The organism is Chryseobacterium sp. BIGb0232, assembly GCF_024810195.1.
Lineage (GTDB): Bacteria > Bacteroidota > Bacteroidia > Flavobacteriales > Weeksellaceae > Chryseobacterium > Chryseobacterium pennae.
This window is the reverse complement of record NZ_JANUEH010000003.1, coordinates 173,015-288,357: the sequence shown is the minus strand read 5'-3', so window position 1 is coordinate 288,357 and position 115,343 is coordinate 173,015. Positions and strand designations below refer to the sequence as shown.

Genomic DNA, 115,343 nt, shown 5'->3' with positions numbered 1-115,343 from the left:
TGGTAACAACAGCTTTGAGGTCAGCAGTCCCCAATGAAGAATTTGCTTTTATACATCTTACAGACTGTCCGGTGTCACGGCTGCCACTATTTGTAAGCGTAGAAAACTGACTGATGTATAAATGTTCTGCTGATCCGTTATAAGGAGATGGAGTAGAGGTCCATAAATAAAGTCTTGTTTCCGGGGAGAAGATTCCGTTGTAATCTTTTATTCCGGCAGGTACTAATTTTAAATGGCTTGCCAGTGCTGTAGTGATATCCGAAATGTTTTCGGCCCCTACCATATACTCAACTTCTGATTGAGAAGGAACTTTCCAATCCGGACCGATGGCTTTACAGGGATCTATTCCATTAATTTCGCTTTGATTAGCTCCGGCAGGTATATCCCACTGATCTGTAGGAATACCTTCGGACCACCAGTTTGAATTTGAATTATATCCTGCAGAGTAGAATAAACTACTTCCTCCACTAATACCAGCAGGATTATTGGGTGATGGGGAAGCGGCACTCAGTGTAGAGCTTCTCAATTGATGCCCGTCATCCCATCTTCCCCATTGGAAAAGATCTCCGTAAGAATCCATATCCGTAAATGAATCTGCTGTTTTGCTGCTTCCCAAATTTTGTTGCAGCCATATTTTCCCGTCAGCTCCCCTTACAGTAGTATATATTACGGTTTGATTTCTATACTGGAAAGTGACACATCCTGTATCGCCAGGATTATTTCCCGGATCTGTATTATTGCATGTTTGAGATGAACTTGCCGCCAAGGAGATCCTTTTTACTTTTGTTGACCCCTCGCTATAAGCAAGCACCAGATAATTATGAACCGGATCTATCGCAAGATCATTGTAAGTTGCTTGCTCCTCTGAAACAAAATTTCCTCCGAAGGTCACCCAATTTTGGCCGGAGTCATCTAACTTATATACGGTGTTTCTTAAAAAATCGTCGTTTTCCCATCTACTGGCCACTACATAAGGATTGCCTGAAGCTGTTACTGCCAATGATACGTGTTGTACTTTCCCATCAGAAAAATTAGCATTTCCTATTGATATCCATGATGTTCCGTTAAACTTTTTTACATTTATTTTTTTGCCTGCTGACGTAGATGAAACATATGCGACATATAGGTTATTATTACCATCAATAGCTAGATCGGCAGAATATTGTTCTCCGGATGAAGCGGCATCTACAATACTTCCGCCTACAAGAGACCAGGGGTCAGAAGAAGAAGCAGTCAAATCATTCTGATACACTTTTAATCCTCCGGAAACATTTGAAGTATATATTTTATTATTACCAATTACCATTTCAGCAAATTCAGCTCCATTGGAAAATCCTGAGTTTCCAACCTGTTCCCAAGCTCCATTTACAAAACGTTTTACCGTACCCATGCCATAGGATCCATAAGTGAAAAGAATATTTGATGGTGAGACTGCCGAAGCCTGATAATTTGTTGTGCTGCTGGTCGCACTAGGAAGCTGGACCCATGATGTTCCGTTAAAACGTCTTACTTCAAGTCCGCTTCCTTGATTGGTGTAATACAGATTATTACCAGCTGGATCTAAAGATAAAGAATTATAAGTTGCATAACTTGTTGTAATCCCAGGACTTCCACCAACGTAAGACCATGTATTTCCATCAAATTTCTGAACTGAACCTTTTGAAACTGAAAGATCATAATACGACAAATAATAATTTCCAGCCTGATCAATAACCAAATTATTAAAACTGCTTCCTCCCGCTGAAATATCCGCTGAAGTACCCACATTTTCCCATTGTTGAGCATTTAAATTTCCAAGGATGATGAGCCCTATCCCTAATCCTACTTTTTGTAAAATTGAATGTGCAATCGTGTGCATAAAATGTTATTTTTATTTATTCTAAATTATTTACGAAATTATTACAAAAAAAAATGAAGGTTGTTATCATTTTCAACCAATCGGTTATCATGGTATGAGATTAAATTGCTGAGTCATTGCTTCAAATGGAAAATATTTTCTATTTTTGACGAAAATCTAATCCTTTATTTATGAAAATAAGCAGTTTTATATCGTTTTGTGTAATCGGTTGCATTACTTCGGGTTTTTTATCTGCTCAACGTTCCATTGAGGTTTTAAACCTTTTGGATTTTCAAAGGAATGAGTTAGTCGCGATTCCTGCAATCGAACTGCAGCCATTCTTAAGTAAGCATAACGAAAAGGAACTTAGAATAAAAGATACAAAAGGAAAATGGCTTCCGATACAATGGATAGATAACGATGGTGATGGTAAAAATGATGAATTGCTTTTTCGTGTTGTTATTGGTTCCGGAAAAACCAACGCATACAGTATTATAGCGGACGGAAATGCTCAGATCCCTGAAAGCCAAACTTCTACCTATTCAAGGCTGGTTCCTGAGAGAGTAGACGATTATGCCTGGGAAAATGATAAAATTGCCTTTAGGGTATACGGTCCGAAAGGCCAGGAGGAAGCTCTACGGGGAATAAAAAGCAGTACGCTGTCAAGTGGTGTTGACATTTGGCTGAAAAGAACAGATCGGCCTGTTATCAATGACTGGTACAAAGGATATCTTACTGATCCTATGTATTATCATAAAGACACAAGAGGGGAAGGCTATGATCCGTACCATGTGGGAAACAGCAGAGGAACCGGCGGAGTTGGAATCTGGAAAGATGACAGGCTTCAGGTTTCTCAAAATTTTGTAACCTCCAGAACAATTGCTGAAGGTCCTTTGCGAACTGTTTTTGAACTTACTTACCAGCCATGGAGCGAATATGGCGTGAAAGAAGTCAAAAGAATTTCTCTGGATCTGGGGTCTAACTTTTCGAAATTTGAATCAACCTTTGAATCAGAAAAATCTGTTCCTAATTATACAATAGGAATTACTTTGCATAAAAACGAAGGAATATCTCAATTGAATGATCAAAATGGATATTATCTTCATTGGGAGAAAATAGACGATGCTTTTGTGGGCGAAGGGATTGTTGTAAATCCAAAAATCGTTGAAAAATCAATCGCTTTTACTTCTGATGTTCCTGATGAAAGTAACCTGTATGTTATTACAAAACCCAATAAAACCTTGTGCTATTATGCGGGATTTGCCTGGCAGAAAAGCGGGCAGGTTCAAACACAGAAGGATTGGGAAAACATGCTTAATAAGCAAGCTAGGATCATTGAAAAGCCATTGGTGGTGAAAATTATAGAATAATGAAATGGTAATTTTTAAATAATAAAAAATGAATCTAAAAATATACACATTTGCGTTAGGATTGCTGGCGGTTAATTATTCTGCCCAGATTAAGGATACCCTGGCGGAGAAAATGCTGATCTATCAGCTTCCCAATGGAGGTTGGGGAAAACAGCTGGAAGACAAGTCAGTGGTGAGTTATGCGCTGCCTATTGATAAAAACCTTTTAAGAAAGATAAAATCTACCGGAGATGATCATGCTACCATTGATAATAACGCCACTTCCAGAGAGATCAACGGATTGATTAAAGCATATGCAGCAACCAAAAATCCGGAATATCTGAAAGCGGCAGAAAAAGGAATTAGCTATCTTCTTACGATGCAATATGATAACGGAGGTTTTCCGCAATATTATCCCAATACAGGACTCTACAGAAAGCAGGTAACTTATAATGATAATGCGATGATCAATGCCCTGACTGTTTTATACAATGTTGCGGAAGGCAAGAATAATTTTGATGTGATTTCACCTTTCCTGCAAGAAAAATCAAAAATAGCAGTCCAGAAAGGAATTGGATGTATTTTAAAAACTCAGGTGCTCCAAAAGGGGAATCCTACCATTTGGGCAGATCAGTATAATGAAATGACTTTGCAACCGGACAAAGCAAGGGCTTTTGAACCTATTTCACTAGCCACAGGTGAATCGGTAGGAGTAATAAGATTTTTGATGCAGCAGCCGTTGACTCCTGAAATAGAAAAATCCATAAAAGCAGCAGTAGAGTGGTTTAGGCAGAATAAGATTGAAGGGTATAGTTACAATGTTGCTAAACAGAACGGAAAAGCGGTGAGGATACTGGCTGAAGATAAAAATTCTGTGATCTGGGCCAGATTCTACGATATTCACACCAATAAACCTCTGTTTGGAGACCGTGACGGCAGTGTAAAGTATGATTATAATGAAGTTTCGGAAGAAAGGAGAAATGGTTATAGCTGGTTTGGAGACTTTGCAGAAAAACTGCTCGCTAAGGAATATCCGAAATGGCTGGAAAAGAATAAAATAAAGAAATGATTAACGTCAGACAGGAAGCAGGCTTTAGCCTGCTTTTCTACTAAAAACTAAGGAGAGTACCTCAGAAATGAGGTACTCTTCTTTTTTATTACTACTATTATTAAAGTTTTCTGTTAAAAAGCGTCACAGACATTTCCTCCTAATGTAGCGCCTGCATTAGCTGTAACATCTGCTTTTACATCTGCTGCATTTAGTTTTGCTATGCTGTATGGCGGGGTGAATGCGGTTCCGCTACCATTAATGTTCCCCGTAACATTGATGAAGCTGCTTCCGGTTTGTGTGACTGCAGTAAAGCCACTCATTAAATTAATAGGCTCTTTTACGTTTTCAAAAACATTTCTTTCTACAAGAATATTAGCCTGTACCCCTGCTGCAATACATTTATTGCTCACAGAACTGTTGAAATAACTGTTCAGGATGTGAATCTTTCCAAATCGTACTCTAGGCATGCGCTCTCTGCATCCGGGAGCCCACCAGCAACGAACAAAAGTTACATTCAGTTTTCCGGCATCAGCAGTAGCACCGTCACTGGATCCGATAAGGTTAGAAAATCTGTGGTCATCTGTACCCCCTGAGCCACCAGGTTTTGGCGCTTTCAGATAATGAAACTTGGTATAGGAAACCGTAATATAATCGGATTTGTTTTTGATGTCAAAGTTTCCGTCTACGCCATCTCTGAACTCACAGTGGTCTATCCATACATTTCGGCAGTCATCAAGAATAGCGTTGTCCCAGCCATCTGTATCATAAGCTCCCGGACCTTCGAAAATAAGATTTCGGATAATGATGTTGTTACATCTTTTAATGTTGATAATTCCGGAACCGTCTTTGGTCTGATTTGTAGAAACAAGCTTGGCTCCGGTAGTACCATAAATTGTTTTTCCGGTCTGGTCCTGAAGAGATAAACGGGTAGTGATGGTAATGGTTCCGGTTACTTTAATCACTTTTACCGCTGTATTTTCAATAGCCGCTTTTAACTGGGCATAGGTGGAAACTGTCGTTTCTGCAGCGGTTCCTCCACCGGTAGTTCCTCCGTTTTGAGAAGCCCATCCCGGAGCTACACAATTAGCCAGAGGAACAATCTTTTGGGTCAAAGTGTTTTTGATATTGATTTCGCTTTCTGCCAGGTCATTGTTGATGTCTTCGTGACCACATCCGGTCAGAGCAAAAGCAGAGCTTAGAGCTGCCGTAAAGAAGGCAGTCTTGAACATTGTTTTCATAGTTTATATTTTGTGATTTGTTCTGATGTAAAATTATGAAGTTAATATTTAATTATTTTATATTTTACTATATTAATATTTATATAATTATAATGTTAAATATTTAATTTGATCAATCGGTTGCATTTTATTATTTATTCAATAAATTTAATTTTTACTTTAGAACAACCGATAAAAATGAAAAATATTGATATGAGAATTGAATGAAGATAGATTTGTTTATTCTTTTATGAGGTATCTAAACAAGAAATTCCTCCCTCAAAGGGGTAAATGCATCAATCAATTTTCCCTCCTCAAGACATTTCACCCCATGGAAAATATTAGGTTGTGCAAAAAAGCCATCCCCTTCATGCAAAATGTTTGTCTCTCCATTTACTGTGACTTCAAATTTTCCTGAAGCAACATAGGTGATCTGAGAATGAAAATGCTGGTGCAAAGCTCCTGTTGCTCCTTTCTCAAACTTTACAATCACCATCATGATCTGGGCATTGTATCCTACAAACTGTCTTGAAACACCATTTCCTACATCTTCCCAATCAGAGTTTCCATTAAAGAAAGAGTCTTTTTTAAAATCCATTTTTACTTTTTTAAATTGAAATTTTGTAAAATCTCGAAGAGTACTTTATTTAATATACTTCTCCAAACCTGTCTTCATACTTTTCAAAGAAGCTGCTGCCAGTTTTGCAATAGATTCGGCTCCCAGTTTTGACAAGTGAGTATCATCATCTTTTCCTTCCGGGTAATAAGCTTCATCTCCTTTTTTATAATGAAGATGTAGTTTTTTTGAATTTTCCGGACCGTAAGAAATCTCCAGTTGTTCCGATAATAACTGTAAATCAACAAAAGGAACCTGGAGATCATTAGCTACCATTCTGACTACCAAAGGATATTCTTTATGGGTATCTACCAAAACTCCGTTTTCATTAAAGTTTCTTCTCACAATAGAAGTGAGTAGAATAGGAGTCGCCCCTTTTGACCTGGCTTCGGTTACGTATCTTTCAAGATTGGCTCTGTATTGAGTATATGGATTGGTGAATCGTGCCGAGTCATTGATTTTTTGGTCATTATGTCCAAACTGGATGATCACAAAATCCCCTTTCTTAAGCTGATTCATCACTTTATTCCATCTTCCTTCCGTTCTGAAGCTTTTTGAACTTCTCCCGTTGGTTGCGTGGTTCTGAATAGAAATTCCGGAATTTAAAAGAGAGGGAAGCATCTGTCCCCAGCCATGTTCCGGGTTTTTATCCGGGTTTTCTTTATTGGCCATCGTTGAATCACCAATCAGAAATAGGGTAGGTTGTTGTGCCAATGTCATGATTGACAGGAAGAGAAGAAGTAGGGTAATCCTTTTATGCATAGTTGTTTTTAAAATTTTTTTTGTTTGTTCAGCAATTCAATAATTAAGGGTTCCAGCCATCCAATATTTTTTCCAGGGTGTAATTTTTCAGATCTTTCTGGGTGAGCTGATGAGACCAGTTGATACGTTTTGAAGTGTTTCCGCCTTCCCCTTTACTTCCGGACTCTGCATAATAGGCGGTTTTTTCCTTATCAGGGAACATTTTATCGCCTTTCCATGGATTCCAGCCTTCAGGGAGAATATGTTTTCCCATTTCTGTATTGATAAACACTGTTTTGGCGTAGGGTCTCCAAGGTCTTCCCAAATACACTTTGCTAACACCATCTTTTGCGACTAGTGTACAGTGTAAGAATACAAAACCATATTTTCTGTCAATTTCGGTGGCTGCTGCAGTGATATAAGAATCAGCAAGACTTTTAATGGTGCAGTTTTTAAATACGGCAGTAGCCTGTCCGAAAATGAAATCTGTAGTTCCTTCTATATAGCAGTTTTCAAAATATTGCCTGCTGTGATTGGTAGCAGCATATATGGTATCCTGGCAGCCCAAAACAGCAGCGTTGGTGATAATAAAACGATCGCCTTCTACATGAAGGGCAACAGCCTGCCCTTCGTTGCATGAGCTGTTTTGAATGGTAAGATTATTAATTTTAATATCATCCGCCATTACCAATACCGTATATGAATTGAAAGTCGTCATCTTTTCATTGAAGGCATCCGGTTTTCCTGAGAAATCATTATAGGTAATGACTGTATTTTCTTTATTTTCGCCTTCCAGAGTGATTTTATGTTTCGAAGAGGGAATCACTAGCTTTTCATGATAGATTCCCGACTTTATTTTGATCAATGCCTCAGCGGATCCGAGATCTCTTATAGAATTGATGGCTTTTTGAATGGTGGTAAAATCTCCATTTCCTTTCTGATCAACTGTAATGGTAATGTATGGTTCACCCGCCCATAGAAGTTGAGCTGCTGTTATGAATAGAATTAAAAGTAATTTTTTCATACCATTTATTGGGTGCGTTTGAGCTTAAGAGCTATTTTAAAACTTTATTTAAAAAATCTACCGTATAGTTCAGGGTTTCTGTAAACCAGGGTTCTGCCGACCAGAATGAATGCGGCGAATCTTTGATCTCATGAAATTCGGTAGGAATGTTATAAGACCGCAGTTTCTTCATCATATCATCTCTTCCTGCATGGAATCTGGGCTGCGAACTGTTGATAAAAAGAGTAGGCGGTGTATGCTGATCCACATATTCAAGGGGTGAGGCTTCCGTCCAGTTTTTGAGACTGATCTCCCGGTCACCACCCAACCAGTAAGAGGCATAGGTACTTTCTTCAGCTTCCGGATGAACAAACGAAACAATACCATCAACATTGATGATCGCCTTTATTTTATTTTTGGCTTTTACACCTACCAAGGTGGCCATTTGTGCGCCGGCAGATTCACCTAAAACCACTATTTTATCTTTATCTAAGGTATATTTTCTGTTGTTTTTCCTGATCCATTGAATGGCAGTTTCAACATCTTCAATCCCCGCAGGATATTTGGAAATATCTGCAAGACGATACCCAACAGCAATGACGACAAAGCCTTTTGATGCCAGCTCCATTGCCATGTATTTTTCATTTTCCTTACTTCCGGAAATCCAGCCTCCACCATGTACCATAGCGATTCCTGCATGTTTTTTGGAAGAGTCAAGAGGGTAGTAAACATCAGCTTTTAAAGAGATTCCATCAGGAGCGCCATATTCAACATCTTTGTCGATTCTGATATTGGGAGGGATGGGGCGGTCAATAGGAGTAATGAAGCTGTGTTTCTTTTTAAGTTTTTCAAAAGTCCCTTCAGTGGTGTAAGGAGCAGCATTCGGTCTGCTAGTCTGCCCGAATGCCATCATCCCTACAAAGAAAATAGAAATATAAGTATGTCTTTTGTTAAAAATCATGAGCCGAATTCTAATATTTTGAAACCTTTAAAATGTGTAATGGTTTGAATTATATTATTTAACTGCATTCTTAGGCACGTCTGTTCCTACAGAAAGTAAACTTTTGTCAGTTAGTATTTCTTTTGACAAGACTACAGTTCCGGTTTTGTTTCCTAAAACTTTGATATAAGGTTTAGTTGGGGATTCAAATTTTACGGAGGCAAGATTGATATTTTTACTGTTGTAAACCGTAGCACCTGTACCTTCAGTATATTTCAACGTTACATTTTTCAATTGAATTCCGTCTGCATCCACAATAGTGAGTGCTTTTTTGGTATCAAATTTTGAATCTTCAATCACGATATTTTTAAGGTTCATTTCAGCCAGACCAAATAGGGTGATGGCTTCATAAGAATTAACGGCATTGATGTTTTTAAAGAAGATATTTCTGAAAATAGGAGTTTCTTCCGTTACAGGATACACTTTTTCCGGGGTCTTATTTCCTTCCTGTTTTTGTCCTTCTTCTAAAACCGGGGAAGAACCTTCGTAAAACATATTGAAACCAATCGTTTGGGTAGGAATATTAATCATATCAATATTTTTAATGTAAATATTTTCTACAATTCCGCCTCTTCCACGGGTTGTTTTAAAACGAAGTCCGATATCTGTTCCGATGAAAGTACAATCAGATACATGAATATTTCTTGCTCCACCGGACATTTCACTTCCTACCACAAATCCTCCATGACCGTGATACACAACATTATTTTTGATGATCACGTTTTCTGTAGGCATTCCTCTTTTTCTGCCATCCTCATTTTTCCCGGATTTGATACAGATAGCATCATCACCTACATCAAATGTATTGTCATAGATCAGAACATTTTTGCAGGATTCAAGATCTACACCATCACCGTTTTGCGAAAACCAGGGATTTCTGACAGTCAGATTTCTTAGGATTACGTTGGAACACATCAATGGATGCAGGTTCCACGCCGGGGAATTCTGGAAAGTAGGACCATCTAACAATACTTTGTCGCAACCCACCAGACTTACCATCACCGGACGCAGAAAATCTTTTACGGTGGTCAGTTCATCTTTGGATATTTTATCAGGAACATTGAAGCTTGAGCTGCTTTCAAATCCTTTTTTATAACTTTCTGAAGGATACCATGTTTTGCCGTCGGAAGATAGAATTCCACCCGATTTGATGATTTCTTTCCATTCAGATTCTGCAACTTTGCTTTTTTTGATAGCTCTCCATGCGTCACCGCTTCCATCTATGACTCCTTTTCCTGTAATGGCAATATTGGTAGCATTTTTTGCGGAGATAGGAGACTGGCATCTGATGGTATTGAGCCCCTCAAAACTTACATCTACCAAAGGATAATCATTTTTATCCTTACTGAAAATAATAAATGCTCCTTCTTCTACATGTAGATTGATGTTGCTTTTCAGCTCAATAGGACCTGTTAACCACATTCCCCTTGGTACCACCAGTTTTCCGCCTCCTTTTTTACTAAGGTCCTCAATGGCTTTTTTGAAAGCAGCCGTATTTTTTACATTTCCTCCTGAGATTCCGCCAAATTGTGTGATGGAAACTGTTTGAGCAGGAAAAGAGGTTTCTGCAACCTGAGGCATTGTAAACTCAATGTTTTTGTAAATATCCAGGTTCTGGGCAAAAGCCTGCCCCGAAAACATCATTGCTGCGGCTAAGCCGATAATTATAAGTGACTTCTTCATGTTATTTTTTTTGAGTTTTAATTATTTTTTTAAATTCCTGATAGACCAATGCAGCGACTGCTTTTGCTCCTTCAGGCTGAAAATGGGTATTGTCTTTCTGTCCTTTTGGATAGGCTTCATATACGTTCTCCGGAAGGTTCATGAAATAATGACTGGTGGTAAAATCCTGTCCTTTTTTTGTAAAATAATCCATCGACAATCTATTAAGATCTATATAGGGAACATTCATTTCCTTTGCAATATCAATTGGGGCCTGCCAGTACTCTCCATGTACATTTTCCAGTTTTCCGTCTTTCCAGGGGTAATTTCTGGCGACCGGAGTTACAATAACGGGATTTCCTCCTTTCTGCCTCGTCTGAGAAACGAATAAACGTAAAAATTCTTTATACCCCTGAATATTTACATAGCGTTCCGGATGCTTTTCTGAACCGTCGTTATGCCCGAACTGCATGATCACATAATCACCTGCCTGAAGGTGTTCATAGACATACCGCCATCTTCCTTCCTGGAAAAAAGTTCGTGTGCTTCTTCCACCGTGAGCCCTGTCAATAACCGCCACAGAATCAGTTGTGATAAAGGGCTTCAGAGATTGAATACTGTCTTTTACAAAAAATGGCTGAAAAACCTGTCCCCAGCCTGTGATGGGATATCTGACTTTCATATAGTCTTTTCCGGGATCATAGTCTCCGGTATAATCAGCCATTGTGGAATCTCCGATAAGGTAAATATGGGTTACTTTTTTATCCGCTTTTATAGTCGTACTTTTTGCTTTATTCTGTGACTGACATGCTGACAGAAGTAAGGTACTTAATAAAAATAAAACGGGTTTATATATTCTTTTCTTCATGATTATTTTTGTTGGATAATCGGAAAGGCATCATTTTTATTCTCCATTTTACTTCTTAGTTATTCTGAACCAATCAAAATCGGCATATCCTCCTCTTGGTGCCTTTGTCGTACTTATGCTATAAAGTCCTACTTTTGCACCAATCCATTTTCCCGGTTTTGCCTGGAAAACTTCACCTGCTTTGATGAAACTTTTACCATTTTCGCTGTAACTGAACTGACATAATCCATTAGGCTCGGTTACATTCACTTTTAAATACACCTCATTGCTTTTCAACAGAGTTTCCCAGAGTATTTTCTCCTCACCGCCTTTATCTGCTTTTTCAGCTTTCCTTAGCTGTACATAATAACCATCCGATTTGTTGGTGATAACCAGTGATGCATGGTCCAGTCCCATGATCAATAATCCTGCAGTCTTGCCATCTTTAGCTTCTTCGGGAACTAATTTTACCTTTGTAGTAGCAGCAAAATTCGGAGCCGGGAATTTTTGGGTTAACAGATTCGGAACATTCCACAGGTTTTTTTCACCTTCAGGAATTTTTATTGAGAATAATCTTAAAAATTGCTGTCCGGGAAGTTTGGAGGACCATACAATATTTTCGTTGGCACTCCATTGCCATTGTAAGCCTAGTTTTTCTCCATCAAATTCGTCGGTCTCAGAAGGAGTAACTATAGGTGACACTTGTCCGGTATCAGGTTTTTTATAGCTTACAACAGGCTCTCCGATTCCGTTTTTATTAGAGTCTGTTCCCATTACAGGCCAGTCTTTTTCCCATTTCATAGGCTGAAGATGAACAATTCTTCCTCCTGCATCTACATCCTGAAAATGATAGAACCAGTCTTCTCCGGATGGGGTATCTACCCATGCTCCCTGATGAGGTCCGTTGATGGTTGTTGAACCCTGTTCCAGAACAATTTTTTCTTCATAAGGGCCATAGATATTTTTTGATCTCAACGCAAGCTGCCAACCTGTTGCAACACCACCTGCTGGAGCAAAAATATAATAATAGCCGTTTCTTTTATACATTTTGGGGCCTTCAACAGTAGGATGGGCATCATGACCGTCAAAAACATGAATTCCTTTATCGAGTACTTTTGTTCCCTCAGGATTCATTTTATTGAGGGTTAATATACTTTTTACTCCGGCACGGCTTCCGGCCCAGCCATGAATAAGGTAGGCATTGCCATCTTCATCCCAGAAAGGACAGGAGTCAATCAAGCCTTTTCCTTCCATTACCAACACCGGTTTTTCCCAAACGCCCAGAGGATCTTTAGTTTTTACCATATAAATTCCGAAATCCGGATCACCCCAGTAAATGTAAAATTCTCCTTTATGAAATCTGATGCTGGGAGCCCAAACACCATCGCCCCTTTTGGGGGTTGAAAAGTGTTCCAGAGGTAAGATATCCTGAATGGCGTAATTAACCAGTTTCCAGTTGATCATATCTTTGGAATGAAGAACAGGCAATCCGGGAGCTTCGTTAAAGCTGGAGGCGGTCATATAATAATCATTCCCCACACGAATCACGTCCGGATCTGAATAGTCTGCATATAAAACGGGATTTCTGTAGTTTTTCCCCTGATCGGCAGTCCATACTTCGGAAACATAGTTTTTCTCTTGTGCCTGAAAATAGGTAGATGCTGCCGAAAAGGCTGTAAGGGCAACGATATTTAAAATACTTTTTGTCTTCATACAATCAATTATGCTTTACCTCAATCTTTTTTTATTTTTCAAATTCCAAACTGGCAAGAATAAACGGACCTGTTCCTTTTGGGTCATTGGAGCGCACTTCTTCATTCACATAATATTCGTAAGAACCGCTTCTGTAAGGATTTCCGCCCAAGCCTGCCACGGCACAGCATTTATTTAAGCTGACAATGCCGTTTTTATCTACTGTTATCAGGTTTTTGATAATGCCGTCGTATCCTTTTTTCGCATATGCTTTATATGATTTGGATAAATACCCTTTGTTGACGGACTTTATCATGGTGTACACAAACATAGATGAGCCTGTTGCTTCCAGATAGTTGCCCTTTTCTCCGCCTTTGTCCAATACCTGATACCAAAGCCCTGTCTTGGAATCCTGAACTTTGATAACAGCATCACAGTAAGACTTCAGGTAGGTAAGTAATTTTGCTCTTCGCGGATGGTTTTGAGGAAGATAATCCAGTACATCTACGATAGCCATTCCGTACCAGCCCATTGCTCTTGACCAGAAATTAGGAGAAAGACCGGTTTCTTTATTCGCCCATTGCTGTTCTCTGCTTTCGTCCCAGGCATGATAGAGCAGTCCCGTTTTTTTATCTAAAAGATGCTTCTGAATCAGTTCAAACTGATTGATGATATCGTTATAAGCTTTTTCAGCTTCTTCTCCTTTTGAAAAATCATGGGTATAATGAGCATAAAAAGGTTCTCCCATGTATAATCCGTCAAGCCACATCTGGTTAGGATAAATTTTCTTGTGCCAGAAACCGCCTTCGGAAGTTCTTGGCTGGCCGTCAATCTGGGAACGCAGGGTTTGCAGGGCTTTTAAATATTTGTCTTTTTTCTCCTGCTGATAGAGGTAAAGAAGAACATTTCCACAATTCAGCATATCAATATTGTATTTGGAAAGATCGTAAGAAATAATGCTTCCGTCTTCTTTCACCATAGTGTCACCAAAGGCTGTGATATAGCTGTAATACTCCTTGTTTCCGGTTTTTTCAAACAGTCTTTCGGCTCCTTCCAGAACGATGGCTGTAGGATAGCTCCATTTAGGTGCTTTGTTGTAATCCAGCATCCATGCCTGAGGAAATCGTTGTATTTCAGAAAGAAGCATTCTTTCCGACCATGGAAGTTTGGCTGAAATTTTTCCGTTTACCGGTGAATGTATTTCGGAGGGCGAATTTTGCAAAGGCTTTTGTGCACAGGAAAAAAAGAGTCCTGAACATACTGCTGCCAATGCATAGATTGTCATAGAATTATTAATAAAGTTCATGATTTTAAACTTTAAAGTTGTTGAGTTTTATCCAGAATATCCAGTTTTTTATCAAGATCCTGATAGAATGCGTCTTCGGTGGTTAAGCCGTTGGGTTCCTGTGACCAGGCTCCCAAAAAGTAATATGATACATTTTTCGTCTTTTTGAAGATGACTGTATGGGTAGATTTTGTTTTTACATATTGATCAAAGTTTTCAATAGGGTAGAAGACTGCCATTCCCAGATTGTCTTCTTTTTTAGCTAACGTTTGCGGCCCATAAGTCGCAATATAGCCCCATTTTTTATTTTTACTGACTCCTTGTTTCAATGGAATGTCCTTAAAGGCAACAATTCCTGTACATAAACCTGAAAGGCTGTTGCTGAGGGTAAGGTCTACCTTTACAAAGCGGTCTTTAGGAAAAATAGTCAGTTTTGACTGTAGATCGATGGGATTACCCCAGGTTTTCCAGCCTATGTAATCGATTGTGGCATAAGACCGGTCTTTTTCATTGATAACTTTTGCGGTAGTCTTTTTTACGATTTTAAAAGTTTCAACATAATCATTCTGCTCATCATATCTTCCATAAGATCCGATTCCTATGGTACGGCCAGACTTCAGGATATCCTGTCCCCAGGGAGCATCATGATGATAAGATTCAAAGCCATCCTGACCAACTTCCGGTAATACGAGTGTGGTTACTTTTTTACCAAAAATATCCGTGGCATTTCTCCAGTCCAGATAGAGCCTGTAGCCAATCTGATTGTTTTCCAAACCAATTCCCTCATATCTGATATATGAGGAATGATCTGTATGGGCTTCCGGCAGGGTAAGTTCCTGAACATTTTTAAAAGTTCCCCCAATGTATTGATTGCCTTCCCATTGGCCGCCTTCTTTTACAGAAAGTTCAGCATAGGAAAATGGAGCTTTGGGGTTTTTCCTACTGTTTTCAATTACAGAAGTCTGTGCTGAAAGGGTTGAACTGATAAAAGCTCCCGCAATACATAGTGTAAATAAGCTGAATTTCATACTTTTTCTTATTAGTTTACCGATTTGTAACAAAGAGTTTTCATGGTTATTAACGTTGTTTATCAGTTATTTTACTGACGATATCATTGAAGTACACTTCAATATTGTCATAATTTTTATTCAGATCTCTACCATTGGCATTAGCCGATTTTGGGTCTAAATGATGTCTGATTTCCCACTCATCAGGCATTCCGTCGTTATCTGAATCGAGAAGTGGTTTTTCCTGTCTCAAATTTGGAAATCCGCCAACATCTTCCTGAGAGTCGATGATTCCATTTGTGCTTCCCTTTGATCCTGTATAAGTAAAATTTCCGGTTTCGATGTCTTTTATCACATGAAGATCAACAGCATCACGGATCAGGCTAGCTCCTCCGTATTGTAAAGTTTTTTCATACGCTTCCTGTGCAGAATGGGTAATAATATTATTCTTAATATCGTGAGACTGATTGATCCTGATGGTGTTTTTATCCTTTTCTGTCAGGTTGTAAGAAAGCTTCATCTGATTAAAAACACCTTCTTTCCAATTGTCTTTAGTCGTTTCAGGACTTCCTTCCACTACATTTCCATGGATGTAGTATTTACCCCAGATATTGTAGACTTCTGTTTTTGGATTTTCATTTTTGTCGATGGCGACAATCCGCTGTCTGGTGATGGTTGCAGGTCCGGGTTTGTAGTAATTATTGATGATATTGACGTTCATCCCTTCACCTCCGTATAAGCTGTTGTGACCCCAGTTGTAGATTACATTATTCCTGAAATCAGTAAGGTCGGTGAGTGCAAATTTACTTCCTGCATATTCGCCCAACCGTGGATTTCTGCTGTCGTGATGAGCATATATATTGTGATGGAATGATGCCTCTTTACCACCGGCAATTCCGCCATAACCATGGGCTCCTTTCTGATGAAAGCTGTTTCTGAGGCTTTCCGCAATAATACACCATTGCAGGGTAGTATTTTCGTTGGCGTAGATGGAGACGGTTTCGTCTGTGGACCAACTCATCGAGCAATGATCTACCATCAGATTTTTAATAAATCTGGCTCCCAAGGCATCGCCTTCAAATTTTTTCTGATCTCCCATTCTGAATCTCAGATAACGGATAATAACGTTGTCAGCCGCTACAAATGTTTCGTAATTGGCAATGGCAATACCGTCTCCGGGAGCGGTTTGTCCGGCAATGGTGACGTTACCTTCTTTTATTTTTAAAGGAGATTCAAGATAGATGGTTCCGCTGGTTTTAAAAACAATATATCTCGGTCCTTTCTGATTCAGCGCATATCTTAATGTTCCTTCGGAATGATCATCTTTCAGATTGGTAACGAAATAGACCTTTCCGCCACGCCCGCCCGTTGTGAACCTTCCAAAACCTTCAGCACCGGGAAAGCTCAGAATTTCCTGCGCATTGATCAGCGGGGAAATACTGCATACAATTCCGGTAGCGAATAGCTTGATGAAACCTTTTGTCATAATTGAAGATTCTTGAATTTGAATTATTGTAAGCTCTTTTTAATATTCCATTCATCCTTACCTTTAAGGATATTTTCTGTCGTATATTTTTTTCTTTCCTGCTGGGTTAACTGATGAGACCATGATACTCTCTGCACAGCATTCGCTCCCGAACCTTTTGAGTTGCTTTCTGCGTAAAATGTTGTCTTTTCAGCATCCGGTTTGCTCCAGTTGTGCCATCCTTCAGGTTTTATTGTGGAATTGAGTTTACAATCAATATAAACAGTTTTAGCAAAAGGCCTCCACGGTCTTCCCAGGTACACGGAATATTCTTTGGCATTCCCTGTAATCTGAGAATTGATGAATACAAAACCAAACTCATTTTCCTGTGGAGTAGAAGCTGCTGTAATGTAGCTTGCTGTTTCTTTGGAGTAAATAACACAGTTTTCAAAAACGGCTGTTCCTGCCCCAAAAATATAATCGGTAGTGCCTTCTATATAGCAGTTTTTAAAATAATTTCTTGAAGGTTTTTTCTTATCCTGAAGATCCTGAGCTCCTTTCAGATATAAAGTATCCTGATTTCCTAAAAACCTGCAGTTTTCAAAAGCGATTCTGTCACCTGAAGTCAATACGGCAACTGCCTGTCCGACTCTCCCTGAGCTGTTCTCAAATGAAATGTTTTTAGCGCTAAAATCATTGGAGTAAATAAATAGAGTAGACGAGCCTGTAGTTCCGATTTCCTTTCCTTCAGCATTTTTTTTAGAAGCAAAATCATCGTAAGTAATGATTGTTTTTTCAGGATTTTCACCTTCCAAAAAAATGGCTCCTTTGGATTCCGGAATAACAATTTTTTCTTTATAAATTCCTGCTTTAATAACAATTTTTGTCCTTAGAGAAGAATTGTTGTCAACGGCATCTATCGCTTGCTGAATGGTTGTAAAGTCACCTTTTCCGTCTTTCGAAACCACGATGATTTTATCCCTGGTCTGGAAAGAAAGAAGGCTGCATACAGCAATTAAAAAAGCAGAAAATAACATATAATTTCTAAAAAAGATAGAATGTTTCATAAAGCATTTTGGTTTAAAATACAGACTGCCTTCTTGGGGAATACAGCCTGTATTTTTGATATGAATGTGAACTTAAACTGTCTAATATCCGTAGTCCTGGGTAAGGTTATAATTTGAACTGATTACATCCAGTGCAATAGGGAGAAGCTCCTTTTTATTAGGCTGGAAATAATATGCATAACTTTTTACAGGATCTCCATTGATGTAAGGCTGTGTCATGGCAAGTCTCCAGTTGATTTTTGTATATCCTGAAGGTGTGGCAACACTCTGGTTAGGATTGTAGAAAACATCAGCTTTGTTGATTCCATTGACATACAGATCCATATCCAGCACATTTTGCTGTGCTGTTTTTGTCGGAACATAATTGACAACGGTTGATGCCGGTTTTTTGTAAAAGATATACTCAGGAACGTTGACATATGCTCCGGTACCGTTCATGAAATCTGTTAATTTCTGCCTGGTTTCATTGATCTTTGTTTCCAGAAGATTCCAACGGATGAGGTCGTACTTTCTCAATCCTTCACCTCCGAATTCCAGCAGTCTTTCCTGTATAATATAGGTAAGGAAATCATTCTTAGAGGTTGGGATCGTCCCAACCTGGCCTACATTACCTGCATAGGCTCTTTGTCTTACCGCCATTACGGCATCAATGGCTTCCTGAGAAGGAGAACCATGGATTTCATTATCCGCCTCGGCAAACATTAATAAAATATCTGAATATCTCAAAAGCGGCCAGTCGATTCCTAAGTTCTGGGAAGTTCCCGTAATGCTGGTCCATGACTTTCTGAATTTCCCGTCATTCCAGTTGATGGAGGTCTGAAGATCTTCCTGCTTGCTGGTACTTACTCTAAAGATAGCAACATTAACGTCTCTTCTCAGATCGTATTTGCTGAATTCATAGAAGTAAGTTGGTATAGCACTGATTCCGCCAGCCGATTTCCAGTCAGAGTCATCATGCCTTAGTCCATTATAATAACCAATTTTTGAATCTGTTCTTGAGTTTCCTCCAAACGCTCCGATGGCGAAAATAACTTCATTCGTTGTATCCTGACTGTTGGTATGCAGCGATCTGAAAAGCCCTTCATAGCTAGGATTCAGTTTATGCTGTCCGGAATTGATAATGTCCTTACATTCGTCGTATGCGATTTGATAATATTTTTGAGGATTGGTACCCTGTACCATCAGCTGAGGATTTCTTCTGAGAGAATAACCGGCTCTTGCCAAAGCAATTCTCGCTCTTAATCCTTTTACAGCAGCCTTTGATAATCTCTGTGCTGTGGTACCTCCTTCAGATTTCCATGGGACTAATGCCGATGCTTTGGCAAGGTCATCAAGTATTTGCTCATAAATAATATCACGGTCCGTTTTAGGAAGATATACGGAAGGAAGATCTGCTGAAGGAAGGTCCTGGAAAGGAACATCACCCCAGTTTTTTATAAGATCATAATAGAACAGCGCTCTTAAGGCCAGTGCTTCTCCCAGATAACGGTCCATCAGTTTTTTATCAGCTGCAGATCCGGTTTGATATACTGGGGAAATCGGGATGTTTTTAATCACAAGATTAGCTCTTTCAATACCCGTGTAAGTATCCAGAAAGGGTCTTAACAATTCTGTATTGGTAGGAACTGCTCCAAAACAGCTGATTCCTCTTCTGTCATTGGCATTGTAGTCACCTGATGTTCTGAAGTCATCCCCTGATTGAGAAAGAATAAGGTTCATTCTCTGTCCATAGGTATTGTCACCCATAGCACTGTTATAAACTCCCACCAGAGCAGCAAAAGTATCCGGCGCTGAGTCGAACTGCTGTTTTTCTGCGGTATTGGAAAGATTTTCTACCTCTAAATAGTCGCTGCATGAGTTCAGGGTCATCGCACAGAAAAGAGATAAGAAAAGGCTTGAAAATTTATTTTTGTTCATAGCGTTCGTTTTAGAAAGTGATATCTACTCCCGATAAGATAAATCGGCTTCTTGGATAAGCTGAATAATCAACTCCCGGAGTTAATGGGTTTCTTCTTGTATTGGCTTCCGGATCAAATCCTGAATAACCGGTAATCGTAAATAAATTATTCACCGTAGCATACAGTCTCAGGTTTTTAACTCCGATGGCTTCCAGAGATCCTTTCGGAAGGCTGTAGCCTATGGTCAGGTTATTCAATCGTAAGAAAGAACCGTCTTCAATCGCATAAGAATGCAGAAAGTACGCCCCTGCAGATGGAGTCCACATTGTTGTATTGGCATTAAGGGCTGCAAGAGCGGTTGGGTCGGTTACTTTATTTCCCGCATTGTCAAACCATCTCCATCGGTCTGCCACTTCAGCCAGCATATTGTTATCCTTATACAGATATTGGGTTGTGTATTCTACTTTGTTGGCATTATACACCTTGTTTCCTATAGAAAAATTGAAAAGAAGACTCATATCCCAGTTCTTATATCGGAATGTTTGCGTAAAACCACCATAGAATTTAGGTTGGGCGCTTCCAAGATCAGTCATATCTTTGCTGTCAATGACACCATCACCATTGAGGTCCTGAAGTTTAAGATCCCCCGGTTGTACAGCTTTGGCACCGTTGGCTACAGCAGCAGAGCTGGCAATACCTGCTTTTAAAGTATAGAGTTGAGTAGCCGCATCATAATTAAAATCACTTACTTCATATCTTCCGGCAGTAACATATCCCCAATAAGTTCCTACCGGTTTACCTACCTGTACAAGGAAATCAAAAAGGTTATTCTGCCATCCTGAAGGATAGTAGTAAGAATTGGAACTTGATGAAGCATTGTTTCCTAAACTTTTGATTGTATTTCTGTTGGTTGAGATATTGGCATCAATCTTCCAAGAGAAATTTTCTTTATTGATGATACTACCCCCCATGGATAATTCGATTCCCTTATTTTCACTGCTTCCTGAGTTTTGGTATTGGAACTCATATCCAGAAGTTTGTGGTATTTTGGCCAGTAATAAAAGGTCCTTTGTATGCGTTTTATAAACATCAAGAGTACCATAGAGTCTTCCTTTAAATAAACCAAAATCAATTCCTGCATTATAAGAGGTTGCTGTCTCCCATCTCACGTTGGGGTTTGCCATGATATTTCCTGTTGTAGCACCAGGGGTAACGCTGGTTCCGAAAGCATATCCATAGTCCGAAGAAGAGGTAAAGAAAGTATCATATAAAAAGGCTCCGATTCTGTTGTTTCCTGATTTTCCGTACCCTAATCGAAGCTTCAGTTCATTGACAAAATCATTCTGTTTTAAGAAGTTTTCTTCTTTGATCTTCCATGCTAAAGATGCAGCCGGGAAATATCCCCACTGGTTAGGTCCGGGTTTGAATACACTGGATCCGTCGGCTCTCATGGATACTGTTGCAATGTATTTATTTTTGTAAATATAGTTTGCTCTTCCGAAGAAAGAAGCAAGGCGGTCTACTTCTCTTGCCGTTTTAGGAGCATCCTGAATCATTCCTGATGGAGGAGAAGCCAGCTGTGAATTGGCAAATGCTTCCTGTGCTGAAGAAGACTTTGGGAACCATTTGATATTGATAGACGTTGATTCGCCGTCAGTTCTTACCGTTTCCTGACCTGCAAGTAAATCCAGCTTATGATTTCCAAATGTACTTCTATAATTCAGGGTATTGGTATTGGTAATTCTTCTTGTTTGCGAATTGCTTAAAAATACGACAGGCTGATCATTATTCTGCCTTGCAAGACTGGTGACCGGACCGGAAAACTGATTGACAAGCTGATCTCTCTGCACATATCCGATGACACTGCGGAAAGTAAAATCTTTACTGATTTTATAATCAAGTGTTGCGTTCAGCAATAAATCGTTTCTTCCGCTTTCTTTTACTTCGTCATTGGCAAGGAGAATCGGGTTGACAAGATTTGTCTGGTCTGCGAATAATGGGTCAAAATCATCTACATTTACTGTAGAACCTCCTTCAAAAGGCTGATATCTTATGGCATTTCTTAATCGGTTGGTGGTTTGTGAACCCGAAGCAGATGTTCCGGCTCCATACACCATTTGACGGCTGTAACGGGCATTAAGACCTATGCTCAGCTTTTTTGAAATGTCATAGTCATACCTGAAATTGGCCATATTTCTTTTAAATCCGGAACCAATCATAATTCCGTCTTCTTCCACATTATTTAACGTCAGGGAAAAGGCAGAATTTTCAGATCCTCCTGATAATGAAATATTATGCGTAAAGTTAAATGCCTCTCTTCCGAAAAGCTTATCCTGCCAGTCTACATTCTTGACAGATTTATATTTATTCAGTTGATCAAACGTTCCGTAGCGGGTATTAAACGTTTCAATATCTTTAAGGTCCCCATTTCTGTAGTATTGTTCATACTGATACAATACATATTCATAAGGATCCAGAACATTGAGTTTGTTCTGCATACTTCTCACCCCTACAAAACCATTATAGTTGATGCTTGTTCTTCCTTTTTTACGGCCTCCTTTTGTCGTAATCAGAACAACACCGTTGGCTCCTCTTGAACCGAATATAGAGGTTGATGAAGCATCTTTTAATACTTCAATTGATTCTATTTCTTTGGGGGATAAGACCGTCAGGGCATTATCCATCTGTACACCATCTACAATATAGAGTGGGGCATTGCTTTGAGTGATGGAGTTTCCACCACGGATTACAATATCCACATCAGCTCCGGGAGATCCCTCACTAAGGGAAACCTGCACTCCGGCCAGTCTTCCCTGGATGGCTTCAGCAGCATTGGTGGATGGCATATCTTTAAGCGCTTCGCCTTTCACAGAAGAAACAGCGTTGGTAACATCTTTTTTAGAAACCTTTGTATATCCCACTAAAACCACATCATCCAGTTTGGTTTCTTTATCTTTTTTTGTTTCTTTTTCTTGAGCCATTGCAAGGACAGGAAGCAGAAAAACAGTTAAATATAACCACTTTATTGATTGTACTCTTTTATCCATTGTGTATCCTTATAGTTTTAATTCTTGGTTGAAAGTTTTTTCAATCGTCTTTGTTTAGGACTGTTAAGTATTCTGCGGATTTTAGTGGTCATGAAGCTTTTTAATATTTTCTTACGCTTTTGTGCAATCGATTGCGTAATTTTTTGTAAAACATTATTCTGGCTTCTAAACTAATATTATTTTTCAATATGCAAAGAAAAAAATGTTATTTTTTTATTAATTAGATGTTATAAATAAAAATATTTTATCCGAATGATGTGAATTTTTATCATGTAACCTATTGTAAATAAGGTGAATATTTGATTAATTTGAATGTTGGGTGATTAAATGAAAATCTTTCAAATTTTTAGGGTTTACAATTTAGAAAACTTAAAAATAACTTAAAATTCATGTGATTTTTGCATCCCAAAAATCCCTAAATACACATCCGGGAATAAAATTTTGTAGTATTTTCTGATTTTTGTCATCTTTTTTAAATGTATTTCGAATCAATATTTTATTGTTTTTAATAATATATCCTAATATGTATAGTATGTTGTGTAAAAGTGTTTAATTTTTATCAATTCAATATCTTTAAAATACCATTTTATTTTGGCATGATTTTATATTTTCAAACACTCTTCGTCTTGTTTTTGGTTAATTTTTTTTAACTCAACAGCTTTTATTCTGATGAAAATTCGAATCATATGTTATTTTATTTCATTGAAAATCAGTTGATTTAAAATTTAAATTAATTTTTTGTTAACTAATTAAAGAATAATTCTATATTTATCCCACAAGTATTTCTGTCATTTTAGTGTAATTTTATGCAATCGATTACACAAAGTTTAACAGGTTTGAGAAAACCGCAAAAAAGGAAAAGTAAAAATAGGAGTATGATACAGTCAGAATTTCGTTACGCCCATCATCCGGAAGATGTTAAAAAGTATACCACAGAAGATCTTAGGAGTGAGTTTCTGATCCATGATTTATTCAATGAGGATACGATAAAATTAGTGTATTCCATGTATGACAGGCTTATTGTAGGCGGAGTAATGCCTTCTTCAAAAGCTTTGAAGTTGGAACCTACAGATGATCTGAAAGCTGAAAATTTTCTTGACAGAAGAGAGCTGGGAATCATAAATGTAGGTGGGGCCGGAAAAGTAACCGTAGATGGCATTGTATATCACCTTGGAAATAAGGAAGCTTTATACATAGGAAAAGGAGCCCAAGAAGTCATTTTTGAGAAAGATGGTGAAGAACAAACCTATTTCTACATCAATTCAGCACCGGCACATCATTCGTATCCCACAAAGAAAATCACGAAAAATGAAGCAGAAATTGTGGAGTTGGGTGAAGAAAAGTATGCCAACAAACGGACGATTAATAAACTGATTGTGAATTCTGTAGTTGAAACATGCCAGCTTCAGATGGGAATGACGGAACTTCACCCGGGAAGTGTATGGAATACAATGCCTGCCCATACCCATGCCAGAAGAATGGAAGCGTACTTCTATTTTGAACTGGAAGAAGGACAGACAGTAAGTCATTTTATGGGGCAGCCTCATGAAACCCGACACCTGTTTATGACCAACAGACAGGCCGTATTATCTCCGGAATGGTCTATTCATTCAGGAGTAGGAACATCTCATTATACTTTTATCTGGGGTATGGCCGGAGAAAATATGGACTACGGTGATATGGACGGTATCAAAACAAATGAACTAAAGTAATTTTCCAATGAATTTATTTGATTTATCCGGTAAAGTAGCGGTTGTAACAGGCGGTACTCACGGATTAGGAATGGCAATGGCTGAAGGTCTTGCCGCAGCAGGTGCTGAATTGGCAATTACCAGTACAACACCCTCAAAATTAGAGGAGGCTTTGAATTATTATCACGAAAAAGGGTATAAGGCAACCGGTTATATTTTTGATGTGACAGATGAACTGGAAGCTGCTCAGAAAGTCGCTTTAATGGAAGCTACCCATGGAAAAATAGACATCCTTGTCAATAATGCAGGAATCATCAAGCGTATTCCGGCTATTGATATGGAAGTGGAAGAATTTAGAAAAGTAATCGATGTGGATCTTACCGGACCTTTTATCATGTCCAAATTAATCGGGAAATATATGATTAAAAGAAAATCCGGGAAAATTATCAACATCTGCTCGATGATGAGTGAGTTGGGACGCGATAATGTTGTGGCGTATGCTTCTGCAAAAGGCGGACTTAAAATGCTTACTAAAAATCTGGCAACAGAATGGGCAAAACATAATATTCAGGTAAACGGAATTGGTCCCGGATATTTTGCAACGTCCCAGACAGAACCCATCCGTGTGGATGGAAATCCCTTTAACGATTTTATCATCAGCAGAACTCCGGAAGGAAGATGGGGAAACCCGGAAGACCTTGCAGGAACAGCTATTTTCCTGGCCTCTGATGCAAGCAGATTTATCAACGGACAGATTATTTACGTTGACGGTGGAATTCTCGCCACTATTGGAAAACCTGCTAATGAATAACTACAGATTAGACTAGAATGAAACCTTTTATAACAGATCAATTTTTATTACAGAATAAATACGCTGAAGAACTTTACTTCAGATTTGCAGAACAACAACCTATCATTGATTATCATAATCATCTGATCCCTAAAGATATTGCAGAAGACACTGTTTTTGAAAATATTTCCAAAGTATGGATTGCCGGTGACCATTACAAGTGGAGAGCCATGCGTACTATGGGCGTGAATGAAAAATTCATCACAGGGGATACTACTGACAAAGAGAAATTTGAAGCATGGGCAAAAACGGTCCCTTATACATTGAGAAACCCATTATACCACTGGACTCATCTGGAATTGAAGAGATATTTCGGAATTGATGAGTTATTAAGTGAAGATAATGCATCAGAAATCTATGAGAATATCACTGCTCAGCTGCAGACACCCGAAAAATCGACCAGAGGTTTGCTGAAAATGATGAATGTAGAATCTTTATGTACCACAGAAGATCCTACAGATATTTTAAATTACCATCAGGATCTTGCAAAAAGCGATTTCAGTATCAAAGTAAGTACCGCATTCCGTCCGGACAAAGCAATTTTGATTGAGAATCACAATTTTGCAGATTATATGGTAAAGCTTGGAGTTTCGGCAGGTATTGAGATTAATTCATACCAGACTTTATGTGATGCTTTGCTTAAAAGAATTGAATATTTCCATAACAATGGCTGCAGGCTGTGTGATCACGGCTTAAACAATATTTCTTTTGAAGAAGCTTCAGAAGCGGAAGTCAATGCTATCTTTAATGATAAAATGGAAGGGAAAGTCATTGCCGAAAAGCAGGTTAATCAATTTAAAACAGCCATTTTACTATTCCTTGGAGAGGCTTATCACAAATATGGATGGGTGCAGCAATTCCACCTGGGAGCGTTGAGAAATAACAATGAAAGAATGCATAGAATTCTGGGACCGGATACCGGCTGGGATTCTATCGGAGATTTTGTTCAGGCAGAAAGCCTATCTAAATTCTTGAATACACTAGACGGAAAAGATCAGCTGACAAAAACCATTTTATATAATCTGAACCCTGCTGATAATGAGATTTTCGCTACGATGATCGGAAATTTCAATGATGGAAGCATCAAAGGAAAAGTACAGTTCGGTTCCGGATGGTGGTTTCTGGATCAAAAAGACGGAATGATCAAACAGATGAATGCCCTTTCCAATATGGGATTAATCAGCTGCTTCGTAGGAATGCTGACAGATTCCAGAAGTTTCCTTTCTTATCCGCGACATGAATATTTCAGAAGGGTATTGTGTAATCTTTTCGGAGAAGAAATGAAGAATGGCGAACTGCCGGATGATATCGAACTGATTGGGAAAACCATTTCAGATATCTGTTATCATAACGCGAAAAACTATTTTGATTTTTAATTGAATACCATGAGCAAAATAGTCACATTCGGTGAAGTCATCATGAGGCTTTCCCCACCCGGGAACAGAACTATGAAACAAAGCCATGAAATGGAGTTCTTTTTTGGAGGAACAGAGCTGAATGTCGCTGCTTCATTGGCAACAATGGGGTGCGAAGTACAGCATATAAGCTGTGTATCCGATGATTTTGTCGGAGAATCTGCAGTTACTTTCATTCAGGGTTTTGGTATAGATACCACCTTTATCAACAGGAATGAACATCCTTTGGGATTGTATTTCCTTGAGGTAGGCTCATCAGTTCGTGCCAGCAGAATTACTTATAACAGGCTGAACGGTTCTTTTGCAAACATCCGGCCTGAAAAAATAGACTGGGAAAAAGCACTTGAAGGATGCGAATACTTTCACTGGACAGGAATCAGTCCCGGTATTTCGGAATCAGCCTATGAGGTTTTGAAAGAAGGGTTGAAAATCGCTCAGCACATGGGAATTGAAGTTACAACCGATCCTGCTTACCGTTCAAACCTTTGGAAATATGGTAAAAACGGAGCTGAAGTGCTTAAAGAGCTGGTTTCTTATTCCACTATTTTTATTGGAGGAGTGAATGAAATTAACGAGATCCTCGGAACCTACTTTTCTTCAGATAAAGAAGGTTTTATGGTAGCCTGTAAAGAATTAAAACAACAGATACCTTCGGTTCATAAGATCTTTGATAAAATAAGAATAGGGGTTACCGCGAGTTCCCAGCAGACACAGGGAAGAGCATGGGTAGACGGGAAGTATGTTGAAACCGGTCTTCTGGAAATTAATCCTGTTGTAGACAGAATCGGAACAGGAGATGCTTTTGCCGCAGGACTGATCTATGGTTTAAAGAATTTTGATGACGAAAAAGCATTGAATTTTGCAAACGCAGCCTGTGCGATCAAACATACTATTCCGGGAGATATTAACTATTCAAGTATAGAAGACATCCTGGAAGTGATGAACGGAAATTCAGGAGGAAGAATAAAAAGATAATTATGGCAAGATTTAGTCGTATAGAAGTAGCCTTAAAAGCTAAGGAAACAGGGATTGTTCCTGTATTTTATCACGCAGATGCTGGCGTTTGCAAGAAAATTGTAAAAGCTTGCTTTGATGGGGGAGCCCGCGTTTTTGAATTTACCAATAGAGGAGATTTTGCTCACGAGGTTTTTGCTGAGCTGATCCAATATGCAGCCGAAGAAATTCCTGAAATGATATTGGGAATCGGTTCAGTCATTGATCCGGCAACGGCTTCCTTGTATATTCAGAATGGAGCCAACTTTATTGTAGCCCCTTCTTTAAATCCGGAAGTAGCCAAAGTTTGCAATCGGAGAAAAATTGCATGGATGCCCGGTTGTGGTTCGGTTTCTGAAATCTCTTACGCCGAAGAGCTGGGTGCTGAAATTGTGAAAATATTCCCGGCAACACAGGTGGGAGGCCCGGAATTTATTAAGGCTGTAAAAGGCCCGATGCCATGGTCAAACATCATGCCTACAGGTGGAGTAGTTCCTACCAAAGAAAATATTACCGAATGGATTGCTGCAGGAGCCTATTGTGTAGGATTAGGTTCGCAGCTGTTTGTGAAAAATGATGACGGAGACTATGACTATGAAAAGATTACAGAAGCAGTTGTCCATTCTATTCAGGTTATTAATGAATTAAGATAATCATCCAAATATTTTGTTTTAAGCCAAAAAGAATTTAAAAACTAAGTAAAACCTTTTAAAAGGATAATCATTGAAACTCAACTTAATTGTTTTCAATTCTTTAATTAAATAATAATGGTTTAAAAAATTAATTGATTCTGTGCTGTAGAAGCATAGAAAGGATAGTTTTTGTCTAGTTCTATTGTTAAAATCAATAAAAATCAATACTATTAACGATTGATATGAAAAAAGAAATATCTCCGAAACCGAGTACTTTCAGATGGACGGTCTGCCTGCTCCTTTTTATTGCAACAACCATCAATTATATGGATCGGCAGGTGCTGTCACTGACATGGAAAGATTTCATCGCTCCGGAATTTCACTGGAACAATAATGATTACGGAAATATCACCGCATTGTTTTCTATTTTCTATGCCATAAGTATGCTTTTTGCCGGAAAGTTTGTAGACTGGATGGATACCAAAAAGGGATTTCTCTGGGCTATCGGAATCTGGTCTGTAGGAGCGGTACTTCATGCCTTCTGCGGAATTGCCACTTCAGGGGTTCTCACCGGAAGTTGGTGGGTAGGTTTTGAAGAATCAAAAGACATTATCGGAAAGGTAGATAATGTGGGAGCCATTATCAGTACCAGCGTGACATTGTTCATTTTTGCCCGTTTCGTTCTGGCTGTTGGGGAAGCAGGGAATTTTCCTGCTGCGATAAAAACCACTGCAGAGTATTTTCCCAAGAAAGACAGAGCATTGGCAACCAGTATCTTTAATGCTGGAGCAACGGTTGGAGCTTTAGCCGCACCGGTTACAATTCCTTTTATCGCAAAATCGATGGGTTGGGAATGGGCATTTATCATCATAGGAGCATTAGGTTTTGTGTGGATGGGGCTTTGGGTATTTTATTACAAAAAACCACACGAACATCATAAGGTTAATGAGCATGAGCTTACCTATATTCAGCAGGATCAGGATGATCTGCCTGCGGATTCGCCAGTGTTGGAAAAGAAATTTTCTTTCAAGGAATGTTTTAGCCACAGACAGACCTGGGCTTTTGCCTTTGGAAAATTTATGACGGATGGAATCTGGTGGTTTTTTCTGTTCTGGACACCGGCGTATTTAAGTTCCGTTTACAAAATGGATTCTACACAAAGTGCGTTTCCTCTATTCGTTCTTTATATGATCACTTTATTGTCGATTATCGGTGGCTGGCTTCCTAAGTATTTTGTGGAGAAAAAAGGCATGGATGCTTATTCCGGAAGGATGAAAGCGATGTTGATCTTCGCATTCTTCCCGCTGCTGGCTCTATTGGCACAGCCATTAGGTTCTGTTTCCTACTGGATTCCTGTTCTGATTATCGGAATTGCAGGAGCAGCACATCAGGCATGGTCTGCCAATATTTTCTCTACAGTAGGCGATATGTTTCCTAAAAAAGCCATTGCAACTATTACCGGAATCGGAGGAATGGCTGGTGGAATCGGTTCATTTTTAATTAATAAATCCTCAGGCGTCCTGTTTGATCATGCTCATAAAGCATGGACTACTGTCGACGGAATGCCTCTACTGGAAAAATATCCCCAATACATCAATGAACGTCTACCCGAAAATTTTGTCCATGATCTGGAAAAGTCCGGAGCCATTATTTCCGATGGAATAGATAAAGGATACATGATTATCTTCTCCGTATGTGCAGTAGCTTACCTGATTGCCTGGAGTGTCATGAAAACTTTGGTTCCGAAATATAAAGTGATTAAATAGAAACAAAAACTATCAGATCCAAAGATGGTTTCATTCAAATTAGAAAAAATGGAAAATCAGATAAAACAAAAAATAAATCGTGAATTCAATGGTTCTCACGAAAAGCTTCCGATTAAAATCGTGCAGTTTGGCGGTGGAAATTTTATGAGAGGATTCACTGATTATGTGATTGATCAATTGAATAAAAAAGCAGGCTTCAACTCTGGAATTGTCAATGTTCAGCCTACACAGGGTGGCTCTGTTCATAAACTGGAAGAGCAGGATAATCTGTACACCCTTTTTACAAGAGGAATAAAAAAAGGTGAAATTATTGATGAAAAGCAGATTATTTCTGCCATTCAGAAATCAATCAATCCGTATACGAATTATGATGAATTCCTTGCATTGGCAAAAGAAGAAGAACTTGAATTTATCTTCTCCAATACTACTGAAACAGGAATTGCGTATGATGAAACTGAAGATCAATACTCAGGCCCACACAAAAACTTCCCGGCGAAAGTAACGGTTTTATTATATGAGAGATTTAAACATTTCAAAGGGGCACCAGAAAAAGGATTGAGACTTATCCCTTGTGAACTGATTGAAGATAATGCCTTTGTTTTAAAAGATATTATTATTCAATATGCCGGATTATGGAATTTAGAAGAAGAATTTGTGCAATGGATTGAACAGTGTAATTATTTCCATAATACGTTGGTTGATAGGATTGTTCCGGGATATCCCAAAGATGATGCAGAATCGTACGAAGAACAGTTGGATTATGAAGACCGGATGATGGTTGTTTCGGAAGTATTTTTACTTTTTGTCATTCAGGATACTAAAAATCTGAAAGAAAGAATTCCTTTTGATCAGATCAATGAACAGATTCTGGTAGTGGATGATATTCAGCCTTATCGTCTGAGAAAAGTAAGAATTTTAAATGGTGGTCACACTTTAATGTTGGCTCCGGCACTTTTATCAGGAAAAGAAACGGTAAAAGAATCTGTTGAGAACCCATTTATAGGACAGTTTTTAAAAGATTCAATTTTCAATGAAGTAAACCCGACTTTGGGACTGGATGAAAATGAGTTGAAAGAGTTTGCTGGAGAAGTGTTTGACAGATTCAGAAATCCTTTTATTAAGCATTATCTTGCAAGTATCGCTTTGTATTTTGTTTCTAAATTCAAAGTAAGAATCCTTCCTAGTTTACAGGGATATGTAGAAATCAATCAGAAATTACCAGTAAACTTAACTTTCTCTTTGGCTAGTTTAATCAGATTCTACCAGGGAAATTTTAAAGGGAGAGCTCTCCCGTTGAATGATGAAGAAGCAATTATCAGCCGATTCAAAGAGATTTGGATAACAAATGATTATGAAAAGGTAGCAGAACTGGCATTAGCAGAAACTTCTTTCTGGGATACAGATCTTACCTTAGTGGAAGGCTTGAAAGATGCGGTAGCCAAAGCATTGTGGGAAATTGATCATCATGATGTGGAAACGGCCTATCACAATTTTGTTCAATCTTACTCTTAAATATCATGCAAAAGAAAGTACTGAAGGTAAACCCTGACGATAATGTAGCAGTAGCACTGGTAGATCTTACACAAGGTGAAACGGTTACGCTGGGTGATCTTACCTATGAGATGATAAAAGATACAAAGGCCAAGCATAAGTTCGTTACAGAAGATCTTTCAACAGGAGATTCCATTATTATGTATGGTGTTTTGGTGGGAAAAGCCAGTCAATCCATCCAAAAAGGAGAGGTGATTACCACTGAGAATGTAAAACACCAAAGCGCAAAAGTTGAAGGTAAAACAGGAACCACTTCCTGGGTTGCTCCCAATGTAGATCAGTGGAAAGACAGAACTTTCATGGGCTATCACAGAGAAGACGGACAGGTGGGAACAGAAAATGTATGGTTGTTTTTTCCTTTGGTTTTTTGCGAAAACAGAAATGTAGAGATTTTAAAAGAGGTTTTTGAGAAAGAACTTTTATTTGAAAAAGTAACAAAACATCAGCTGTTGCTGAGATCTCTGATCAATAACGCAGAGGAAGAAATTGTAACTGAAGAAGATCAGGACTCAAGAGTTTTCAAAAATATTGATGTTAAGTTCATTACCCACCAGGGAGGTTGTGGCGGCATTCGTCAGGATGCTGAAGCCTTGGGGCGTTTATTGGCAGGATATGTTAATAACCCGAATGTTGCCGGAGCGACCGTTTTAAGCCTTGGATGTCAGAATTTGCAGGTTCAGATTTTTAAAGATGCCCTTGAAAAGATCAGTCCCAACCATAAAAAACCGATTATCGTTTATGAACAGCAGAAGTCGGGAACAGTGGATGAAATGCTGAGCGGGATCATTAAGGATTCCTATGAAGCCATTAAAAAAGCCAATGAAATTCAAAGAAAACCGGCATCCATTTCAAAGCTTGTATTAGGATTGGAATGCGGCGGTTCAGATGGGTTTTCAGGAATTTCTGCCAATCCTGTTTTAGGCCGTTTGTCAGATCTAGTGGCAGGAATCGGAGGAGCAACTATTCTTTCAGAATTCCCGGAATTGTGTGGAGTAGAGCAGGAATTGGTAAACCGTTGTGTCAATGAAAAAGATGCAGAACGATTTTTACAGTTGATGAAAGACTTTGAAGAATCAGTCGTTGCTTCAGGATCTGGTTTTGATATGAATCCGTCACCGGGGAATATTAAAGATGGACTAATTACCGATGCCATGAAGTCTGCAGGAGCGGCTAAAAAAGGAGGTTCATCGCCCATCAATGATGTCCTTGATTTTACGGAATACATTCAGAAACCTGGATTGAATTTATTATGCACACCAGGAAACGATGTAGAATGTACCACTGCTTTGGTAGGTTCAGGCTCCAATGTTGTGTTATTTACGACAGGTCTTGGAACGCCTACCGGAAATCCTGTAGTTCCTGTAGTAAAAATATCATCAAATACTTCTCTTTCTGAGAAAATGTCGGATATTATTGATTTTAATACGGGAGATATCATCACCGGAGAAAAAACGATTGATCAAAAAGCAGAAGAACTGCTGGAATTTATTATCAAAATAGCCAGCGGAGAAATAAAAACCAAAGCTGCTATTTTAAGCCAAAATGATTTTATTCCGTGGAGAAGAGGAGTGAGCTTATAAGAACATGTTTTTTTAATTATAATTTTAATTAGGATTGAAAATGCTTTCTGCGTAATGTAGGAAGCATTTTCTTTTATTCATTGGCAATTTTCTTAGAAGAGAAGAGTTGTTAAAAAGGGTAACAAAAGAGTTAATACAGTGAAAATAGCATCGCCCATATGTAGTTTTCGGTATTCACCTTGTTCCCAACTTGACTGCATGTAGCCTGTCTGCAAAGGTTCATTTCCGAAAATAATAAGAAATAAGTTTCTTAGAATCCAGTAATAGATCATATAAAATAAAGGCAAAAATGCAAACGCAGCAGCATTACCATTGGGCATTTTTAACGTTTCTCTATGGATATTTAAGTAACCAAGTAAGGCGATCAAAATGGTGAAGAACAATACAATCAAATAAATTGTTTTGTTTTTTAATATTTTATAAGATAACCATAAAATAATGTGCACCAACCCCCCAACAAAAATATAAAGTGATTGATTATCCATATATCGATGTTTTGTGAGTGTAGAAAAATTATTTTCTTTTCGAAGACTTTCTGATATGAAGTTGTGGGGTAAGCACTACTTTTTTCTCAATAGAAACCCCAGACCCATTTTCCTTTACACTTTCCAGAAATACCTGCCCCGCCATTTTTCCCATCAAAACCGGAGTCTGATCTACCGAACTGATTGGAAGCTCCATAAACTGGGTAAAGGGTTCATTGGAAAAACCGATAATAGCAACTTCCTGAGGAATCTTAATATTTCTTTTTTTCAATTCCTGACAAGCACCTAAGGCGGCAAAATCACTCGAAGAGAAGATGGCGTCGGGAACAGATTTTTTACTCCAAAGTTTTTTGATTGCTTCCGTTCCTTCCTCAATGGAACTGCCTGTAGAAATGATATTATCTTCTTTTACAGAAAGATGGTGATCTGCTAAGGCTTGTTTATAGCCATTAAGACGATTCTGATAAATTTCAAGATTAAGATCTCCCGCAAAATGACAGATATTCTTATATCCTTCTTTGATCAGGTGTTCCGTAGCCATATAGCCGGCACGATAATCATCAATAGTCACTGTGCTGACACCTGCAATATCTTTTTTACGGTCAAAAAAGATAATAGGAGTATTGGAGGTATCAAGAATACTTTGGATATGACTGATATCTGTGGTGGTTTTGGATACCGACATGAAAATACCATCTACCTGAGCATTCAGTAAAGTATTAAGCTGTCGTTTTTCAATGTTGACATCTTCGTGGCTCTGGCAAATGATAACATGATAACCAAGGGAGGAGAGTTCTTCTTCAATTCCCCGTATGACCGATGAAAAGAAGTTGGTATTGATGTAAGGAACAATAATCCCGACGTTTTTAGTTTCACCACTTTTCAAGGCTTTAGCAAGGTTATTTTGCTTATAGTTCATTTCCTTGGCCGTTTTGCGGACCAGCTCTTTGGTAGCCTCACTTATTCTCGGATGGTCATTCAATGCTCTCGAAACAGTTGCCACACTTACGTTGAGCTTATTGGAAATATCATAAATGGTGGCATTTTTTTTATTCATACCTTTTTTTTCTGAGCGTTTTTAAGATGTCTGAATAAGCAGACGTTATTGACGTAAATTTAATCAATTTATGGCTATTTGAAAGGAAAATAGATGTATTTTATATCATTTCCAAAGATATTAATTCAATAGGTTGCTTTGAATGCTCTCAAATGATTGTTTTTATAGTGATTAGCTCTTTTTGGAAGTATTGATTACTTTAAATGAGTACTATAAATGGGATTTTCTGTTATTCTTATTTGAATGTAAATATCTTATTTTTCAAACTGAAACTGAGAGTTAAAACAAATACAAAATAGGGGGGATTTTTACAAGGAATTCATTGAAAATTCAACAATCGTTGAATTATGTTGATTATTTTTTCAGTAAAAATTAAAAATGGATTCTTTTCTTTTGTTTTAATTACTTAAATTTGCAATTATTTTTATTAATTCTAATTAAGGTTTTTATGAAGATGGGTATTAAATGATGCATTTATCAGCTAGCTATTCCTGCGGTATGAACCAGGTTTTCTGTTAAATAATAGTGTTTGTAAACCTTTTTCTCTAATGTAAATTATTCTATTTCAACAATAATGAATAAATCTGTCGCAAGTATTCTGATGATTTGCGGGGCTATTCTTGTCAATGCCCAAACTTTATCAGAGGCCAAAAAAGATTCACTGGAAGCGCAATCGATTGCAGAAGTTATCGTAACCTCCTCTTACGGAACTAAAAAGCTTAAGGAAGAAGTTGTAGGGTCTATTGTTACCCTCACAGAAAAGGATATCAGTACTTCCCAATCTTATGAAAGTATTGATAAGATGATTGCCGGGATGGCTCCGGGAGTACAGATTGTTAATAATACGGAGTTGGCAAAGCCCGTTAATATTAATATCCGGGGTTTGGGGTCTTTGGTTCCGCTTTCGGCTGTATTCGGAACTTCTACACAACCTCTTATCGTGATAGATGGTGTGATCATGAGGGAAGACAATCCTTTTGCCCAGACTTACTTTAATGGTGCTGAGTCTAATTCTGAAATGAATATCAATCCATTGGCCAGGCTCAATACGGATAATATTGAAAGTATTAATATCCTGAAAGATGCTGCTGCAGTAGCGCTTTACGGGGCTGAATCTGCTAATGGTGTCATATTAATTACTACCAAAAAAGGGAGAAGAGGAAAACCGGTTTATTCATTTACTACCCAATATGGAGTTTCTCAGAGTATCAACAAAATCAAATACCTGAGCGGACAGCAATATGCTCAGCTTTATAATGATTATACAAAAAATCTTCCCAAACCCGTAGCCTATCCATGGAATGGAGTAGATGTCAACTGGTTTGATGTAATGAACCGCAATGGTGATTTTTACAGGACAAATTTTACTACCAGCGGAGGCGGACAATATTTCACTTACCGTGTAGGATTGGATTATTCAAAGAATAATGAGTCCAAGGTCATGAATTCATTGGAGAAAAAAGGGATAGATGCTACCATTGGTTTTAATTATAAAAAATTAAACATCAGCCTTTATGCGGCTTATAATAATTTATATAAGGAGCAGCCTAATACTTATTTTAATTTTATTCTGGCTCCTGATAAAGCCATCTATGATGAAGATGGAAGCTTCAGGCCTACAGGTACTTCAGGGATTGCCAATCCTCTTGCTGCAGCTACCCAAAATGTGATCAATGTCAAAAATAATTCTTTGCTTTCAAGTTTAAATATCAGCTATGAAATTGTAAAAGGATTAAAGCTGAGCACCCTTTTCGGAATTGATATCTCGGATAAAAAAAATACAGATTGGAAATCCGGGTTGAATGAAAGCGGATCTACTAAAACAAGCTTTGGAAAAAGCCGCATCAATACTTCAGACAGTAAAAAATGGAACTGGAGCAGCCATTTGTACTACGAAAAGACTTTCTGGGAAAAACATCATGCAGACTTGCTGGTGGGAATGGAGCTTCGTCATACAAAAGATTATAAAGAAGCGATCCTCGGAAGTAATTTTAAGGAGTATGCTACGTACCAGGATCCTTATAATGCTTTGGGCGGAACTACTTTCAGAGCCCTCACCCAGGAAGATAGTGGAAGAAGTTTCTTTTCTCAACTGAATTATGATTTTAATAAAAAATATTTTCTTTCTGCCAGTGTAAGGAGAGATGAAAGCTCTGCTTTTGGAAAAGATGTAAATGCTTCTATAAATGGAGGGATTGGTGCTTCATGGCTTATTTCTAAAGAGCGTTTTTTAGAGAATAGCTCGATAGTAAGTTTTCTGAGGCTTAGAGCATCTTGGGGAATTACAGGAAATTCCAGAATTGGAAGTTACCGCTCATCAGGGCTTTATACCGTTGCAGGAAACGGATTTACTTATGACTATGATTATGCATATCCTGAAGTGACTTCGCCGCAGAACCGCGAGCTCACCTGGGAAAAAAACGAAAAATATAACCTGGGAATTGATTTTAGCTTATTTAAAAAAATAGATTTCACTATAGAACTTTTCAGGAATAATATTTCAGATATGATTGTATCCAGAGATGTTCCTATTGAAACCGGCTATAAGTCTGCAGAAATTAATGGTGCTGAAATGTATAATCAGGGTGTTGAAGTGTCTATGCGGGGAAACTGGTTTAATAAAAAGAATTTTACATGGAACAGCAGTTTCAATATTGCTACTGTAAAAAACAGAGTAACCGCTCTTTTTGGACTGGAAGAAAAATTTTCAACCGCTGCCTATGCCCGTGCCCAGAAAATTGGAACTTCAACTTCAGCGATATGGGGATATGAATGGCTGGGAGTAAATCCCGCAAATGGTCTTGATCAATTTATGGTAAAAGGAGTTCCTATGGATTCAGGAGAGTTTACTCCTCTGGATGCCACCAATTATACCATCATAGGTGATACCCAGCCTGACTTTACCGGAGGTTTAAGTAATACCATCCGATACAAAAATCTGAGTCTTTCATTCTTAGTGAATTTTGAATGGGGTGGAAATGTGCTGATTAACAGTGATCTGATTGATAAATATACTATTCTTATTAACCGTAATGTAAGTGTTAATGCGTTGGACTACTGGCAGGCTCCGGGAGATATGGCCTCCAACAGAAAGCCTACGAATAAACCTTCGATGTCGAATAATAGCAAGTATGTGTATGATAACAGCTATATCAAGCTTCAGAATATTAACCTTAATTATAAACTGCCTTTACATAAGATCAAAAACAGTTTTATCAAAAGTGCAAGTATATTTTTAGACTGTACCAATGTATTGTACTGGTATAAAGAAAAATCTCCGACCGGGAAAAACGGGATCAGAGAGTTCAGATATATGTATCCTGAAATGAGAACTTTCAGCTTTGGTTTTAAAGCAAATTTTTAAAAGTAAGCAAATGAAAAAAGTAATTATACTATCAATAGCACTGTTTTCTGTGGTTTCATGCAGAGACTTTCTTGAACACGAACCGGTAGAGGCTATTTCTATCAACACACAGCTCGCCACAAAAAAAGGAGTTCTGGAAGCTTTGAATGGAGCTTACAATAAACTTCGAGATAATCACTTTTCAGAAGTGGCATATACTTACGGAGACCTTCAGTCCGGTAATCTAAAGTATCCTCCTAATACATCAGGTGCGATCTCGATCCCAACGAGAGTTGATAATCTTTATCAGTTTGATGATCAGCCTTCAGCGAGTAAACTGAAGGACTATTATACCAATTCTTATCAGATCATTAATAATCTTAACCTTATATTAGAATATGTGGACAGGCTTACCGATGCTACTTCTTCAGAAATTAACGGGATTAAAGCTGAGGCACTGGCTTTAAGAGCTTTTGTCCATTTCCAGTTATTAAAATATTACGCACAAAATTATACTTATACTTCTGATGCTTCTCATCTGGGAATTGTTTACAATATTGCTCCTCTGAAAGTTGGAGTTGATTTTCCAGGCCGAAGAACTACTGCGGAAACTTTTGATTTACTGGAAAAAGATATCACAAATGCTTTATCATTAATACAGAATCAGCATGCTATTCCGGCAGGGGAGAATGTCAATTTTATGAATCCGGTTGCTGTAAAAACTCTTGCTGCTGAAATCGCATTGTGGAAAAATGATTGGTCTGGAGCTTATAAGTATGCGGGCGAAATTATTACAGGGTCTGGGCTGGCTCTTACTCCACAGAACGAACTGGTTTCAAAATGGGCCCTTCCCGAATCCATCTGGTATTTTGCAAATACAGCTGAAAATGAAACTCCGGTAGCGAATTTATACAATTTTAAAACAGCTACTAACAGATCTTCGTATGTGACTTCTGAAGATGTTTATACACTTTATGCTTCCAATGATCTGAGAAAGCAGCTTTTCGAAATCCAAAATCTAAAAACATCCATAACAGGGGGAACACAGCCCAATCTTCCTTACTATTTTACGAAAAAGTATAAAATTCAAAACTTTAGTCTCGTCTATCGTTTGAGTCTCCTGTATTTTATCCGTGCAGAAGCCGCTCTTCATTTAGGAAATACACAACAGGCCTTACAAGATATGAATGCCATCATAAACAGAGCAGGATTAGCGTCATTAACTCAAGTCTCCATGGATATTGTACTGGAAGAAAAAAGAAAAGAATTTGTTTTTGAAAATCAATACTTTTTTGATCTGATGAGAAACCATAAAAATATTATACGGAATAATGGATGTATTTCAAATAACTGCAGTCCGTCATATCCCAACAATAAATTTGTTCTTCCCATTCCTCAGGAGTCGGTGGTCATCAATAGTAATATGAAGCAGAATCCTGGATATTAAAATCTGAATCGTTTCTAAGTAAATATAAACCTTTTTAAAAATAATGATTGTATATCATAACAGTAAGAAGTAATGAAGAATGTAATAAGTTGGATTTTTGTTTTTTTTGTGACCGTTTTTTTGTTCAATAACTGTCTGAGTACGGGAGTTAATAAGGAAATCAATGATAAGACTTCTCTGATGGCGAAACTCAGAAAGCTATACTCATCAGGGGATATTTCGAGATGGCCCAAACCGCAATTGAGTCCTGAAGCAGTTCCTTATTTTATGGAAATAGGCCATTTACCCGAAGTACAGTTCCCGGAAGATAACCCTTATTCTACAGAAAAAGTACTTTTAGGAAAAACACTGTTCTATGATCCCCGTCTTTCAGGATCTAACCAGATTGCCTGTGCATCGTGCCATGATCCTGAATTGGGTTGGTCGGATAACCGTACTTTTTCTTTTGGTCATGATCGCCAGCTGGGTTCAAGAAATGCCATGAGTATCTTAAATATTGCCTATGCTAAAACTTTATTTTGGGATGGGCGTGCAGGGTCTTTAGAGGAACAGTCACATATGCCGATTCAGGATAAGAAAGAAATGAATGAACATATTGATCTTGCTACAGAAAAGATTGCCAATATCAAAGGATATGCCAGCCTTTTCGAAAAAGCTTTTGGTGATAAAGCAGTGACAAAGGATAAAATAGCAAAAGCAATAGCAACATTTGAGAGAACGGTTAAAAGTCCCTCAAGTAAATTTGATCAGTTTATTGAGGGAAAATCAGATGTTTTTACAGATAATGAAGTAATGGGTTTACATCTTTTCAGAACCAAAGCTCAATGTATAAACTGTCATAATTCTGGATATTTTTCAAATAATCGATTTGAAAATATTGGAACATCACTCCTGGGTTCCAAGCAGGAAGATCTTGGAAGATATTTGATAACAAAGGATGTTACAGATGCCGGAAAATTCAGAGTGCAGTCATTAAGAGAAGTTACCAGAACAGGTCCATGGATGCACAACGGTGCTTTTATGACAATGGCCGATGTGATTCATTTCTATAATAAGGGAAACCCGGAGCCTCCTAAAAAGCGTTCCACAATACATGAAAATGTGCCATTAAATTCTCAGAAATCCCCAATGCTGAAACCATTGAATCTTACCAATGAAGAAGTGGCTCAGCTGGAAGCATTTCTGGGAACACTCAATACTAAAAATCAAAGGATAACTCCCCCTAAATTACCTGAATAATCATTCATATGTTCTATCAATAATAAAAAATACACTGCGATTATTGATGCAAAACTGATTAATAAACAGTTGACTGTTTTTGCACAGATTCAGTTGAAAGAACATCAGCAGAAAGCTCTGCTTTCATTCATGAATGAAGCTTCAAAAATTTCTGAAGTGATGGAATGTTACCATATGACTGGAGCTTTTGATATTCTGTTGAAAGTCTGCGTGAAAGATATGGAAGAATATACGGCTGTCATTTCGAATAAACTTTCAAATCTTCCTTTCGTTGGAACCATTCAAAGTGTTTTTGTACTTACAGAGGCGAAGCGTGAACTGGGATATGATATACAGTGATATAAGTGTAGATTTTACTCATTCCAAAGCAGAGCTTTTATATATAGTATTATTTAAGATATTAACCTTCTGTAGTAACTTTTTAACCAAGAAAAAACTTTCTATAGGAATAGATTTATAAATTCTGTTAACATCTTTGATATTGTTATTTAAAAATTATACTTTTGTTCGATGAGTCTTAAGAAGTTTAATACAGATCAATTCACGAAAAACCTGCTTGCAGTTTTTTTTGCATTCTGTATTATTATTTCTTCCTGTGCGATTAAGAATAGTATCAAACAATTTTTAAATTTCGATACACCGACTCACTCTCATATAAATTCAGCTTCCAAAGGTAAATTCTACTCACTTTCTTCATCTTTAAAATGTAAATTTTGCAAAGAGAAAGAGGTTTTAGTTAAAGACTATAGCATAAAGGATTTTTCTTTATCCGATGCACAAGAGCTGATAGCCTTTACTTTTATTGTTCTATGTGGTGCTTTTTTATTAGTAAAAGTCTCAGAACATCCTTTTTACAATACTTCTAAAATACGGGGAAGACTACCTATTTTCCTACAATACCGAAAACTTATCATTTGATTCAGCAGCACGCGTATTGAGTTACGTGATCTAATGATTTTACAAAAGAAATATTAATACTACCAATGTCTTTGGTAGTCAATAATCTATATAATGATAAGAAAAACATTTTTAGTCATCCTGTACGGATGGCTAATGCTGAGCTGTCTAAATTTATATGGACAGCAGGTATCATTGCTCCGTGATATCTGGTCAGAAACGGAGAAAAACTATTCCGGAGTTCTTGCTTCCAAATCTGCGGTTGAGTCTTCTGAAATTAATGAAACTGTCATAAAAAGTAATGCTTTACCGCAGATCAAAGCTCAATTTCAGAATACGTATGGAACATTCGAAGGAAGTAATGGAGCTTCCTTTCCGCAGCAGGGATTTTTTACTGTAAGCGGAAGCAGAGTAGGTTCTGATGGTTCCGCACTATCAGCAAACACTTTTGCTTCAATGGTCACTGAATATGAGATTTATAATTTCGGCAGACAAAGAACTGATGAAAAAGCAGCTTCTTTATTAACTTCAAAGGCGAAGACTAATCAAAGTGCCTACTTGCTTCGTCTTAAAAAAACTGTTTTCGAAAAATACCTGGATGCTGTATTTGCCGTTTCAAAATTTCATTGGGCAGATAAAAATACAATCAGAATACAGAAAATTCATAGACTGAACAGTGCGCTTTCCCGTTCAGGTTTGAGACCGGAAGCGGACAGTGTTTTAACGTATTCTTCATACCTTCAGGCTGCTGCGGTGCGGGATAATACTGGTGGGTTGATGCTATCTGCAGTAGAAAAACTAAAAGAGTTTTATCCAGAGAAGATAGATGGAGCACAATTAGCAGCGACTCATTTCCTTGATCCTGTTCTTTTATCTGAAATAAAACTTGGTGGAAATTTATCTCATCCCTTTATCGAAACACTTCAATTTGAAGCTGACTATTTTGAGAAGAAGGCAGAGAGTCAAAGAAGGTCTTCACTGCCATCCATTAAAGCTTTGGCAGGCTATGCCTATCGAGGATCAGGTATCAATAATCAAGGATATTCCTCAGGCAATTGGATCGACGGATTTTCAAATCCCGCCAATAACTTTTTGGTAGGTTTAGGGGTTACTTGGAATTTGACCAGTGTATACACCAATAATAAGAAAGCTGATGCTTTAAGAAAAGAATCTCAACGGTTCGCTTATATGGAAGAACAATCTAAAAGGGTTATTCAGGTTGAAACCAGTGCTCTGGAGAAAACTATTTCTGCACAATTTGATGAGCTTGGTAAACAGTCTGAAGCCGTTAAAAAAGCTGAGTCAGCTTACGAAATGTATTTTGCCAGATATAAAAGCGGACTAATAGGTTTAACAGAACTTTTTCAGATCCAGCAGATAGTAGAAACAGCAGAAAATAATCAGATCAATGCTGCTAAAGACTATTGGAAGCAGGTGATTAACCTTGCCGAGATGACTACTGATTTCGATTATCTATTTAATAATCTCTAAAAAATAAATATGAATCTTATACGGTTTGCTTTAAGAAAGCCGATAGCGATAATGGTTTTAGTACTGGCTATTGGAATTATTTCTTTCAGCGCAATAAAAAAAATAAAAGTTGATATTTTCCCTGAGGTCGAATTGCCTTCAATGTATATTGCAATGCCTTACGGAGGATTATCACCCCAATATATGGATGGCTTTATGGCCAATGAATTTCAGAAAGTTCTTTTATTCGTTGGAGGTGTTAAAAATATAGACTTCAAAAGTGTTCAGGGATTAACCCTGATGAAACTTACTTTTTACCCCGGAACAGATATGGCACAGGCTGCCGGAGAAGTATCGACGCAGGTTTCCAGAGCGATGGGGTTTCTGCCTCCGGGAGCAGTACCTCCAATGGTCGTGCGTTTTGATGGAAATTCACTTCCTGTGGGACAATTAGTATTTGAAAGTGATAATCATTCCGTTACAGAACTGCAGACAATGGTCTTAACTAAAATCAGGCCTATGTTCGTAGAAATTCCGGGGATCACTGCTCCTGCACCTTTTGGAGGAAATATCAGATCCATAGTAATCAATATTGATCCTCAAACAATGCAGAGTAACGGTTTGAGTCCTGAAGAAATTACAATGGCAATCACAAAAAACAATCATCCTTCACCAGCTGGAAATATAAGAATTGGAGAGACTAATTATATGGCGCCAGTCAATTCTATAGCAAAAGATCCTTCTGAGTTTTTAAATATTCCTATTAAAACTGAAAATGGAAGAACTTTATACGTGGGTGATGTTGCCAATGTGCAGGATGCAGCGGATCAGACTGTAGGTTATGCTTTGATTAATGGAAAGCGTTCTGTATATCTGCCAATTATCAAAAAATCAGATGCATCGACTTTATCAGCTGTTGAAAATCTTAAAAAAGCACTCCCTAAATTGAAAGATCAGCTTCCTGATGATGTGAATGTAAGATATGAATTTGACCAGTCAAAGTATATCGAAAGGTCTCTGTCTAATCTAATTCACGAAGGGGTTTTAGGAGCATTGTTCACAGGATTGGTCATTATTCTGTTTCTTGGTGATTTAAGAGGTGCTTTAATTGTTGTATTTACTATTCCGATTGCTGTGCTGGCTGCTGTAAGTGTACTTTATTTTTCAGGCTATACCATCAATATTATGACATTAAGTGGGTTAGCCTTGTCGATTGGGATTCTTGTGGATGAAGCAACAGTTACCATCGAAAATATTCACCAGCATATGGAAATGCGGAAAACTAAACCACAGGCTATTTTAGATGCTGTTCTGGAAATATCCGTTCCTAAGTTATTGATTCTGCTTTGTATTTTGGCGGTGCTGACCCCAGCATTTATAATGACCGGAATTCCGAAAGATATGTTTCTGCCTCTTTCCTTAGCAGTTGCTTTTGCAATGATTGCTTCATTTTTGGCTTCACAGACCTTCGTACCTATCCTGGCTAATTGGATGATGAAAAATACACATTTAAAAAAGCACGCTGGCAAGGACAGAAGCTTTTTTTACAAATTCAGAACAGGTTATACTCACTCAATGAGAAGATGGTCTGCAAAAAGTTTAATGCTGTTCTCAGGCTATATTTTGGTGAGTGGATTGGTAATTTTTTTATTAATGAAATCAACAGGAACGGATATAATGCCTGTTTCTGAGTCGGGAGATTTTCAAATCAGAATTGATGCTCCTGAAGGAAGCAGGCTTGAGAAAACTGAAGATCTGATTAAAAATATATTAGCTGATATCACAGAAATAGTCCCTAAAGATGGCATCGATATCAGTTCGGCTTATGTCGGTTTACAACCTGCAGGTTCTCCCATTAACCCTATCTTTTTGTTTACCAATGCAACGCATCAGGCTGTTTTACAGGTGGCTATTAAAAGGGAATTGTATGATGGCTCTATGGAAGATCTCAAAGAAAAGATCCGTAGAAATATTGCAAAAAAATATCCTGAAGCTAAAATTAATTTTGAACCAATGGAACTGACGGAGAAAATCATAGGGCAGGGCTCCATGACTCCACTGGAAATAAAAGTGGGTGCGGCTAATCTAAAACTCGCAGTCCAGCATGCCAATAAAATAAAACAAAATCTTAGTGATGTTCCTTTTTTGAGAGATGTAAGAATTGCTGAACCGCTTCAATATCCAACCTTACAAATCAATGTAGATCGAAATTTAGCAGCTCAATTTGGAATCACTATGCAGGATGTTACCAGAAGTCTTGTGACAGCAACGTCATCGACCAGATATACCGATAAAAATCTGTGGGTTGATCCAAAGTCAGGTTTGGTATTTCAGACTCAGGTTCAGATTCCAGAGGGGATTATGAATTCTGAAGAAATGCTTAAATCACTGCCTCTAAAAAAAGACAGTCCAAGACCAGTGCTTGAGGATATTGCGACCATCAAGAAAGTTACAGCCCCTGCGCAGGTAAATAGAAAAGGTCCGATGAGGTATGTTACGATTTTGGGAAACACCTATAAAAAAGATCTGGGATCGGCTTCCAAGGCTGTCAAACTGGCTATTGAAAAAGCGGGGAAACCGCAGAAAGGTGTTTCTGTATGGACAGAAGGAAATCTTCAGCTGCTTGACGATACATTATCAAGCTTAGGTATTGGTTTGGTCGCAGCAGTATTGGCTATTTATCTGATGCTGGCTGCATTTTACCAGTCGTTTAAAGTTCCTTTGGTGATTTTGTCTGTGATTCCTTCTGTACTTGCGGGAAGTATGATTTTGATATTTATAACGGGAAGTACTTTAAATCTTCAGTCTTATATGGGAATTATTATGTCTATCGGAGTGTCGGTTTCCAATGCCGTTTTGCTGGTCAATCAAGCTGAATTCTATAGAAAACATTACAAATTAAGCTCAGTACATTCTGCACGAATGGCAGCAGCATCAAGACTTAGACCTGTTCTGATGACTGCATTGGCTATGCTGGCAGGAATGATTCCGATGGCAATTGGTCTTGGTGAAGGTTCTGAACAGGTGGCACCGTTAGGTAGAGCGGTAATTGGGGGAATCATTGCTTCAACCATTACTATTTTGATGTTTATTCCTCACTTCTTCTCAGGCGTAATGTCAAAAACAACGCTTATCAGTCCTTCACTTGATCCGGAAGATAAGGAAAGCAAATATTATGTACAATCAAACTCCTCATTATAATTATGAATACAAACGAAATCAAATATTTAAAGTATATAAAATTAAGTCTTTTTGCCTCTGTTTTTTTAGTATCTGTCGGATGCTCAAAACAGGAAATAGAAAAACAGGCTAAGTCATCAGATAAACCAAAAGTCTCCTATGAAACTGTAAATGTCAAAGAAATGAATCCTGATTTTACGATTTCTGTTCCGGGCGAACTGAAACCTTATGAATCAGCTCAGCTATTTGCAAAAGTTCAGGGTTTTATAAAGAAAATCTATGTGGATAGAGGATCAATGGTAAAGAAAGGACAGTTATTAGCGATCCTTGAAGCTCCTGAAATGAATCAGGATTATCTTGCTGATAAATCTTCTCAACAGAAGATGTACACGGACTTTCTTTATAACAAACAGGCTTATGAGAGATTAATGGATGCGGCAAAAACCAAAGGGGCAGTTGCTGATATTGAATTGGATCGTGCTAAAAGCCTAATGGAAAGTTCCAGATCAGCTTATGAATCGTCTAAAGCAGGAGCGGGAAGGAGTTCTCAAATGAACGAATACTTGCGTATTACAGCGCCATTTAATGGAGTGATCACGGAAAGAAATCTTTCAGCTGGAGCTTTAACAGGACCGAATACAGGCATTCCTATTTTTAAAATTGCACAAAAAGAAAAGCTTCGTTTGACCGTCTCTGTACCGGAAAAGTATGCTTCCTCAATCAGTCAGTCAACAAAAATAAATTTTACAGTTAATTCGATTCCGGGGCAATCTTTTGCGGCAAATCTTTCTCGTGATTCTCACCTTATCGACGCTGAGAACAGAGCATTAACGGTAGAATTTGATGTTGAAAATAATCCACTGCTTAAAGGAGGAGAATATGCGCAGGTAAAGTTGAATCTTAAAAGAAATATCCAGACACTTTTTGTACCTGAAAAGAGTATTATTCAGTCACAGCAGGGTGTTTTTGTTTTGTCATTAAATGATAATGAAATCAAAAAGATTCCAGTAAAAGAAGGAATTACGTCCGAAAATATGACAGAAGTTTTCGGTGATCTGTCGGTTAATGATAAAGTACTTAAAAAACCTTCAGAAGAAATTAAAGAAGGAAAAATTAATTAATAAAAATATTTCACAATGAAACAGACAATAAAATTAAATGCAATCTTAATCTTTGGTTTTATATTCTTTCAGAATTTCGTTTTTGCGAATGAAAACGAATTGAAAAATAGTGATGGAAGTTCAGAAACAGTATCATCCATAACAGGTGATGATCTTATTTTTGTTAATGAAAAAAGAGAAAAAATAGCGTTAAGCGATCTGAAAGGTAAAGTGGTTTTTGTGAACTTTTGGGCAACATGGTGCAGGCCATGTGTTGAAGAAATGGCATCAATCAATGAATTAAAGAAAAAACTGAAAGATAAAGACATCGTTTTTGTAATGCTGAATATCGAAGCCGATTTGGAAAAAGCCAAAAACTTTATGGTGCAACGAAAACTGGATCTTCCTGTGTATGTTGTTGGAAAAACTATTTCGCCAGACTTGTTTAAAAATGTAGTGCCTACAACTTTGATTTATAATAAAAAAGGTCAATTGGAGGGAAATATTCAGGGAATGACGGATTTTAATGATCCTAAAATTTATGAAGCCTTAAAACAATTATTAGAAAAGTAGAACTTATGGAAAATTTAAAAAATTGGATCAGAAAAAACGGGTTAACTTCTTTACTGGTTTTGATATTTGTTGTACTTCTTGTCAATAAAGATGCAAAAGCCTGGCTAATGTGTCAGGTAGCTTCTACTGGAGTGCTGAATTCGAAATTTTCTGAAACTAAAGAAGAGAATTCAACTTTTAGCGAGAAGGAAAACATTAATTTAACAGTAAGAAAAGAAGATGGAACAGTTGTTAATACTTCAGATTTGAAGGGTAAAGTTGTGTTTATTAACTTCTGGGCATCGTGGTGTCCGCCTTGTCGGGCAGAGTTTCCATCTATTCAGGCTTTTTATGAAAAGTATAAGACAAATCCTGATATCATATTTCTAACAGTAAATCTGGATGATAATCCTGAATTGGGTAAAGTTTATCTCGCTGATAAAAGTTTTACTGTTCCATTTCTTATTCCTGAAGGTGATATTTCCAATCAATATTTTAGCGGATCACTTCCAACAACAGTAGTATTGGATAAAAGCGGGCAAATCCAACTTCATCATCAGGGATTGGCTGATTACAGTAAAGAGTCTTTTTATCAACAGATTGATGAACTTTTAAGAAAGTAATATGAAACAAGGTATCAAAATAGCAATGCTGATTTTAGCATTGGTTGCGGTTAATATCAATGCACAAAAATCAAGTATGGAAGAATTTCAAATCGCTAAAGCAAATCGAAAATCATATCAGGCAATGTATGTGATCAACGAATCAGATAAGACTAAAATGGATGCTGTCATCAGAAACATTGGAAACGTTCTTGAAGATCCACGCCTGAAAGGTAAACTTAAAATCGTCTTACTGGCTTTTGGAGGCGGAGTAGAAATTTTCAAAAAAAATAACGCTTACTCATCTCAGTTGTTGTCCCTTAAAGAGAAAGGTGTCATCTTTTTACAATGTGAGAATACCTTACAAGAAAGACATATTTCCAAAGAGGAATTGTATGATTTTATACATTATACACCCTCCGGAAACGGTGAAATTATTCTTAGGAAGTATGAAGGCTGGGCTATTGTGAAGCCATAATATATTGTATCATAAGAAAGCCTTTCACTCGAAAGGCTTTCTTTTGTAATATTAGATACTGTCATTTTAATTTTATTGCAAGTATTTCGCTTAATCATACATAATAGTCTACTTTATCAAATTGTTTATGGTGTTTTTTGCAGAAATCACAGCTCCCTCCATGTATCCCGAAAATTCAGGAGATGTTTCTGTATTAGAAAAGAAAAGTTTGTCATTTAGATATCCGAACTGAAGGAGCGGGTGTCCATTGTTTTGGTGCGGTCTGGTGATCATCTGTTTAGAAAACGGTAAACAAGCTGTTGAAAAGCTTGCTTCTGAAGGATTAGTTAACGCCGAGGCAATTCAGCTCGACGTTACTGATGAAGATTCGGTGAGAAATGCACGAATTGAAATCGGTAAGAAAACCGATGTTTTGGATATATTAATTAATAATGCGGGAATTAATGCTGATGGTATTGCAGAAGATGCGACAGCAGCAAGCGTAGAGAATTTCAAAAAGATCTACGAAACCAATGTGTATGGAGTAGTGCGAGTAACAACCGCATTCGTTGACATATTAAAACAATCGCAGGAGCCACGTATCGTAAATGTAAGTTCAAATATGGGTTCTTTAGCTCTTCATAGCGACCCTAATTCTCCAAACTACGGCTATAAAGCTTTTTGTGCATATTCTTCTTCTAAATCGGCTTTGAATATGTATACTATACATTTAGCATATGAACTTCGTGATACACCATTTAAAGTAAATGCTATTTGTCCGGGCCTTACAAAAACCGATCATACTAACTTTTTTGGCGGAGATGTTGTGATTGCAGGACAAAGAATAGTAAAGTACGCTTTATTAGATAGAGAGGGAGTGACAGGTAAATTCATCAGCGAGGAATTAAATCCGGAAACAGGCGAAATTCCTTGGTAACAAATAATAAAAAAAGTCGTCTTACCTGAGGGCAGACGACTTTTTTGCATTTCAAACTATTGATCTTGATATACTTTAATTTACAATCTTAACTATTGATCTTTTTTTTTTACTAAAAGATACCAATTCTTAAACTTCCACTCCGGAAATAGAATGTCCCATTCCTTTATAAATGTGAAATTCATTATTATAATGATGAGTATCAAGCCATTTTTTTGCGAAACACAGCTTGTTAGAAAAAAAGAGAGTAAAGTATATAGAAAATTTTTCATAAATTTTTGTCATATAATTAAATGAAAAAGACTTTTTTAGATAATAAAAAACACTTTTGGTGATTCTAAATTATGAAATACTCCATTTTTGATTTAGCATATTTAAAATCAAATCATCGAAAGTCCAACCTATTTTTCTTGCAGCAATAGCTGTCAAACTATCCTGATCTTGCCTTTGGGGACGAGAGGGACCTGTCATATTAGGTTTCATATTTAAATCAAATAAAAGAAAGTCCCCGTTGGAATTTGCCCTACAATCAATACGTATAGGTGCTTTTGCACAGACGATACCTGCCGCTTTTTCACATTCTAAGATTGCTTTTTGAATCGTTGTCGTATTTATTTCTATATCAGTCAAAACAGAGCTGTTATTCATCACCGCTACAGTTCCGTTGTATGGGGCAATCCCATTTTGGTGATTGAATCTTTTCACTGGCGGAAGAGACCAGTGCCTATCTTTTTTTATAGATTTATTATTGATTAAATATTCTCCTGGTGGCATAACTGTAATAGTGATTTCTTCACCTTGAAGAAACTCTTCTAAATATAAAGCATTACCATACTGATGAGAATCAAACATATTTTTGATAACTAAGCTTAACGAAGGTTCATCATTCACGCGAGAAACTCCCTGGCTTCCTCTTCCGCGGATAGGTTTTGCAACTACAGGGAAAGGAAAGGTTAAAGCAAAATCATTATAATTGTCTTGCGTAATCAGTATAGATTTTGGAATTGCTATTTGATGTTCTCTTAGTAAGATATTGGTTTGCCATTTGTTATCAAATTTCTCTGCATCTGCAGGTATTTGTCCAACAACCGAAATACCTTCAGAAATAAACTTTTCGATTGGATGATGTGTAAAGAGGACTGTATTCAACCACAATATATTAGCTCCTTTTTCTATCGCTTTCTCAATACCTTCTTTAGTATCGGGGAAAACCCAGTCAAGATCATTTTCTACCTTTGGATCCTCAACAGACGTGATGACATTAATGCCCGAGTTACGCAAAGAGTATGCAATATCGGCTCCGCTGTCAGCATATCCGCTTGGTTTCATAGGTTTTTTAATACCATCTATCACAGGTGGATCCTGTGCCTGGTATAAGATTGCAACATTTTTACTCATCTTGGTTATTTATAGTGTATAAATACTGATACAAATTTATTAACTCTAACAGTACTAATGGCTGAGTTATTTAAAATTTAAGACATTTTTAAGTTGTGAAAATGGATAATTAAAGTTTTAAATAAATTTATGCTGGAAAAGCTGCCAGACAGCTTAACTTTTAATAGACCGTCCAACATTCCGAACGGTACTTTATTTTCATCGACATCATAAGTGATACCGGGTAAGAATGCCCGATCAAAAAAGCCTTTGAATTTTGCTGGTAGCCCTACCAAGAATCGAACTTGGATCTAAAGTTTAGGAAACTTTTGTTCTATCCATTGAACTATAAGGCCTTTTGAAAAATAAAAATACAAATTATTCTTGTATATATTTTAAATCAATACGTTAGTTTTCCATCATAGATTATACAAATGTTTGTATATGTTTTTTTAAGATTTCGAGATTGAATAGATGGGTGGCTTTTGGTATTTGGAATCTTTAGAATAAAAGAATCTGCCCTTTAGAGGCAGATTCAGTAGATAAGACATCTCATTTTTTTAATTAGACAACAATAAAAAAGCACAGCCGACAATGCTGTGCTTAAATTTTTATTTCAAATTTAATTGCAATTTCAAGAGTAGTAAGAAAAGCAAATAAAGTTTCCACTTCGATGTTTATTACATAGTAAATGTAGTAATATTTTTAATACGAAATGTGAATTTAATGTTAAAATTCACAAGTTATCCACAATTTGTTGTGGATAAGTTTGGGATTATTCTCTCATTATTCTTTCAGAAGAAAAGAAATGTCTACAATTACTGTTCATTCAGGTATTTTATCACAAAATCATTCAATATTTTCTTCTCTTCATCACTGCCTTTATTATCCATATGACTATGATTGATAGTGGTTGGCTGTATCGTTATGTGATATTTTTTCTGTTCTTCTTCTGTAGGTAAAACCCCTTCATCAGCAGGATAATCATTGGAACGTAACGAATAGATTTTAGGAATACTTGTCCTCGGAAGGAACATCCTCCGGTTATCCATCGCAATGATTTTATAAACCAGATTAGGGTGCTGATTTCCAAATAAAGCCACCATATCGCCACCATTGGAATGCCCAATTAAAGTAAGGTGCTTATAATCCAGATCCGGTTTTGTTTTTTTAAGCTCATTCAATACATATAATATATTGTCGGACCCATTTTGCCAGAAAGGTCTTCTTACCATTTGGAGGTTGCCTTCCACAGGCAGGGGAGCGTCTGTGGTCTGCTCATGCTGAATACTCACTGTGAAATACCCTTTTGAAGCCAGCGTTTCCGTTAAATAAGAATACACAAAATAATCTCCACCTTTATTGAAGCCATACCCATGATTAAAGATAATCACTTGCTGATTCTGAATTTTCTTATTGGTTTTAGGCAGATAATATGCCACCGGAATCTTACGGTTTCTGCTTGGGTCAAGTAAAGTTAATGTATCCCGCTTCACTTCATATTCACTATTTGAAGTTATATTTTTCTTTACAGAGCAGTTGAGAAGGAATAAAAGAGAGGATAAGGGAATGAATCTTTTGATATATTTCATCTTAAAACAGGCTATATAGTTTCTATAGATTTTGATTAAAAAAAAGCAGTGGTTTTCTTTTTTCTAAGATAAAACTTTTCCTCTATAATGATCATATTCATTTTGAAATACACAGAAATGTCAGGTAATTCTGGCTTTTGATGCTATAAGTAGAAAGAATTTATTTGCCAAAAGATCGTCACGAATTCATGAATATTCTTATTTATTATGCATAAAACTTATCTGCCTGCATGATTTAAAAAATAATTTAATTTATAGTATAAATAGGGATTTTATACAAGTCCATAATGTAAAAGTCGCTAAAAATATTCGTGCATTCATTACAAATAAAGAGTGCCCTAAAAATCGTTGATTTTCCCGAGCCTTAAAATCAAAACAGAGAGCTCAACGGCTCTCTGTCTGTATTTATTGTTCAAGTTTTTCCTTGATGTATTTTGCAGTATAAGATTTTTTATTTTTCGTCAGATCTTCAGGAGTTCCGGCAAAAACAACCTCACCACCATATTTTCCGGCTTCCGGACCAATATCAATGATATAGTCTGCACATTTGATAATATCCGGCTGGTGTTCAATAACAATCACCGAATGTCCAAGGTCTATCAGTGCCTGTAATGATTTCAACAGCTTTTTAATATCGTGGAAATGGAGACCTGTAGAAGGTTCATCGAAGATAAATAATGTTTTATCTGTAGTAACCCCTTTTACAAGGAATGAAGCCAGTTTCACACGCTGTGCCTCACCACCGGAAAGGGTAGAAGAGCTTTGCCCCAACTGTAAGTAGCCCAATCCGACTTCCTGTAAAGGTCTCAGTTTGGTAACGATCTTTTCTTCATTATTATCCTTAAAGAATTCCAACGCTTCATCTACAGTCATGTGAAGAATGTCTGAGATACTTTTTTCATCAAACTTTACTTCAAGAATTTCACTTTTGAATCGGGTTCCTTTACAAACTTCACATTCAAGTTCAATATCAGCCATAAACTGCATGGAAACATTGATCACTCCTTCACCCTTACATTCATCACATCTTCCGCCATCTACGTTGAAAGAGAAGTGTTTCGGTTTGTAGCCCATCATTTTAGCCACTTTCTGCTTGGCAAAAAGATCACGGATGTCATCATAAGCTTTCAGATAGGTTACAGGGTTTGAACGTGACGATTTTCCTATTGGATTTTGATCAATCAGTTCAATATTTTTAATAAGTTTCTTCGGGAATTCTACAGAATCATAATCTCCTTTTTTACCACCCATTCCCAGCTGGATCTGAATGTCATTGGTAAGGATTTCCTTCATCAGAGTCGACTTTCCACTTCCTGAAACTCCTGAAATAACAACCAGACTTTCCAAAGGAAGATCTACATCAATGTTTTTAAGGTTATTTTGGCGTGCTCCTTTAATGTGAATCCATTCTTTTGCTTTTCTACGTTTCTTCGGAACTTCTATTTCCAGTCTTCCTGTAAGGTATTCTGAAGTAAGGGTATTGGCTTTTTTAAGATCTTTATAATCTCCTGCAAATACAAGTTCTCCTCCCAGATAACCTGCTTCCGGGCCGATATCAATAATATAATCTGCAGCACGCATGACATCTTCATCATGTTCCACCACAATGACAGTATTTCCCAGGTCACGAAGATTTTTTAATACTCCGATGAGGTTTTCCGTATCCTTGGAATGCAATCCAATGGAAGGCTCATCTAATATATAAATGGAACCTACCAAAGAACTTCCCAGGCTGGTGGCCAGGTTAATCCTCTGACTTTCCCCTCCGGAAAGGGTATTGGAGGTTCTGTTTAATGTTAAATATCCTAAACCTACTTTTAATAAAAACTCCAGGCGGGTTGTAATTTCGTACAATAGTCTCTTGGCAACTTCCTTATCGTGATCAGACAGTTGTAAACTGTTGATTAGTGGTGACAGTTCATCTAAAGGAAGTTCAATCATGGACTGAATATTATATCCGTCTACTTTTACCCAGCTTGTTTCTTCACGCAGTCTCAGTCCTTCACACGTTGGACAAAGCGTTTTTCCTCTGTAACGGGAAAGCATCACCCTGTACTGAATTTTATAAAGATTTTCTTCAAGCATTTTGAAGAAATTGTTGAGACATGGGAAATTACTTTTACCATCACCTTTCCAAAGGAAATTTTTCTGTTCTTTGGTCAATTGATGGTAAGGCTTATGAATAGGGAAGTCCCCGGCCTTTTTGATAAAATCTTTTTTCCATTCGCTCATGGTTTCTCCCCTCCAGCAGACTACAGCGTCTTCGTAGATGGATAATGTTTTATTAGGAACCACAAGATCTTCATCTATTCCGATTACTTTTCCGTAACCTTCGCAGGCAGGGCAAGCTCCATACGGATTATTGAAACTGAAAAAATGGACATTCGGTTCAAGGAATTCCATACCGTCCAATTCAAATTTATTGGAAAATTCTTTTACCTTTTCGGTATCTGTATTTTTTAGAGAACAGTAGCCGCGGCCTTCATAAAATGCCATCTGAATAGAATCTGCCAGTCGCTGTAAAAAGCTCTCATCTTCCTCGTATGAAAAACGGTCGATCACAAGATTGATCTTCATGCCTTTTTCCGGCGCAAATCCAAAACTTTCAAGATCTTCAATTCCAGCTACATTTCCATTGATCTCTAGTCTTGTAAAACCTGCCAGTTTTAAAATATTTAAGGTTTCCTTAAAATTGTCAGCATCATATTCCAGAGGAGCGGTCAATAAAAAGGAAGTATCTTTTTTAGAGGCTTTAATAAAATCAATCACATCGGAAACTGAATCTTTTTTTACTTCTTCTCCGGAAACAGGAGAAAATGTTTTCCCGATCCTTGCGAATAAAAGCTTCATATAATCATAGATCTCCGTAGAGGTTCCTACAGTAGAACGTGGATTGGATGAAATTACTTTCTGTTGGATGGCAATAGATGGTGCAAGCCCTTTAATATCATCCACTTTAGGCTTTTCTAATTTTCCCAGGAACTGGCGGGCATAAGAGCTCAAACTTTCTACATATCTTCTTTGTCCTTCTGCATAGATGGTATCAAAAGCCAGGGATGACTTTCCACTTCCTGATACTCCTGTAATAACAATCAATTTATTTTTTGGGATCAGGACATCTATATGTTTCAGATTGTTAAGATGGGCATTCTTAACGAAAATCTGTTTTTTAATATCTATTTCTGTAGTATCAGCCATATTTTGTTTATTCATAAAAGCAACTGTACAGCGTTGTAAGCAGCCAGTCTAATGGTGTTTCCGGAACATTCCGGATGTCATCAATTGAACTTTCAAATTTGTTTTCTGATTCATCAGCCAGAGGCAAGGCATTAGAAATGGTGCTCAAAATGCAGTTGAAAAAGAAGACTTCTGTCGAAAAATTAAGACCCACAAAATTACGAAATTTTTAGCGAAAATTATAAGCTTTTCCTATGACTAAAATTGTATATAAAAAACAAAAATTGGTGTTTTGATACCACAATATTGTACTCAAAAAAAGAATATTTAAGAAGTTTTTTGTGGAATTATTCTGTATTTACCTTTTATTTTTATTGAATTTCAAACAGTTTCACCTGCTTTAATATGTTTTTTTATTCAGGTATTGTTTTATGTTTTAAAATTATTTAAAATTGTATTCATAAATATGTAATATAGAAATGAGAAAATTATTCAGAGATCTAGTTACACATTTAATGAGAAAAAGATAGAATTACCCCCTCACAAAAAACATAGACGCAGCATTCAGCCGCGTCTTTTTTTATGACAAGTATCATTTGCCTGTCTTCATGAACTCCCTTACTTTTGATCCTTGTTAAAAGAAACTACGGAAACGATTATGATCAAAAAGATAGGAAGTGTTTTTTTTCTGGGATCTCTGCTTTGGGCACAGGCACAGGAAAAGACTACAGATATTGAAAACATAGAATTTCAGGGGAAATTTATCTCCACACCTTATAAAAGTGCCAACCAGAATATCACTGTTATTACAAAAGAAGATATTGCCAATGCTCCATCTAAAAGTATTGATGAAATTCTTCAGCAGGTTCCGGGTATGGACATCAGAAGGAGAGGATCCAATGGAGTTCAGAGTGATATCAGTTTCCGTGGAAGTTCCTTTGAACAGGTTCTGTTATTATTGAACGGAGTAAGAATCAATGATTCTCAAACAGGTCACAATTCCATGAACATTCCGGTAGATCTGGAAGATGTGGAAAAAATTGAGATTATAAAAGGTCCTGCAGCAAGACGTTTTGGGCAAAATGCTTATGCAGGCGTCATTAATGTGATTACTAAGCCCGGAATAGGGAAGAAGGTTAAAATAAGTGCTGAAGGCGGTGATTATGGTTCCTATGGTTTAGGCTTTAATGCCCAGCTGGGAAATGAGAAATTTGCGAATACCCTTCAGGCCAATACTTCAGGATCAGAAGGGTATATGTATAATACCGATTACGAGATCAGAAACGTATTCTATCAGGGAAAACTGAATATTAAAAACGGAGATCTGAGACTTCAGGCCGGTTTTTCAGAAAAAAAATTCGGTGCTAATGGATTTTATGCTTCCAAAAATGCTGTAGACCAGTATGAAGAAATGCAGGCTTCTATTGTGAGTATTGCTCATCAGCAGACATTCGGAAAGCTAAAGATTAATTCTAACATATACTGGAGAAGAGGGCAGGACATGTATCTTTATACCAGACAGAATCCTAAGGGTTATAGGAATATGCATATAGGAAATAATGTGGGTGGTGAAGTGAATTCCAGTTATCAGTGGGGATTGGGAACTACCGGAGTAGGTGTAGAACTGAGAAAGGAGTTTTTGGTGAGCAGCAATTTAGGAAATCCGAACCGTTTTGTTTCCCAGGTTTTCTTTGAACATCATTTTTCTTTATTAGATAAAAAACTGAACATTACCCCGGGAATCTCGTGGGCTAATTATTCTAAGGAAGGAAATTTCTTTTATCCGGGACTGGATGTAGGTTATAATTTCAATCCTAACAATAAAATATACGGAAATATTGCAAAAGTACACCGTATACCTACTTTTACAGATCTTTATTATGTAAGTCCACAGGAGCGCGGAAACCCGAATCTGCTGCCTGAAAATGGAGTTTCATCCGAGGTGGGATACCAATATCAGGATCAAAAGATTTTAGCTAAAATCAGTGGGTTTTTGAGAGATTCAAAGAATTCTATTGATTGGGTTAAAAAAGATATCAATGATAAGACATGGGCTGCCGAAAATGTAGGGAACATCAAAATCAAAGGAATAGAAGCAGAAGTAAACTACAAAATGAACAATTGGCTGAAGCTGATGGCAGGGTATACCTATATTGATGGTAAATTTCAGAAATCCAATGAATTTGTTTCAAAATATATTATGGATAATCTGAGACACCAGTTCATCGGTAAAATGGAAACAAAATTCCTTGGTTCTTTCACGAATGAGGTTGTTTATCGATACAATCAGAGACAGAGTTTAGGCAGCTATCAGCTTGTGGATGATAAATTAAGCTTTAGCAGAAAAGACTATTCCGTCTATGTTCTGGTAAATAATATTACCAATACGAAATATACGGAAGCTTTTGGAGTGGAAATGCCACAAAGATGGTTCCATATTGGTTTTTCTTATACAATTAATATGAAGTAAGTGTTAATTCAATATTAATGAAAGTTAATATTAATAAATTGTTAAAAAAATTACATTTGCAAAAATTTTTTATGAAACGTTTTTTAGGTTTAGGTCTACTTCTTAGTCTTTCTTTCTTTAAAGCTCAGGAACATATTTCCAGCTTCAATGCAGTGACTTTAACCTATAAGTTTCATCCTAAGTTTTTCTTATACGGAGAAGGCCAATTGCGAGGTAACGAAGAATATTCGTATCCGGATTATTATGAAATAAAAGGAGGGGTAGGATATAATCTTACCAAGAATCACAAACCATTTGTGGGACTTGGAAGATATGTTAACTATAAAGATCATAAATTAAGCAGGGAAGAGTTCAGGGTATGGCTTCAGGATGTCATTGACATTAAAAAAGGCATCGTGAAATTTGAAAACCGTTTCCGTGTGGAAAAAAGCTGGTTTTATGAACCTCAAAGCGATAATACTTCTCAAAGGATGCGTTACCGTTACCGTCTGAATGTAAGCGTACCTTTAAACTCCAAAACTATAGAGAAAGGAACTGTTTTTGCCAATGCTTATGATGAGATTTTCTTCGTAACCCCGATGAAGCCTACTTTTGCCAGAAACAGAGTCTATGGTGGTTTCGGCTATCAGATCGATGATTATTTTGGAATAGCAACCGGATATCTTTGGCAACGTGAATTTGAAGCAAAAGGAAATAAAAATCTACATTTTATTTATCTGGCTCTGAATATCAACATTGATGATACCGGTCATCATGTAAAAACGTACGATTTCCCTGGTGCAGATTAATACTTCTCCACCAGATAACGATAAGCTTTAAGGTATTTATTAAACCTTTTAATGTCCTTAGGAGTAAGCTCTCGGTTTACTCTTCTAAGGTCCATATTATCACGCAGATCGTTTATCTTTACGGCAACAGAAAGCAGAGATCTTTCTGTTCGTTTAATGAAATCATCATAATCCTCTTCCGGATCAAACTTGGTAAGGCAGCTGATTGCAAAGATCATGTATTCCGGAAATCCTTCGCTTCTTAAATAGTCCAGACTGAATTCTACCGGATGATCTTCTACAACATCATGTAATACCCCAACAATTTTTTCATCGATTGTTTTACCGTATTCCATTACACGCATCACATGTCCTATATAAGGAGCATGGTATTTGTCCGTTTGTCCTTTATGAGCCTTATCGGCAATCTTTATTGCTTTATTTAGTAATTCTTCTTTTGTCATCTTTTCTATCAAAATAGAGTACAAAAATAAAAAATGCCTTAAAAAAATAAGACATTTTTATTGAGATTATTTAAGATTATTCTACAAATCTGTTTGATCCTCTACAGAGGCGCTGGGAGCATTGTTTTTTACAGATTCTATCCCGTTTTCCATGCCGTTATCAGTTTCATACATCTGGCTTGTTCCAATGATCTGCCCATTTCCGGCCTTAAGATTAAAGTAACATCTTCCATCTCTGGCGGTATTCCTTTCATATTTGGCATCTTCCTGTGAATTGGTTTTTACAGAATTGATTCCGTTTTCGCAGGATGGTTTTGTACCGTATCCCTGACTTGTTAAGATGACCTGACCGTTTCCGGCCTTAAGGTTGAATTGAAAATCGCCACTGGCTCTTTTAGAAATAATAAATTTTCCCATAGGTTTGTATTTTGAATTAATGGTGTTTAGTTATAATAAAATTAGGAAAAAAAATATTAAATCATCTGTTATTCAGTCTGTAATTGATTTATTAAAGCTGTACTTTTTTATAAATATTTATAAAACATTTTTTCTGATAAAAAGAACGGAGTAATTACATAGCAGATTTTAATGAATATTTAATTTTGAAATAGAAATGATTTTTCTGTCCGGAGCCAGTCTAAATTCAAAATAATCATCTTCATTATTTTTTAAGTCTTCAAAAAACATATCCTGCGATTGTAGTTTGTCTGTAAAATATTTGAAATTTGTTGATAGTTGCAGCTCTTTATTTACTGATGATACACATTGAATGCTATACATGGCTTCACAATGTTCATTATTACCACTGATATCACTTACTGATGCTGTTCCGATAAGCATAGATGCACACCGGAACTCCAATAGACTGTTTTCAGCATCTTTTTTTATATGTATATTGGTTGCATATACAATGGTTTCGTTGTTATTTATCTTTTCACAGGCGCATATCCCTGTCTGCGGATTCGATTTATTGATGCTTTTTGATTCCTTACAGTTACAGGCTGAAAGTAGGAGAGCGGCGATGAGTAGAGTTGTTTTCATAATTAATGACTGTGGATAAAAACCTGGTTATAGGAAAACTATATTTAAATATACATAGAATAAATCATTTTGAAGGTTAAAGGATCATCGTTAAAATATGAATGTGAGTGATGGTATATAAGCATTATGTAATCGAATTTTAAACAAAAAAACGCCCCAAAAATGGGACGTTTTGAAATCAAATTTATGTTATAAAGACTAATAAGCTCCTTTATCAATATAGTGAGCAGCCACTTTTTCAGTTAATGCTACTACATTTGGATTGTTAGTGTATTTTGTAAATCTTCTTAATCCGGAAAGCATCATTCTCTGCTCATCTCCTTCAGCGAAAGAAATAATTCCTTCTTTAGCTGCTACGGTGATTTTCTCAACAGCTTTGTAAAGGTTCAACTGAGCCATAGCTGCTTCTACAGAATCAGGAGAGAAGTGTTTCTCAGCTCTTAATACTGTAGATTCTGCCATATAGATCTGGTTTAGGATTTCAGAAGCATTCAACAATAAGTGCTGCTGTTTTTCGATATCCATCATATATTTTTGAAGAGCTGCTCCGGAAACCATAAGGAATACTTTCTTAAGGTTAGCGATGATTGCTTTTTCCTCACTCATGAATGCTGAATAATCTGGAACTTCAAATGAAGGAATACCCATCAATTCTTTGCTGATTGCCATTGCAGGGGATAAAAGGTCTAATTCACCTTTCATTGCTCTCTTAATAAGCATTCCTACTGCTAATAATCTGTTGATCTCGTTAGTCCCTTCATAGATTCTTGAAATTCTAGAATCTCTCCATGCAGCTTCCATCGGAGTATCTTCAGAGAATCCCATTCCTCCATACACCTGGATACCTTCATCAGCAGTATGCTGTGCAAGATCAGAAACAAATACTTTAAGGATAGAACATTCTACAGCGAATTCTTCAACACCTTTAAGCTCTGCAGCCTGGTGATCCATTCCGCCTGCTACCAATTCGTCAATTTTATCCTGAACATTTTTTGCTGCTCTGTAAGAACCGGCTTCACTTACGAAAACTCCGGTTGCCATTTCAGCAATCTTCTTTCTGATTGCTCCAAAAGTGGCGATAGAAACTCCAAACTGCTTTCTTTCGTTAGAATATTGGATAGAGTGGTTTAAGATTCTTCTTTGTGCATCTAAACAAGCTGCTGCTAATTTGATACGACCTACGTTCAATGCATTTAAAGCGATTTTGAAACCATTGTTTCTTTCTCCTAAAAGATTCTCTACAGGAACTTTCATGTCATTGAAGAAAACCTGACGCGTTGAAGATGCACGAATACCCAATTTGTGCTCTTCCTCACCGAAAGTTAAGCTTTCAGGGTTTTCCAATTCAGAACGGTTGATTACAAAACCGGTGATATTTTTATCATCATCAATTTTTGCAAATAAAGTGAATGTATCAGCAAATCCTGCATTAGAAATCCACATTTTCTGTCCGTTGATGATATAATGTTTTCCATCTTCAGAAAGCTTAGCTCTTGTTTTTCCAGAGTTAGCATCTGAACCTGCATCAGGCTCAGTTAAGCAATAAGCTCCGAATTTTGTTCCTGTTGCTAAGTCCGGAAGATATTTTTTCTTTTGCTCTTCAGTTCCGTAAAGAACAATAGGCAGGGTTCCAATTCCGGTGTGCGCCCCATAAGCTGTTGCCAATGATCCTGTAGTTCCTGAAATGTAATCACAAGCCAGCATCGTTGTTACAAAGCCCATTCCAAGACCTCCGTACTCTTCAGGAACTGCTATTCCCAGCATTCCCATATCACCAAGCTTACGCATTGTTTCTTCAGTAAATGCGTAATCTTTCTTTTCGAAACGCTCTCTTTGAGGCACCACCTCTCTATCTATAAATTCCTTCGCAGAATCACGAAGCATTTTTTGTTCTTCATTCAGTTCTTCAATACTGAAAATTTCGTTTGCAGGAATTTCCTTGATTAGGAATTCACCTCCTTTTAATGTAGCCATATATTATTTTATTTTTTTATTATTTTTTGAGACTATTCATCTATTTATAGTAGTTCAAAAATACTTGCTGCTCCTTGCCCTGTTCCCACACACATCGAAACCATTCCGTATTTGTTACCACGTCTTCTCATTTCGTCAAGAAGTTGAACTGTTAGTTTAGTTCCTGTACATCCTAGTGGGTGACCAAGAGCGATAGCTCCTCCGTTTACATTTAAGATATCAGGATTTAAGCCTAATTCTTTTTTGATAGCCACTGATTGTGATGCGAATGCTTCGTTTAGCTCGATCAAATCGATATCCTTTAGTTCAAGACCTGCCTGTTTTAATGCTTTTGGAATAGCATAAACGGGTCCCATACCCATAATTCTTGGTTCAAGACCTGCAGCAGCATAGGCTACTAATCTTGCTTCCGGTTCAAGACCTAATTCTTTTACCATTTCTTCGCTCATAACCATAACGAAAGCAGCTCCATCACTCATCTGAGAAGAGTTTCCGGCAGTTACACTTCCTCCGTTAGCGAAAACAGGTCTAAGCTTAGACAAACCAGCAAAAGAAGTATCTGCTCTTGGACCTTCATCCACAGAGAAATCGAATTTCTTAGTCTGAATCTTCTGGTTTTCATCAAGGAAATTATACTCTACAGGGATTGGAACAATCTGATTGGCAAATTTACCCTCCTGATTTGCTTTTAAAGCTTTCATGTGGGACTCAAAAGCAAACTGGTCCTGTTCTTCTCTTGTAATATTATACTGTTTTGCTACCTCTTCTGCAGTATAACCCATTCCCCAGTAATAATCAGGGTTTGTTTTAGCGATATCTGTTTCAGGAACCGGCTTATAACCTCCCATCGGGATATAGGACATAGATTCTGTACCACCAGCGATGATGCAATCTGCCATACCAGCCTGAATTTTTGCGGAAGCAATAGCAATCGCTTCACTTCCTGATGCACAGTATCTGTTTACAGTTACTCCAGGAACTTTATCTGTATTTAAACCCATTAAGGAAATCAAACGGGCAACGTTTAATCCTTGCTCTGCCTCAGGCATTGCATTTCCTACAATAAGGTCATCAATTCTGTTTTTATCTAATTGCGGAAGCTCAGCCATTAATTTTTCAATAACGGTAGCTGCCATTACGTCAGGACGTGTAAAACGCAGGGAACCTTTTGGTGCTTTTCCTACTGCTGATCTGAATCCTTTTACGATGTATGCTGTTTTCATTTTTTGTTTAATTAAATTGTTTTTGAAAGATTTTTGCCTCATAGAGGTAAACTGTTCATAGATATTTGTTTATGCTTTTTTGCAATCTGTGGAGCTCCGTAGGAGCGACCTGTTAATCTTCAATCCATTCAAATAGATATTTTGGATCATATTCAATTTCAAATTTTGACATCAAATCCAGGTATTCTTCTCTAAAAGTTTTCTTTTTATTATGTTCCTCCTGGTTTAAAATATATTTCACCGCTGGATCAACATTGCTTTTAGAATAAGAGAAAGCTCCGTATCCTTCCTGCCAATTGAATTTTCCATTTATCCATCCTTTTTCATTGATGAATTTTGAAGACCCAGCTTTAATATCTCTTACTAAATCTGAAACTGACTGTGTCGGATTCATACTTACGAGAATGTGCACATGGTCTGGCATTGCAAAAACTGCGAATAATTTTTGATTTCTATTGGAAACGATACCTGTAATCAATTTATGTAATTCTTCTCTGTTTTCTTTTGAAATCAGGTTTTGTCTTCCTTTGACTGCAAAGACAATTTGAATATAAATCTGTGTATAGGTATTGGCCATAAAATCTAACAGGTCGCCTCTACGAGGCTCTCTAATCTTCTAAAATTATTCAATAGCTATTAACAGTTCGCTCCTATGGAGCTCCCCGTTAGTTTCTTAATGGCTTCCCATTCTGTAGCATATACTGAATTCTCTCTAAAGTTTTTCTTTCACCACAAAGCTGAAGGAATGTTTCTCTTTCAAGATTCAATAAGTATTGCTCAGTAACCACTGTAGGTTCAGATAAGTTTCCACCTACCAATACATTAGCTAACTTATCAGCAATTTTCTTGTCGTGTTCAGAAATATATTTTCCTGTTAACATCTGGTCTGTTCCTACGTAGAACATTCCTAATGCATCTCTACCTAAAACTTTCACTTTTTGTTCGATAGGCTGAGTATATCCCTGTTCAGCTAATAGTTTTGCCACTTTTTTAGCTTCGGCAATCTGTCTGTTTTTGCTTACAGAAACAATGTCTTTTCCTTTTTCAAGGATTCCCATATCATAAGCTTCATATGCTGAAGTAGCTACTTTACCCATAGCGATATTCATGAAAGCATCACGAAGCCTGTTGTTTTTAACATCATCGCTGTGGAATTCTCTGGAAGTTCTTAAGGCAAGTTCTTTAGTACCACCACCACCAGGAATTACGCCCACTCCGGTTTCAACCAGTCCGATGTAAGTTTCTGCTGCGGCAACCACTCTGTCTGCATGCATTGTCATTTCGCATCCACCTCCTAAAGTCATTCCATGAGGAGCAACTACTACAGGGATAGAAGAGTAACGCACTCGCATCATCGATTTTTGGAAATAAGCAATGGCCATATTCAAGTCATCCCAATCCTGCTCAATAGCCATCATAAGAATCATGGCAAGGTTAGCTCCTACAGAGAAGTTTGCGCCTTGGTTTCCTACTACTAATCCGTCATATTCTTTTTCTGCTAAATCAATAGCTCTGTTTAATCCATCTAAAACTTCGCCTCCTAGAGAGTTCATTTTTGAACGGATCTCAAAGTTGATGATACCATCACCTAAATCAAGAATGGCTGAACCTGAATTACTCCAAAGCGTTTTATTTTTTCTGATATTATCAAGGATAATGAAAGCATCCTGTCCAGGAATTTTGTTATATTCTCCTGAATTTTTGTCAACATAAATACTCTGTCCTTCATCGTTAACTTTGTAGAATGTTTCTACATTTTTAACCCAGTCAGAAACTTCATATCCGGCATCTTTAGCCAATTCAATACCTTTCTGAACACCTACGGCATCCCAGATTTCAAATGGACCATTTTCCCATCCGAAACCAGCTCTCATAGCGTCGTCAATTTTGTAAACTTCGTCAGAAATTTCAGGAACTTTATGAGAAACATAAGCGAATAATGCGCCTAATGATTTTCTGTAAAGTTCACCAGCTTTATCTTTACCACCGATCAATACTTTGAATCTGTCGATTGGTTTATCAATAGCTTTTGTTAATTCTAATGTAGGGAATGAAGACTTTCCTTGAAGCTCATATTCTAATGTGTCAAGGTTTAATCCGTGAATTTCAGATTTACCTTCTGCGTTTTTCACTTTTTTATAGAATCCCTGTTCTGTTTTTGAACCTAACCATTTATTATCCATCATTTTTTGGATATAGGCAGGAAGAGCAAATACATCGTTAAAGTCATTCGCTTCAGCACCGCTTTGACGAACGCCGTTGGCTACCATTACCAAAGTATCAAGACCTACAACATCAGCAGTTCTGAAAGTTGCAGATTTTGGACGACCAATTACCGGGCCTGTTAATTTATCAACATCAGAAACGGTAAGTCCTAATTTCTGTACATTGTGAAGAAGATCCATCATAGAGAATACCCCAATTCTGTTTGCAATAAATGCAGGAGTATCTTTTGCTAAAACGGTTGTTTTACCTAAGAATTTAGCACCATAGTTCATATAGAAGTCTATGATTTCCGGATCTGTATCGTTTGTTGGAATAATCTCAAGAAGAGGAAGATATCTTACCGGGTTGAAAAAGTGAGTTCCTGCAAAGTATTTTTTGAAGTCTTCGCTTCTTCCTTCTGTCAAGAAGTGGATTGGAATCCCTGAAGTATTGGAAGAAATTAGTGTTCCCGGTTTTCTGAACTGTTCAATTTTTTCGTATACAGACTTTTTAATGTCAAGTCTTTCTACTACTACTTCAATAATCCAGTCTGTATTTTTAATTTTTGGTAAATCATCATCGAAGTTTCCGACTTTGATTCTATCTGCAAACTTTGGTGAATAAAGAAGTGCAGGGCTTGCTTTTTTCAGTTTTTCGAAGTTTTCGGTAGCAATTCTGTTTCTTACTGCCTTATCTTCTTTAGTCAAACCTTTTTTCTGTTCAGCTTCAGACAATTCAAAAGGTACAATATCCAAAAGTGACACTTCCACACCAATGTTGGCGAAGTGAGCTGCGATACCGCTACCCATAATTCCTGAACCAAGAACCGTTACATGTTTGATTCTTCTTTTCATATCTATTTTTTTATTATTTATAAGGTTACATGAACCATACAGTTCATGATAATTTATTTTCTGTTATTGAGGAGTTCATTTGCAATCTTCATAATCTCAGTCATCACATCTTTAAAAGTATCCATCTTTTCCGGGCTGATCTTTTCCATTACTTTTTTATTGAAATTGACAACAACTTCCTTAGACATATTTCTGGAGTTTAAGCCTTTGTCTGTAAGTTTGATAATCACCTCTCTTTTATCTGTGGTGGTTTTCTCCTTATAGATGTATCCGTTATCTTCCAGAAGTTTAATGATTCTCGTTAGGGAAGTGGGTTCTATGGCCATTTTAGGTCCAAGATTCGTACTTCGCGTTCCTTCTTTGGGATCAATTTTAAGAAGGGTAAGTGCTTGTACTGCCGTGGAATCATGTTCCTGAGCCAATTCTGTGTACATTTTAGAAACAGCCAACCAGGTCTGTTTTAAAATTAAATCTACGTTTTCTATTTTTTCCTTATTATTATCCATCATTTTTGCGCCAATGGTTTTACCCAAATTTAGTAAATATTATGCATGCATAGTATTTATTAACGTTAAATTTTGTTAATAACCTGATAATAAATGAGTTAAATTGTATGATTTGCATAATACTATGCATGCATAGTATGTGAAATAAGTAAAGAAAACTATTGATTAGTAAATGTTTCCAATGAAATTTATGATTTCTTCAAAGGATTCGCATTGTTGTTTCAGCGAATCGTTAGTAATTACCCAAAAACCATCCTGAAATTCAAAATTAAGAGAAGAAAGGTCTTTTGAGAAGTTTTTTTGAAGCAAAGAATAGAGCATTTCCTTCTGAACCTGTGGTGCAGAAATATGTGGTGGAATAAAACTCTCGTTCATTTGAAATAATGAGGCATTGGTGAGTTCATCATGCTGAAGTAATATATCTTCCACAATTCCTGAATGAAGCTGTGAATCTTTTACATACCATATTTTATCTGCAAATTCCTTAGCCAGGCGCCAGTCATGTGAAGAAAACAGAATAAGTTTATTCTGTTCCTTGGCCAGTCTCCTTAAAGTTTTAAGGATAATAATCTTATTTTTTTCATCCAAATGGGTGGTAGGCTCATCCAGAATAATGACAGGGGAGTTCTGGGTGATGGCACGTCCGATAAATGCTTTCTGAAGGTTTCCATCCGAAAGATTCTTAAGGAGCGTATATTTATATTGTTCAAGATCCAGTTCTTCAATAATATGGGCTATCTCTTCACGATCTTCCTTTTTTAATTCAAAATAAAAAGGGTAGTAGATGTATTTTCCCAACGAAATAAGATCCTCAACTGTATAATGCTGTGGAACAACAGACTTTGAAAACACAATAGCAATATTCTCTGCAATTTCTTTTACAGACAGTTTTTTTACATTCTTGCTATTAATTAAGATTTCCCCACCCAATAATGAAATCTGGTGAAGAATAGATTTGATTAAAGTTGTTTTTCCAACTCCGTTATTTCCAATCAACAAGCAGACATCACCAAGTTTCAATCCTGCATTGGCATTTGAAATTAATGTTTTATTGTATCCTATGTTAGCTTGTTTGATCTGTAGGTGCATGTTTGATGTTGGCTAAGCGCAAAGGCGCAAATTGTTTTACAAAAATACTGTTTTAAGGTGCATAGAATTTGACTTTATCAAATTTTTATTCTGTTTTTAATTTATAAATGATTAACTACTCTAATAACTCCATTTTTGAAAACATCAGATTGAAAATTGAGTAACATGCCTAGTTTACATTTGGTCATTTTTAAATAAGTTAAAAGCTGAGCTTTATGAACAGGACTGATATAGTCAACCGTTTTTATTTCTAAGATCACTTTGTTTTCTATAATTATATCGAGTCTGAAAGCATTTTCAATTTTTAGTTCCTCATAAATAATAGGAAGTAGCTTTTGTTTTTCCACAGAGAATCCTAATTTTATTAATTCATAAAACATGCATTCTTCATAAACATGTTCAAATAATCCTGCACCAAGCTTTTTATGAATTTTTAAACCAGTTTCAAAAACAATTTTTGATATTTCATTTTCTGTCATTTGGAGTGTTTTTATATAGATAAATATAAGAATTGTTGAATAAATGCAGAGGTAAAAAGATCTAGTGTATTTTAGAAAATTATAGATTTTCAGTAATTGTTAGAATATATTTTGTATTTAAATATAATTTGAGGACTACTGTTGGATAATCGCAAGGGCGCAAAGATTTATCATACATTGCGTATATTTTTAAGGCGCAAGAAAATCACAGATTTTCAGCAAGAGTTGGGAATAATGTTTAGTTAAATTGAAGACATATTATTATTAGGAAGAACACCTCTATTTTGATCAATGAGCTAACTGTAATTTAGAGTGATAATTTGAAAAGATATTTTAGCAGCATACAATTTTATCGTAGATAAAATCCTTGCGCCTTAAAGCGTGAAACAGTCAAAAATTCTTGCGTCTTCGCGTTTCCAACAAAAATCACACTTTATTCTGCTTCAAAAGCATGAGTAAAATCACAGGAATTCCAAAAACAGAACTTATCACATTCAAAGGGATCTGGGTTTTTTCTGCAATCACAGAGAAGATCAGCATAACCAACATTCCCAGAAACATATTCAATATCCATTGCTGCCATAATTTTGCAGGGTTGTAAATCAATCGGCAAAAGTGAGGAACAATTATCCCAATAAAAAGGATAGGCCCTAAAAAAGCCGTAATAGAGGCAGAAAGTAGGGAAGAGGCTACGATGATTAGAAGTTTTAAATGCTTCAGATTAACTCCTAAACTTTGTGCATATGAAGTTCCCAATGAATTTCCAATTAATGGTTTTATAGATTTAAAACAGAAAAATAATCCTATCAATACTAAAGCTGATAAAACACAGATTTGATTCCTCGTTACCATATTATTAGCTCCGAAAGACCATAAAATATAGTTTTTCAGACTTTGATTCTCTGCATAAAACTGTAACAGGGAAACGATGGCTCCGGCAAAAGCAGATACCAGAAATCCGAAAATAATCAGGTAAGATTTATCCTGAAATTTATTGGACATGGATAACAGAACGAGCATCAATAACAAACTTCCTCCAATAGCTGATAGACTAAGAAAACTGTTTTGCAGAAATTCAGGAAGCAGAATATTATGAGAGAAGAAAATATAAAATGCCACCGATAGGCTGGCTACAGAGGTGATGCCCAGAATATCAGGTCCGGCTAATGGATTTTGAAAATATTCCTGCATCAGAAATCCGGAGGTAGGAATTGAAATTCCAGCCAATAGCATAACAAAAACTCTGTTAATACGAATTTCAGCAATTTGACTTTGGGCAGAATCCTGAAAGAAATCCTGAAGGCTTAAGCTTAAAAATCCTGTGTTCAGATTAATAATTGCGCCTCCAATGATTGCAATAGTTAACAATAAACACAGGATCTTAAATCTTTTTGACATGATTCAGAAAGATGTATATTTTATTTTAGAAAAGCATTGATTTTAGAGTTCAATACTTCTTCGGTCATCATACCAAGGTATTCATCCGTTTGACTTCCTTTTCTCATAAAGGTAAAAGGAATTGAACCACCATCCCATTGTTTAAAGTTTTTGGAGAAGAAATTCGGATCTAATTTTTGTCCATCCAGCAGAATAACATTGGCTCCAAGATTATGTTCTGCTACAAAATCTTTCACTGCAGTATCCCATTCTGCTTTGTCATCAAGGTTTACAAAGGTGAATTTTACAGGCTTGTCTTTTAATTCCTCCATTTTATTTTTAAAACTTGGAATTTCTCTGATACAAGGGCCACACCATGTTGCAAAGAAATTGGTAACATATAAAGTGTCATTATTTTTAGCTAAATTCTGACCTACATTTTCAGGAGAAAGTTCTTTGGGAATATACGTACTTACCTGATCTGCTGTGTTTGGAGTTGCAGTAACTGAATCCGTAACAGGAGTGTTGTCTTCAGCTTTTGAAGTTTCTTTTTTACAGCTGTAAAGAACTGTCAGGATCAACGTGGATAAAATTATCTTCTTCATAAATTATTTTTTATCTATTTTTGAATTGAAGTATGGAACAACAAATCTATAAAGGGAAACTGATACAGTTTCATCCGTTAAAAATAGCGAAAAAGGTAGAGCTGACCAAAAATACTTTTTCTCTGGAGCTCGATATTCCGGAGAATCTGAAAGAAAATTTCAAGTTTGATGCCGGGCAGTTCGTTAGTGTAAAATTCCTATCGCATGGAAAAGAAGTTATTAATGATTATTCAATGACTTCGGCTCCTTATGAAGGGAAAATATGTTTGGGAATAAAGGTTAATTCTCCTGATGGAGCTACTTCTCAGCTGTTTCAAAACTATGGGGAAGGGGATGAATTAATGATAAGTGAACCCGCAGGCAGATTTACTATAGTATCTAAGCCCAGCGAATTCAGAACTATAGTTGCTTTTGCTGCCGGTATTGGAATTACTCCTATTTTAAGTCATTTTAAGAACATCCTTCATAACGAACCAAGAACAAGACTGTTTTTATTCTTTGGAAATAAAAGTTCAGATAATCTCATCTACAGAGATCAGTTGGATAATCTTGCCAGAACCTGTGGAGACAGACTTCAGATTTTTTACTTCTTTTCTCAGGAGAAAACAGCTGATCAGTTTTTCTATGGCAGATTAGATGAAAAGAAATTAAACTTAATTATCAATCAGATCCTTCACCTGGATGATACAGATGAAGAATCTACGATTTGGGATGCTGTAGACGAAGTTCTGATCTGTGGAAAAGGGGAAATGATTAAAACGTTGGCAAACGCCTGCTATCATCACGGAATTCCAAAAAGAAATATTCATTTTGAGCTTTTTGAAGAATATAATGATGATATTTATCCTGTAGAAAAAGAATTTCCGCTTATTGAAAATATAGAGGTAGAATTTACGATGCTCGGAAAAAAATATACAACCCAACTTCCTGATAATAAGGATAGAATTCTGCAGCAACTTTTGCTTCAGAAATTCCCGGTTCCTTATTCATGCAAATCCGGAATCTGCGGAAGTTGTGAATGTTCTTTGGATGAAGGAGAAGTGGAACTGCTGGAAAATGAATATCTTACCGAAAAAGAAGAAGGGCAGGGGCATATATTAGCTTGCATGTCAATAGTGAAAAGTAAAAAAATAAAGCTTAACTTTGATCTTAGTTGAGAATTATTAGGAACATATTTAACCTGGGATTTGTATCATTAGAATTGGGGATTTTAATGATATGCTTCTGTAATGTGTGGGTTTTCGGACTCACCAACGGCCGTACTTATACCAAAATTTCAAAAATCCCACCAAGAGAAATTGCATTGGTATTGGGAACCTCTCCAAAGATGAGATCAGGTCTTTCCAACCCGTATTTTACGAAAAGGATGGATGCTGCAGCTCTTCTTTACCATCATGGAAAGATCAAGAAAATTATTGTAAGCGGTGAAAAAAGTAAAGGTTATAATGAGCCTGCTGCCATGAAGAATTATCTGGTCTACCAGGAGGGAGTTCCTGGAGATATTATTATTGAAGATCCGAAAGGCTTTAATACCTATAAAAGTATTCTCCGCTGTAAAGATGTTTATAAGAAGAAAAACGTCATTATTGTTTCCCAGGGATACCATAATCTTCGGGCCTTATTTTTTGCAAGAAATAATGATATGAATGCTTTGGGGTTTGATGCACAGGATGTAACGAAGCCTGAAAGTTTCTACAGAAATCAGGCGAGGGAAGTCCTCGCCCGTGTTATTGCTGTAGTATATTTTATTCTTGGAGTTTCTCCGGATTAGAAAGGATATCCGAAGGCAAAGTTAACAGTAGGTTTGAAAGGCTGCAGTGTTTTGAATCTCCAGCGGTCTCCTTCGGGCTTGTTTGGATCAAAGATCTTATAGGCAAGGTCTATTCTCAAAGTAATATAGGCTACATTTACTCTTATCCCGAATCCACTACCAATACCCATTTGGCTCAGGAATTTATTGAATTTAAACTGATCCTCATGAGCATCATTGTGATTTCGAAGGCTCCAGGTATTTCCTATATCTGTAAAAATGGCTCCTTCATACATGTTATTAAATGGAATTCTGTATTCTATATTGGTTGTCAGTTTTACATCATTGGTCATGTATGCACGTACTCTTTCGTCCACCTGAGAGTCAGCAGGACCTAATCCTCCGAATGCTACCCAGGCTCTGATATCATTGGAACCACCATTGAAATAAGACTTGATAATAGGCATATCTTTAGAGTTTCCATATGGAATACCCACTCCAATAAACTGTCGAAGAACTAACGTCTGGTTACCATTGAATTTAAAATATTTTCTTGTGTCGATATCGAATTTTACGAATTGGGCATAAGGAATTCCAAAGATGGTTTTCTGAGGTGCTGTAACCAGTCCTCCATCATTACTTTTCTTATTGAACAAACTTAAAATATTACCACCAAGTTCTACTTTACCATTAAAATAAAATGCATTAGGATAATCTTTTTTACCAATTTCATTGTAAACAAAATTATAGATCATGGAAGAAATAAAGACATCTTCCGTCTGTCTTTCTTTGTTAATAAGAGTTCCTCTGAATGTTGTAAAAAGATCCTGGCCCTGCTGATTAAGACCATCCTGATATCCTTTATTATTAAGAATTTCTTCAGTGACAGCATCCCCTGTAAGTTTCCCTGATTTATAATCAGTTCCAATGTTGGGGTAATTAGCAAAATAGTCATTAAATATTTCGTCCCTTACCACTCCATCATTAACGAAATAATCATAATAAGCATTCTTATTTTTCGTTAAACTGATCTGGGTATTGAAGAGGGTAAGTTTATGATACACCTGTTCATTTACTGTGGCCTGATAATTTAATCCCGTATTAAAGTTAACCCTTCCCAATCCAATATTATTCTGGATAGATGCTCCCAACAAAATAGATGAAGTAGGGGTGTATCTTTTGGGAATGAATTTATAATAATTAAATGGTAATAGTAATCTCGGAAAGTTTAGTGATGCCTGAGCGGATATTTCATACGCCAATACTCTCTTATCATTATTTTCTGTACTTGCAATAGATCCAAATGTACCGGAAAGACTTGTAGAAAGGTTTTCTGCCCCTTTGAAAATATTTCGGGTAGTAAGGTCCACAGAAGGAGAGATTCCCAGATTCAGGATCTGAGAATAATTAAGATCTGTTCCTACTTTAAGCTCATACTTAGGAAGCGGTTTCAGTATATATAAAACATCTACAATACTGTCATTAGGGGAAGTGATACCTCCCTGTCTTAAAGAGTCTCTTGCCTTTACGATACTGAAATTGTTCATGGTCATAAGATTTCTCTTAGTCACATCCAGTTTTTGCTGATCATAAGGCTGCTTACTGTCTACAATGATAGTTTTCCATAATGATGATGTTTTATATTTATCATTCATTTTATGGAACCTTATTCTTCTTAAGCTGTCTTTAACGGTGTTCTTAGGAAAATCGCTGGCTTCATCTACGATCGCAACATCAATATTTCCAAAAGTGGCTTTCTTATAAGGGCGATCTAAAGAATCTTTATGAATTTCCAGAGTGACAGGAACCTGTTTTTTACTTTTTAAAGAATCTGCAACAAAATAAACCTCGTCATTCGTATTGTTGAATTTATAATATCCGGACTCTCTCATCAGGTCTGTAATTCTTGTTACCTCTTTTTCAAGAACAGTCTGATCAAGAATCTGTCCTGATCTTATAAGGGTTTTATTCAGATGATAGTTATAGACCTGTTTTATCCCCTGATCGGGAATATTAAAAAAATAATCTTTAATATAGGTAGGATCATTGTGTTTTACAAAATACTTTACTGCTGCTTTCTTGGAAGCTGAGTCTATATCATGTCTGTATTTTACTTCTGAATCCCAAAAGCCCCGGTACGTAAGCCTTTTTTTAATAGATTCTATACTTTTTTCGCTTCTGGTCTGATCTAAAATGACAGGCGGAGAACCCCAGCTATGCAATAAACGGTCGAAGAAAAGGTTTTTTCCGACACTGCTTTTCATATTATACCTGATAAATAATGAGTCTCTCAGTTTCTGATCTCTCATTTCACTGGGATACGTCATATATTCATTAAGGATCGTATCGTATTTTGGATTGGCCATGTTATAAAACATAAGACCTAACGGCATGAAAAGAAATTGCTTTTTATTGGGCTTCTGCTGAACGTAATCTTTTAATTCTTCATCAAAAAATTCTTTCTTATCCTCGAACTCAAAGTTGTTCTTAGTAAGCAGATATTCACCATCCGGAACTTTTTTTGTGGTACTACACGCATAAAGGAGACCAACAAATGTTGCAAATGAGATAATTTTATAATATTTTTGAGGAGAATTCTTATAATGCTTACAGCTCATACAATAAAAGTTTTACAATCTTTAGATAAAAAGAAGTTCAGACAAAAATACAATTTGTTTTTGGTTGAAGGTAATAAAATCATTTGTGAACTTTTCAATTCTAACTTTAAAGTTAAAGAAATATTATCAACCGATCCACAAAAATTGGACCGTACTGATATCCCTATTACTCATATCTCTGAAAATGAGTTAAAAAAAATCAGCTTTCTTAAAACCCCAAAAGATTCTGTCGCCGTGTGCTATCTGGATCAACAGGAAACCTGGGCGGATAAGAAAGTACAATTGGTTTTGGATGGGATTCAGGATCCTGGTAATTTGGGAACGATTATCCGGTTGGCAGACTGGTTTGGAATAGAACAGATTATCTGTAGTGAAGATACAGTGGATTTTTATAATCCAAAGGTAATTCAGGCAACGATGGGATCTTTTACAAGAGTAAACATCGTTTATACAGATCTTGTGGAATATCTTTCTAAGACAGAAAACGTAAATATCGGAACAGATATGGATGGCGAAAACATCTATACATTTGAAAAACCTGAAAAAATCAACCTGATTCTAGGCAACGAAGGAAACGGAATGAGACCGGAAACGGAAAAGCTTTTGCAGAAATGTATCAGTATTCCAAGGTTTGGAAAATCCCAGTCTACAGAAAGCCTGAATGTATCAATGGCTGCCGGGATTATTTTAGGACAGTTATTTTCAAAATAAAGAAGAACAGCAAAAAAAATCAGGGCTTAGGGAGTGAAAATTATTTTCTGCATCCTAAGCCCTGATTTCTTATATTAATTGTTCCATACTGGAAACACTTTTATTTTTCTGATATACTTCCAATTTTTTTCTTACATATTTAAGAGCAATAGGAGCGAGGTAGATCAATGCGGCTCCTACCAGCTTATTCTTCCAATTAGAACTTTTCATATTCTTTTTGGCGTAGTTACCAACGATAGCGGTAACGCCCAACTTGATAATGCCGTCTGCAATATTTCCCTTGAAGGCTGTATTTGCAAGTCCCACAGCTGTATTTTTACTGATGAAAAGATCTTTAACCTCTGAAGTAAGCTGCTTAGCAATGACATCCTTTCTCAGAACAACTTTTTCATCGCCGTCTTCGTCTACTTTTTCCTGAAGATACTGATCACTTAAGCCATTGGTAAATGCACTAAGACTCTCTTTTGTATTTTTAAAAGTAAGAAGATTTTCCAGATCATTAATTTCACCTTGAAGCAGTTTTTTCTTTCTTCTTAATTCTACGATACTTTCATATTTTCTACTCATGGCTTGAATGATTTAAAAATTTAATAACCTGGTCTGCAACAGTATTCACAATCTTATTTTTGAATGCAATGACAAAAGCCATTACTACAGCATAGAATGCTGCAACAATTAAGAATCCGTAGGAGTAATTATCCAATGCTTTACCAATAAGAAAAGCGATTCCAAAATTGAAAAGGATAATAAAAAAAGCAAAAGCAACAAGCAGTACTACAAAGTAGGTAATGAGCCCGGCAGAAAGAGAAGATTTTTCTGTAGCTTCTATTTTAAGAAGGTCTATTCTCTTCGAGGCGTATTCTTTAATAGTTTCTATCATTGTTTTTTTTTAAAGTTACAAAAAAAGGAACTTTCGCACAAAAGTTCCTTTCTGTAATTTACTTAAAAAAGATAAATTACTTATGATTTAAGATCATTCAGTTCTGCTTCTACATCTTTTACTACATCTGCAGTTTTAGAAACAATCTGATCTTTGTATTTGTCATACCCATCTTTCATAGTATGTGCTACGTTGTTTGCTGTTTCTTTAAAAGTAGAAGAAATATTGCCATATTGGTCTTTCACTTTTTCAGAAACCTCTCCGTATTTGTCTTTTGCCTGATCTTTTAGATCATTTGCTTTGGTTTTGATCTTTTTTCTGGTTTCTTTTCCTTCTTCAGGTGCATATAGCATTCCTAAGATTACACCTGCTGCAGCACCTGCAAGAAGTCCCGCCAATATACCTGCTGTATTTTTTCCGTTTTTAGACATTTTAAGTTTTTTAATAGTTAATAATAGATTAGTTTTTACACTGGTAAAACTTGCAATTTGTATACCAAAGGAGGCTTTGTGCCTATTAAAAATTGTTAAATCTTTTTGATATAAGAAAGGATCAGCTCAATGGTTTCTTCTTTAGTAAGCTCAGAGTTGTCGATCACGATGGCATCGTCAGCCTGCTTCAAAGGTGCTATTTCACGCTCACTGTCGATTTTATCTCTTTCAATAAGGTTTTGTTTTACCTGTTCTTTATCAGCTTCTATTCCAAGGCCTTTTAGTTCAAGAAATCTTCTGTTGGTTCTTTCATCAATGCTGGCAGTAAGGAAGAACTTATAGTCCGCATTTGGCAGAACTACTGTCCCTATGTCACGTCCATCCATGATGACACCGCCTTTTTCTGCCAAAGAACGTTGAGACTGCAATAAAAAATCTCTTACTTCCTTTTGCTTGGCCACCAGGCTTACATTATCTGAAACCTGATGAGTTCGGATTTCCATAGAAATATCCGTATTATTAAGGTAAAGAATGAGTGTTCCGTTGTTATTTTTAAATTCAAGATGGACCTGATCCAAAGATGAAAATAAAGTTTTCAGGTCAATTTCGCCTTTTTCATTCAGACAGTGTTGCAGAGCAAACCAGGTAACTCCTCTGTAAAGTGCTCCTGTATCCATGTGAATAAGTCCCAGCTTATCAGCAATGATTTTGGAGATAGAACTTTTTCCGGTAGACGAGTACCCATCGATAGCTATTACAGGTTTTTTCATACTGCAAATTTCAAGATTTTTTTTAGAAAATCAAGAATTAATAAGAAATTTTAAGAGGGTTTTATGAATTTTTCTATTCTCCTCTGTGGCTGGAAAGGTCCATGGAAATCCCTATCTGATTGACGTTCGAGGAGTTGTGATATCTTACGTGAGCATAATCTATACGGAATTTTGAAATCTTGATTCCAAACCCTCCTGAAAGTCCTGAAAAGTTTCTCTGATCTGCTACAGCAAGCTCATTTCCTCTTCTCACATTATATCCCAGTCTGATATTAAAGTTCTTTTCCGGGAATAATTCTGCTCCTAAAGAGAAGTGATCGGCAATTTTTCTTCCTGCATTCACTTTCTGACCATCTTTATTATATTCAGATGAAATATTAAACTCCTGAAGATCGTGTGCTGTAATGGTAATGGCAAGAGGGAAGTTCTTTAATATTCTGGTATATCCTACATCTACTCTGAATGGCAGATTTTCACGGGTTCCATTGAATGATTTAAGCTGGAAACCGAAGTTTCTCAGTACAAGGGAAAGAACTTCTTTGTTCTTCTTATTATGATACGTAATTCCGGCAGTTCCTGAGATTGCGGAAGAAGTATAGTTGTCTATTTTTGAGGTAACGAAGTTTAATCCTCCGCCAATGGTCCAGTCTTCTTCAAACTGGTAAGCATATCCGGCACCGACAGCTACATCCGAAGCTTTATATTCTCCGTCCTGGAAACCGCTTTCATCTGTTCTGGGAATACTTCCATAGCTCATATACCTTGCATTGATGGTGGCCATATGTCCATTTTCAAAGTCTTTGGCATAAGCAATGGTTCCGTATTTGGAGTCGGCAAGATAAGCAGTAGCATTTACAGAAAGCTGCTTGTCTGAATCTTTATTTAACAGGGCCGGGTTTGCAATAGCAAAGGAAACATCATAATCTCTTATCGAAATTGCATCTCCACCCAAGGCAGCCTGTCTTGCAGATACAGGTACATTTAAGAACGGATACACATTTGTTCCTGTTTGCGCATAAGAAACAATTCCTGATAGAAATAATGAAAAAATGATAATTTTCTTCAACTCAATTTATAATTAATGCAAAAATAATCCTTTTTCGTACTTTTCAAAATATTTCTTACATTATTTCTAATTAAATATTTTTCTTTTACCAATATTTTTAATGATTATATTTGCAAAATCAAATTTTGGGGAAACCCACTCTAATAAATAGCTTATTAAAAATAAAAGATGAAATATAAAAGAATCCTTCTAAAACTTAGCGGTGAGGCCTTAATGGGGAACAGACAATACGGTATTGACAACGAAAGACTGCAGGAATATGCTGCCGAGATTAAAAAAGTAGTTGAAAAGGGCTGTGAAGTAGCGATCGTCATTGGAGGAGGAAATATTTTCCGTGGTGTTGCAGGCGCTGCAAAAGGAATGGACAGAGTACAGGGAGACTATATGGGAATGTTAGCCACTGTAATTAATGGTATGGCACTGCAGGGAGCATTAGAGGATGCCGGGATCAAAACAAGACTTCAGTCTGCGATAGAAATGGATAAAGTGGCTGAACCTTTCATCAAAAGAAGAGCGGTAAGACACCTTGAGAAAGGAAGAGTAGTGATCTTCGGTGCAGGTACAGGAAACCCTTATTTTACAACAGATACTGCTGCAACATTGAGAGCGATCGAAATTGGGGCAGATGTAATTCTTAAAGGAACAAGAGTAGACGGAATCTACGACAGTGATCCTGAGAAAAATGCTGATGCAGTAAAATATAATTCATTATCTTTCGATGAAGTATTTGAGAAAAATCTTAAGGTAATGGATATGACTGCCTTTACTTTGAGCCACGAGAATAAGTTGCCTATCATTGTATTCGATATGAATAAAGATGGGAATTTAGTGAAAATTGTGGATGGAGAAAACGTAGGTACTTTAGTTGATTTGTAATCAAGTAGATGACAGGTAGCCGATAACAGCTAAAGAGGTTAATATTACTCATTGCTTATTACCGATTACTCGTCATTTATCTTTTATCAATCATCATTTATCATAATGTGCAATTTATCAAACTTTAATATAATAATGGAAGAATTAGATCTAATATTAGAATCTGTAAAACATGACATGGATGGAGCGGTAAAGCACCTTGACCATGCATTTCAAAGAATTAGAGCAGGGCGTGCTTCTACAGCAATGGTTCAGGATGTAATGGTTGAATACTATGGAGCAATGACTCCAATCAACCAGGTTGCCAATGTTTCTGTTCCAGATGCAATGACCATCTCTATTCAACCTTGGGACAGAACAGCAATCAATGCAATTGAGAAAGCGATCATTAACTCAAACCTAGGTTTTGCACCTTCTAATAACGGAGAAAATATTATTCTTAATGTACCGCCTTTAACGGAGGAAAGAAGAAAAGAATTAGCAAAACAAGCTAAGGTAGAAGCTGAGAATACTAAAGTAACAATAAGGAATGCAAGACAGGATGGTTTGAAAGAACTTAAGAAACTGGAAGGTATTTCTGAAGATGTTGTAAAAGGTGTGGAAGAAGAAATCCAGACGTATACAGATAAGTATGTAAAGCTTTGCGATGAGCATCTTAAAACAAAAGAAGCTGAAATTATGAAAGTATAATTTTCAGCTATTGAAAATAAAAAAAGAGGATTCCGGTTTTGGAATCCTCTTTTTTGCTTTTTTTAGAAATTTTGCGGATAAATTATTGAAAATTTTATCATATTAAGTAGGTCTGTTATACTAATTAGTAAGTATTATCGTTATATTTATCGAATTATTCCTGAGGAGTTGTAGAGCAGGATAAATAACATAAAGATGATGACCAGAATTATTGGCGTGGGGAACTATATCCCATCTGAAATGATAACCAATTTATTTTTTGACAAGCATATTTTTCTCAATGAAGAAGGAGCTTTATTAAAAGAAAACAATGCTTCAATAACAGAGAAATTAAAGAAAATCACAGGCATTGAAGAAAGAAGATATGCACATAGTACACAAGTAACTTCAGATTTAGGACTTATTGCAGCTCAGGCAGCTATAGAAAATGCAGGGATAGATCCTGAAACACTGGATTATATTATATTTGCCCACAATTTTGGAGATGTCCGTTTTGGAACGATCCAGTCTGATACGGTACCCAGCCTTGCTGCCCGGGTGAAGCATTTATTGGGAATAAAAAACAATTTCTGTGTTGCATATGATGTTTTGTTTGGATGTCCCGGTTGGATTGAGGGAGTAATACAAGCCAATGCATTTATTAAGGCAGGTATTGCCAAGCGTTGCCTGGTAATTGGAGCGGAGACACTCTCCCGTGTTGTGGATATTCATGACAGAGATAGTATGATTTATGCTGACGGTGCAGGAGCAGCTGTTTTGGAAGTTAATACTGATGATGAATCTGGAATAAAATCTCATTTATCCGCCTCTTTTACTTTTAATGAAAAGGATTATTTATATTTTGGAAAATCTTATAACAATGAGAAGTGTCCGGATACCCGATATATTAAAATGGATGGGAGGAAAATATATGAATTTGCACTTGTAAATGTTCCTGAGGCAATGAAAAAGTGTCTGGATAATAGTGGGTACTCAATCAATGAATTGGATAAAATTATTATTCATCAGGCCAATGAAAAAATGGATGAAGCCATTGTGAGCAGATTTTATCAATTGTATAATGTTCCTGTTCCTGAAAATATTATGCCTATGGTGATTCATAAACTGGGTAATAGCAGTGTGGCAACCATTCCTTCTTTACTGGCTATGATTTTGAAAGGAGAATTGGAACAGCATGAGCTTAAAAAGAATGATGTTGTTTTATTTGCTTCGGTAGGTGCCGGGATGAATATTAACGCCTTTGTATATCAATTTTAAATAAAAAAGAGACTCCAAGCCGGAGTCTCTTCTTATATATCACTGGTAATTTATTTACAGTTTTCATTATAATCTGTAATAACCTCGTCTACAATTTGCAGAATGTTTGATGTCACATCATCAATCTGGCTTTTGATCAGTTTACCCAGACCGGATCTTTTCTTTTCATCATTCTTCAGAGAAGTATAAGCGCCGCTGGTCATTTTGCCTTTTGCATAGCTGCAGTCTGCGATGATGATTTTAGCTTTGGCAAAAGTAAACTCTTCAATTTTCCCCCCTTTTTTACTGTAGATATAAGACGGATTTTCCCTCATTCTCTTGGTTTCCGCATCGGCTGCAATCATCTGGCTGGTTCCGGCTGAGAAAGTAGTAGGGTAGCCGTATAGTTTATATACCTTGATCTTCCCGTCTTTTACAATTTCAGCGAATTGATTGCTTTTTGTAAGGTTATTAAAGGCTTTGATATTGCCGCTTAAGCCTCCTGTTGCAGTATTGAAGCCTTCTTTGGTATTGGTATACTTAATATTTTCAAAGTGTCTTTCATTATTGCTTTCATCAATAGAAACATACTCTTTGATATCATCAGTATCCAGTGTTTTGAATTTTTGTTTTTTCTTGGATTTGTCGATGTCAGAAACCGAAATGAATTTTACTTTTTTCTGATTATTCCAGGGGTAAATGGCATCTCCGTTCAGTCTTACAATTCCTTCGATTTTTTTACCGTTTTTGTCTATGATATAACCATATTTTTCATCTCCTCTTAATTCATAATCCGTATTGTTGTCTTCCTGTGCGTAAGCGTTAAAGGAAACCAATGCAAACAGGCCTAAGGCCAGTACTTTTCTCATGTAATTATAGTTTTATTTTTTGCAAATATAATCTTTTTGGTATAGTAAGGAAGCAGGAAGATGGAGGGGATTGTAGTTTACTTTAGGTAAGAAATCTGATGATATGAACTCTGGATGTGGTTATTGGTTTGCGGATAACCGGAGCCTGTTTTTAAGATAAAAAAGGGAGAAGAAGAATATTTTTGAAATGGAATAAAAAGCTTAACTGTAGTAATTTTATATAGTTGTATTTTACGGCTTGTTTTAATTATACGTGTGTAAATAACTTCCAGCCTCCTGCTTCTCTCTTCCATCTTTCAAAAAACAAAAAGGCCCGGAAAATCCGGGCCTTTTTGTTTTTTGAAATTATTGATATCTCTTATGTTCTTTACTTTTAGAGAATCTTTTTGTAATTGGTTTAAACAGGGCTTTATATTTTTCTGCATCAAATAATTGTGAATCTGTAAGCGCTTTGAAGGTCATCCAGATCCCAAACGGAAGAAGAATGAAATTAGGAAGCCATGCTGCTAAATAAGGGTTCATTTTACCACTCCAGGACATGTTTTCTACTCCAACGTTGATGACGTAGAAAATGATAAAGATAACAATAGCTATAATGACCGGAAGACCCATACCTCCTTTTCGGATAATAGATCCTAAACTTGCTCCAATCAGGAAGAAAATAAGACAGGTTACCGAATAAGAAATGTATCTCTGCTGGTAAATAACAATCTTACTGAAGTATTTCACATTGGTACTGAATTCATTCTTTTTTGATTCCAGTGTGGATTTCAGGGTTTCAAGCCTGTTGTAAGAATTATAGATCAGTTCTAGTTTTTTATCACTTTTTACTGTATCCAGTTTTATTTGCGATTTTGCTGCTACTTTAGGTTTGTTATCCTGATCCATATAGCCTACCACAGTATTGGTCTGGTTTAATACATCTCCTCCGACATTTTTAAAGAACAGCGCATTTTCTTTCTTACTGGTTGCAATGGTTGAGTTAAGCTCATTATAGGTTTGGAAACGGTAATCGTCCGTAATCTGCTCCTTTTCGATTGCTTTATTGATGAGTTCACTGATGTCAAAGTGATTCACTAATGTGTCAAACTTGATGGCCTGATCAGGCTGCTTTAGTCTTGCTAATTCACCTTTTCCGGCAAAGGCATCTTCAAATACATATCCGTTGTAAAGGATCAGTTTCAGGTAATTCTTATTGGTAGCCGGAACAAATTTTCCTTTTTCAGCTACAACAGATTGCTGGTTTTCGTAAGTATTGGCCTTTTTGTGAACAAATACTCCTTCAATATTTTCTCCATTCTCTCCATAGATCTTATCAAATTTTACCATGTATCCCGGGATCTGGTCAATGAACTGACCGGGAGTAAAGTTGATGGCCGGTTTCGTTTGAGCAATATTAAAAAGCATGTTTTTGGCCTTTCTCTGAAAATCCGGAATAATGTTATTGGAGAAAAAAAACAGCATGATAGCAAGAATGGTTGTAATTCCCAGCAAAGGAGCCATTACCCGGGTAAGAGGAATTCCTGCAGCTTTCATGGCAGCCAGCTCATAGCGTTCTCCAAATTCTCCGAATGACATGATACTCGCCAAAAGGATGGTAAGTGGAAGAACCATACTGATAACGTTTACCCCAAGGTAAAAAAGAAGTTTAAGGATTTGCCAGTAGCTCAATCCTTTTCCCATAAACTGTCCTAATTGAACCCAGATAATGTTTACAATGAAAATGAAAAACAATACGCTGAATATAAAGAAAAACGGTCCAAAGAAGGTTTTTATGATATATCTGTCTAGTATTTTTAACATGTGCCAAAATTAATCAAAAAGCCGCAAACTTGCGGCTTTTATATTTTGTTATTTTTTTTCTGAAGCGAAATTATGAAAAGGTAGATTCACCCTTTTGATATTCAGCTTTTAAAGTTCTGTAATTATATAGTTTTTAAACTTATTCTTATCAAAGACAAACATATTAGGATCCAGATTCTGGTTTTCCTTGTACTCTTTAATAGCAATCACTGCAACATCTTTGTTGTTTCCATACTGTTCCAGTTTTACCATTTGTTTTTTTGCAGAGTCTACAAAAAGATATACAAATTGAATTCCGTTTGCCTTTACAGGAGTCAGTTTAATGAAATCTGTACTTACACCATTTACTGTCTTCTTACCGTTATAAGTTACGTTGTATTCGTTTCTGTAGGTAGTAAGATAATTAATAGGGGAGAACATGGTCGTACTTCCGTTAGGTTTTGCGATGGTTACTTCCATATCATCAGCATTGATGTTGTAGATTTTATTTCCATCGAAGATCTGTTCTGTATCCATGATCTTCAGCTTATATTTATCTCCTGCAGTATAGTAGATACCAGGCTCTGTTTTGTTAACCTGTCCGTTAAGTCCTGTTCCAAAAGAAAATTTGAAGTAAGAATTCTTTTTAGAATTGTAATTGGCTGTAATGTCATCCAATATCTTTTTAGCTTTTGCGTCTATTTTCTGAGCATTGGCCATACCTACTGCACCTACCACAAAACTTCCCAATATAACTTTTGAAATAATATTCTTCATTTTTCTTATTTAATAATCTTTAGATAATTTTAAATTTTCAAGGGTAAAGCTTTTTGCTTTTTTCCCTTTAACTACGCAGATCTTCCAAAAACTGTTCCAAAGAATGAAGATCACTAATAAGAACTTCTCTTGCTTTAGCTCCGTTAAAGCCTCCTACGATACCACTTGCCTCCAGTTGATCCATAATTCTTCCAGCTCTGTTGTAGCCCAGTTTCAATTGTCTCTGAAGCATTGAAGTAGATCCCTGTTGGGTAGAAACAATGATTCTTGCAGCTTCTTCAAATAATGCATCCTTTTCATTAGGATCAAAAGAACCTACAGAAGAACTGTTAGCATCTTCTGAAACATATTCCGGCAGAAGTAAGGCAGATGAATATCCTTTCTGTTCTCCAATGAATTCTGCAAGTCTTTCTACTTCCGGAGTATCTACAAAAGCACACTGAAGCCTTAAGATTTCATTACCATTGAAGTAAAGCATATCTCCTTTACCAATCAATTGATCTGCTCCCGGAGAATCAAGGATCGTTCTTGAATCCACACTTGAGATTACTCTGAAGGCAGCTCTTGCAGGGAAGTTGGCCTTGATCATACCCGTAATTACGTTTACAGATGGTCTCTGTGTAGCAACAATAAGGTGAATTCCTACGGCTCTGGCAAGCTGTGCCAGTCTCGCAATTGGTAATTCCACCTCCTTTCCTGCGGTCATGATCAAATCTGCAAACTCATCTACTACTAATACGATATAAGGAAGGAAACGGTGTCCGTTTTCAGGGTTTAATTTTCTTTCTGTGAACTTCTTGTTGTATTCTTTCAGGTTTTTACAGAAAGCATTTTTAAGCAAGTCGTATCTGGTGTCCATTTCAATACAAAGAGAGTTCAGGGTATTGATTACTTTATTGGTATCCGTGATGATAGCTTCTTCTGCATCTGGTAATTTTGCCAGATAATGTCTTTCTATTTTTGAATATAAAGAAAGTTCCACTTTTTTAGGGTCAACCATTACGAATTTCAGTTCGCTTGGGTGCTTCTTGTAGAGTAGGGAAGTAAGGATCGCATTAATCCCGACAGATTTACCCTGCCCTGTTGCTCCTGCCATCAGTAAGTGAGGCATTTTTGAAAGGTCAGCCATAAAGATCTCGTTGGAAATCGTCTTTCCGAAAACCACCGGAAGATCCATGTCTGTATTCTGGAATTTATGAGACCCAATCACGGAACGCATAGAAACCATAGTAGGATTTTTTCTTGGTACTTCAATCCCAATTGTTCCTTTTCCTGGCATCGGAGCAATAATTCTGATTCCCAAAGCAGAAAGGTTCAATGCAATATCATCCTGTAGTTTTTTAATAGCCGCTACACGGATTCCTGCTTCCGGTACAATTTCGTATAAAGTAACAGTGGGTCCAATAGTTGCCTTGATCTCTGCAATTCCTACGTTGAAGTTCTTCAGAAGTCCAACGATTTTGTTTTTATTTTCTTCTAATTCTTCCTTGTTGATAGAAATTTCTTCGTTCCCGTAATCTTTCAGTAGTTCAACAGGTGGCATCTGGAAATTAGGAAGATCCAATTTGTGGTCATATAAACCATGTTTTTCTACCAGCTCCTGAGATTTTTTGTCAGAATCATCCAAAATATCAATTACTGGTGCTACCTCTACATTAAACTTAATGTTTTCTGCTGGAACAGGTGTTACAGGAACTACTGGTACCGGAGCAGGAACAGGAATAGAAGGTGTGATGTCAAAAGCATCCTCCGGGCTTGAAACCGGAATTGTCGGTTTTGTAGAAAGGTTTAAGCTGACAGGCTCAGAAACTTCCTTAGGTTCATTATCAAATGAAGTATGATTAGGAGTTGTAATTGTTTCTATAGAACTTGCCGGCTGAATTTCCGGGAAACCTTTTGGTACATTTACAGGCTCTTTAACTTTACTGATCGGATTATTATTTGTAATATCACTTACTGTAACATTAGGAGCTTCTGCTTCCTCAATTTCAGTTTCGTCTCCTTCTTCTTCTTTTAATTCTTCATCAGCTTTAAAGTCCTCATCAGAATCTGGCATCATGGATCTTACTTTTTCGATGGTATTTTCATTAATCTTAGTCAGTTTTGCCTTGATTGAACTTGGGCGAAGATTAAATTCAAGAATGAAATATAACAGGATGCTGGCCGCCAATACAGTCCATAAACCTACAGATCCGATAATAGCATTTAGGTAATCCATAATCTGGTATCCGTAAACGCCTCCCAAAACTCCTTGTCCTTTGGTAAGTGCACCCATAAAGATAGGCACCCAACAAATGAAAAACAGGGAATGGCCAATTGTTTTCCATGGCTTAAACATCTTCTTTTTAAGGATCATAGTTCCCACAACAAGAAATAAAAATGCTATAATGAATGAAGCTATCCCAATGCTTTCAAATATGAAAATATTTCCAAACCAATCTCCGGCTTTACCGAAAATGTTTGAAGATTTTATACTCTTGTCCAGCATAGTTCCTGCCTGGCTTTGGTCTGCTTTCCAGTTCATTAAATAGGAAATGAATGATAAAGCGAGTACAGCGGAGAACAGTATAAAAGTAAGCCCGAAAAATATGCGTGGCTTAGATAAAATTCTGCCTTTTTCAGGCGATTCAGTCGGTTTTTTTTGTGTCTTTTTATCCATAAATATCAATGTGGCAAATTTAATGTTTTTTCAATACTAAAAAGAATCTTTTTTCTTCAAAAAACATTTTGTAATGCCCACTTTTTACTACTATTATTTTAAGTTGATTAAAAAATATTTTGTGTTATAAATATTGTCTGAAATAAAAATAGGGTTATTTTTTTTGTTAATCCAAATACAGAGCTGTTAAATTATATTAATTGATCTGTATTTCTTTATAATTTTTCAAAAAAACATAAAGCATAACTTTAAATTCTGCAAAAAAACATTGATTATTTAAGCCATGATGTCATCTTAAATTGAAAAAAGTATTTCCTATATTCGTGATCTGCATAAAATTAAGTACTTTTTAGAACCTATTATTTCATTGCTTTAACAGGTATTGTAGATGAAGAAAAGTTAACGGTATCAATTTTTCACTTTTCATTAACTTCCATATTCAACCCCTCTTAGTGACTTGGCAACTATCAGGAACCTATGATACAGTGAGTAAAACTATAGCTGTATTTGATGGGTTAAAATGGAGTTATTGGAAATAAAATAAATTTGAAACCGGAGGGCCTTCCTTCGGTTTTTATTTTGTAACCAGTGAGTTTTTTTTGAACTAGTTCAAAGGTTAGAAGCTTTAGGGCTGATAATTTTGTCATATAAAATTTAAGCAATGAAAAATCTATTGAAAAGCACGCTGACTTTATGTCTGGCTTTATTATCACTGATATCAATGAACGCACAACAAAAAAGAAAAATGGAAAACACTGCATTATTAATTATCGACGTACAAAACGATTACTTTCCAGGAGGAAAAATGAAATTGGAAGGAGCTGAACAAGCTGGTAAAAACGCTCAACAGGTTTTGGAATATTTCAGGAAAAACAATCTTCCCGTCATTCATATTCGTCATATTTCAACAAATGAAGGCGCTACTTTCTTTTTACCGGGAACTTCAGGAGCAGAAATACATGCATTGGTTTCCCCTTCGATTGGTGAGAAAGTGATTGAAAAACATTTTCCAAATAGTTTCAGAGATACTGATCTGTTGAAATATCTGCAGTCTGAAAAAATTGAAAATCTGGTTATTGCAGGGATGATGACAGACGTCTGTGTAGAATCTACAACTAGAGCATCTTTTGATTTGGGTTTCAACAATATCATTATTGGTGATGCTACTGCTACAAGAGATAGGGAGCTTTATGGTCAGGTTGTAAAAGCCACAGATATTCAAAGGTCTTTTCTGGCAGGTATATCTGCATTGGGCAACCTTTACGCTCGTATTGTCAATACATAGGATTTTGTAAAAGGAAAATAACGCTTGTCTGCTTTATGAATGAATAAAGATATCAGTAATATTGGTATCTTTATTTTTGTTAAATATGATCATGTTCAATCTGCTTTATAAAAATATCAGCCGGTATGTTCCTCTTTCAGAGGAAGAATTCAGTTATTTTTCTGCTCCTTTCCAGTTGAAAAATTTCAAAAAAAAGGAAGTGGTTTTGAGGGAAGGTGATTATTGTCTCTTTGAAGGCTTCGTTCTGGATGGATGTTTTAAAATCTATTATCTGAACGAAAGCGGATTTGAACAGACTCTTTATTTTGCTGTAGAAGGATGGTGGATTACTGATATTGATAGTCTGATTAATGATGTTCCAACTATTTTGAATATCGAAGCCCTTATGGACAGTAAGGTATTGATGATCTCAAAGAAAGATAAGGAACATCTTTATGAAACAATGCCGCAAATAGAAAAGCTTTTCAGAATCATGAATCAGCAGTCGTCTGTAGCGCTTCAGAGAAGAATTCTTTCTTTAACAGGAAAAACAGCAGATAAGCGTTACCTTGAATTTTTACAGAAATATCCAGGCTTAGAACAAAAGCTTACCCAGCAACAAGTGGCATCTTACCTTGGGATCACCCACGAGTTTTTAAGCAAGATCAGGAAAAGAATATCTCTGGAAAAATAGACAAGTAATTATTTAAAGAGATTGTCTATCAACGATTTATTGTCTCTAAGGTTACATGTTTTAAATTAACCTTTCCTAAAAAGCTAAATGAAACGATTTTTTAACTCAAAAAATCAGTTCAGAATCATTGTGAGTCAAAAAAGATATACTTTATTGCTTGTCCTGATTTTTCTTAAAAATGAAGACTGATAAATAGAAGTCTTCAATCACTGATATAGGCATTATAAATCTGTATTTTTTCGGTTTTAAAAATTGATTTTTTCATAATAACTCCAATCTTATTAAGAATGGTTCAAAATAACGAAAACAGCGATCAAAATGACAAAAAACAGCTTTTTTTCAGCTCTTTATGGTTTATCATCCTTATTTTTGCATGTCAAGTATATATAAATCATGAAGAAGCTCCAGGATATTATTATCTCAACCAGGACAATGGCTGTATTGTTACTGGTGTACGCATTCGCAATGGCCTATGCAACGTTCTTAGAAAACGACTACGGAACTCCTACAGCAAAAGCATTAATTTATGAGGCGAAATGGTTTGAACTCATTATGGTGCTGCTTATCGTTAACTTCATAGGGAATATCGGAAGATACAGACTGTGGAAAAAGGATAAATGGCCGGTTTTGGTTTTTCACCTTGCCTTTATTTTCATTTTTATTGGTGGTGCCATCACAAGATATATTAGTTTTGAGGGGCAAATGCACATCAGAGAAGGGGAAACATCCAATGAAATTGTAACGGATAAAAACTTCCTTAAAATCCAGATCGAGGAAAAAGGAGATGTCCTTAACTATCAGGATATTCCTTATTTGATGTCTCCACTTCACAAAGATCTTAATGCCACTTACGATTTCCACGGAAAAGAAGTGAAGATCTTTGCAAAAGAATATATTCAAAGAAAAAAAGACAGCTTATTGGCTGAACCTAACGGAACTGAATATCTTCACCTGGTTTCAACAGGAAAAACCGGAAGACAGAACATCTATATCAAAGCCGGTGATACAAAATCCATTAACGGAACTTTGGTAACCTTTAACAGACCCATTGACGGAGCTGTTGAATTCAAAAATGAAGGTGGTAAATTATTCATCAAGACTCCGGTGGATGCAAGCTATATGACTATGGCAACGCAGGCTACCGGAAATACTGCAAAAGATGTGTTTCAACCTTTAGTATTGAGAAGTTTATATAGCATCAATGAACTAAAACTTGTAGTACCTGAAGGTCTTAAAAAGGGTAAACTGATGGCTATTGAAGGTGACAGAAAGAAGGACGCTAGTGTTCCTGATATGCTTCAGATCGAGCTTCAAGGTCCAAAAACAAAGCAATTGGTTGATCTTTCTGTTGAAAGAGGAAATCCAAATGCTTATAAGCAAATCACGATGGATGGGTTGAACATCATGGTTGGATACGGTCCAAAAGTGTACAACACGCCATTTGCCTTGAAACTGGATGATTTCGTAATGGAAACATATCCGGGAAGTAGTTCTCCAAGTGCTTATGAAAGCCACATTAAAATTGTAGACGAAGGAAAAGAAACGCCTTATAAAATCTATATGAACCACGTTCTAAACTATAAAGGATATCGTTTCTTCCAGTCAAGCTTTGACCCGGACAGAATGGGAACCGTATTATCTGTAAACCACGATTTTTGGGGAACTTTAGTTTCTTATATCGGGTATGGATTATTATTCTTAGGAATGTTTGTGATCTTCTTCTGGAAAGGAACACACTTCTGGAAATTAAATAAAATGCTGAAAGACGTTAATAAGAAGAAAGCAGCAGCAGTACTTTTATTATTCTTAAGCTTTGGGTTGAATGCTCAAAAAATCGAAACGCATGGAACTACTGACGGAAGCAGAGAACATGTACACGTAGAAGGTGATGGGCATACGCACGCGGCACCTGCTCCTCAAACTCAAACATCTCAGGATAGCGAGATAAGACAAAATTCATTAGCTTCTCCAATGGGGAAAATGAGAACCATTTCAGCTGATGAAATCATTGGTAAAAATAAGATTAGCAAAGAACACGCAGAGAAATTCGGTTACCTTTTGGTTCAGAACTTCGAAGGAAGGATCATTCCAATGAACACACAGGCTTTAGAGGTTTTAAGAAAACTTTACAAGCGTGATCGTTTCAAAGGAACAGACGGGAAGTCTCTGGATGCTAACCAATGGTTCCTATCTATCAATACAGATACAGAAAGCTGGACATCAGTTCCTTTAATCAAAGTTGATGAAAAAGGAGGGAAAGCACTTCTTGAAAAAACAAAAGCAAATGAAGAAGGATATACTTCTCTATTGAACTTATTCCCGGTAGATAAGAGAACAGGAATGTTAACTTATATCCTGGAGGGAGACTATAATACAGCTTTTGCCAAGAAACCGGGAGACCAGTCTGAATACGATAAGCAGGTAATTAAACTTAATGAAAGGGTTCAGATTTTCAATGAATTTTTCAGTGGTCAGTTCTTAAGAATTGTTCCTGTGAAAAATGATGCAAATCACACTTGGCATTCTTGGCTGGATCAGAAATTTGAACCGGACATGGAATCTCAGCAGGTAATGGGACCTTATTTTTCACAAGTAATCGGATCTCAAAGATCCGGTGATTGGAGTAAAGCAGATGCTGAATTGGTAAAACTTTCAGACTATCAGAAGAAATGGGGGAAAGCAGTAATTCCTGATCAATCCAAAGTAGACCTTGAAGTATTTATGAATACTGCGGATATCAATTTTAAACTATTGATTTTCTATACCATCATCGGTGGACTTCTTTTACTACTTGGATTTGTAGAATTATTCAAACCGAATAAAGTATTAAACAAAGTAATTAAAGTAATTATTGCAATTGGTTTAATTGGGTATTTATTCCATTTCTTAGGTCTTGTAGCAAGATGGTATATTTCAGGGCACGCTCCTTGGAGTAACGGATATGAAGCTATTATCTTTATTTCGTGGGTAGGGATTACGGCAGGTTTAGTTCTTTATAGAAATGCTAATGCATTGATTCCTGCATCCGGATTTATGGTAGCTGTTATCATGATGGGATTTGCACACGGAGGTTCAGCTCTTGATCCACAGATTACACCACTTGTTCCGGTATTGAAATCCTACTGGTTGATTGTTCACGTAGCAATTATCACATCAAGTTATGGATTCTTTGCCCTGTCGATGATTATTGCTGTGCTATCTTTGGTGTTCTATATCATTTCAAACAAAGAAACATATAAAATTCACCATGATACAACATTGAAAGAGCTTGCAATTGTTTCTGAAATGTCATTAACAGTAGGTCTTTTTGCTTTAACGGTAGGGAACTTCCTTGGAGGGATCTGGGCCAACGAATCATGGGGAAGATACTGGAGCTGGGACCCGAAAGAAACCTGGGCTTTCATTTCCATTATGGTGTACGCTTTTGTATTGCACATGAGATTAGTTCCAGGATTAAGAAGCAGATGGGCATTCCACGTAGCAACCATGTTTGCTTTCTGTTCAATGGTAATGACTTATTTTGGAGTAAATTACTACCTGAGCGGACTTCACTCTTATGCAGCAGGTGATCCGGTACCAGTACCAGCTTGGGTATACATCGGTATCGCAACAATGATTACTTTAGCAGCTGTATCTTATTTCAAGTTTAAAGTTTTAACGAAGAAGTAATCTTTTTCAACATATTATTCAAAATCCCGGAAGTCACTTTCCGGGATTTTTTTGCATAAAAGATGCAAGTATAACTGTTCTTTTATGTAGATAATGAAATACTTTAAAGATTTATTTTAATGTGATGTTTGCAAGGTTAAATATATAGTGTGGTTAGTTTTTCGATCGAAACGGCACTTCGTTCAGCAAAATGCGTCCTTAACTGAGTGAAACGCCTTTGCTAACCTTTTCATTATAGACTTTGAAAAAAACCGCGAGCTTAGCGTTTATATTTTTTGCTCTCGGTTCATAATTGTAAAAAAATTATAATCGTGTACTTTACTTGAGTATTGGATCTCACGCTCATCAAAAAAAACAAAAATTTATCATTCAGAATCCAAAATTTACTGCTAACTTTATGATATCAAAATAATATCAAATTAAAAATTCAATCATGGAAAAAACATTAAAACCCATGTCGGGTTATATTACATTAGTGATCTGTCTGGTACTCTTTGTTGCTGCACTGTATCTCTTTATCAGTGGAGTAGATCAGAGTATTACATTTGTTGTCCTAGCAATGCTTTGCTTCCTGCTTTCATGCTTTTTCTTAAAAGGGTTAATGATTATTCAGCCTAACCATTCAAGAGTATTAAACTTCTTTGGAAAGTACGTGGGAACAGTAAAAGATAACGGATTGTTTTTTATCAATCCATTGTACTCCTCTCAGAAAATGTCATTACGTTCAGAAAACTTACAGGGGCAGACTCTGAAAGTAAATGATAAGATGGGGAATCCTATCGAAATTGCTGTGGTAATGGTATGGAAGGTAGGAGATACTTATAAAGCGGCTTTTGATGTTGAACGGTATTCTGATTTTGTAAGAATGCAGAGTGAAGCGGCAGTGCGTCATTTGGCGATGAGCTTTCCTTATGATAATTTAGAAGATGACCATGCACCTATTACTTTAAGAGAAGGAGGTGATAAAATCAATTCTATTTTGGAACAGGAACTTACAGACCGTCTTTCAAAAGCGGGAATTGTGATTCAGGAGGCAAGAATTTCACACTTGGCATATGCCTCTGAGATTGCCGGAGCTATGCTTCAGAGACAGCAGGCTACTGCTATTGTAGCAGCCAGAACGAAGATCGTGGAAGGAGCTGTCGGAATGGTAGATCTTGCGTTGAAAAAGCTTTCAGAAGACAATATCGTTGAGCTTGATGATGAAAGAAAAGCAGCGATGGTAAGCAACCTGATGGTGGTTCTTTGTGGTGAAAAAGCAGCAACCCCTATATTGAATGCAGGTACACTGTATAATTAGTAACAATGAATAAATTCCAGATTCATAGAGAAACGATGAGTCTGGAATATAACCCATGCATCTTGCATTAAAAACAAGAATAAATGAAATCAGAAAAAGCTCAGAACACTTCGGAAAACAAAGGCAAAAAATCCTTTGTCTTAAGGATAGATGAGTCAACCTATAAACTCCTCGAAAAATGGGCCAATGATGAATTCAGAAGTGTGAACGGACAAATTGAATATCTCCTGCATCAAAGCCTTGTCAATTCTGGAAGAAAGAAAAAAGATGAGCTTTGAAGCAAAAATGGGGAAATAAAACTACGGAAAAATGATTTTAATTCATTAAAAATAGTTTTTTTGTAAGGTTAAAATATAAAATTCTTAAATCTATTATGGAATTTATCATTGTTCGTAAAAGAAAAAATCATTTAATTAACATTACTACAAAAAGAAAGCAGAGAAAATTTTTCTCTGCTTTTTTATTTTATACAACTCTGAAGTGTGTCTGCTCCAAAGTAGAAGATTACGAGCCAAATCAAGCCTTTAATGGTAAAAAAAGCAAACCCTGCCCATCCCATGCGCTTGAACCACTTTTTAAACTTTGAGTTATTTTCTTGTGAATTTTCCATTGGTGATTGTCAAAAAGATTACCCTACAAAGATAAGCATGTTTATAATTAGTCCAAATAAATAACATATTAAAAAATTAAAGTTTTGAGGTTCGCATAATATTTTTATCTTTAGAGAGAACGAAAAGTAAGATTTTATGTCAAAAAAAGTAAAGGATTTCGGAATCGAAAAAACACTCAAAAACCTTGGTATTAAAGAAGAAAATAAAGGTACTTCAGTGGGCGGGAAATATTTCGCTTCAGGAAAGACGATAGAAAGCGTATCTCCTGCAGACGGGAAATTAATTGCAAAAGTAAAGACTTCCGGAGAAAGTGATTATGACAAAGTAATTGAAACGGCTCAGAAGGCATTTCAGGAATTCAGGCTGATCCCGGCTCCTAAAAGAGGAGAGATCGTAAGACAGCTTGGATTAAAATTAAGAGAATATAAAGACGATCTTGGAAAACTGGTTTCCTATGAAATGGGTAAATCTTTGCAGGAAGGGCTTGGAGAAGTACAGGAAATGATTGATATCTGTGATTTTGCAGTAGGTCTTTCAAGACAGCTTCAGGGATATACAATGCATTCCGAAAGACCTGGTCACAGAATGTATGAACAATACCATCCGCTTGGAGTAGTAGGAATCATCACTGCATTCAACTTCCCGGTAGCAGTTTGGTCCTGGAACACAGCATTAGCTTGGATTTGTGGTAACGTTACGATCTGGAAGCCATCAGAAAAAACTCCACTTTGTGCCATTGCATGTCAGAATATTATGAACGAAGTTTTGAAAGAAAACAATCTTTCAGAAGGAATTTCAAGTGTATTGGTAGCTGACCACGAAATCGGACAAAAACTGGTAGATGATAAGAGAGTTGCTTTGGTATCTTTCACTGGTTCTACAAGAGTAGGAAGAATGGTTTCTTCTAAAGTAGCAGAAAGATTCGGGAAATCTATCCTTGAATTAGGAGGGAACAACGCAATTATCATTACTAAAGAAGCAGATCTTAATATGTCCATCATCGGAGCTGTCTTCGGAGCTGTGGGAACTGCAGGACAAAGATGTACTTCTACAAGAAGACTGATTATCCACGAAGATGTATATGATGAAGTGAAAACAAGATTGGTAAAAGCTTATGGTCAGCTGAAAATCGGAAATCCATTGGATGAGAATAACCACGTAGGACCGCTAATCGATGTGGATGCTGTAAACCAATACGAAGAATCTATCAAGAAATGTAAAAAAGAAGGTGGAAAATTTGTTGTTGAAGGCGGTGTTCTTTCAGGAAAAGATTATGAATCCGGATGCTATGTGAAGCCTTGTGTTGCTGAAGTGAAAAACTCTTACGAGATTGTTCAGCACGAAACTTTTGCACCGATTTTATACTTAATCAAATACAAAACATTAGAAGAGGCAATTGCTATTCAGAATGATGTTCCACAGGGACTATCTTCTGCTATCATGACTCAAAACCTTAGAGAAGCAGAATTATTCCTTTCTCATGCAGGTTCAGATTGTGGTATTGCGAACGTCAATATTGGTACTTCAGGTGCTGAGATCGGAGGAGCTTTCGGTGGTGAAAAAGAAACCGGAGGTGGAAGAGAGTCTGGTTCAGATGCATGGAAGTATTATATGAGAAGACAAACCAATACTATAAATTATACTGCACAACTTCCTTTAGCACAGGGAATTAAATTTGATTTATAAAAGCTTTACTTAAAGCAATAAAAAAAACAATAAAAACTTAATAACCTGAATGATTAAATGCTCAGCCTTTGATCGTTTAATCATTCACTTATTAAATCACACAACAATTTATTATGGAACACACATTAGATATACAAGCAAATAAAGTAAAAGAAACAGTTGGAAAACACGTGTTGGCAGACGGTTTCGATTTCGTGATGGACATTGAAAAATCACACGGATCATGGCTTTATGATAAACTTACAGACAGAGAATACCTGGATATGTTCTCTATGTTTGCATCCGCTTCCATCGGGTACAACCACCCGTATCTTGTAGAAAGATCAGAATGGTTGGGTAGAATGGCTGTCAACAAACCAACATTGGCAGACGTTTATTCAGAAGAATATGCTCACTTTTTAGAAGTATTTGAAAGAGTGGTTATTCCAGAAGAATTACAGTATGCTTTTTTTATTGAAGGGGGAACTTTAGGTGTTGAAAATGCATTGAAGGCTTGTTTCGACTGGAAAACACGCAAAAACTTCGAAAAAGGACTTGAGACTGAAGCAGGAATCTGTATTCATTTCAAGCAGGCTTTCCACGGAAGAAGTGGGTATACTTTAAGCTTGACAAATACTTCAGATCCTAGGAAATATCAATATTTCCCAATGTTTAAGTGGCCAAGAATTTTAAATCCAAAATTATCATTCCCGATTACAGAAGAGAATCTGGCAGATACAATCAAGAACGAGCAGTTAGCCTTAGTTCAGATTGAAGAAGCTATTCTGATGAACCCTGATAAAGTAGCTTGTATCATCATTGAGCCTATCCAGGCAGAAGGTGGTGACAACCATTTCAGAGATGAATTCTTACTAGGCTTAAGAAAAATCTGTGATGACAATGAAATCTTACTAATTTTTGACGAAGTTCAGACAGGTATTGCCATTACAGGTAAAATGTGGGCATTCCAACATTTTACAGCTAAGCCTGATATCATTTCTTTCGGTAAAAAAGCCCAGGTTTGTGGAGTATTGGCTAACAAAGAAAAATTTGATGAAGTTCCAAACAACGTTTTCAGAGAAAGTTCAAGAATCAATTCTACATTTGGGGGTAACTTTATCGATATGCTTCGTTTCCAACTGGTAATGGAAGTTATTGAAAAAGAGAATCTTGTTGAAAATGCAAGAGTTGTAGGAGATTTCCTATTAGAGAGCTTAAAAGCAATGGCAGATAACTATCCTTCAAAGATTTCCAACGCAAGAGGTAAAGGGCTGATGTGTGCTATTGATCTTCCATCCGGAGCAGACAGAAACAAGATGATGAACGAACTTTTCAATGACGGATTGATCATTCTTCCGTGTGGAGATCAGTCTTTACGTTTCAGACCACATCTGAATGTTACCAAAGAAGAAATCCAACTGGCACTTGACAAAATTGAAAATAATATTAACAAAATTTAAAAACAAAGATTTGTAATTTTCAAAAAAACATTGTACATTTAGATACTCAAACAATTAGAATATATGGAAAGAAGTACGAGAGTGTCAGTTTATGAAAGTGATAACCCTTCAGAAATTCAGTTGGTTAAATCTAAATTGGATGATGCACAAATTACAAACACCGTTGAAAACAACTATCTTACATTTACCACAACACCTACTGCAACATCGCTAAAGGTAATGGTGGATCTGGAAGATGAGAAGAAAGCATTTGATATTATTGATGCATATCTTCAACAAAGTGAAAATTAATAAAACAATTTCATAATTTTAAATTTTACTACTTCAAACCGAAAATTAATTAAGTATTAATTTTCGGTTTTTTAATTAAACAAATCATTAAATATTTTAAAATTAAATGTTTAAAAGATGACTTTAAGAATTATTATCCGATAAGCAGAAGTTTGTATTAGTCTGAATTTGATGCAAAGTTTTAGTAACCTTATGGTATATTTTTAAGGAGGCAAAGACGGATCAATAAAATTCATTCTGATTAAGTGTTCGCGTAGCCAACCGCTTCTTCAACGACGAAGTCGCAACCTTTGCTCACTTAAAATCCTAAGCTTCATAAATAAAACCTTTGCGTCAACAAAATCAGACTTTAGCTCACAGTAAAAAAGATAAATGATTCTGATTTCAGTCTTTTAAACTCTATATTTTTTAATCAAAATCAACAACATGAATCCAGAAATCAAACTAAGAAAATCGGAAATTGAAGACAGAGACATTATTTGGGAAATCATCCAGCAATCCATTGAAAGAAGAAGACAGGATGGAAGTACACAGTGGCAGAATGGCTATCCTAATCTTGGAACAGTAGAAAGTGATATTGCGAAAGGGTTCGGATATGTGCTTACCGTAGATGGGGAAATTGCAGTATATGCTGCTTTGCTCCTTAATGATGAGCCGGCATATAGTAAAATTGAAGGAGCCTGGTTAAGTAATGGAGAGTTTGTAGTTGTACATCGTGTAGCGATTGATGAAAAATTTGCAGGCCAGGGGATGACTAAAAAACTTTTCGATCATATTGAAGATTTTACTAGAGATAATGGAATTCAGAGTATTAAGGTAGATACGAACTATGATAATATAGCCATGCTGAAAATTCTTGAAAGCAAAGGATATTCTTATTGTGGTGAAGTGGTTTTGGCAGATGGATTAAGGAAAGCTTACGAGAAGATTATAATTTAAGCCAAAAGTTAAATCAAGTTTCATTGAATTTTTAAAACGCTGTGTATTTATAATCTCTATCAGCTTTGTTCGTTTGGTTCTGAACTAATTTTTACTTTTGTTAAAATTTTTATATTATGCACCAAAGTATAGAAATTGATGAAAAAATTTTTCAGGATGCCGTAAAGTTTTATGGCACTGTGTTCAGCTTACCCCCTTTAGCTTCAAAAATCTATTCCTACCTTCTTTTCGATTATGAGAAAGTAGGAATTACTTTTGACGAGTTTGTGGAAGTGCTCTCTGCGAGCAAAAGTTCTGTTTCTACAAGTATTTCACTACTGCTCAATGCTCAGCTTATTGTAGATCATAGTAAGATGGATGAACGGAAACGGTATTTTTTCATCAATGATGAATATAAGAAAATCAGATTTGAGAAAATTGTCCAAAAAATGCAGGACGAACTAAGACTATTAGATGATTTAAACAATTTTAAAAAAAGTAAAGACGATGGATACAACGAAAGAATAGAAGTTTACAAAGCACTCTTAAATAAAAACATAGAAAATATTCAGGAATCTCTTAATAAACTATAAAATGAATAATAAGCTAGTTATACTTTCAATTGCAGCGCTTTCTCTCACAGCCTGCAAAAAAGAAGCTCCAAAACAGGATGGTGCCAAGCCGTACCCTGTTGTTTCTGTGGAGTCAAAAAATATAGTAGGTTATCAGACGTTTCCGGCTACCATTCAAGGTAGAGTAAACAATGATGTACGTGCTAAAATACAGGGATATATTACCCAGTTATTGGTAGATGAAGGACAGTATGTTACCAAAGGACAGCCTTTGTTCCGTCTGGAGACCAATATCCTTACCGAAAATGCTGCCGCTTCCAAGGCCGGAATCGGAGCTGCTGAATCCAGTATTGCCGCTGCACAGGCATCTGTAAATGCTGCACAGGTAGAAGTAAATAAACTGAAACCTCTGGTTCAGAAAAACATTATCAGTAATGTACAGTTACAGTCTGCCCAGGCACAGTTAGCTCAGGCTCAGGCACAGTTACAGCAGGCACATGCTGCCAAAAGACAGGCTGAAGCCAATTATAAAGGGGTAGAAGCAAATATTGAATATTCCATTATTCGTGCACCTATTTCAGGGGTTGTTGGAAGACTTCCATTAAAAGTGGGAAGTTTGGTAGGACCATCTGATCAGACCCCTCTAACAACAATTTCTGATACTTCTGAAATCTTTGCTTACTTTGCGATGAATGAAAAAGAGTATTTTGATTTCCTTGAAAAATCTCCAGGTGCTTCTATGCCTGAGAAAATCAAAAACTTACCAATGGTTGAACTTCAGTTAGCCAACGGAAGTCTTTATCCTGAAAAAGGAAGAATTGAAGCCATTACCGGTCAGATTGATCCTACCACGGGAACCATTCAGTTCAGAGTAGCCTTCACCAATGCTCAAAAATTATTAAGCAATGGTAACAGTGGAACCATCAGATTCCCTCAGAGTTATGATAATGTTCTTGTAGTTCCTGAAAGTGCTACTTATGAGCAACAAGGTATTGTATATGTATACAAAATTGAAAAAGGAGATACAGCGAGAAACGTTGTTGTCAATGTTATTGACAGAATCGACAATTTAGCGCTTATCAAATCAGGAGTTAATAAAGGTGAAAGAGTTGTCGCAGCAGGTATCGGAGGATTAAAACCGGGAACAGCAGTGAAGCCGAAACCAATCAAAATGGATAGTCTTGTTCAATCAATAAAACCGAAATTCTAATGATAAAAAACTTTATTAACAGACCGGTTTTATCTACCGTAATCTCAATCTTGATTGTGATTCTCGGTGTGCTAGGGCTGATCTCGTTACCGGTTACACAGTATCCGGATATTGCGCCACCCACAGTAAGCGTTTCTGCAAACTATACAGGGGCCAATGCGGAAACTGTAATGAAAAGTGTGGTAGTTCCTTTGGAAGAGCAGATCAACGGGGTGGAAGGAATGGATTATATCACTTCCTCTGCAGGAAATGACGGTTCTGCTCAGATCCAGGTTTTCTTTAAACAAGGAATAGATCCGGATATTGCAGCGGTAAACGTACAAAACCGTGTGGCCAGAGCTACTCCTTTGCTGCCATCCGAAGTGACGCGTTCAGGGGTTGTAACTCAAAAACAGCAGACCAGCGCCCTGATGTATATGTCTTTCTATTCTGAAAATAAAGATCTTGATGATGTGTATCTTCAGAACTTTTTGAATATCAATATTATTCCAAACCTGAAAAGGGTAAATGGTGTAGGGGATGCCAACGTTTTCGGAGGTAAAAATTATTCCATGAGAATTTGGCTGGATCCTGCAAAAATGGCTGCCTACGGGGTAACTCCTACGGATGTTACCAATGCTATTAATGAGCAGAGTAGAGAGGCAGCAGCAGGTTCTATTGGTCAGAATAGTGGAAGTTCTTTTGAATATATCATCAAATATGTAGGTAAATTCAACGATAAAGAACAGTATGATAATATCATCATCAAATCTCTGGCAAACGGGCAAAACCTGATGCTGAAAGACGTTGCTAAAGTAGAATTGGCAGGTCAGTCTTATACAGGGGTCGGAGAGAATGGAAACAATCCTTCTATCAGTATGGGGATCTTCCAGACGCCAGGTTCCAATGCGCAGGAGATTATTAAAAATATCAAAACATATCTGAAATCAGCAGAAGGTACTTTCCCTAAAGGGATTAAATATACTTTCAACTTTGATACCAACGAATTCCTAGAAGCTTCTATTGAAAAGGTAGTACATACGCTGATTGAAGCTTTCATTCTGGTATTTATTGTTGTATATATTTTCCTTCAGGACTTCAGATCTACTCTGATTCCGGCCATTGCGGTTCCGGTATCCATTGTAGGGGCATTCTTCTTCCTGAATTTATTTGGATATTCATTAAACCTGTTAACCTTATTTGCATTGGTACTGGCGATTGGTATTGTGGTGGATGACGCCATTGTCGTCGTCGAGGCTGTTCATGCGAAGATGGAGCATGGTATTTCAGATGCTAAAAAAGCAACGGTGGAAGCTATGGATGAGATTACAGGGGCTATTATTTCTATTACTTTGGTAATGGCAGCCGTATTTATCCCAGTGACATTTATTACAGGTCCTACAGGGGTATTCTACCAACAGTTTGGGATTACGCTGATCATCGCGATCATCATTTCTGCTATTAATGCATTAACGTTGAGTCCTGTTTTATGTTCATTATTCCTGAAGCCTCATGCAGAGCATCATGCAGAGTATAAGAACCTTAACCTGTTGCAGAAGTTTTTCTATAAGTTTAATATTGCTTTTAAAACAACAACTGAGCGTTACGGAAGAGGATTTGTATTTCTGTTAAGACATAAATGGGTGACTCTTGTTATTTTCGCCATTACAGGAGGTATCTTATTCTGGGCAAGCAGCAGTATGAAAAAAGGGTTTGTACCTACAGAAGACAGAGGAATTATCTTTACCGATGTTCAGCTTCCTCCGGGTGCTTCTATGGAAAGAACGTATAACGCATTGAAAACACTTCAGGCTAAAGCAATGAAAGTTCCGGGAGTGCAGAATGTAACGATTTCCACCGGTAGAGGATTCTTATCCGGAAACGGAAGTAACAATGGTCTTGCCTTTGTGAAACTGAAACCATTCGAAGAAAGAAAAAAAGACGGCCAGACGTCTGAAGATATCACCAAAAAACTATTTGGAATCGTAGGAGCTGTTCCTGATGCTAAAGTAGTATTCTTTCAACCGCCAAGTGTACCGGGATTTGGTAGCAGTGCAGGTTTTGAAATGGTATTGCTGGACAAATCAGGTGGAGAATATGTTGACCTGGATAATAAAACCAATGAATTCATCGGAAAATTGATGGAAAGACCGGAAATTCAGTTTGCACAGACTTCATTCAATACAAAATATCCTCAGTACCAGATGGAAATTAACGTTCCTCTGAGCAAGCAGCTTGGAGTTTCTGTAAATGACATTTTGGCTACAATGCAAGGGTATATTGGAGGTGTTTATACGGCCGACTTTACCAAGTATGGAAAACAGTTCAGGGTAATGGTTCAGGCACTTCCTGAAAACAGAAAGAACATCGAAAATCTGAACCAGCTCTATATAAGAACCGGTTCTGGAATAATGTCTCCGATTTCACAGTTTGTAACCTTAAAAAAAGCTTATGGACCACAATCTGTAAGCCGTTATAACCTATTTACTTCAGTGAAGGTGACAGGAGCCAACTCTGACGGATACAGCTCCGGGGATGCTATTGCTGCAGTACAGCAGGTAGCCCATGAAACCCTGAATCAAAACTACTCAGTAGAATTTACCGGGTTAACCAGAGAAGAATTAAATTCAGGATCTCAGACCCTTCTGATTTTCGGGCTAAGTTTAGTCTTTGTTTACTTTATCCTTTCTGCACAGTATGAAAGTTATATCCTTCCGCTTATCGTTGTTATCTCTCTTCCTCTTGGAGTAATGGGAGCTTACTTCGGGCAGAAGATTATGGGCTTGGAGAATAATATTTATTTCCAGATTGCCCTGATCATGCTCGTCGGATTGTTGGCGAAAAATGCGATCCTTATTGTTGAATTTGCAGTCCAGAGAAGACACCATGGTGAAACAATCGTAATGTCTGCCATCAATGCAGCAAAAGCGAGAGTAAGACCCATTCTGATGACTTCATTTGCCTTTATCTTCGGTCTGTTACCATTAGTGCTGGCAAGTGGAATTGGAGCTGTAGGGAACAGATCCATTGCAACTGGAGCAGCCATAGGATTGTTGATAGGTACTATTTTAGGACTTTTTGTAATTCCGGTATTGTATGTGATTTTTGAAAGCATACAGGAGAAAATTAAGCCTATTAAAAAAGAAGATATCAATTTAGCAGAGTAAATTAATTTAGTTTAAGGTTTTGGAGTTAAAGTTAATACTGAAAACCGGAAACCTTAAACTTTTAAATTTCAAATAATGAAAAGTTTAATAAACATCATAAAAGGAATAACTTTCTCAGCGATTATGCTGGGAGCCATCACGTCCTGCATGGCCAGAAAGGAATACGAAAGGCCGAAGAACGTTGTTGACGAAAAGCTTTTCCGTACAGATATGCTTCCTTCAGACAGTACCAGCATTGCGAATGTTTCATGGAAAGAAATCTTCACAGATCCGATACTTCAGGGACATATTTCAAAAGCTTTAGATAATAATCTGGATATTAGGATTGCTTTACAGAGTATCAATTCTGCAGATGCCTATCTTAAGCAAAGTAAGGCGGCGTACGCTCCAACGCTTTCAGTTGGACCTAATTATACTTTCCAGACCCAGTCTATCAATACTCAGTTTGGGCAGATCATTGGAGAAAGAAGATATGTCAATCAGTTTGATATTACCGCTACCTTAGGTTGGGAAGCAGATATCTGGGGGAAAATGAAAGCGCAGGAAAAAGCACAGATCGCTGCATATTTTGGAACGGTTGCTGCTCATAAAGCAGTAAAAAGCAGTCTTGTTTCTTCCATTGCTTCTGCATATTACCAGTTGCTGACATTTGATGCTCAGAAAAAGATCATTACGGAAACAATTGCTATTCGTGAGAAGAACCTGGAAACAACAAAGGCATTAAAATCTTCCGGAAGCCTTACAGAAGTTGCAGTACAACAGAGTGAAGCACTTGTTTTCAATGCAAAATCGTTATTGATTGATATTGATACTCAGATTCAATTGCTTGAAAATACCATGAGTCTTTTGATGGGAGAACCATCACATACCATCGAAAGGTCTACATTGGAAGGGCAGAACCTTCCCATTGATCTGAAGCTGGGATATCCTGCTCAATTGCTGGCTAACCGTCCGGATGTCATGAGAGCAGAGTACAGCCTAATGAATGCATTTGAGTTGACCAATGTTGCAAAAGCTCAGTTTTATCCAACATTGAAGCTTACAGGAACAGGCGGACTTCAGTCTGTAGATATTGATCACCTGTTCAACGTAAACTCATTGTTTGCAAATGTGGTGGCAGGATTGGCACAGCCTATTCTGAACAAAAGAACTATCAAGACCAACTATGATGTGAGTCTTGCTAATCAGGAGACCGCATATCTGAACTTCAGAAAAACAGTTCTTACTGCAGGAAAAGAAGTTTCTGACGCGATCAGGGTGTTCTCTGTTCAGGATTCATTTATTGAGTTAAAACAAAAAGAACTGGATGCCTACAAAAAATCAGTAGACTATTCTCAGGAATTGGTTAACTACGGGATGGCCAATTATCTTGAAGTTTTAAATGCCAGTGTAAATTCATTGAATGCTGAACTTAATATATCCAATGCGAGATATAACAAAATGAAGGCTGCCGTTGAGCTGTATCAGGCTCTAGGCGGAGGCTGGAAGTAGAAAAGTTATTTGCAGTAAATAATAGAAACGTATGTCAGTAATGGCGTACGTTTTTTATTTTAATAAGCTTACAAAATAATAGAAAAATGCTTTTCGAATTGGAATAACAAAAATATTCTGTTAGTTGTGATGGCTTATTGGTTTCTTCAACCTTCATTGGTAAAAGAACAAATACAACTTCCATCCTCCAGCTCCCAGCCTCCTTTTAATTCCCGTTAAATTTCCATTTGTATATATGTATTTAACTACGTAGTTTTATACCTTAAAAAACAAACATTATGAAATTACAGATAGAACCCATAGGAAATGCTTATTCAGAGCAGGCCATTGACCTGATTTTGACAATTCAGCAACAAGAGTTCAATATTCCGATTACGGTAGATGACCAGCCGGATCTGAAGCAGATTGAAAGTTTTTATCATGAAGCAGGTGGAAATTTCTGGGGAGCTTTTATAGAGGGTGAGCTGGTAGGATCTATTGCGTTGGTAAAATTCGATGAAAAAGCAGGAGCGATAAGAAAGATGTTCGTTAAAAAAGAATTCAGAGGAAAGGAACTGAATATTGCCCAGATCTTACTGGAGATCTTAATTGCTTTCTGCCGTGAAAACAAAATTGATGATATATATTTAGGAACTATATCTGTATTGAAAGCAGCTCAACGTTTTTATGAAAGAAATGATTTTGTGAAGATCAAAAAAGAAAACCTTCCGGAACGTTTTCCATTAATGAGTGCCGATGATATTTTTTACCACATACATATAGACTGAACATGAATGTTATCAACGAAGCAGGAATCCTTGCCTTATCTACAAGGTTGCGCCGTCTTAGTGAACAACTGAGAAAAGATGGAGCCCTAATCTATAAAGCCTTTGGAATTGATTTTGAACTCAAATGGTTTCCGGTAATCTTTACGATCTATAAAAAAGAAGTGGTAAGTGTAGTTGAAATTGCCAATGAAATTGGGTATACCCATCCATCCACAATTACTTTACTTAAAGAACTTGAAAAATTGGAACTGATACAATGGGAAAAAGATAAACAGGATGAACGTAAAAGATTATTTAAGCTTACCCTTAAAGGACAGGAACTTATTGGAAAAATGAAACCAGTATGGGAACTGATGGCACAAGTATTAGGAGATATTTCTGATAATCAGAATAACTTGCTAGCAGCCATTAATGAAGCAGAAGAAAAGATTGCCAACCAGTCTTCTTATCAAAGAGCTTTACAGCTTAAAAATTCTAAATAAAAACAATATTCTCATATCTCGGAAATATTAAAAATGTTAACTATGATTAGAAAAGCAATTGATGATGATACTCTTCAGGCCACTCAGGCTCTTGAAGAAGTGAAAAAGTACATGTTGGATCAGGGAATTGATCAATGGGATCAGGAATATCCCAATGCAAAGATACTCATAGATGATATTGAAAGAGGTGAAGGTTTTGTTTTTATTGATCATGGGGAAGTATTGGCTTATATGGCACTGAATGAATTATGTGATGAAGAATACAATGATCTGAACTGGAAAACACAGACTCCTTTTCTTATTATCCATCGTTTATATGTAAAGCCTACAGCACAGGGAAAAGGAATATCAAGCAAGATGATTCGTTTTGCAGAAGAATTTGCTATAAATAATCACTATCAATCCATTAGATTTGATGCTTTCTCTTTGAATGAGACTGCTAATATTGTTTATCTAAAAAAGGGATATGAACTTGTTGGAACAGTCTGTTTCCGGAAAGGAATATTTAATTGCTATGAAAAGAATATGTAATAAAAGGCCTACAAAAAATACACATTAACCTATTTTTCATGTTGCTGATATTCTGAAGGTAAAATGAATATTTTTATTGGATAAATGTTTGTTGAATTAGAATTTGGAAAGGAAAACACCACTTTCCTGATCTTTCAGACAATTTAATTCTTATGTCTGATTTAGTAAAAGCTATAGGAGATCTTTAGATTGCGGTCCTGAAAGTATTGAATCATGTTCATATCTTTGGATTTTCGTTCTATTGAGGTCAGAAAGCCTTTTTCATCGTAGATCATCTCCAGCTCACTTACTTTTTGTCCACCCCATAGATCTTCCAAAAGAATCAGATTCTTATCAGTAGTATAAGTGTATTTTTCTGTTTTAGAGTCAGAGCTGGATGGAACCTCAGCCAGCTGGGACAAAAGACCATCTTTGAATTGATATATTTCCGAAGGGGTTTTCTTGGGTTCACAGCCGTTATGAAGAAATAAGCCTGCGGGATGCCCATTCAAATAATAATATGTTTTTTTTTGATGACATAAATCCGAATTTTCACTATTTTTTTGAAAATTAAAATATTCCGTACGCTCTTCTGCCTCAAATTTATCTTCGGTGTAATAGCGGTATTGCCAGGAAGAAAATGCATTTTCAGCCATCATTTTTTTCCAAAGATTTTCATTAGGTAAAGAACCCTTCAGAATCATTTTATCTACACCGGGAACAGGCTCTCCCTGCCAATCATTATGCTGTGATCTGTTGGGCATTTGAGAGTTTAGTGAAAAGATTCTGATAGTATTAATTTTGTTTTTATTATCGTATTGATAGCTGTTGATTGTGACGATGCCATTCCGATAATCTATTCTTGCTTTTTTACCAATCAATCCGTTTGTATTATAATAATATCTGGCATAAAAGGCGGTATCTGTTTTTTCTTTATTGTAACGTAAGGTTGTCATACTCTCTATAAATCCATTTGGGTTGAAATTATAGAGATACCTGGTACCGGTTTGTTCATCACTTTTAAGCAGCATGCTTTTTACTTTATTGCTCTTCATAAAAGTAGGGTTGAAAGGAAAAACAGTCTTTGTAAAATAATCGTCATCTTCAAAAGGAAAAACCTTGTAAAATGGGACGATCTGTGCTTTACAGACCATGATACCGTAAATTAAAATGAGGCTTAAAAAGGGAGTGAATTTATATGTTGGGTATATCATGATTTTTATTTAAAACGTTGGTGAAATTCAAACATATTACATCCAGCATTAAATTCAAATATAATAAAATTGAGGGCTATTTATTGTAATTTTTAATTAAAGGAGGGAGCAAATAGTTCAACTCTGATGAATTTTTATTTTATTTGAAAAAGAATACCTGTGTGTAAATTATTTAATTAAAAAAAATTGAAATGAGTTACAATATTCAAATATTCAGAATTGAAACTAAAGAACGGGAACAAAAACTAGATCTTGATGATTTTTTTGAAACGGATGAAAATCTGGTTCCATTTACTGACCAACAATTTAAAGACCTGAAGGAAAGGCTTCTGCAATATGGATACAACCTAGCTTCGGAAACGGATAAGGAGCTTCATTTTAACCATGATGATGAAGATTATGGAATGGTATTATTAACATCCAATGGGGTTTATTTTAATACCGGCTGGAATAGAAATTCAATCTTTGAAACGGGAATGGTTGCTTCAGAATTTACTGATTCAGGAGAGTTTGCCAAGTATGACCCGCAAAATAATGGGTGGGAAGAAGTATAGGTGACAGAATTCCATATATGAGTGTTCTTTACATAATTTTAAATAGGAGAGAGGAAGATCTATTTTACAAGAAAAGAACCCACCAATATTGGCGGGTTCTTTTTTGTATTATTCAGATGATTGATTAGAATCTGAAAGTAGCCGCAACGGACCACGTTCTTCCGAATCCTAAGAATCCTGTATTAGCATCTGCAACACCCTGATAAACTCTTCCTGCTTCCTGGTATGTTTTTCCGGCACCCGGACCATTGGCAATTTTATCTGTAGCATGAATATTAGAACTTAGTTCAGAAATATAATATTTATTGAATAAGTTATATACATTCGCTCTTAATGTTAAAGACTTTTTCTGACCGATTTCGAATTTGTAACTAGCTCCTACATCAAACAGGTTGTAACTAGGTAATTTTACAATTCCTCTTTCTCTGTCTGCTTCTGTAAGGAAGTTGATAGGGTTGAACTGTGCATACAGCTTGTCATAGTATTCCCAGTTTGCATCAATACTGAATGCTTTGGTAATATTATAGTCAACTCCTAAACTTGCTGTTGTTTGTGCTGCATCTCCGACTTTCAGATCTTTAATATTGATCATCCCTGTTGCTCCGGCAACTTCCTGATTGCTTTGAACATCAAGAATATTGAAATTAGCGTTTCCTTTGTATTTCCAGTTTCCTAAAGATACCATCCCTCTTACCCTAAGATTTGAAAAAGGTCTTGCTTTCGCTTCCAATTCAATACCCTGGTGAAGCTGTCCAACATTCAGAGCATTATAGAAATAAGCATTTCCTTGCTTTAACTGAGAGAACTTAGCAACATCAGCAGCACCTGCATTAAAGCCTCTTGAGATGAATCTGTCATCCCATTGCGTTCTGTAGGCATTGATATTAACATCTATATAACGGGATTTGAAACCATATCCTAATTCCACAGAGAAAATTCTTTCATTCTTTGCATCGTTGTAGATGTTCTGGTTGGAAGGGAATAAAGCATTGAATAGTGGCTGTCTGGATATAACCCCTGTATTAAAGAATACATTATGGTGATCATCAATATTATAGTTAGCACCTCCTTTTACAATATAACCCGTTTTGTGATACCATTTGGTCTCCTGGTTTTCCGGAGTATATAGCATATAGTCTCTTCTTTTGTAATACTGCTCAGACACAGATCCCTGAACAGATGCACTTAGCTTTTCAGAGCTATATTCAATCATTCCATAAAGACCCGCCCATTTTACAAGTCCTTCGTTGTAGATAGATACCTTTTGAGTATTTCCGGTTTTTGTTAGAGGTTCAGGTTTTACGGCACGGTCTACATAATACCCGTTTGGAGCGTTTACTGTATTCTTCACAAATAAAGCATCAGATCCCAGCATATCAGTCACAATATCATAAAGACCTCCTTTATATGTTTTAAGATCAAGACCTCCATTAAAAGTCCAGTTGTTTTTTTTGTAATTAAGGTCAGCGATTACACCATACCAGTCATGAGAATTAATACTCTGCTTTCTTACAATACCACTGGTTCCGTTTAAAGTAGATACATATTGACCGTTATAATCAGCAGGAGAACCCGCAGGAGCTAAAAATGTTCCTTTCTGGAAGGTATTACCATTATAGTCTGTTACTGCGCCACCTCTGTTATAGCGGTAGATCATATCCCAGTTGATTGTGCCATCTCCACCTGCACCATAATTCATGAAATTCATGGTCTGATCTTTAGCGTTTTTAATGGAACCGTTAAGTCCGGTACCACCGCCACCGCGTCCCCATGATCCGTAAAGAACTGTTGATAGTTTTAGATTATCATTAATATTCCAGTCCCAGTTCAATGATGCAATAGGCTTATGATAGAAGTTAGGCGCTAAATTGAATTGAGAACCATTCAGCATTCCTGTCTGTGGATTGTATCTTCTTCCGTAAGTTTCAAACTGCTGTAAAGTAGCTACATTTGCACCCGTTGCAGAAGATCTTCTTGTATCGTGTACCTGCGGGGCACCGGTTGCAATTAAATTGAACGCATGTTTTTCATTCGGCTTAAATCCTGTTGAGAAAAACCATGAATATCCTTCCCCTTTAGTCCCGTTGATGTAACCATCACCTTGCCAACGCGAAAGTAATACGGTAGTTCCCCATTTGTTTTTCAACCCGGAAGAGTACATTGCTGAAAGTCTGGAGTAGTTATCGTTACCTGCTTCTGCCTTGATCATGGCTTTCTGCTCAGAATCGGTAGCTTTGGTTACGATATTGATCGTTCCTCCTACAGAAGGAACTACAAATTTAGAAGCACCCAAACCTCTCTGAATCTGAATAGAGCTGGCAATGTCAGCCAATCCAGTCCAGTTAGACCAGTACACAGTACCTCCCTGCATGTCATTAACAGGCTGTCCGTTGATGATCACAGCAATATTGGCACCATCAAATCCTCTCATGTTAATTCTGCTGTCTCCAAATCCTCCACCTACTTTGGTAACGTATACCGAAGGAGTAGATTTCATAATTTCAGGGAATTCTCTGTTTCCCAGTTTCTCCTGAATTTCAGCTGCCTTGATGTTGGAAACTGCAACAGGTGTTTTTCTCTCTTTGGCTGTTTGGGAAAGGTTTCTACCCACCAACATCACCTCATCAATAGATTTAGATTTTTCTAAAGAATCCTTAGTACTCTGCCCATAATACAAGGCGGCCGTTGGTAATACAAGCGCTATAAGTAAGCGCTTTTTCAAAATAATGCTCATGAAATAAACTAGCGTATTTGATTTTAAGGCTGCAAAGATGATTATTTATTTTTGAATTGAGTATTAAATGTTTTTTAAGCAATTTTGTAAACGTCGAAGAATGAGCGTGATCGCTCGCTATTTTGTGATATGTTAACTTTATTTAACAGTTTAATTTGTAGATTGTTATATCAATAATTTTAACCGAAATGAGTCTGTTTTGATGATAATATAAACATTTATTTGATAAAAAATATTGAGAAATATCATTATTTTTATACAAAAGATAGATTTTTTTTAATATTAAGTCTATATGTAGAGAATTATTGTATTTAATTCATGTAGTGTAATCTAATTTATATTCAATTTGAAGATAAATAATGACTGCAAAATAATATTATTGCATAATTATAACTTTGTGAGTTGTTTAAAACTGAGATTTTGATACATTTTTAAGAGATTCTGTTATTCCCAACTTGTCTGTAACTAAGACCTTTGCTTTATCATTTAATACTTGATATAAACAAATGAAAAATAAAAGGATACTCATTACAGGAGCAAATATTGGGTTGGGAAAAGAAGCTGCAAGGCAACTCACTTTAATCCCTGAAACGGAAAAGATTTATCTGGGATGTCGAAATCGTCAAAAAGCAGAAAAAGCAAAGAAAGATTTGGAAAAATCAACAGGACGAAAAATTTTTGAAATAATGTTACTAGATGTGAGTGACGCGGAATCGGTGAGGCGGGCAGTGAAAAATATCGAGCAGTCTATTGATGCATTGATCCTTAATGCAGGTGGACAAGGTGGTAAAGATCCGCTTGAGATTACAGAAACAGGTATGACCAATATTGCAGCTACAAATTTATTGGGTCATGTAGTGCTAGTTGACGAGATTATTAAAGCAAAAAAACTGAATAATGAAGTTGTCTATGTGAGTTCCGAAGGGGCCAGAGGAATCAAAGGAGTAATGAAAAAACCTAATTTAAAAGCCAATTCTGTTGCAGAGTTTATCTCCGTTTTAAATGGTTCGTTTTCTGATCCAAAGTTGGATGGAAGTGAAGCCTATGGATATGGTTATATTAAATACATAGGTGCATTATGGACATCAGCAAATGCGCGTTTATATCCAGAAATCAAGTTTATCAGTGTCAGCCCAGGTAATACCCGTGGAACCGCAGGATATGATGATTTACCAACTCTAACCAGAGTTATGTTTAAATATGTACTCGCACCAATCGTTATGCCGCTGATCGGAATGATCATAGTATAAAAAAAGGGGCTGCACGCTATGTAAAGGTATTGAATAATGAATCTATTAAAAGTGGTGAATTTTATGGAAGCAGAGAGAGAAAAGTTACTGGAGAGATGGTTGACCAAGGAGCTATATTCCCTGAATTTAAAAATAAGGTCTTTCAGGACAATGCCTATGAGGCGCTTCATAGCTTTATAAAATATTGAAAATAATATAGTTCATAAAAAAACGTGTTGAGAGAAGTTCAAAGTTTTATTTCATTAAATTTGATAAAGCCTTTTTGGTACACGATATAAATGGTTTCAGTTAATGAAAAGTAAAGTAAATCCTCCAAAAATTTTTTCAATCTCAGCTGTCCACCAACTGCTAAAACTGAAAAAGCCAACCAATCCTTTGGTCAGTGTGATAGATCTCTCTACCGTAAGCATTGATATGGATGACGTGGAAAGAACAATTGCTTATAATTTTTTTAGTATCGCTTTTAAGAAGAATTGTGATGGTTTTGGATATGGTCAAAATCATTATGATTTTGATGGAGGAGTCATGTCATTTGTTGCTCCTCAGCAGATAATAGTACCCCAGAAAAATATGAGCTTGCAGCCGGAAGGATTGTTACTGCTTGTTCATCCCGACTTTTGTCAGAATTACTCCTTAGCAAAAACAATCAGGACATATGGATATTTTTTCTATGAAGTACATGAAGGATTATATTTGTCAGAAACTGAAAAGGAGATGGTTGTGGATATTATGAATAATATCAGCAAAGAGATTTCATTATCCATTGATGCATTTACTCAAGATTTAATTATATCGCATCTGGAACTTTTGCTCAAGTATTGTGATCGTTTTTACCATAGGCAGTTTCTTACAAGAAAAATGGCAAGCAGCGATATACTAATTAAGGTTGAACATTACCTTGATGATTATTTCAAAAATGAAGATTTAATGAAAAACGGAGTGCCCACAGTTCAATATTTAGCTTCGAAGATGAATATGTCTGCCAATTATCTGACGGATATGTTACGTGCACTTACAGGGCAAAATACACAGCAGCATATTCAAAATAAGATTATAGAACAAGCAAAAAACATTGCTGTCAACTACTGCTTTATCTGTGAGTGAAATTGCCTATTCACTTGGATTTGATTATCCACAAACGTTTCAGAGGTTATTTAAAAACCTTACCAAAACATCACCGCTTGAATTTAGAAAGTCT

Annotated in this window: 95 protein-coding genes and 1 tRNA gene (2 of these 96 running past the window's edge); 50 read left to right on the top strand and 46 right to left on the bottom strand. The window is 36.7% G+C overall.

Going from position 1 to position 115,343, the window contains the following annotated elements; genetic code table 11:
- A protein-coding gene (locus tag M2372_RS10885) for a T9SS type A sorting domain-containing protein (protein WP_123319309.1) crosses the window boundary here: on the bottom strand, nt 1-1,858 show its 5' portion. It extends 215 nt beyond the left edge of the window; only the first 1,858 of its 2,073 coding nucleotides appear in the window; the start codon lies at nt 1,856-1,858; its stop codon lies beyond the left edge, outside the window.
- Nucleotides 1,859-2,028: 170 nt separating this feature from the next.
- On the opposite strand from M2372_RS10885, the gene M2372_RS10880 reads away from it, so the two are divergent.
- Complete coding sequence (locus M2372_RS10880; RefSeq protein ID WP_123319308.1) at nt 2,029-3,207, top strand: DUF4861 family protein; 1,179 nt, start codon at nt 2,029-2,031, stop codon at nt 3,205-3,207.
- A 28-nt stretch (nt 3,208-3,235) separates the two neighbouring features.
- The gene (gene pelA / locus M2372_RS10875) at nt 3,236-4,255 is read left to right on the top strand and encodes a pectate lyase (protein WP_123319307.1); all 1,020 of its coding nucleotides are present in this window, start codon (nt 3,236-3,238) and stop codon (nt 4,253-4,255) included.
- Nucleotides 4,256-4,368: 113 nt separating this feature from the next.
- Here the strand turns inward: pelA and M2372_RS10870 are convergent, their stop codons facing one another.
- The 14 genes from M2372_RS10870 to M2372_RS10805 form a co-directional block, all read right to left on the bottom strand.
- Complete coding sequence (locus M2372_RS10870) at nt 4,369-5,475, bottom strand: polysaccharide lyase family 1 protein (protein WP_123319306.1); 1,107 nt, start codon at nt 5,473-5,475, stop codon at nt 4,369-4,371.
- 238 nt (nt 5,476-5,713) lie between these two features.
- Nucleotides 5,714-6,052 carry a cupin domain-containing protein gene (locus M2372_RS10865; protein ID WP_123319305.1) on the bottom strand — a complete coding sequence of 113 codons (339 nt, stop codon included), beginning with the start codon at nt 6,050-6,052 and terminating at the stop codon, nt 5,714-5,716.
- 45 nt (nt 6,053-6,097) lie between these two features.
- The gene (locus tag M2372_RS10860; RefSeq protein ID WP_123319304.1) at nt 6,098-6,832 is read right to left on the bottom strand and encodes a rhamnogalacturonan acetylesterase; all 735 of its coding nucleotides are present in this window, start codon (nt 6,830-6,832) and stop codon (nt 6,098-6,100) included.
- A gap of 43 nt (nt 6,833-6,875) precedes the next feature.
- A complete protein-coding gene (locus M2372_RS10855) occupies nt 6,876-7,835 on the bottom strand; it encodes a pectinesterase family protein (RefSeq protein ID WP_123319303.1) in 960 nt (319 codons plus the stop codon).
- Between the two features lie 31 nt (nt 7,836-7,866).
- Complete coding sequence (locus M2372_RS10850) at nt 7,867-8,775, bottom strand: alpha/beta hydrolase (protein ID WP_123319302.1); 909 nt, start codon at nt 8,773-8,775, stop codon at nt 7,867-7,869.
- A 54-nt stretch (nt 8,776-8,829) separates the two neighbouring features.
- Entirely contained in the window at nt 8,830-10,497 is a 1,668-nt protein-coding gene (locus tag M2372_RS10845; RefSeq protein ID WP_123319301.1) for a glycoside hydrolase family 28 protein, read from the bottom strand.
- Nucleotide 10,498: 1 nt separating this feature from the next.
- Nucleotides 10,499-11,344, bottom strand: coding sequence for a rhamnogalacturonan acetylesterase (locus M2372_RS10840; RefSeq protein WP_123319300.1), 846 nt, complete (start codon nt 11,342-11,344; stop codon nt 10,499-10,501).
- Nucleotides 11,345-11,392: 48 nt separating this feature from the next.
- Nucleotides 11,393-13,036, bottom strand: coding sequence for a glycoside hydrolase 43 family protein (locus M2372_RS10835; protein WP_123319299.1), 1,644 nt, complete (start codon nt 13,034-13,036; stop codon nt 11,393-11,395).
- A gap of 31 nt (nt 13,037-13,067) precedes the next feature.
- The gene (locus M2372_RS10830; RefSeq protein ID WP_123319298.1) at nt 13,068-14,321 is read right to left on the bottom strand and encodes a glycoside hydrolase family 105 protein; all 1,254 of its coding nucleotides are present in this window, start codon (nt 14,319-14,321) and stop codon (nt 13,068-13,070) included.
- Between the two features lie 11 nt (nt 14,322-14,332).
- Entirely contained in the window at nt 14,333-15,328 is a 996-nt protein-coding gene (locus M2372_RS10825) for a DUF4861 family protein (protein WP_123319297.1), read from the bottom strand.
- Between the two features lie 49 nt (nt 15,329-15,377).
- Nucleotides 15,378-16,793: a pectate lyase gene (locus M2372_RS10820; protein WP_123319296.1), complete on the bottom strand. Its 1,416-nt coding sequence runs from the start codon at nt 16,791-16,793 to the stop codon at nt 15,378-15,380.
- Between the two features lie 23 nt (nt 16,794-16,816).
- Nucleotides 16,817-17,839, bottom strand: a complete 1,023-nt coding sequence (locus M2372_RS10815) for a pectinesterase family protein (protein WP_123319295.1) — start codon at nt 17,837-17,839, stop codon at nt 16,817-16,819.
- 81 nt (nt 17,840-17,920) lie between these two features.
- Nucleotides 17,921-19,756, bottom strand: coding sequence for a RagB/SusD family nutrient uptake outer membrane protein (locus M2372_RS10810; RefSeq protein WP_123319294.1), 1,836 nt, complete (start codon nt 19,754-19,756; stop codon nt 17,921-17,923).
- A 10-nt stretch (nt 19,757-19,766) separates the two neighbouring features.
- A complete protein-coding gene (locus M2372_RS10805; protein WP_123319293.1) occupies nt 19,767-22,784 on the bottom strand; it encodes a TonB-dependent receptor in 3,018 nt (1,005 codons plus the stop codon).
- Between the two features lie 875 nt (nt 22,785-23,659).
- Here M2372_RS10805 and kduI point away from each other — a divergent pair.
- From kduI to M2372_RS10765, 8 genes are all read left to right on the top strand, one after another.
- Nucleotides 23,660-24,496 carry a 5-dehydro-4-deoxy-D-glucuronate isomerase gene (gene kduI / locus M2372_RS10800; RefSeq protein ID WP_123319292.1) on the top strand — a complete coding sequence of 279 codons (837 nt, stop codon included), beginning with the start codon at nt 23,660-23,662 and terminating at the stop codon, nt 24,494-24,496.
- 7 nt (nt 24,497-24,503) lie between these two features.
- Nucleotides 24,504-25,286, top strand: a complete 783-nt coding sequence (locus M2372_RS10795) for a gluconate 5-dehydrogenase (RefSeq protein WP_123319291.1) — start codon at nt 24,504-24,506, stop codon at nt 25,284-25,286.
- Between the two features lie 17 nt (nt 25,287-25,303).
- Entirely contained in the window at nt 25,304-26,701 is a 1,398-nt protein-coding gene (gene uxaC / locus M2372_RS10790; protein WP_123319290.1) for a glucuronate isomerase, read from the top strand.
- 9 nt (nt 26,702-26,710) lie between these two features.
- The gene (locus M2372_RS10785) at nt 26,711-27,715 is read left to right on the top strand and encodes a sugar kinase (RefSeq protein WP_123319289.1); all 1,005 of its coding nucleotides are present in this window, start codon (nt 26,711-26,713) and stop codon (nt 27,713-27,715) included.
- Between the two features lie 2 nt (nt 27,716-27,717).
- Entirely contained in the window at nt 27,718-28,386 is a 669-nt protein-coding gene (locus M2372_RS10780; RefSeq protein ID WP_123319288.1) for a bifunctional 4-hydroxy-2-oxoglutarate aldolase/2-dehydro-3-deoxy-phosphogluconate aldolase, read from the top strand.
- 221 nt (nt 28,387-28,607) lie between these two features.
- The gene (locus M2372_RS10775; protein WP_123319287.1) at nt 28,608-30,131 is read left to right on the top strand and encodes an MFS transporter; all 1,524 of its coding nucleotides are present in this window, start codon (nt 28,608-28,610) and stop codon (nt 30,129-30,131) included.
- Nucleotides 30,132-30,179: 48 nt separating this feature from the next.
- Complete coding sequence (locus M2372_RS10770; protein ID WP_123320082.1) at nt 30,180-31,643, top strand: tagaturonate reductase; 1,464 nt, start codon at nt 30,180-30,182, stop codon at nt 31,641-31,643.
- Between the two features lie 5 nt (nt 31,644-31,648).
- Complete coding sequence (locus M2372_RS10765; RefSeq protein ID WP_123319286.1) at nt 31,649-33,262, top strand: UxaA family hydrolase; 1,614 nt, start codon at nt 31,649-31,651, stop codon at nt 33,260-33,262.
- Nucleotides 33,263-33,354: 92 nt separating this feature from the next.
- Here M2372_RS10765 and M2372_RS10760 read toward each other — a convergent pair whose 3' ends face one another.
- Nucleotides 33,355-33,747 carry a hypothetical protein gene (locus tag M2372_RS10760; RefSeq protein ID WP_123319285.1) on the bottom strand — a complete coding sequence of 131 codons (393 nt, stop codon included), beginning with the start codon at nt 33,745-33,747 and terminating at the stop codon, nt 33,355-33,357.
- Between the two features lie 28 nt (nt 33,748-33,775).
- Nucleotides 33,776-34,804, bottom strand: coding sequence for a LacI family DNA-binding transcriptional regulator (locus tag M2372_RS10755; protein ID WP_123319284.1), 1,029 nt, complete (start codon nt 34,802-34,804; stop codon nt 33,776-33,778).
- A 574-nt stretch (nt 34,805-35,378) separates the two neighbouring features.
- Between M2372_RS10755 and M2372_RS10750 the strand changes: the two genes are divergently transcribed.
- The 12 genes from M2372_RS10750 (at nt 35,379) to M2372_RS10695 (ending at nt 50,028) form a co-directional block, all read left to right on the top strand.
- Nucleotides 35,379-38,168, top strand: coding sequence for a SusC/RagA family TonB-linked outer membrane protein (locus M2372_RS10750; protein ID WP_123319283.1), 2,790 nt, complete (start codon nt 35,379-35,381; stop codon nt 38,166-38,168).
- A 10-nt stretch (nt 38,169-38,178) separates the two neighbouring features.
- Nucleotides 38,179-39,594 carry a RagB/SusD family nutrient uptake outer membrane protein gene (locus M2372_RS10745; protein WP_123319282.1) on the top strand — a complete coding sequence of 472 codons (1,416 nt, stop codon included), beginning with the start codon at nt 38,179-38,181 and terminating at the stop codon, nt 39,592-39,594.
- A gap of 72 nt (nt 39,595-39,666) precedes the next feature.
- A complete protein-coding gene (locus M2372_RS10740) occupies nt 39,667-40,833 on the top strand; it encodes a cytochrome-c peroxidase (protein ID WP_123319281.1) in 1,167 nt (388 codons plus the stop codon).
- Nucleotides 40,834-40,902: 69 nt separating this feature from the next.
- On the top strand, nt 40,903-41,172 hold the full coding sequence (locus M2372_RS10735) for an Lrp/AsnC family transcriptional regulator (protein ID WP_123319280.1): 270 nt from the start codon (nt 40,903-40,905) through the stop codon (nt 41,170-41,172).
- Between the two features lie 171 nt (nt 41,173-41,343).
- Complete coding sequence (locus M2372_RS10730; RefSeq protein WP_123319279.1) at nt 41,344-41,751, top strand: hypothetical protein; 408 nt, start codon at nt 41,344-41,346, stop codon at nt 41,749-41,751.
- A gap of 93 nt (nt 41,752-41,844) precedes the next feature.
- On the top strand, nt 41,845-43,221 hold the full coding sequence (locus tag M2372_RS10725) for a TolC family protein (RefSeq protein WP_123319278.1): 1,377 nt from the start codon (nt 41,845-41,847) through the stop codon (nt 43,219-43,221).
- A gap of 9 nt (nt 43,222-43,230) precedes the next feature.
- Nucleotides 43,231-46,401 carry an efflux RND transporter permease subunit gene (locus M2372_RS10720; RefSeq protein ID WP_123319277.1) on the top strand — a complete coding sequence of 1,057 codons (3,171 nt, stop codon included), beginning with the start codon at nt 43,231-43,233 and terminating at the stop codon, nt 46,399-46,401.
- Nucleotides 46,402-46,403: 2 nt separating this feature from the next.
- Nucleotides 46,404-47,501 (top strand): efflux RND transporter periplasmic adaptor subunit, encoded by a 1,098-nt coding sequence (locus tag M2372_RS10715; RefSeq protein ID WP_123319276.1) that lies wholly within the window; start codon nt 46,404-46,406, stop codon nt 47,499-47,501.
- A gap of 15 nt (nt 47,502-47,516) precedes the next feature.
- The gene (locus M2372_RS10710; protein WP_123319275.1) at nt 47,517-48,053 is read left to right on the top strand and encodes a TlpA disulfide reductase family protein; all 537 of its coding nucleotides are present in this window, start codon (nt 47,517-47,519) and stop codon (nt 48,051-48,053) included.
- Nucleotides 48,054-48,058: 5 nt separating this feature from the next.
- Nucleotides 48,059-48,655 (top strand): TlpA disulfide reductase family protein, encoded by a 597-nt coding sequence (locus M2372_RS10705; RefSeq protein ID WP_123319274.1) that lies wholly within the window; start codon nt 48,059-48,061, stop codon nt 48,653-48,655.
- Nucleotide 48,656: 1 nt separating this feature from the next.
- A complete protein-coding gene (locus tag M2372_RS10700; RefSeq protein WP_123319273.1) occupies nt 48,657-49,112 on the top strand; it encodes a DsrE family protein in 456 nt (151 codons plus the stop codon).
- A gap of 265 nt (nt 49,113-49,377) precedes the next feature.
- Nucleotides 49,378-50,028 (top strand): SDR family NAD(P)-dependent oxidoreductase, encoded by a 651-nt coding sequence (locus M2372_RS10695; protein ID WP_228455695.1) that lies wholly within the window; start codon nt 49,378-49,380, stop codon nt 50,026-50,028.
- 342 nt (nt 50,029-50,370) lie between these two features.
- Here the strand turns inward: M2372_RS10695 and M2372_RS10690 are convergent, their stop codons facing one another.
- The 5 genes from M2372_RS10690 to M2372_RS10670 form a co-directional block, all read right to left on the bottom strand.
- Nucleotides 50,371-51,426, bottom strand: coding sequence for an ATP-grasp domain-containing protein (locus M2372_RS10690; RefSeq protein WP_123319271.1), 1,056 nt, complete (start codon nt 51,424-51,426; stop codon nt 50,371-50,373).
- A 260-nt stretch (nt 51,427-51,686) separates the two neighbouring features.
- A tRNA-Arg gene (locus tag M2372_RS10685) sits at nt 51,687-51,761 on the bottom strand.
- A 462-nt stretch (nt 51,762-52,223) separates the two neighbouring features.
- Nucleotides 52,224-52,997: an alpha/beta hydrolase gene (locus M2372_RS10680; protein WP_123319270.1), complete on the bottom strand. Its 774-nt coding sequence runs from the start codon at nt 52,995-52,997 to the stop codon at nt 52,224-52,226.
- 405 nt (nt 52,998-53,402) lie between these two features.
- A complete protein-coding gene (gene uvrA / locus M2372_RS10675; RefSeq protein WP_123320081.1) occupies nt 53,403-56,195 on the bottom strand; it encodes an excinuclease ABC subunit UvrA in 2,793 nt (930 codons plus the stop codon).
- Between the two features lie 7 nt (nt 56,196-56,202).
- Nucleotides 56,203-56,343 carry a hypothetical protein gene (locus M2372_RS10670; RefSeq protein ID WP_185018790.1) on the bottom strand — a complete coding sequence of 47 codons (141 nt, stop codon included), beginning with the start codon at nt 56,341-56,343 and terminating at the stop codon, nt 56,203-56,205.
- Nucleotides 56,344-56,832: 489 nt separating this feature from the next.
- Here M2372_RS10670 and M2372_RS10665 point away from each other — a divergent pair, with 489 nt between their 5' ends.
- The gene (locus M2372_RS10665) at nt 56,833-58,644 is read left to right on the top strand and encodes a TonB-dependent siderophore receptor (RefSeq protein ID WP_115969165.1); all 1,812 of its coding nucleotides are present in this window, start codon (nt 56,833-56,835) and stop codon (nt 58,642-58,644) included.
- Nucleotides 58,645-58,715: 71 nt separating this feature from the next.
- The gene (locus M2372_RS10660; RefSeq protein ID WP_115968804.1) at nt 58,716-59,432 is read left to right on the top strand and encodes a DUF2490 domain-containing protein; all 717 of its coding nucleotides are present in this window, start codon (nt 58,716-58,718) and stop codon (nt 59,430-59,432) included.
- Here M2372_RS10660 and M2372_RS10655 read toward each other — a convergent pair.
- From M2372_RS10655 to M2372_RS10600, 12 genes are all read right to left on the bottom strand, one after another.
- Entirely contained in the window at nt 59,429-59,875 is a 447-nt protein-coding gene (locus tag M2372_RS10655; RefSeq protein ID WP_165852161.1) for a phosphohydrolase, read from the bottom strand. The genes M2372_RS10660 and M2372_RS10655 overlap by 4 nt on opposite strands.
- 81 nt (nt 59,876-59,956) lie before the next feature.
- Complete coding sequence (locus M2372_RS10650) at nt 59,957-60,292, bottom strand: YegP family protein (RefSeq protein ID WP_115968802.1); 336 nt, start codon at nt 60,290-60,292, stop codon at nt 59,957-59,959.
- A gap of 168 nt (nt 60,293-60,460) precedes the next feature.
- Nucleotides 60,461-60,916 (bottom strand): hypothetical protein, encoded by a 456-nt coding sequence (locus M2372_RS10645; RefSeq protein ID WP_123319269.1) that lies wholly within the window; start codon nt 60,914-60,916, stop codon nt 60,461-60,463.
- 198 nt (nt 60,917-61,114) lie between these two features.
- Nucleotides 61,115-62,890: an acyl-CoA dehydrogenase family protein gene (locus tag M2372_RS10640; RefSeq protein ID WP_115968800.1), complete on the bottom strand. Its 1,776-nt coding sequence runs from the start codon at nt 62,888-62,890 to the stop codon at nt 61,115-61,117.
- Between the two features lie 44 nt (nt 62,891-62,934).
- Complete coding sequence (locus tag M2372_RS10635; protein ID WP_115969163.1) at nt 62,935-64,113, bottom strand: acetyl-CoA C-acyltransferase; 1,179 nt, start codon at nt 64,111-64,113, stop codon at nt 62,935-62,937.
- Nucleotides 64,114-64,225: 112 nt separating this feature from the next.
- The gene (gene tnpA, locus M2372_RS10630) at nt 64,226-64,690 is read right to left on the bottom strand and encodes an IS200/IS605 family transposase (protein ID WP_123319268.1); all 465 of its coding nucleotides are present in this window, start codon (nt 64,688-64,690) and stop codon (nt 64,226-64,228) included.
- 88 nt (nt 64,691-64,778) lie between these two features.
- Entirely contained in the window at nt 64,779-67,172 is a 2,394-nt protein-coding gene (locus M2372_RS10625) for a 3-hydroxyacyl-CoA dehydrogenase/enoyl-CoA hydratase family protein (protein WP_115968798.1), read from the bottom strand.
- A 53-nt stretch (nt 67,173-67,225) separates the two neighbouring features.
- Nucleotides 67,226-67,678 (bottom strand): MarR family winged helix-turn-helix transcriptional regulator, encoded by a 453-nt coding sequence (locus M2372_RS10620; protein WP_045502437.1) that lies wholly within the window; start codon nt 67,676-67,678, stop codon nt 67,226-67,228.
- A 165-nt stretch (nt 67,679-67,843) separates the two neighbouring features.
- The gene (locus tag M2372_RS10615; RefSeq protein ID WP_123319267.1) at nt 67,844-68,767 is read right to left on the bottom strand and encodes an ABC transporter ATP-binding protein; all 924 of its coding nucleotides are present in this window, start codon (nt 68,765-68,767) and stop codon (nt 67,844-67,846) included.
- A 101-nt stretch (nt 68,768-68,868) separates the two neighbouring features.
- Nucleotides 68,869-69,246 carry a GxxExxY protein gene (locus tag M2372_RS10610; protein WP_123319266.1) on the bottom strand — a complete coding sequence of 126 codons (378 nt, stop codon included), beginning with the start codon at nt 69,244-69,246 and terminating at the stop codon, nt 68,869-68,871.
- 426 nt (nt 69,247-69,672) lie between these two features.
- Complete coding sequence (locus M2372_RS10605; RefSeq protein WP_185018788.1) at nt 69,673-70,644, bottom strand: iron ABC transporter permease; 972 nt, start codon at nt 70,642-70,644, stop codon at nt 69,673-69,675.
- 20 nt (nt 70,645-70,664) lie between these two features.
- On the bottom strand, nt 70,665-71,228 hold the full coding sequence (locus M2372_RS10600; protein WP_123319264.1) for a TlpA disulfide reductase family protein: 564 nt from the start codon (nt 71,226-71,228) through the stop codon (nt 70,665-70,667).
- 32 nt (nt 71,229-71,260) lie between these two features.
- Between M2372_RS10600 and M2372_RS10595 the strand changes: the two genes are divergently transcribed.
- Both M2372_RS10595 and M2372_RS10590 read left to right on the top strand, forming a co-directional pair.
- Nucleotides 71,261-72,385, top strand: coding sequence for a ferredoxin--NADP reductase (locus M2372_RS10595; RefSeq protein ID WP_123319263.1), 1,125 nt, complete (start codon nt 71,261-71,263; stop codon nt 72,383-72,385).
- 56 nt (nt 72,386-72,441) lie between these two features.
- Entirely contained in the window at nt 72,442-72,999 is a 558-nt protein-coding gene (locus tag M2372_RS10590) for a vancomycin high temperature exclusion protein (protein ID WP_394337811.1), read from the top strand.
- Here the strand turns inward: M2372_RS10590 and M2372_RS10585 are convergent.
- Complete coding sequence (locus M2372_RS10585; protein WP_123319262.1) at nt 72,996-75,596, bottom strand: BamA/TamA family outer membrane protein; 2,601 nt, start codon at nt 75,594-75,596, stop codon at nt 72,996-72,998. The genes M2372_RS10590 and M2372_RS10585 overlap by 4 nt on opposite strands.
- Here M2372_RS10585 and M2372_RS10580 point away from each other — a divergent pair.
- Nucleotides 75,582-76,307, top strand: a complete 726-nt coding sequence (locus tag M2372_RS10580; RefSeq protein WP_123319261.1) for an RNA methyltransferase — start codon at nt 75,582-75,584, stop codon at nt 76,305-76,307. The two genes, M2372_RS10585 and M2372_RS10580, sit on opposite strands and share 15 nt — an antisense overlap.
- A gap of 69 nt (nt 76,308-76,376) precedes the next feature.
- Here the strand turns inward: M2372_RS10580 and M2372_RS10575 are convergent, their stop codons facing one another.
- The 5 genes from M2372_RS10575 to porQ all read right to left on the bottom strand — a co-directional run bounded on the left by M2372_RS10575 (nt 76,377) and on the right by porQ (nt 79,454).
- Nucleotides 76,377-76,874 (bottom strand): phosphoribosyl-ATP pyrophosphatase, encoded by a 498-nt coding sequence (locus tag M2372_RS10575; RefSeq protein WP_115968789.1) that lies wholly within the window; start codon nt 76,872-76,874, stop codon nt 76,377-76,379.
- Nucleotides 76,867-77,187 carry a phage holin family protein gene (locus M2372_RS10570; RefSeq protein ID WP_045496351.1) on the bottom strand — a complete coding sequence of 107 codons (321 nt, stop codon included), beginning with the start codon at nt 77,185-77,187 and terminating at the stop codon, nt 76,867-76,869. Before M2372_RS10570 ends, M2372_RS10575 begins: the two co-directional genes overlap by 8 nt.
- 80 nt (nt 77,188-77,267) lie before the next feature.
- On the bottom strand, nt 77,268-77,618 hold the full coding sequence (locus tag M2372_RS10565; RefSeq protein WP_115968788.1) for a YtxH domain-containing protein: 351 nt from the start codon (nt 77,616-77,618) through the stop codon (nt 77,268-77,270).
- A 95-nt stretch (nt 77,619-77,713) separates the two neighbouring features.
- Nucleotides 77,714-78,388 (bottom strand): (d)CMP kinase, encoded by a 675-nt coding sequence (gene cmk / locus M2372_RS10560; RefSeq protein ID WP_123319260.1) that lies wholly within the window; start codon nt 78,386-78,388, stop codon nt 77,714-77,716.
- A 73-nt stretch (nt 78,389-78,461) separates the two neighbouring features.
- Nucleotides 78,462-79,454, bottom strand: a complete 993-nt coding sequence (porQ, locus tag M2372_RS10555; RefSeq protein WP_115968786.1) for a type IX secretion system protein PorQ — start codon at nt 79,452-79,454, stop codon at nt 78,462-78,464.
- A 168-nt stretch (nt 79,455-79,622) separates the two neighbouring features.
- Here porQ and pyrH point away from each other — a divergent pair, with 168 nt between their 5' ends.
- The 3 genes from pyrH (at nt 79,623) to M2372_RS10540 (ending at nt 82,277) form a co-directional block, all read left to right on the top strand.
- Nucleotides 79,623-80,330: a UMP kinase gene (gene pyrH / locus M2372_RS10550; protein ID WP_045496358.1), complete on the top strand. Its 708-nt coding sequence runs from the start codon at nt 79,623-79,625 to the stop codon at nt 80,328-80,330.
- 135 nt (nt 80,331-80,465) lie between these two features.
- A complete protein-coding gene (gene frr, locus M2372_RS10545) occupies nt 80,466-81,020 on the top strand; it encodes a ribosome recycling factor (RefSeq protein ID WP_115968785.1) in 555 nt (184 codons plus the stop codon).
- Nucleotides 81,021-81,215: 195 nt separating this feature from the next.
- Nucleotides 81,216-82,277, top strand: coding sequence for a 3-oxoacyl-ACP synthase III family protein (locus tag M2372_RS10540; RefSeq protein WP_123319259.1), 1,062 nt, complete (start codon nt 81,216-81,218; stop codon nt 82,275-82,277).
- 50 nt (nt 82,278-82,327) lie between these two features.
- On the opposite strand, the gene M2372_RS10535 is transcribed toward M2372_RS10540, so the two are convergent.
- The 4 genes from M2372_RS10535 to M2372_RS10520 all read right to left on the bottom strand — a co-directional run bounded on the left by M2372_RS10535 (nt 82,328) and on the right by M2372_RS10520 (nt 88,343).
- Entirely contained in the window at nt 82,328-83,125 is a 798-nt protein-coding gene (locus M2372_RS10535; RefSeq protein ID WP_123319258.1) for a hypothetical protein, read from the bottom strand.
- A 345-nt stretch (nt 83,126-83,470) separates the two neighbouring features.
- Entirely contained in the window at nt 83,471-84,928 is a 1,458-nt protein-coding gene (locus tag M2372_RS10530; RefSeq protein ID WP_123319256.1) for an LptF/LptG family permease, read from the bottom strand.
- Nucleotides 84,929-85,036: 108 nt separating this feature from the next.
- Nucleotides 85,037-85,684 carry an outer membrane lipoprotein carrier protein LolA gene (locus M2372_RS10525; protein ID WP_115968781.1) on the bottom strand — a complete coding sequence of 216 codons (648 nt, stop codon included), beginning with the start codon at nt 85,682-85,684 and terminating at the stop codon, nt 85,037-85,039.
- Nucleotides 85,685-85,751: 67 nt separating this feature from the next.
- Nucleotides 85,752-88,343 (bottom strand): DNA translocase FtsK, encoded by a 2,592-nt coding sequence (locus M2372_RS10520; protein WP_123319255.1) that lies wholly within the window; start codon nt 88,341-88,343, stop codon nt 85,752-85,754.
- A gap of 661 nt (nt 88,344-89,004) precedes the next feature.
- On the opposite strand from M2372_RS10520, the gene M2372_RS10515 reads away from it, so the two are divergent.
- From M2372_RS10515 to M2372_RS10440, 16 genes are all read left to right on the top strand, one after another.
- Complete coding sequence (locus M2372_RS10515) at nt 89,005-89,628, top strand: cysteine hydrolase family protein (protein ID WP_123319254.1); 624 nt, start codon at nt 89,005-89,007, stop codon at nt 89,626-89,628.
- Between the two features lie 91 nt (nt 89,629-89,719).
- Complete coding sequence (locus tag M2372_RS10510; RefSeq protein WP_123319253.1) at nt 89,720-90,301, top strand: Crp/Fnr family transcriptional regulator; 582 nt, start codon at nt 89,720-89,722, stop codon at nt 90,299-90,301.
- 393 nt (nt 90,302-90,694) lie between these two features.
- Nucleotides 90,695-93,970 (top strand): cytochrome c biogenesis protein CcsA, encoded by a 3,276-nt coding sequence (gene ccsA / locus M2372_RS10505; protein ID WP_123319252.1) that lies wholly within the window; start codon nt 90,695-90,697, stop codon nt 93,968-93,970.
- 433 nt (nt 93,971-94,403) lie between these two features.
- The gene (locus tag M2372_RS10500; protein WP_123319251.1) at nt 94,404-95,270 is read left to right on the top strand and encodes an SPFH domain-containing protein; all 867 of its coding nucleotides are present in this window, start codon (nt 94,404-94,406) and stop codon (nt 95,268-95,270) included.
- Nucleotides 95,271-95,353: 83 nt separating this feature from the next.
- A complete protein-coding gene (locus tag M2372_RS10495; RefSeq protein ID WP_123319250.1) occupies nt 95,354-95,548 on the top strand; it encodes an Arc family DNA binding domain-containing protein in 195 nt (64 codons plus the stop codon).
- A 468-nt stretch (nt 95,549-96,016) separates the two neighbouring features.
- Nucleotides 96,017-97,567: an aldehyde dehydrogenase family protein gene (locus tag M2372_RS10490; protein ID WP_115968772.1), complete on the top strand. Its 1,551-nt coding sequence runs from the start codon at nt 96,017-96,019 to the stop codon at nt 97,565-97,567.
- A gap of 113 nt (nt 97,568-97,680) precedes the next feature.
- The gene (lat, locus tag M2372_RS10485; protein ID WP_123319248.1) at nt 97,681-99,006 is read left to right on the top strand and encodes an L-lysine 6-transaminase; all 1,326 of its coding nucleotides are present in this window, start codon (nt 97,681-97,683) and stop codon (nt 99,004-99,006) included.
- Between the two features lie 63 nt (nt 99,007-99,069).
- Nucleotides 99,070-99,297: a DUF2007 domain-containing protein gene (locus M2372_RS10480; protein WP_123319247.1), complete on the top strand. Its 228-nt coding sequence runs from the start codon at nt 99,070-99,072 to the stop codon at nt 99,295-99,297.
- A gap of 426 nt (nt 99,298-99,723) precedes the next feature.
- Nucleotides 99,724-100,236, top strand: coding sequence for a GNAT family N-acetyltransferase (locus M2372_RS10475; RefSeq protein ID WP_115968770.1), 513 nt, complete (start codon nt 99,724-99,726; stop codon nt 100,234-100,236).
- 116 nt (nt 100,237-100,352) lie between these two features.
- Entirely contained in the window at nt 100,353-100,808 is a 456-nt protein-coding gene (locus tag M2372_RS10470; protein ID WP_115968769.1) for a transcriptional regulator, read from the top strand.
- Nucleotide 100,809: 1 nt separating this feature from the next.
- Nucleotides 100,810-101,997, top strand: a complete 1,188-nt coding sequence (locus tag M2372_RS10465; protein WP_115968768.1) for an efflux RND transporter periplasmic adaptor subunit — start codon at nt 100,810-100,812, stop codon at nt 101,995-101,997.
- Nucleotides 101,997-105,143 carry an efflux RND transporter permease subunit gene (locus tag M2372_RS10460; protein WP_123319246.1) on the top strand — a complete coding sequence of 1,049 codons (3,147 nt, stop codon included), beginning with the start codon at nt 101,997-101,999 and terminating at the stop codon, nt 105,141-105,143. Before M2372_RS10465 ends, M2372_RS10460 begins: the two co-directional genes overlap by 1 nt.
- A gap of 75 nt (nt 105,144-105,218) precedes the next feature.
- On the top strand, nt 105,219-106,634 hold the full coding sequence (locus tag M2372_RS10455; RefSeq protein ID WP_115968766.1) for an efflux transporter outer membrane subunit: 1,416 nt from the start codon (nt 105,219-105,221) through the stop codon (nt 106,632-106,634).
- Between the two features lie 278 nt (nt 106,635-106,912).
- Nucleotides 106,913-107,401: a GNAT family N-acetyltransferase gene (locus M2372_RS10450; RefSeq protein WP_115968765.1), complete on the top strand. Its 489-nt coding sequence runs from the start codon at nt 106,913-106,915 to the stop codon at nt 107,399-107,401.
- Nucleotides 107,402-107,403: 2 nt separating this feature from the next.
- Nucleotides 107,404-107,883: a MarR family winged helix-turn-helix transcriptional regulator gene (locus M2372_RS10445; RefSeq protein WP_115968764.1), complete on the top strand. Its 480-nt coding sequence runs from the start codon at nt 107,404-107,406 to the stop codon at nt 107,881-107,883.
- A 42-nt stretch (nt 107,884-107,925) separates the two neighbouring features.
- Nucleotides 107,926-108,414 (top strand): GNAT family N-acetyltransferase, encoded by a 489-nt coding sequence (locus M2372_RS10440; protein WP_123320080.1) that lies wholly within the window; start codon nt 107,926-107,928, stop codon nt 108,412-108,414.
- A 161-nt stretch (nt 108,415-108,575) separates the two neighbouring features.
- Here the strand turns inward: M2372_RS10440 and M2372_RS10435 are convergent, their stop codons facing one another.
- Complete coding sequence (locus M2372_RS10435; RefSeq protein ID WP_148060750.1) at nt 108,576-109,607, bottom strand: hypothetical protein; 1,032 nt, start codon at nt 109,605-109,607, stop codon at nt 108,576-108,578.
- A 191-nt stretch (nt 109,608-109,798) separates the two neighbouring features.
- Between M2372_RS10435 and M2372_RS10430 the strand changes: the two genes are divergently transcribed.
- Nucleotides 109,799-110,161 carry a hypothetical protein gene (locus M2372_RS10430; protein ID WP_123319244.1) on the top strand — a complete coding sequence of 121 codons (363 nt, stop codon included), beginning with the start codon at nt 109,799-109,801 and terminating at the stop codon, nt 110,159-110,161.
- 124 nt (nt 110,162-110,285) lie between these two features.
- Here the strand turns inward: M2372_RS10430 and M2372_RS10425 are convergent, their stop codons facing one another.
- Entirely contained in the window at nt 110,286-112,895 is a 2,610-nt protein-coding gene (locus tag M2372_RS10425; protein ID WP_115968760.1) for a TonB-dependent receptor, read from the bottom strand.
- A gap of 506 nt (nt 112,896-113,401) precedes the next feature.
- On the opposite strand from M2372_RS10425, the gene M2372_RS10420 reads away from it, so the two are divergent.
- The 3 genes from M2372_RS10420 to M2372_RS25530 all read left to right on the top strand — a co-directional run.
- Nucleotides 113,402-114,145, top strand: coding sequence for an SDR family NAD(P)-dependent oxidoreductase (locus tag M2372_RS10420; RefSeq protein WP_228455694.1), 744 nt, complete (start codon nt 113,402-113,404; stop codon nt 114,143-114,145).
- Between the two features lie 291 nt (nt 114,146-114,436).
- On the top strand, nt 114,437-115,249 hold the full coding sequence (locus M2372_RS10415; RefSeq protein ID WP_310473125.1) for an AraC family transcriptional regulator: 813 nt from the start codon (nt 114,437-114,439) through the stop codon (nt 115,247-115,249).
- Nucleotides 115,242-115,343 carry the 5' portion of a hypothetical protein gene (locus tag M2372_RS25530; RefSeq protein ID WP_310473124.1) on the top strand. Its footprint extends 9 nt past the window's final position, so 102 of the gene's 111 nt are visible here — the first part of the coding sequence; the start codon lies at nt 115,242-115,244; the stop codon falls past the right edge of the window. The genes M2372_RS10415 and M2372_RS25530 overlap by 8 nt, the downstream gene beginning before the upstream one ends.

Bases quoted from the DNA above. Each gene is read 5' to 3' on its own strand.
- M2372_RS10605 (WP_185018788.1), bottom strand. From the start codon at position 70,644: ATGTCAAAAAGATTTAAGATCCTGTGTTTATTGTTAACTATTGCAATC.
- M2372_RS10435 (WP_148060750.1), bottom strand. From the start codon at position 109,607: ATGATATACCCAACATATAAATTCACTCCCTTTTTAAGCCTCATTTTA.
- M2372_RS10690 (WP_123319271.1), bottom strand. From the start codon at position 51,426: ATGAGTAAAAATGTTGCAATCTTATACCAGGCACAGGATCCACCTGTG.
- uxaC (WP_123319290.1), top strand. From the start codon at position 25,304: ATGAAACCTTTTATAACAGATCAATTTTTATTACAGAATAAATACGCT.
- M2372_RS10775 (WP_123319287.1), top strand. From the start codon at position 28,608: ATGAAAAAAGAAATATCTCCGAAACCGAGTACTTTCAGATGGACGGTC.
- M2372_RS10445 (WP_115968764.1), top strand. From the start codon at position 107,404: ATGAATGTTATCAACGAAGCAGGAATCCTTGCCTTATCTACAAGGTTG.
- M2372_RS10655 (WP_165852161.1), bottom strand. From the start codon at position 59,875: ATGACAAAAGAAGAATTACTAAATAAAGCAATAAAGATTGCCGATAAG.
- M2372_RS10525 (WP_115968781.1), bottom strand. From the start codon at position 85,684: ATGAAGAATATTATTTCAAAAGTTATATTGGGAAGTTTTGTGGTAGGT.
- ccsA (WP_123319252.1), top strand. From the start codon at position 90,695: ATGAAGAAGCTCCAGGATATTATTATCTCAACCAGGACAATGGCTGTA.
- M2372_RS10430 (WP_123319244.1), top strand. From the start codon at position 109,799: ATGAGTTACAATATTCAAATATTCAGAATTGAAACTAAAGAACGGGAA.
- M2372_RS10500 (WP_123319251.1), top strand. From the start codon at position 94,404: ATGGAAAAAACATTAAAACCCATGTCGGGTTATATTACATTAGTGATC.
- M2372_RS10440 (WP_123320080.1), top strand. From the start codon at position 107,926: ATGATTAGAAAAGCAATTGATGATGATACTCTTCAGGCCACTCAGGCT.
- M2372_RS10470 (WP_115968769.1), top strand. From the start codon at position 100,353: ATGCACCAAAGTATAGAAATTGATGAAAAAATTTTTCAGGATGCCGTA.
- M2372_RS10610 (WP_123319266.1), bottom strand. From the start codon at position 69,246: ATGACAGAAAATGAAATATCAAAAATTGTTTTTGAAACTGGTTTAAAA.
- M2372_RS10765 (WP_123319286.1), top strand. From the start codon at position 31,649: ATGCAAAAGAAAGTACTGAAGGTAAACCCTGACGATAATGTAGCAGTA.
- M2372_RS10645 (WP_123319269.1), bottom strand. From the start codon at position 60,916: ATGAAAACAACTCTACTCATCGCCGCTCTCCTACTTTCAGCCTGTAAC.
- pelA (WP_123319307.1), top strand. From the start codon at position 3,236: ATGAATCTAAAAATATACACATTTGCGTTAGGATTGCTGGCGGTTAAT.
- M2372_RS10760 (WP_123319285.1), bottom strand. From the start codon at position 33,747: ATGGATAATCAATCACTTTATATTTTTGTTGGGGGGTTGGTGCACATT.
- uvrA (WP_123320081.1), bottom strand. From the start codon at position 56,195: ATGGCTGATACTACAGAAATAGATATTAAAAAACAGATTTTCGTTAAG.
- M2372_RS10680 (WP_123319270.1), bottom strand. From the start codon at position 52,997: ATGAAATATATCAAAAGATTCATTCCCTTATCCTCTCTTTTATTCCTT.
- M2372_RS10640 (WP_115968800.1), bottom strand. From the start codon at position 62,890: ATGGCTACATTAAAAGGAGGTGAATTCCTAATCAAGGAAATTCCTGCA.
- M2372_RS10475 (WP_115968770.1), top strand. From the start codon at position 99,724: ATGAATCCAGAAATCAAACTAAGAAAATCGGAAATTGAAGACAGAGAC.
- M2372_RS10730 (WP_123319279.1), top strand. From the start codon at position 41,344: ATGAGTCTTAAGAAGTTTAATACAGATCAATTCACGAAAAACCTGCTT.
- M2372_RS10725 (WP_123319278.1), top strand. From the start codon at position 41,845: ATGATAAGAAAAACATTTTTAGTCATCCTGTACGGATGGCTAATGCTG.
- M2372_RS10665 (WP_115969165.1), top strand. From the start codon at position 56,833: ATGATCAAAAAGATAGGAAGTGTTTTTTTTCTGGGATCTCTGCTTTGG.
- M2372_RS10480 (WP_123319247.1), top strand. From the start codon at position 99,070: ATGGAAAGAAGTACGAGAGTGTCAGTTTATGAAAGTGATAACCCTTCA.
- M2372_RS10810 (WP_123319294.1), bottom strand. From the start codon at position 19,756: ATGAACAAAAATAAATTTTCAAGCCTTTTCTTATCTCTTTTCTGTGCG.
- M2372_RS10620 (WP_045502437.1), bottom strand. From the start codon at position 67,678: ATGGATAATAATAAGGAAAAAATAGAAAACGTAGATTTAATTTTAAAA.
- M2372_RS10830 (WP_123319298.1), bottom strand. From the start codon at position 14,321: ATGAACTTTATTAATAATTCTATGACAATCTATGCATTGGCAGCAGTA.
- M2372_RS10795 (WP_123319291.1), top strand. From the start codon at position 24,504: ATGAATTTATTTGATTTATCCGGTAAAGTAGCGGTTGTAACAGGCGGT.
- M2372_RS10710 (WP_123319275.1), top strand. From the start codon at position 47,517: ATGAAACAGACAATAAAATTAAATGCAATCTTAATCTTTGGTTTTATA.
- M2372_RS10595 (WP_123319263.1), top strand. From the start codon at position 71,261: ATGGAACAACAAATCTATAAAGGGAAACTGATACAGTTTCATCCGTTA.
- frr (WP_115968785.1), top strand. From the start codon at position 80,466: ATGGAAGAATTAGATCTAATATTAGAATCTGTAAAACATGACATGGAT.
- M2372_RS10865 (WP_123319305.1), bottom strand. From the start codon at position 6,052: ATGGATTTTAAAAAAGACTCTTTCTTTAATGGAAACTCTGATTGGGAA.
- M2372_RS10540 (WP_123319259.1), top strand. From the start codon at position 81,216: ATGATGACCAGAATTATTGGCGTGGGGAACTATATCCCATCTGAAATG.
- M2372_RS10515 (WP_123319254.1), top strand. From the start codon at position 89,005: ATGAAAAATCTATTGAAAAGCACGCTGACTTTATGTCTGGCTTTATTA.
- M2372_RS10495 (WP_123319250.1), top strand. From the start codon at position 95,354: ATGAAATCAGAAAAAGCTCAGAACACTTCGGAAAACAAAGGCAAAAAA.
- M2372_RS10750 (WP_123319283.1), top strand. From the start codon at position 35,379: ATGAATAAATCTGTCGCAAGTATTCTGATGATTTGCGGGGCTATTCTT.
- M2372_RS10520 (WP_123319255.1), bottom strand. From the start codon at position 88,343: ATGGATAAAAAGACACAAAAAAAACCGACTGAATCGCCTGAAAAAGGC.
- M2372_RS10715 (WP_123319276.1), top strand. From the start codon at position 46,404: ATGAATACAAACGAAATCAAATATTTAAAGTATATAAAATTAAGTCTT.
- M2372_RS10415 (WP_310473125.1), top strand. From the start codon at position 114,437: ATGAAAAGTAAAGTAAATCCTCCAAAAATTTTTTCAATCTCAGCTGTC.
- M2372_RS10700 (WP_123319273.1), top strand. From the start codon at position 48,657: ATGAAACAAGGTATCAAAATAGCAATGCTGATTTTAGCATTGGTTGCG.
- M2372_RS10660 (WP_115968804.1), top strand. From the start codon at position 58,716: ATGAAACGTTTTTTAGGTTTAGGTCTACTTCTTAGTCTTTCTTTCTTT.
- M2372_RS10855 (WP_123319303.1), bottom strand. From the start codon at position 7,835: ATGAAAAAATTACTTTTAATTCTATTCATAACAGCAGCTCAACTTCTA.
- M2372_RS10575 (WP_115968789.1), bottom strand. From the start codon at position 76,874: ATGAGTAGAAAATATGAAAGTATCGTAGAATTAAGAAGAAAGAAAAAA.
- M2372_RS10820 (WP_123319296.1), bottom strand. From the start codon at position 16,793: ATGACAAAAGGTTTCATCAAGCTATTCGCTACCGGAATTGTATGCAGT.
- M2372_RS10705 (WP_123319274.1), top strand. From the start codon at position 48,059: ATGGAAAATTTAAAAAATTGGATCAGAAAAAACGGGTTAACTTCTTTA.
- M2372_RS10755 (WP_123319284.1), bottom strand. From the start codon at position 34,804: ATGAATAAAAAAAATGCCACCATTTATGATATTTCCAATAAGCTCAAC.
- M2372_RS10745 (WP_123319282.1), top strand. From the start codon at position 38,179: ATGAAAAAAGTAATTATACTATCAATAGCACTGTTTTCTGTGGTTTCA.
- M2372_RS10535 (WP_123319258.1), bottom strand. From the start codon at position 83,125: ATGAGAAAAGTACTGGCCTTAGGCCTGTTTGCATTGGTTTCCTTTAAC.
- M2372_RS10425 (WP_115968760.1), bottom strand. From the start codon at position 112,895: ATGAGCATTATTTTGAAAAAGCGCTTACTTATAGCGCTTGTATTACCA.
- M2372_RS10720 (WP_123319277.1), top strand. From the start codon at position 43,231: ATGAATCTTATACGGTTTGCTTTAAGAAAGCCGATAGCGATAATGGTT.
- lat (WP_123319248.1), top strand. From the start codon at position 97,681: ATGGAACACACATTAGATATACAAGCAAATAAAGTAAAAGAAACAGTT.
- M2372_RS10860 (WP_123319304.1), bottom strand. From the start codon at position 6,832: ATGCATAAAAGGATTACCCTACTTCTTCTCTTCCTGTCAATCATGACA.
- M2372_RS10455 (WP_115968766.1), top strand. From the start codon at position 105,219: ATGAAAAGTTTAATAAACATCATAAAAGGAATAACTTTCTCAGCGATT.
- cmk (WP_123319260.1), bottom strand. From the start codon at position 78,388: ATGAAAAAACCTGTAATAGCTATCGATGGGTACTCGTCTACCGGAAAA.
- pyrH (WP_045496358.1), top strand. From the start codon at position 79,623: ATGAAATATAAAAGAATCCTTCTAAAACTTAGCGGTGAGGCCTTAATG.
- M2372_RS10565 (WP_115968788.1), bottom strand. From the start codon at position 77,618: ATGTCTAAAAACGGAAAAAATACAGCAGGTATATTGGCGGGACTTCTT.
- M2372_RS10740 (WP_123319281.1), top strand. From the start codon at position 39,667: ATGAAGAATGTAATAAGTTGGATTTTTGTTTTTTTTGTGACCGTTTTT.
- M2372_RS10850 (WP_123319302.1), bottom strand. From the start codon at position 8,775: ATGATTTTTAACAAAAGACATACTTATATTTCTATTTTCTTTGTAGGG.
- M2372_RS10870 (WP_123319306.1), bottom strand. From the start codon at position 5,475: ATGAAAACAATGTTCAAGACTGCCTTCTTTACGGCAGCTCTAAGCTCT.
- M2372_RS10785 (WP_123319289.1), top strand. From the start codon at position 26,711: ATGAGCAAAATAGTCACATTCGGTGAAGTCATCATGAGGCTTTCCCCA.
- M2372_RS10450 (WP_115968765.1), top strand. From the start codon at position 106,913: ATGAAATTACAGATAGAACCCATAGGAAATGCTTATTCAGAGCAGGCC.
- M2372_RS10585 (WP_123319262.1), bottom strand. From the start codon at position 75,596: ATGAGCTGTAAGCATTATAAGAATTCTCCTCAAAAATATTATAAAATT.
- M2372_RS10815 (WP_123319295.1), bottom strand. From the start codon at position 17,839: ATGAAACATTCTATCTTTTTTAGAAATTATATGTTATTTTCTGCTTTT.
- M2372_RS10460 (WP_123319246.1), top strand. From the start codon at position 101,997: ATGATAAAAAACTTTATTAACAGACCGGTTTTATCTACCGTAATCTCA.
- kduI (WP_123319292.1), top strand. From the start codon at position 23,660: ATGATACAGTCAGAATTTCGTTACGCCCATCATCCGGAAGATGTTAAA.
- M2372_RS10840 (WP_123319300.1), bottom strand. From the start codon at position 11,344: ATGAAGAAAAGAATATATAAACCCGTTTTATTTTTATTAAGTACCTTA.
- M2372_RS10600 (WP_123319264.1), bottom strand. From the start codon at position 71,228: ATGAAGAAGATAATTTTATCCACGTTGATCCTGACAGTTCTTTACAGC.
- M2372_RS10770 (WP_123320082.1), top strand. From the start codon at position 30,180: ATGGAAAATCAGATAAAACAAAAAATAAATCGTGAATTCAATGGTTCT.
- M2372_RS10510 (WP_123319253.1), top strand. From the start codon at position 89,720: ATGTTCAATCTGCTTTATAAAAATATCAGCCGGTATGTTCCTCTTTCA.
- tnpA (WP_123319268.1), bottom strand. From the start codon at position 64,690: ATGGCCAATACCTATACACAGATTTATATTCAAATTGTCTTTGCAGTC.
- M2372_RS10635 (WP_115969163.1), bottom strand. From the start codon at position 64,113: ATGAAAACAGCATACATCGTAAAAGGATTCAGATCAGCAGTAGGAAAA.
- M2372_RS10530 (WP_123319256.1), bottom strand. From the start codon at position 84,928: ATGTTAAAAATACTAGACAGATATATCATAAAAACCTTCTTTGGACCG.
- M2372_RS10825 (WP_123319297.1), bottom strand. From the start codon at position 15,328: ATGAAATTCAGCTTATTTACACTATGTATTGCGGGAGCTTTTATCAGT.
- M2372_RS10580 (WP_123319261.1), top strand. From the start codon at position 75,582: ATGCTTACAGCTCATACAATAAAAGTTTTACAATCTTTAGATAAAAAG.
- M2372_RS10625 (WP_115968798.1), bottom strand. From the start codon at position 67,172: ATGAAAAGAAGAATCAAACATGTAACGGTTCTTGGTTCAGGAATTATG.
- M2372_RS10835 (WP_123319299.1), bottom strand. From the start codon at position 13,036: ATGAAGACAAAAAGTATTTTAAATATCGTTGCCCTTACAGCCTTTTCG.
- M2372_RS10650 (WP_115968802.1), bottom strand. From the start codon at position 60,292: ATGGGAAAATTTATTATTTCTAAAAGAGCCAGTGGCGATTTTCAATTC.
- M2372_RS10590 (WP_394337811.1), top strand. From the start codon at position 72,442: ATGATATGCTTCTGTAATGTGTGGGTTTTCGGACTCACCAACGGCCGT.
- M2372_RS10420 (WP_228455694.1), top strand. From the start codon at position 113,402: ATGAAAAATAAAAGGATACTCATTACAGGAGCAAATATTGGGTTGGGA.
- M2372_RS10880 (WP_123319308.1), top strand. From the start codon at position 2,029: ATGAAAATAAGCAGTTTTATATCGTTTTGTGTAATCGGTTGCATTACT.
- M2372_RS10570 (WP_045496351.1), bottom strand. From the start codon at position 77,187: ATGATAGAAACTATTAAAGAATACGCCTCGAAGAGAATAGACCTTCTT.
- M2372_RS10490 (WP_115968772.1), top strand. From the start codon at position 96,017: ATGTCAAAAAAAGTAAAGGATTTCGGAATCGAAAAAACACTCAAAAAC.
- M2372_RS10780 (WP_123319288.1), top strand. From the start codon at position 27,718: ATGGCAAGATTTAGTCGTATAGAAGTAGCCTTAAAAGCTAAGGAAACA.
- M2372_RS10805 (WP_123319293.1), bottom strand. From the start codon at position 22,784: ATGGATAAAAGAGTACAATCAATAAAGTGGTTATATTTAACTGTTTTT.
- M2372_RS10465 (WP_115968768.1), top strand. From the start codon at position 100,810: ATGAATAATAAGCTAGTTATACTTTCAATTGCAGCGCTTTCTCTCACA.
- M2372_RS10615 (WP_123319267.1), bottom strand. From the start codon at position 68,767: ATGCACCTACAGATCAAACAAGCTAACATAGGATACAATAAAACATTA.
- M2372_RS10845 (WP_123319301.1), bottom strand. From the start codon at position 10,497: ATGAAGAAGTCACTTATAATTATCGGCTTAGCCGCAGCAATGATGTTT.